The following is a 115,343-nucleotide window of genomic DNA, read 5'->3' as shown; positions in this document are numbered from 1 at the left end:
TTGATGAATTCCAGGATATTACAAATGAAAGAATGGAACTATTAAAGTTCATTGCAAACCCAAAAAAAACCAAAGTTTGTGTAATTGGTGATCCTAATCAAAGTATTTATGGTTATGAAAGACTAAATAATGGAGATCCAATGGATCCACAACCATACTACGATAAATTTAAGGAGATATATAAACCATTAGAGCATAATTTAAATGTAAATTATAGATCGCATTCTGAGATTCTTTCGAAATCAGAAGAACTATTAAGTTTAAACAATACGCGATTTATGATGCCCCAATTAGAAGCGGCAATACCTTCAATAGAAAACATGCGGTATGTCGAAGAATTTGATTTTAATGAGGTACAAATTGATTGGAAAAATAAACTGCAAGAGTTATTAAATTACTCTGATGAAGTGGGTAGATATAAACAAATTGCAATAATGTTTCGTTCCAACAATGAAGTTTATAGGGCATTTAATTTATTAAAAGAACTGAATCTAAACGTAAGAATTAGAGTTCAAGGATCTAAAGGTTCTTTAATTAGAACTAGAGAGTTTTATGAAATATTAAAGTATTTAGAAAATAAAAATGACGTAACACTTCCTTCTGATTACAAAGAAAAAATATCAAATATAATATCTCAAATTATAGATAGAAACCCTAATTGGGACCAGTACTTACTCGATGTTTTTCAATGTTTGGTTTATGAATTTGAGAAAGAAAAAGATGTTGACTCTAAATATGAGGATCTTATTTCATTTATTTCTGATATTGGAGGAAAAGATGATGGGCAATTCGGGAAAATATATCAGCAAAACATACATTTAATTAATCCCGATATAATCGATCAAGAAATCATTATTACTACAATGCACAAGGTAAAGGGACTGGAGTTTGATGCTGTTTTAATTCCTCCTTCGTTCTCGAACCTTCCTACCACTACTCAATTTGACCCGGAAGTATTACAAGATTACATAGAAGAAGAGAGAAGATTATATTATGTGGCATATTCTAGAGCCAAGAGAAAATTAGTTACAATAAAATTTGATAGAGAAAACGCATTGGAAAATGGAGTAAACTACACCGTACCTACTGCAATGACAAATCGTCTTGGTATTTCAGTAAATGAAGGGATAGATAAATTCACTATGTATTGGAGTGCTAGTAATTATGGAGGGGCAGCATTTAACGATCTTAAAAATAACGTTAAGGTTGGAGATGAAATAATATTAAGATCTGTCAATCAAGGTCCATACATTTTCTGGTATGCATTTATAAACGGAAGAAAAATTGCCCAACTTTCAAGATCCTTGATTCAAAAAATCAATCATCTCAATGAAGTAAAAGGTTTCGTTGTATCTTATATATATGTTCACACATATGAAGAATCATTGTTTTCAGATGATAAAAATGACACAAGCTTTAGTGACAATTGGAATCAAGAATCTAAAGCTAGAGGCTATACCTATTTAATCGATTTTTCTGGATACGGAAAATAAAACGTATGCATATGTTTAAAAATATATTTAAAAGAAAAAGAAAAGCAGAAACGAGTTCATTAATTGATTATGAAACGATTACTCTTTGGACTGCTGGAATTAAATATGAATCTAGAATTGATAGTTTAATGGATTGTAAAATTCATGAAAAAGTTATTCTTGAAAGACAACCAAATAACGAAATTGACACTAACGCCATTCACGTAAAAAGGAAAAATGGCCAATCTTTAGGTTTTATTGGAAAGGCAAAGGCACAATTACTTTCTACTTTATTAGACAACCAAAATGCCGAGGCAGTTGCAACAATTATAAATTTGAAATGTGACTCTAAAAAAGATAATTATGGAGCAAAACTATCCATAAGGATCAAACCTGAATACATGAATATTTTCGTTAATAGCATTGATGATATTGATTATACATTTGAGGTAAGTTCAAGCAATAATCTGTATTTATTAATTGATTGCGATGAAAAAACGCTTAACAAGGTAAAAAAAATACTCTTTGGAAATGAAATTGAAATTCAATATTCTGGTGTTAGTTACAGCACATCATCAAACGGAAAAAATTACGATTGGTATATTAAATTGAACAATGATGAGGATCAAAATAGAATGCAGAGTATTCTTGAGGCTTCATTCCCTATGTTAAAAGTTAAATCGGAAAAAGAATTTAAAAATGAGTATTTGGAAATTCAAGATGAAGAACTTAATTCATTAAAAAGCAGCAATGAAGTTCTTATACAAGAGAATGAAAAACTAAATAATAAACTTAATAGAATTTATCGAAAAGTCAGTCAAACTGAAACTCAATTCGATAAGTTCTGTAAACTTTATTTACCGAATACGGATTTTATACAGGATTCTCACAAAATCTTAATTAGTGAAGATATTGTTGATTTTTCAAAGGCTTTTTCGACACTTCATAAAATTGAAAATGATTCGAATTATAAAGGAAAACCAATGAAAACTTTAGATAAATGGTTTGATACCCATTTCAATACTGGAATTAAAGATGATGGGAGAATTTACTTTAAACGAGAAAATAATAAAACTACTATTTTAGTATCTCTTAAAAAGAATCAGACATCAGATATAAAATTGCTAAAAAAAATATAAATAAATGTCATTCAACGAACTTAATAGCGTAGAGCATTACATCATTCATCAACTCAGTGGTGTGAACCTAAACAATAAAGAAGCACGTGAACCTGAATCAGGTTATGGTGCACATTGGAAGTTTAAATCTTCAAATGAAATTCAACGAGGTGTCAACGAAGTATTGGTAGAGTCGGACCTCAAAGAAGCTTTGATTCGCTTAAATCCAGAAATTGGTGTCAATCCTATTTTAGCCGATGAAGTGATTTATAAGTTACGAACTGTTTTAATTGCTGTAAATCAAGTAGGCTTGGTTAAAGCAAATGAAGAGTTTTTTAAATGGCTTACGGGAGAAAAGACAATGCCATTCGGAGAAAATAATAGGCATGTACCAGTTCGCTTAATCGATTTTGATGATCTGTCGAATAATTCATATATCGTAACGAATCAATATCGTATTCATAATAGAGAAACTAAGATTCCAGACGTTGTAATGATGATTAATGGGGTACCCGTAGTAGTTGGAGAAGCAAAAACACCTATTCGGCCTTCTGTCAGTTGGCTGGATGGAGCTCACGAAGTCCATGACATATACGAAAATAGCGTACCTCAATTATTTGTCCCAAATATTCTATCATTTGCCACAGAAGGGAAAGAATTATATTATGGAGCCATTCGCACTCCGTTGGAGTTTTGGGCACCTTGGAGATTAGAAAACGATGATGATGCCCTCGCCAAAAGAATGGGGTTGGCAGAGATTGGAAAAGAATTATCTGATTTATTATCTCCCGCAAGGTTGTTAGATATTATGCAGAACTTCTCATTATTTACTTCCAATAAAAAGAAACAACGTATAAAAATTATTTGTCGTTTTCAACAATATGAAGGTGCAAATAAAATAGTAGAACGTGTAAAAGAAGGTCAAGTTAAAAAGGGATTGATTTGGCATTTTCAAGGATCTGGTAAATCATTGTTAATGGTTTTCGCCGCACAAAAATTACGCAAGTCTTCAGAATTAAAAAGTCCTACGGTAATTGTATTGGTTGACAGAACAGATTTAGATACTCAGATTAGTGGAACTTTTAACGCTGCAGATGTACCAAATGTAGAAACTACGGATAGTATATCTGAACTTCAAGAATTGTTAGAAAGAGATACTCGAAAGATTATTATCTCTATGATTTTTAAATTCAGAGATGCGAAGCCAAACATGAATACTCGAGACAACATCATTGTTTTGGTAGATGAAGCACATAGGACTCAAGAAGGCGATTTAGGCCGTCAAATGAGAGCTGCTTTGCCTAATGCATTCTTATTTGGATTGACTGGAACACCAGTAAATAAAGCGGACAAAAACACTTTTTGGGCATTTGGAGCAGAAGATGATGAAGGTGGCTATATGTCTCGTTATACCTTTCAGGATTCTATAAGAGATAACGCCACGTTACCCTTACATTTTGAACCTAGATTGGTAGATGTACACGTGGATAAGGAGACCATAGATAAAGCTATGGTAGATTTTAAAGAAGCAACTGGCCTAACAGATGAAGAAGCAGATGCTTTAAATCAGAAATCTGCTAAAATGGCTGCATTTTTGAAATCGCCAGAACGTGTTTCTAAAATTGTTAAGGACATTTCAGAACACTACAATGAGAAAGTGGCTCCTCATGGATTTAAAGCAATGATCGTTACCCCAGATCGACATGCTTGTGTTCAATATAAAGAAGAATTAGACAAGTATTTCCCCGAAGAAGCGAGTACTGTTGTTATTTCAACATCAGCCAACGACGATTTTGAGTTTAAACAAAAATGGGGAGTTGATAAAAACAAACAAGAAAAAATTGTTGAAGAATTTTGTGATCCAAAATCTGAAATCAAGTTTATCATTGTTACAGCAAAGCTTTTAACAGGTTTTGATGCACCGGTGTTGCAAACCATGTATTTAGATAAATCTATTAAAGATCATACATTGCTGCAAGCGATCTGCCGTACAAATAGACTTTATACAAACAAGTCGTTCGGTAGAATAGTTGATTATTATGGGGTATTTGACGATGCCGCAAAAGCACTTCAATTCGACGAAGAAAGTGTTAAAAAGGTAATCACAAACTTGTCAGAATTGAGAAGTAAATTGCCCCAAGCAATGAAAGATGCTTTAAGCCATTTTGATGGAGTGGATAGAAGTCTAGATGGTTTTGAAGGTTTAGAAGTAGCTCAAAATGCTATCAAAACCGATGAGGCAAAAGATGCCTATGCAAAAGATTATAAATACCTATCTAAATTATGGGAATCTTTATCTCCAGATAATATTTTGGATCTATATAATGAAGACTATAAATGGTTATCACAAGTATTTGAATCTGTAAAACCAGCATCAGATAATATTGGTAAATTATTGTGGTTTTCTTTGGGTGCGCAAACCACTAAATTGATTCATGATAATATACATGTAGGTGAAGTTCACCAGTTGGATGAATTTGTTTTGGATGCAGATGTTATAGAAGATATTTTTAATAATCCAGACCCGAAAAATGCGAAGAAACTGGAGAGGATATTAATAAAACGTTTTAAAAAGCATGGAGGTGATCCACGTTTTAAAAAATTGAGTGAAAGATTAGAGGCTTTAAGAGATAAGGCAGAACTAGGTCTTATAACCTCAATTGAATTTGTAAAGGAACTTTGTAAAATAGCAAAAGAAACTGTGCAGGCCGAAAAAGAAAAGGAACAATTAATAGAAGAAAAGTCTCCAAAAGCGGCGTTAAGCGAATTATTTTTAGAACTAAAGACAGATCAAACACCGGCTGTTGTTGAGCGAATTGTAAGCGACATCGATGCGATTGTAAGAGTTGTTAGTTTCCCTGGTTGGCAACAAACAAATGCTGGAGAGAGAGAAGTTCAAAAATCTCTAAGAAAACAGTTGTTGAAATACAAATTACATAAAGATCAGCTATTGTTTGAACGTGCTTATGCATATATAAAAGAGTATTACTAGATTATTAAAAAACATTTTTCAATAAATATTCCATTGCTTCCCTATCAGTTAACCGAGTTGGTTTTTTAGTTTTTTTGAATTTTTTACCAGGAATATCTTTTAAATCCTTTTCAATCATTAAATATAACCGCTCCAATTCGGAGTAAGACAGTTCTTTGGCTATTTGATGTACTAATTCTGCTTTCATATTTCATTTATTTTTGAAAAATCAACATTAAACTGTGTTTCCAATAAATACCTTTCAATGGCTTCTTCATCTATGTCAGGAATTGACTTAGGTTTTTTGTTTAGTACTGTTTTGTGCTTATTCGATAACGATACTTCGGACAACTGATTTTTAAGGGTTTTTAGTATGTTTTCCTCCAAAACAATAGGTTTTGTGTAGGTTTTAGCACATTCAAACACATTCAAAACATCTTTAATATGCATTTGAAAAACACATTTTTGTAATTCTAAATGGTTATTTACACGTGTTTCAAATGTGTAATTCTGAGTATTTTCAAAAATATATGTGCTAAAATTGTAATATAAATTCAGCATTTCTAAATATTCCGTTATCAACCAGTCAAACTCTAAAGAGTCTAGTTCCTTTCTAATTTCGATAAGTTTAAACTTATTATCATTCAATAATTGTGCGTTAGAATCCCACTTTGATAGCACTTTTTCAATAACTGGAATTGTACCAGAACTTTTATCAATTATGTATAATGTGTCAAACACATAATTAACGTCACTTTCATCATATGAAATAAATTTTTCACCCAAATCCAAATCCGATGGAAAAAAGAAAAGAAATCCTTCGGTAAGATTTTCGAATAATTGATAATATGTTTTCTCTATTTTACTTGTCATGCATCATCTTTCAATAAATGAGAATAGTCTTCTGGCAACTGGGCATCAATACTTCGTAAGTATTTTTCTAACGCTTCCATTGTTTCATGCCCGGTAATTAACATCAGTTTGCATTTTGCTTCGTATTGTGTCATTGTTTTAGACAATTCATTGCACAATTTTGTGATATAAGTGTGTCTAAAACTGTACATTGTATAATCTATGCCAAATTCAAAGTGATCCTTAACAACACGTTTAAAGCGTTGAGAGAAATTGTTTCGTCTATTGGATAGATCAGCATTCCATTTACCTCCAATTACCTTAGGAGTAAATAAAAACAGCTCTCCGTCAAGATCTGACAAATACTTTATTTCTTCAAATAATATGTCTGGTATAATCTTAACCTTTAGAGCTTTATTCTTTGCTTCAAACTGCAATTTCTTTCCACCAAAATCGATATCCTTTAATCTTAGTCTACAAACTTCTATAGGTCGTAATAAATTGTAGGAAACAAATTTTATGAATAATAGTAGGATAGGGTCTTGCTCTTCTAAATACTTGAAAATTGCTTTACGCTGGTCATCGGAATAGGCTCTATGCCTTTTGGGTTTGCTCTTAATCATTTTTATACCAGCAACAACATTTCTATTTAGTATTTCGTGATCTTCGAGTAGTTGAAATGCGCTTCGCAAGTCCGTTTTATAATTATTACGAGTTGTAGGACTGGTTCTATCTAAAACATCGTCTAAATAGGCAATAACCTTTCTCTTGGTAACACCAGTAATTGTTTTGGTTGTAGGATTATGTTTTCGCATCCATTTCTCAAAATCCTTAAGCCTACCTATATAGGTGCTTTTTCCACTTTTGGCTATTTTCTGTTCCTTTTGTTTTATAACATAAGCGATGGCCTTTTTAATTGTCATTCCTTGGTCAACAGCTGGAACTTGTGGTGGAGTAGGAGTTTGTCTTTTTAAATAGTTTTTCTCATACCCCTCATGTATCATTTGCCTATAGAATTGAGTGTTATCTACGAACGGATTATAACCTCTATTCAATAATTTAGTAAGTATAATTTGATGTGATTGTAAAACGGCCATTCGAGCTCGTTTTGTTTTGAATGCATTTGCTCCTCCATAAATTGGACTCATCCTTTTCATCTTTCCAGTAGAGGGATCTCTGAAGGAAAAATAAACGTACCATCGTTTACTAAGGTCACCTTTGTAACTTGCAATTTTGGGTGTGGAGAATTTGGTCTTTAATGGCAAATGATAATGTTTTGCGTATTCACTTTCGTATTCAAATTTAATAATTTCATTTAAAAAATTCATAAAAAAAACGGTTTAGTGAAACCAAACCGTTGTTTTTTAAATACTTAAATTGTGTAGCGTGATGCAGAATTGAACTGCAGACCTCCGGGTTATGAATATTGCAAAAGCCCTTATTTTATTGCTTTTTTTACTGTTTTATAGACAACTTGTGTACGAAATCGTGTACGCTAAATTATACAATTTGTATATGTAAATGTAATAAAATTATATTATTATAAACTATGATTTTTTACAATACAAACAAATTAGAATTGATTAATATCACAAAACAAAGGTGCATTCCAAAAAGCATATAAAATAATACATTAAACATTTAACATGAAAAATTCAGATTTAAAAAATAGGATGAAGTATTTTTCTTTGAAATTCACAACTTTAAGTGTAAACTTAGAGTTATTATTGAAATGTATTTAATTAGTACATTTTCTCGATTATTAATGATTGCATCTGTCTTTTTTCACTCAAGTATATTTAGCCAAAACGATTCAAAATTTAAGATTGATAGCCTTAGAGAAAGTATGCATAATAGTTCAACTTTCGATTTAGACAAGATTAATTTTCATTTAGAATTTACTAAAAATTTTTTTGTTTTAAAATTTAGATTCATAAATCATTTATGTGAAAAAAGGTAAATTAATGTCGAAAAAAAGTGAAGATCAAAAGATGATTGTTCATCGTTGAATTAATACTATTTGTATACTTCTGTTATACTTAAATTATATACCTTTACGATAATAATTCTTCAATAGTGTTTCTAAAAAGAGCAATTTTATATTCTAATTATGCATTAATCCTATTCCTGTTTTGTGGATTACGGATAGTTTCTGCACAAAATCAATCTAACCAATCTACAGAAAGAGTTTTCAACCAGAATAAAATTGACAGCCTTAAAACATTATTAAAAAATCAAAATATTACTGATAAAGAACGAATAAAGGCTTACTACAATTTGAGTTGGTATTATATTCCAATAAACAGAGATTCTACTTTTCATTATGCCGAATTACGCAAATCATACTATCAAGATATAAATTATGATTTTGGATTGGTGACTGTATTAGTGGATTTCGGTAGATTGTTAGGGACATATAACGATCTAGATGGCGGGGTTAAATATTTCGAAGAAGCATATTCTTATTATGATCAGTTAGAAGAAGACGTTTATTTTTTAATAGTCTGTATAGAGCTAGGAGAATACTTTCATATGAAGTCAAAATATCATCTAGCAATTAAATATTATTTAGAGGGTTTAGAGTCTGCTAAAAGACAAGAAAGTAAACTCTATGAATCTTATTTTTCAAGATACTTATCTGAATCTTATGTTAAAACTGAACATTACGAGGCTGGTTTGGAATACATAAAGCGATCTGTTCAGTTGTTTTCTGAAATGCCAAAACTCAAAAATCAATACGCTTTTTCTAGAATCATTTTGGCAAATGTCTATTTTGAGATGGGATCTTATGCCTTGGCTAAAGAACATTTGCATGAAGCAGAAACCTATATTAAAAAAGCAAATATCGATAGCCCTTATATTTATCCCTTGCTTAGTATCTACTCAATATATGGGCAAATATCATATGCTTTAGGTGATAATGAAAAAGCTATTGAGAATTTTTTAAAGGCACAAGAATACGCGTCAGAGGCAACTGAGTTTAATGAATTAAGAAATTTTAATTTGGCAAATGTTCATAATTATCTGGGTGATGTTTATTTAGAAGAAGATAATACTGCATATGCGATTAATGAATTTCGATCTGCTCTAAATTTTGGAAAGGAATTAAATTCTCTAGAAATTATGGTGTCTTCGTATAGAGGATTATATGAAGGGTATTTAAATCGTAAAGAAATCGATAGCGTTAAATTTTATTTGGATAAACACAAGCCTGTATCTGATAGTTTCAATCATGAACGTGCTAATAGAAAAATTGATGAACTAACATATATTAATAAATTGGCTATAGAAAAGGAGCGGCATGAAAATGAAATTGGAATGGCTGACTTAACTAAGAAGCGACAACAATTGTATTTTGGTGTTATCGCCTTGTTGTTGATTTCAGGCCTTATAATAATTTCATTTTTCGGGTATATCCAAAAGAATAGAGCGCTTAAGACTAAAATAAAAAATGATAATCTCTCACTTGAAAAAGAAAACCTATCCTTGACTTTAGATAAAAAAGAGCGGGAGTTGACTGCATCAGTATTAAATTTAATAGAGCGCAATGAGTTTATCTCTCGATTAACAGATGATCTTAAATCGATTTCATTTAATGACGAGCAAGCTTTTCAAATTAAGGAGATCATTAAATCTACAACCATTAATGATTCTAAAAAATTATGGACCGAATTCGAGCTGAGATATACTCAAAATAATACTGCTTTGTTTAATAAACTCAACGATTTAGTCCCTAATTTAACAACCAATGACAAGCGTTTAGTAGCTTTAATAATGCTTAATTTTTCTACAAAGGAAATATCATCAATTACCTATCAAAGCCCCCACAGCATTAAGATTGCTCGTTATCGACTTAGAAAGAAGTTAGACCTTTCTAAAAATGAAAATCTCATCCATTTTTTCAATAATTTATAGAAGAAAGAGTTTTTAGTCAATTCTTTCTTGTATCCCTTTTGTATACCCTATTGTATACTTTTTGTATTCCTGTTAATATTTCATAGATGGTGTTTTGTATATACTTTTGAACTGAATTATTTATAGTCGATGTCAAAAAAAACACATCATAAAAAGAAATCAGATAAAAACCCACTTCGGGAATTGGACGAACAACTTAAGGAGCAGAAAAAAGTGTTTAAAAAGCTTCGTGATAAGTTGTCCAAAGACAAAAGTGAATAACTAATATATAACTATAATTTAAAATGAGAAAAATCGAAGCAATTATCAGAAAGTCAAAATTCAGACATGTAAAATTGGAGTTAAAAGACAAAGGGATCGAACGTTTTAATTATCATTTGGTAAGATCTAGTTCAGAATCAGAACATAGATTTTATAGAGGTGTAGAATATGATGCTCAGGCTGAAGAAAGGGTTAAATTAACTGTTTATGTGGATGTGAAAGCAGTTCAGGATGTTTTGGGTTTAATCTTGAATTCGGGTAAAACGGGAGACGCTAAAGAAGCTATTATTGGAGTTTATAAAGCTGAAAAAATGTACAGAATTGTTGATGAAAATGGCAAGGAGAAATTAATCGAATTAATCTAAAATAAAAAATAATATAAAATGGAAAATATAGGTATAGATACAATTTGGGTTTTAATAGCGGCAGCATTGGTTATGCTTATGCAGGCTGGTTTCTCGTTAGTTGAAATAGGGTTAACGAGAGCTAAAAATTCAATTAATATTTTAATGAAAAATTTTGTTGACTTTTCAGCTGGATCCATCATTTTTTGGTTTTTTGGTTTTTCTTTGATGTTTGGAGAAGATGTAGCTGGGTTTATTGGTTTTGGAGATTTTATGAGTGACAGTAATGCAATAGACGGAATCCCCTTTAAGGCTAGTTTAATCTTTCAAACTGTTTTTGCAGCGACAGCTGCAACAATTGTTTCTGGGGCAATTGCAGAGAGAACAAAATTTTCGGCATATTTAATATTTTCGATTATAATCACTGCTTTTATATACCCAATTTCTGGACATTGGATCTGGGGTGGAGGCTGGTTGTCGGAAATGGGGTTTCATGATTTTGCTGGGTCTACGGTGGTTCATTCTGTAGGAGCTTGGGTTGCACTTGCTGGAGCAATTGTAGTTGGTCCAAGAATAGGGAAATACTCTTCTACAGGTAAGTCAAGAGTGATACCAGGACATAACTTAGCCTTTGGGGCCCTGGGAGTGTTCATACTTTGGTTTGGTTGGTTTGGTTTTAATGCTGGATCGCAATTGGCAGCTTCAGGAGAAGACAATGCTATAGCCATATCTCATATTTTCGTAACTACAAACTTATCAGCCGTTGCTGGCGCAATGGCAGCAATGATAATTTCATGGATCCGTTATAAAAAACCTGCATTAAGTATTACTATGAATGGCGCTTTAGCAGGATTAGTAGGTATAACTGCAGGTTGTGATATTGTCTCACCTGGTTCAGCATTAATAATTGGGGCTGTTGCGGGAACATTTTTAGTGCTTGCTGTTGAATTTATTGACCAAAAATTAAAAATAGATGACCCAGTAGGAGCAGTAGCTGTTCATGGAATTTCCGGAGCTTTAGGTACAATTATGGTAGGTTTATTTGCTACCGAAGGAGGTTTGTTTTATGGAGGGGGAACTGCATTGTTGACAACACAAATAATAGGTGTTGTTGCTGTATTTCTTTGGGCTTTTATAATGGGCTTTCTATTATTTAAATTGATAAAAATCACTGTTGGAGTTAGGGTGTCAAGTTCAGAAGAACAAAAAGGATTAGATATAACGGAACATGGAGAAGAAATATATAACTAGGATTATTAAAATAAACATAAAAAATATAATATGAACTATTTTAAATTTGAATATTTGTGGCTTGACGGGTACAAACCTGTCGCTAATATTAGATCAAAAACAAAGGTGATACATATGGATTCCTTTGATGGAGATGCAACTAAACTACCTAAATGGTCTTTTGACGGTAGTTCTACTCGGCAAGCTGAAGGTCATTTCTCAGATTGCACATTAATCCCTAAGAGAGCCTATTTAGATCCGGCGAGAGAAAATGCGTATCTTGTAATATGTGAAGTGTATAATCCAGATGGTACACCGCACGCTTCAAACACTCGACAAACAATTAATGAAGAAAAGGCTAAGGATTATTGGATAGGGTTTGAGCAAGAATATGTATTAATGGGAACTAACGGAAGACCTGTTGGATTTCCTGAGGGAGGATATCCGGAACCACAAGGGCCTTATTACTGTGCAGTTGGCTATCAGAATGCTACTGGTAGAGATATAATTGAAGAGCATTTTGACATTTGCTTAAAGGCCGGAATAAAAATAACTGGAATAAATGCAGAAGTAATGCTAGGACAATGGGAGTATCAATGTTTCTCAATAGATGCCTTAAAAGCCTGTGACGATTTAATTATTTCTAGATATTTATTGTATCGAGTTACTGAAAGGCATAGAGTAATTGCAGAGTTACATCCAAAACCAATAAAAGGAGATTGGAACGGTTCTGGAATGCACACTAACTTTTCTTTTCCTTATATGAAGGAAGTTGGGGGTAAAGAATATTTTGAAAAATATTTAACTGAGTTTGGTAAATATCATGATGAGCACATTCAAGAATATGGTGCATTTAACGACGAGCGATTAACGGGTATTCATGAAACTGCTTCAATCTCAGATTATAGTTTTGGGGTGAGTGATAGAGGTGCTTCTATAAGAATTCCTAGTTATACTCCCGAACATGACTGGAAAGGATATGTTGAAGATAGAAGACCTGCTTCTAATGCAGATCCGTATAGAATTATTGCAAGGATTTTAAAAACTTCTGCTATTGCACATGAAGCAGCAATAAGTTGATTAATAACTAACCAAAAAGACTCGAGATGAGTAATCTTGAGTCTTTTATTTTCTTAATTAAGATTTAAACAAAGATTATACATCTCTTTCTAATGAAGCAAATATCCTTTGAAATAAAAATTGAAAATCAATTAACTGAAATTGTTAAAGTGATTAATCACTTTAAAACGTTTTCTACAGACCATGCTCTTAAAGAAAAATTAGTCAATATGATTTGTATTGCCTTTGATGAGCTTTTAAATAATACGATTTCTTACGGTTATAATGACAACGATGTTCATGAAATAACGGTCAATGTACTGCTAAGAGAATCTGATTTAATGATAAGACTTACAGACGATGGATATGAATACAATCCATTTCAAGAGCAGAATCCAGATACTTCTTCATCAATATCCGAGCGTGAAATAGGGGGATTAGGTATTCATATTGTTAAATCTATTATGGATAGTTGTAACTATGAAAGAGCCTCAAACAAGAACATTACAACTTTAATTAAAAACAAAATAAACAATTAATACTATGGCATTAGAAGTAGTAAATAAAGACGTAAACGACGTAGTCGTTGTTAATTTAATAGGAAATTTAGATACCAATACAGCACCTGATGCTGAATCAAATATAAATTCACACTTGGAATCAGGAGTTAAAAAAATTGTAATTAATCTAGAGCAAACCAAGTATGTAAGTAGTGCGGGACTACGTATATTCTTGGCAACTGCAAAAAAAATGACTGCAAGTGGTGGTGCTGTTAAATTATGTGCAGCCAACGAAGTAGTTCAGGAAATTTTAGATATTTCTGGGTTTAGTTCCATCCTGGATGTGAAGAGTTCGGAAGAAGAAGCATTAAATGACATCTAATTAATCAATTTTAATTATCCTAATAATGGAAAAAACGTTATACGATCAAGTCGGTGGATTCGTGAAAGTACGCAAGATAATTTTAGAATTCTATAATCGAGTTTTAGATGAGGACGAGCTCATTCCATACTTTAAAACAGTAGATATGGAAAGACAAATAGATCATCAAACTAAGTTTATCTCCATGTTGTTAGGCGGTCCTGCTTCATTTACTGATAAACACCTTGAACATGTACATAATGGAATGAGTATTCAAAATGATCATTTTGATCTAGTAAAAGATATTCTTGAAGAAACGTTAGAAGATTTTGACTTTATCGAAGAACACATCGATATTCTCACTGGTGAATTTGAAAAAAGAAGAAATCTAATAGTTAGTCAATAAAGAAAGATGAGCTCAGAAAAACTTAATAGGATCATATCTAAACTAGATCAACATCTAAATATAGGCATTGCAATAACTAATTTAGATAATTTCAATATTGAATATGAGAATGAGCTGTTTTCTAATTGGATAGAACATTCAAAAAGTTCAAATAATTTATCAGATCGCATTTCAAATCTTAAAATAGATCGTGTGTTGAAAAGGTGTTCTAAAGGGCGAAATTACGAGCATGGTATAGAACTTAGTGATGGCGGAAGAAATACGAGTTTAAAAATTCAAATAGCACCTATTTTAGAAGATAATAGTAATCTTGCCATAGTTAAAGTAGTGGATAACACGAAGTTTAAGGAATTAGAATATATGATGGATTCCTACGCTAAACTTGCAGAAAGCAATAAGCGTGATCTTGAACGGGCATTGCGAGTTATTAAAAAGCAGAATGAACGGATGAAGAATGAACTTGAAATTGCAAGGCAAGTTCAGATGGGGATGTTACCTTTTAATTTTGACCCTGGAAATAAAAATGTGGAATTCGCTGCACTTTTAAAGCCAGCGAAGGAAGTGGGAGGCGATTTTTTTGATATATTTTACTTAAATGAAAACGAATTATGTGTTTGTTTAGGTGATGTTTCAGATAAGGGAGCTGGCTCTGCACTATTTATGGCTGCTACCAAAACACTTATAAAATTCCATGCGTTTAAAACTAAAAATGTTGCCGAGATTGTTAATAGGGTTAATAATGAATTAACTCAAAATAATACGAAGTGTATGTTTGCAACATTGTTCATTGGGATCTTTAATATCAACTCAGGACTGATGAGTTATACAAACTGTGGACATTGCTATCCATTGGTAATTAGTAAAGATAAAGGCATTGAAAAATTAACATCTTTAAATGGACCAGCTATTGGAATAATTGAGAAACTAGATTTTAGTGAACAAGAGGTCAAACTTAAAGAATTTCAATCCCTTTTGGTCTATTCAGACGGAGTAACAGAATCTTCAAATAAATATGATGAGTTTTTTGGAGACCAAAGACTAAATGATTCAATTAAAGGACTAAAAGAAGAAACTTCTCCTCAAGACATTGTAAATATTGTATTTAATAACGTCGTAAATTTTGAAAAAGGAACAGATCAAGCCGATGATATTACCATTGTAGGATTGAAATATTTAGGAAAATAAATTGATGTTAAAAGTAATAAATGAATATGGATCGTTTAGAATACGATGGGATATTTTTATCTCCATACTAATTGTATTGAGTATTATCATTATTCCATTTCAGCTTGCGTTTATTCATGAAGTAGACCTTACTGGATCGATACTAATTTATGCTATCGATTTGTTTTTCATTCTTGCTATTGTCATTAATCGTCGTACCAGCTATCGATTTGCTGGCGAAGAAATAACCGATAAAAGACAAATTAATACTCGATATAAACGCAAAGATTTTGTGTTCGATCTATTTGCAGCTTTACCATTAGAAATTATTTTTATTTTAGTTCCTGAAGTTGGCTTTCAAGAAATCTCATTAGTGCTGTGGTTTAGATTAATTCGTTTAATTAGAATCAGACAATTATTCATAATCTTTAAGCGCTGGCAACGACTTTATTCTATTAATCCAGGATTTTTGAGAATAGCTAAGTTCTTTTCTGTGATTATGTTACTATCTCATATTATTGCTTGCGGATGGTATTTATCAGCTTTCTTATCTAAGTTTCCGGAGAAAAGTTGGGCTGTACTCGAAAATATTCATATTTCCGATGTTTTCACGCAATATGTACGATCTATTTATTGGACGATAACAACTATGACTTCAGTGGGATATGGAGACATTGTACCTCACCTTAATTATGAATATATATTTAGTATAATAGCAATGTTAATTGGTGCTTCAACGTATGCTTTTATTATTGGTAATATAGCCTCGCTCATTAGTTCTTTAGACGCTCAAAAATCGAATTATTGGAACAACCTGGATTCACTCAAGTTATACTTAAAACAACGAGGTGTTTCTCGAAATGTAAATTCTCGAGTTCAAAACTTTTATGAGTATCGTTGGGTTCATCATCGTGGCATAAATGAAGATGTTTTGCTTAATAACCTTCCGGAGCCATTTCGTTTGGAAGTTATGCAAGAACTAACAAAAGAGCTGTTAGAAGAAGTGCCAATGTTTAAGTATTGTTCTAGACAACTAAAGAATGTTCTTATTTTAGCTTTGCATGCAGAAACATTTAATCCAGGAAGTTTTATTTCTAGAACGGGAGATAATGGCAACGAAATAGTATTTATTAGTAAAGGAATTATACAAGTAGTCAATGAACCTACTGGGGATATTTACTGTGAATTGGAATCTGGAGAATACTTTGGAAATCTTTCAATTGTGCTACAAGAAAAAAGAACCGCAGCAATTAGAACAAAAACGTTTTGTGAGACCTTTATTTTAGATTCAAATACTTTTTATACTATTAAAAAGAGTTTCCCAGAATTCATGGATGTTATGAAAAAAATGTCTGCTGAAAAATCAGGTAAAACAAATCAATTATTAATGGATGGAATAATTATTTAAATTATGAGTAGTAAAGCAATTTTATTCACACAATGTCTTCAAAATGACTATTGTAAACCAATAGGAAAATACGATCATATTCCAAATTTAGTACATATTGGTTATGAAGAATCTGTTCGCTTAATGGGGTTAACGCCTAAGGAAGGGCCTGTTGCTAACACTATGCGTTGGGCTTACGAACAGAGCGATGAAGATCTTGAAATAATACATCTAAGAGATTGGCACGATCCAGAAGATAAAAACCAAAAGGAACACCTAGAATTGTATGGTGATCATTGCATTCAATATACTGATGGTTCTCGTTTTGCATTTCATTTAGACAAATATCCTCGATTAGCTACTATAATTGAATCACTTCAATTAAATGATTTTGTTAATACAGAGCTCGAAGATATTTTAGAACCTTATAAAAACGAAAAAATTCGTGTAGGGATAATGGGCGTAATGACCGAGGGTAAAATTTCATTTTTAGCTTATGATCTTAAAACACGTTATCCACAATTCGATATAGCAGTATGTTCTGCGTTGTGTGCTGGCTCTTCTATTTCAAGTCATTACACGGCTTTAGATAATATGCAAAAAATTCTTGGTATTCGAGTGATTAATTCTTTAGGAGAGTTTACAAGTTTCTTAACGGGAAGCTCTTCTAATTTTGAGATTAATGCGCCTGAAAAAGATGATTTGCCAAAACTTAGCTATAATAATGATGTGAACGTTTCGGAAGCCGACAACAGCATTTTGAAGTTTTTATTTAGAAATGCACGTTCAGTAGATTTTAATGTATTAGATGGAGGATATTCAGGAAATCTTGTTTTAGGAGCAAAAAGTGTCGATAATGAAGGTAGAGAAGAAGCTCCTCATGTAGTTAAGATTGGAGAACAAAATGAAATAGGTCAGGAACGAATGTCTTTTGAACGGGTTGAATCTGTTTTGGGAAACAGTGCACCTCGAATTACAGATTTTATTGATTATAAAGGACGTGGCGGTATCAAATACAGATATGCATCGATGGGTAAAGGAAGCTCGACAACCTTTAATAAATTGTTTATCTCGGGAATTTCATTAGATCAAGTAAAGAAATATCTTGATATTGTTTTTATTGATCAGTTAGGTAAATTCTATAATGCGAGAACCTATGAGAAATCAAATCTTCTAGAATATTATGGACACGATCCAAAACGAGCAGAACGTTTAAAACCTAGAGTAGAAAAGGTGTACGGTAAACCTGCAGATGATGATATACTTACATTGCCAACTGGGCAGGAGTTCCCAAATCCGTATATTTTTAATAGAGACGTTTTAGAGACTTTACTTCCCTTAAATAATAGGTCGAGCTATTTTGCCTATACACATGGTGATTTAAATGGAGCGAATATTATGGTAGATCCACAGGAGAATATATGGCTCATTGATTTTTTTCACACTCATAAAGGACACGTATTAAGAGATCTTATCAAATTGGAGAATGATTTATTGTATATATATACTCCTATTTATCGTGAAGAAGATCTTAACGAAGCTGTAAAACTATCTGAAGTGCTCTTCGAAATTCGAGATCTCGCTCAACCATTAAAACCAGTTGAGGAAACGGGTCTAACCCATCCAGGGTTTATAAGAACGTATGAGACTTTAAAGATTCTAAGATCATATTATTCCGCTTTAATAGGTCATGATAGAGATTCATTACAATTATTAATAGGCCAGCTTAGATATTCCTTACATACATTAATGTTTTTCGAATCGAATAATTTCCACAAATTATGGGCATTGTACAATGCAGGACATACTACACGAATTATTACAGAAAGGATTATGTCTGGGGGTAAATTACGCGTAAATTGGTTAGATGACGATAAAATGACTTCTGGGGAAATAGGCTTAACTATTTTACCTGGTCGTAAAGATTACAGTCGCTCAATAGATGAAGATTTAAAGCAACTAAAAGAATATAAAGTTGATACTATTATACCGCTAATAACTGATGATGAGTTTGATCACTTTGGAGTTGGGGAATTGTTAGAAAAATACCAAGAGTATGATTTTAATGTGAAACGATTACCAATTATGGATCAATTAGTAAGCTCACATCAAGAAATGAAAGAGTTAATTGATTACTTGGAGGAAAGGCTTCAGAACAATGAAAAAATAGTTCTACACTGTGTTGGAGGCCTTGGTAGGTCCGGATTAGTTGCGGCATCTTATTTAAAGTATAAAGGAAGAAATGCAGAAGACGCCATACAGTCTGTGCGTAAAGTAAGAGGGCTACGCGCAGTAGAATCTAAAATACAAGAAGAATTTGTTTCAGAAATAACATTTGAATAATTATATAAATCATGAATAAAACAAAAAAAGAAATATTAGCAGAAATATTAGAGGAATTTCGATTAAACCTTGAATCTAAGCTATATCGATATACATCCGTTAAATATATTGATGATTCAGGTGATGAAAGTTACCTTAAGGCAAAAACAGAATGCAGTGATATCGTAATTGATCATTATGATGATAAAGGACATTTTTTTGTTTCTCAAGAAATGGGGAAAGGAATTTCATTTTTAAGCAAACCAGAACCAGATTATGAAAGGGATGAAAGAATTTGTGTTGAAATTCAATTAAAGGACGTCATTGATCAAGGTGGTTTAATATATAAAATCACTTCACTCCCAGCTTATTTAAAAGGTTATTTTGTGACATTGCCGAGTGCAAGAATAAAAGTTAACATAAAATAAGTTTTTAAGGTCTCAAAATAGATGGCAGTAAACGGTATAGCTCTACACTTTTGATGATCAAACGTAATAAAATAAAATATTATGTTGAATAAATCGATAAAAACAAATTACCTAAAGGGAATTGTGTTCATTACTATTTTAGTGATATTGTTGTATCCAATGAATTCCTTGGGTCAAGTAAACTCCATGCAGGGCTATCCGTTTATCCAGCATTTTCCGCCAAGTTCCTACAATGCCATGCCTGAGAACTGGGCCATTACTCAGAGTGATGAAGGTTTGATGTACTTCGGAAATATTGTGGGTGTGATGGAGTATGATGGTGTTTCATGGAGAATGATTCCTTTGTCAAATCGTTCCATAGCACGCTCAATGGACAAAGATCCAACCGGAAGAATTTGGGTTGGAGGAGTTGGAGATTTCGGGTATCTGGAGTCTGATAAAAATGGCTTTACACAATATCATTCTATAATGGATGAGCTTCCCAAGGAACATCATGGATTTGACGATGTTTGGGTGACTACATATTTCGAAGGCAAAATTTATTCCAGCACTTTTAAAGGATTATATATTTATGATCCCATAGAGAGAGAATTTGAATTCGATCCGACTCCAATGTTATTATTTAAACTTGAAGACCAAGTTTTCGGCACCGCTAGAGACACTAATTCAATTTATAAAGTCGAGAAAGATACAATTGTCGAATTGTTCAAAGGGTTGACAAATGCTCAGATTAGAATATTTGGAGCATTTAAAAACGATAAAGGAAACACATGTTTTATCACTCAAGCTGGAATCATGGAGTATGACGGAGATACATTAAAATCTTTTGTTAGTGAAATTGACAGTGTTATAAAAGAGAAACAATTTTTCAATTATGCGAAAACTGAATTTTCAAATAATTTCATAGCAATAGGGTCATTTAACGGTAAGGGTATTTATATTTTTGATAGGCAGGGTAAAATTCTACAGCATATAGATCAGACTTCGGGAAATTCAACGTCAAGCTTTCTGTTTAATGACAGTAACGAAGTGTTATGGAATGCCAAAATTGACGGCATCTCAAAAATTGAGCTCAATACACCTTTTAAAATATTTGACAAAAGAAGCGGCATTATAGGTAGGGTAAGAGCCCTGTATAATTATAGAGGAATGATTTATGCTGCTGGTGATCCATACGTTTGGGTAAAAACCCCAGAATCAAGCAAATTTGAAATCGTTAAAGGGATTCCTTCTGGCCAATATTGGGATTTCGCAGAGTTTCAAGATAAACTAATTGTACCTGGGAGATATATTTTTGAATTAAGCGGAAATGAGAGTAAGCAAATTGTTGATTTTCCTAATATTGGTCCACCCTCTAATTTCCATGTTTCAAAACAAGACGATTCCATTCTTTTTTTAGGGCTATCTCAGGGTAATACAGGAGTTCGAGTTGTTCAATACAAAAATGATCAATGGATTGATAAGGGGTCTATTCCCGGAATTGAAGAATGGGCATACGATATGAACGAAAGCCCTCCTGGAACACTATGGGTAGGCACTAATGCGACAGGAGCTTATAAGGTTGAGATGCCTTCTTATGATGAGAATTTTAAATTGGAAGACGCCAAAGTAACACACTATGGACCAGAACAAGGTATACCCAACGGAGAGATAAAAACACCTGAAATTAACGGAAAAATATATTTTAGTGTGATGAACGATTTCATCTATCGTTATAATAGTGAGACGGATCGGTTTTTAAGAGATACTGTATTTGATGGTGCTTTTAATGAAAATAGTGCATACCAATGGGCCAAGCTTAAAGAGGACAAAAAAGGCCGTGTTTGGATTGCAACAGGAAAAGGAGCTGCATTAGCTACCCCTAAGGGAGATGGGACGTATGCTATCGATAAGCCACCTTTCGCCCATTTTAAAGCCGATATGATCTATGATTTTGGGGATGGTGATGGAGATGAAGTTTGGTTTATCAATGAAGAGGGACTCGTTCAATACGATCCTAGTCGAATACATAATCGCAATAAAGCAACGAGCACAATAATTCGAAACATTAAAGCTGGGGATAGTCTGAATCTTAGTGGTGGTTCAATGGGTTTTAAATTACCAGAAAGTACATTAGATTTTAGCAATAATAGCATTCGTTTCGATTTTTCGATTACTAGTTATATTGACGAAAGCCAAAGTGAGTTTCAAACTTTTTTAGAGGGGTTTGATAAAGAGTGGTCAACCTGGAACAAGAACACCTGGAAGGAATACGAGCAACTTAAAGAAGGTGATTATGTATTTCATGTACGTGGGAAAAACTTATATGATCAGCAAAGTACAATAGCCACTTTTACCTTTTATATCAATCCACCATTTTATAGATCTAATTTGGCCTATACCTTTTACGTATTAATGGCCATTCTCTTTCTAGCAATGGGTAGGCGGATATTGAAAAAAAGAGTTCAACATAAAGAGCGGCAGAAATTTGAATTAAGAGAAGCTCAAACGAAATCTGAGAAATTAGAATTACAATCTGCATTATTAGAGTCAGAAAACAACCGTATGGAAAACGAATTAAACATTGGTACTAAGATTCAAATGAGTATGTTAACCAATGATTTCCCAGTGACTGACAATATTGAAGTATTTGCAAATCTTATTCCAGCTAGAGAGGTTGGTGGTGATTTGTACGACGTATTTTTTATAGATAATGATCATGTTTGCTGTTGTGTGGGAGATGTCTCTGGAAAAGGGGTTCCTGCTGCATTATTTATGGCTATTTCAAAAACATTACTTAAAGCAATTTCAGCGCATCGATATAATGTGGAAGAAAAATACTCTAATGCTAGTAATACTACATTAAAATATTCAACAGCAGACATAATTGAGCTTGTTAACAATGAATTGAGTCGAGATAATGAAGAGTATATGTTTGTAACTGCATTCTTGTGTATTATTAATGTTAATACTGGTGAAGCTGTTTATACGAGTGCTGGACATAATCCTCCTTATGTCATAAATAATAGAGGAGGCATTAAAATTATTGATGAAAAACATGGACTTGTTCTAGGCGCAATGGAAGGAGTTAAATACAAGGAAAGTAAAATTGTATTACAGCCGGAGGAAATATTTTTCATTTATACAGATGGAATTACTGAAGCTTTTAATGACTCTAATGAATTGTATTCTGAAAAACGATTAGAAAATTTGTTAGCAAATCTCAATAATATAAACGTAAAAAATGTTGTTGATACAGTGATTGAAGATGTGCAGAGTTTTGAAGGCAATACTGAACAAACAGATGATATTACAGCGATGGCATTGAAGTATAAGTCATCATAGATAAACATGAATATTAATTAATTTAAAATAGATAAAATGAAAAAAGCAGTATTCACAATCCTTTTAGGAGGACTAGTTAGTAGCACTATTTGTGCTGCGAATTTTAATGATGAAAAAAATAATAATCAGGATCCAGAGGTGAAATTAATCACAGCTGATGACACTGTTGAGCAATTTACAATTAATAAAGAATTGACCATAAAATTCGCTTACGGATTGAATTTCGCTGGGAAAGAAAAAATTAATAAAATGGCTGTACAAAAGTTTAAAGAACTGGCAGGTGCAAAAGGGTTTACCCACTTACGTATTGATGAAGATGCATCTTTTAAAAAGCAGCATGAATTAAGAAAGCGTAATTATACTGTTGTATTGGTTGGTAAGGCCTATAAATAATAACTTGTTAATATTAGCCTTTATAGGGATCGCCAATATTCCCTGTGTTTCATTGGGTTTCTATGAAGGCTATCATTTTAAGAAATAGAAGAAATCACCTAATTTTCTTTTGTTATTAGTTTTTTCTTAAATAATCAATAGGTTGAAAATGTAAACTCCTACAAAATCAGTACCCTATTTGTACCTCAATCATTATAAACATTTATACAATACTTTTTCTATTGGGAAAATTAGAAATTAGAAACAAATTAACTTGGAACATTATCCTCAAAAACAACTTCATAATAGGCTAATATGCAAGATAAAAAACTCTAACTAATTGACTAAGAGCAGTAAAGGTTTTATTTCGTCTTGTTTAAAGTTTGCTACCACCAGTAAAATTAGTAAAATGGCTTTTGAAGAGATTAAAGAATTGGCATATCATAAAGGGTATACTCGTTTGCATATTGACGAAGAGATATCAAGTAAAAGACCTCATGAAATTAGAAAAAAAATTATACTGATTTTTTTGTAAGAGCAAATAAATAAATTTTAAGTATTTCAATTTATAAGAAATATTCTCAATAATTAATTTTTCTAAAAGAAGCATGAGATGAGAAAATTATATGGTATTAATAAAATAAGACCATTAAATTGAGCAAAATGAAATCATGAGCTCTTGGTAAGATATTTGTGCTATAAGTGGTTCATCATATCCATTCTTTCGAGAAGTTCTAAAACTTTTTCGTTTTGTTTTTTAATTTGCTCATTTTGATTTTTTAACAGGATTATGTCATTTTTTGTAGACCCCAAAGATCCAGGCCAAAATATTTTCTTTCCGGCTTGTTCCCCTAATCTCCCAAGTATTGTACCCAATGTAGATGTTAACAATCCAGATGTTGTTTTCTGGCCTTTTTCTATTAATTCTTTGAGATCTTTTAACTTCTTTTCCAGACCTTTTAATTTTTTCTCAACTTTTTTGAGTTTTAATTGATCTTTTTTAGGGGCAACTTCATTTTTATTCAAGATATCATCTTTTTGATACCTCCCTGAAACATATTTATATTTGTTTCTTTTATAACTTGCCAAGGTCTTACAACCGGGTTTACAATACAAATGATTTCTTCTTCTAGGGTTAAATTTTTCATTACAATGTTTACAATAGCCTTTCATAATTTTAATTGGATTGCAAAAGATTAAATTAGGTTTAATTTAACCTTTTGGGTTAAAAAAATAGTGCTACTCTTTTTTTCTAAACACATTTTTAATCAAATACTCAAACGCTATTTCTTTTGTTAGAATCGATTGTCTTTGATTTTTAATTGTTTTGGATGAAATGCTAATCTCTTTTTGTAGCATTACCAATAACTCTCTCTGCTCCTCAATTGGGAGAGATTTTGCTACTTGATATACTACTTCGGCATTCATTAATAAAGAATAGTTTTTATTCTCTACTAAACTATATGAAGTGTTTAGACGGCCAATGTCTATTGAATGTCCAAATCATGGTTTATTATGTCCGAAACCGGCGTAAATTGTCTAAATCAATGTATTATGCTTTTTCTAAGGATAATTCTGTCAGTAGAGTCTTAAATTTTTGCACTCTTGCATCATGATCAGGGTTTTGATGTTCTTCAAAAGAACGGAGTTTAGATAATCTTATTGAATGCTCGGTTTCAGCATATTTTATAAAATTTGATTTCCTATTATAAACCATTTCCATTTCAACCAGGCCAGCATATAAACTATCCATTTGTGAAGGTATATTTTGATCCATATCTTGGATAGTTTTATAGGTCCATAAAAACACTTCAAATGAATTAAAAATGTGAGCGTACTTTAAAAATACTTTTTTAAATTCGTTCAATTCACTAAAATGCAAATCCTCTTCAAATTGAAAACGGTTATTCAAATTCACCAATACCTTTAATTTGGATTCAAAATCAATTGCTTTTTTGAAAAAACCAAGATTCCTAAATGTTTCGGATCTAAAAAAATCATCATTCCCATAAAAGTATTCCATTGCAATTGGTAATGGGCATAAATCAATTTTTATTCCTGATCGAATATGAGTTAATTTTTCAAAGCGATTCATAAACTTTGTAGTTTGAACCAAACCTATCTTTTTTCCAGTTCTAACAAAATCAATTCCCGAAGGATTGACCGTAGAATATAGTTCGTTAAAAAGTTTAAGTCCATGTTTTCTTTGTTCAAGCGTCTTTAGGCCATAAGTAGCCTCGTCAAATTTTTTAAAAAAGGAAATGAAATAGTTTGAAATTAGACTATCGTATTTCGAAATTATAAATTCATGAAATTCATTGATGGTTTCTACACTTGGTTTGAATACAAGTTTTGCTTTATTCAAATCACCAAATATTTCATTATCACTTAAAGAGCCAATTGTTGTGCTAGACCAACGACATGCTTGTTTAGAAACTAATAAATCAACTTGTTTTTTCTTTTCCCAACTGATGAACTTTTCCTTTTCTAGAAATCCGAAATATTGTGACATAATTATTGTTGGGTTTTAATCTTTTATTAGGTTAGAATAATCTTCTGGCAGTTCGGCATCTATATCTCTCAGGTATTGATTCAATGCGATCATTGTCGTATGGCCCGTTATCATCATTAGCCTACTTTTAGCTTCAAACTGGGAATACTCTTTTCGAATTTGCCTATATAATTTTGTTATAAAAGTGTGCCTAAAACTATATAAACCATAATCCTTGCCTAAACCAAAATGATCCTTAACCTTTTTAAATCGTTTTGAAAAATAATCTCTTTTATTATTCTCTTCTGAATCCCAGGCACCTCCAATTTTATCCGGGGTAAATAAAAAGTGTTTTTTATTCATTTCTGCCAAATCGGGTAAACACTCGATTAATATCTCTGGAATAATCTTGATTTTAACCATTTTATTTTTGGCCCTTACGTATAGTTTTTTGTCTACAACATCAATGTCCTCAATTCGTAAACGGCATACTTCAATTGGTCTTAAGAAATTATATGAAACGAATTGAACGAATAAAAGTAAAATAGAATCATGCTGTTCCATATATTCGTAGATTTCCTTTTGCTGTTGTGGAGTATATGTTTTATTTCGAGAGGCCTTTGCTTGTAACACATTTATTTTTCTAACAAAGTTCTCTTCAATAATTTCATTATCCTCCAATGTATTAAACAAAGAACTTAAAACACCACGAACATTATTTCTGTTCCGAGCACTAGTCGTTTCTAATACTTTATTCAAGTATTTTATAATCGTTTTCTTACTAACTGACTCAATTGATTCTTCAATTAATCCTTCATTCTCCAACCATTTTTCAAACTGATTCACTCTACTTGCATAGCGTCCATAAGTACTTGAACTCAACGTTCTTTTTTTGGTTTCCAGACCTAATTTCAATGCTTTCATAACTGAAATCGATTCTATTTCAGTTGTAGGGTTTATTTCAACCTCTTTTATATTTGTTTTTTTGCTTGAGTTTACAACATTAGTAGAGTTCAATTCAACCGATTCCAATGACCCAAAAAACTTTCTTTCCAATTCTGGATCATGATTGTATGGATTGAAACCTGCCTTTAACAATTCTAAAAGACTTTCCTTCATTACTTTTAAAAAAGACAACCGCTCTCTTTTAGTTTTATACCGATTAACTCCTGCCTTGATATTCGGCTGTCGTTTCAATTTACCCGTTGTCGGGTTACGGTAGGAATAATAGAGATACCACTCTTTAGAAAGTGCTGTAGTTTTTTGTTCATTTGAAAGTTTAGACCACATCGAAATGTCGACACCACCAGTGTAAATTTTTGGCTCAGAAAAGGGTTGAATCATTTTGAAATCGTGTACGTTTTCGTATACGGTACGTAAAAGTAAGGCATTTAAAGACATAAAAAAAACGGATTGTGCGAACACGATCCGTTTGTTTATCTGACTTGCAGTAATGTAGCGTGATGCAGAATTGAACTGCAGACCTCCGGGTTATGAATCCGACGCTCTAACCAACTGAGCTACCACGCCATAAGCGGCTGCAAATATAAAACATTTTATAGCTTTCACAACAATAAGAATAGAATATTTTAGATGAATTTTAAATTTTTTTTCTTCAAATAAAACAATATATTGTGCTTTTAAAAAATACGTATGGAAGAAAAAGTAAAGGTTCAAATAGAGTTTCCAATTCATGCATCTCCAAAGATGTTATACAATTATTTCGGTTCAGCATCTGGTTTGTCTGAATGGTTTGCAGATAATGTGAATTCTCGTGGAGAGGTTTATACTTTCATATGGGATGGAGCAGAAGAACAAGCAAAGGTTTTATCTAAACGATCTGATAATAAAATTAGATTTAAATGGTTAGAATCTGAAGACGATGATTCTTACTTCGAATTTAGAATACAGGTAGATGAATTGACCAAAGATGTATCTTTAATGATTACCGATTTTGCAGAGGAAGATGAAGTGGAAGAATCAAAAATGTTTTGGGAAAACCAAATAAGTGAATTGAAGCAATTAATAGGTGCATAAATAAAAGAATATTTTATAGTCAAAGCTCTGATTTCATCAGGGCTTTTTTTTATAAATTTGCAGTCAATTTTTTTGATATGATAAATGTAAATGGTGAATTGATTCAGAAGGAATCTAATGTTTTTACAATTGGCAATAGAGGGTTTAAATACGGAGATGCTATTTTTGAGACCTTGAAGTATGTTAATGGTAAAGTTATCTTTTTAGAAGAGCATTATTTTAGATTAATGTCTTCTTTAAGAATGCTGCGCATGGATGCTCCCATGCACTTTACCCTTGAGTATTTTGAAGAAGAAATATTAAAAACAATTGAGGCAAATAAATTAGAAACTGCTAGAATTAGATTTTCATTATCAAGAAATGATGGAGGATTGTATACTCCAGTTGATCATGGAATTCAATATTGTATTGAAACAACAGCTTTGAAAGACCTTGCAAAAGAAGAATTTAAGGTTGAATTGTATAAGGATTTTTACGTGTATTCTGGTTTAATGTCAACTATAAAAACAAACAATAAGGTGTTAAACGTTATTGCGAGTGTTTTTGCAAAAGAAAACGATTATGATACATGTATTCTAATCAATGAAAAGAAACAATTGGTTGAAGCCATAAATGGAAATTTATTTTTAATTAAAGGAAATACAGTTATAACACCACCAATTACGGAAGGGTGTTTAAACGGAATCATTAGAGATAAACTAATTGATATTTTAACTAAAAATAAAATGTATCAAATAGAAGAACGAGTTATTTCTCCATTTGAATTAAAGAAGGTAGACGAAGTCTTTATAACAAATAGTATTGTAGATATTCAGCCAATAACGAACTATAGAAAGAAAGTATATAACACCAATATTTCTAAGCAACTTAAATTGCTTCTAAAAATGAGTTATAGTTAATTTAAAGAAGGGTTTTTAGGCGAGTTTGCCCAAATCTGATATTCTCCACCCAATTCCATAAGTTTATTTTTCCAAAGAGAATCGTTGGTAGTTAAAATATTAGGATAGCTATTCTCCATAACTTTCCAAGAGTCTTCGGTTAACTCTTCTGCTAATTGATTGGCCTCCCAACCTGCATAGCCTAAAAAGAAACGAATATCTTTCGTGTTAATTTTTCTATTTACTAAAAGTTTAGAAACGGAATCAAAATCACCTCCCCAATATATATTTTCGGCAATTTTTACGCTATCAGGAATTAATTGCGGTACATTATGAATAAAATATAGATTTTCTTGAGAAACCGGACCACCGTTGTATATCGGAAAACTACAATCGATATCTGGCACCAAATCACTAATTTTATATTTCATGGGTTTATTCATGATAAATCCAATAGAACCCGTTTTGTTATGTTCTGTTAAAAGTACCACTGATCTATTGAACGATTTGTCGTTCAATATTGATGGTTCCGCAACTAGCAATCTTCCTTTTATGGGTTTTAAATCAGTCATTTATGATTTTGTAATATATAAATGTAGCAAAAAATATTAAATAAAAAAAACCTCCTTTTTGCAAAGGAGGTTTATTTTTTAAAGTCTTAAGACTTGTTTGTTTAGTTTACTGCATCGCTTAAACCAGCTCCAGCTTTAAACTTAACCACATTTTTAGCTGCAATTTGAATTGTCGCTCCAGTTTGTGGGTTTCTTCCTGATCTAGCAGCTCTGTTAGATACTGACCAAGTTCCCCATCCTACTAAAGATACTTTTCCTCCACCTTTTAAAGTGCTAGTAACATTTGAAGTTAAAGAATCTAACGCTGACTTTGCAGCTGCTTTAGAAATTCCAGCGTCTGCTGCCATTGCGTCGATTAAATCTGATTTGTTCATAATTTTAAATTTAATTTTTTTGGTTAAACATACTTTGCTTATTAAAAGCCTAACAAAAATAGACGGAATAAGGGTTCGTGCAAGTTTTAGCCCCTAAAAAGCATTGATTTGTTAATAAATGAAGTGAAAATGTTAATAACCATGGAGTCAAGAAGCGTGTTTTTAGCAATCCCTTTAAAAATAGGCGCTTCAGACGATTCTTGCTTCTAAAGAAAACGAATGCCCGTTTAAGAGACTTTTGGTATCCATTTTACGCTTTCCAGCTAACTTGATAGCATCAATAATTAGAAAGCCCTCTGCTGTAGCGATTTTAAGTTCTTTTTTGGAAGAAACAATAGTCCCAATTTCAAAATTATGATCTATAATTTCTTTTCTTACATCATAAACTTTTGCTTGTATGCTTTGGTCATTATCTAAAATTGTAGTCCAGGCTGCAGGGTAAGGATTAAGTCCTCTTACCTTATTATATATATTATCTAAGGTATCTGACCAATCAATCTTGCAAGTATCTGTATGAATTTTAGGCGCAAATTTTAAGTCTTCTGATGTTTGTTTTGTTGTGATTACAGCATCATCTGCAATTAAGTTCACTGTTTTATTTACAACATCAGAACCAAGGTGCATTAACCTATCATGCAATTGGCCAACGGTTTCTGTACTCGATACCTCTACTGCTTTTTGAAGGATGATTTCTCCGGTATCAATTTTATCATCTATAAAGAAGGTCGTTACCCCAGTTTTTGTCTCTCCATTTATGAGCGCCCAATTAATTGGTGCAGCACCTCTATATTGAGGAAGTAAAGAAGCATGTAAATTAAACGTTCCAAATTCTGGAAGTTTCCATACCGCCGTAGGCAACATTCTAAATGCAACTACAATTTGTAAATTGGCATTTAGCCCTTTCAATTCGTTTAAAAAGGTTTCACTTTTAAGATTGGTAGGTTGTAGAATTGTTAGGCCCTGTTCTAAAGCATACTTTTTTACTGCAGATTGGTTTATTTTACGACCTCTACCGGCTGGTTTATCTGGAGCAGTAATAACGCCAACAACATTCTGACCTGACTCTAAAAGTCCTTTTAATATGGTTACTGCAAAATCTGGAGTCCCCATAAAAACAATTCGTAAATCACGCATTATTCTAATATTCTGAATTTATTTTGCGAAGTTAAGCCTATTCTATTTTTTTCAACTAATAATTGCAAACTAAAAATAACATCTTGCTCTTTCGCGTTTATTTGTAGTACAAGTTCTTTGGAAGAAACCTCCTTTTTTTGACTAAGTAAAGTTAATATTAGATCGGGAATATTTTCAGCACTAACATTTGGGTGCTTGTTAGATTCTTGGCAGACATCACAATGACCACATTTTTCAAGGTTGGTTTCATTAAAATAGTGTAGTAATTGAATATTTCTACAAATGGTATCGTTTTGTATAAAGTCAATCAATGCCTTCATTTTATGCAACTTTAAATTGTTGCGTTTTTCAATTCCTCTAGAAAAAGGGTTGATAGTTCTATTATCTTCTCTGGGAACTAAAAATCGGATTTGCGCATTTGAATTAGCATGATAAAAAGCAATGATCTCATCCTTCTCAAATTGTTTTAATTGACCTATAAGCGTAGAAAAAGGCATACCTATGGTCTTAGCAATATAATTTAAATTAATTGGTTTAGGCCCCTCAAAAACACCACCATAAGTCCTTAATATTAATTTGATTAATTTTTCAAAAGAAGGTTTTCTTTCGTAGTAATCAAAAACTTGCTTATTAGTGCCTATAAAATGTATGGTTGACTTTCTATCAAAGTTTTCATCTAATAAAATAATACCATCTTTATGTAGCGTTTTTAAGACGTTATAGGTAAGTACTACAGGGAATTTATATAAGTTACAGAACTCAGATAAATTAAAATCAAATGTTTCCTCTTGTAACTCCCCATAGGCTATGCGATAGAACTGATTTAATTGAAGATACACTTTCTTAATAAAGTCTATAGTAGGAATCGATTTTTGAAACCGTTCTTTAGTTTGGTATATGTCCGAGTCATTTTTTAAAATTACAGAATACGCTTTTTTACCGTCTCTCCCAGCTCTTCCGGCTTCTTGCATGTAATTTTCAATACTGTTCGGAACATCGTAATGGATCACCACTCTAACATTGGGTTTATCTATTCCCATTCCAAATGCATTGGTTGCTACAATTATGGGTGTCTTTTCGGTAATCCAATTCTCAAATTGTTTAATTTTTTCGTCATACAATAATCCACCATGATAATATGTACTTGTATATCCTAAGGTGTTTAATTGATCCGATAATTCAATCGTTTTTCTACGTGTATTTACATAAATAATAGTGACTCCGTTTGTTCTTTTTAAGACTTGTTCAACTTTAAAAAGTTTGTCTTCAGCCTCAACTACCCTAAAAGCCAGGTTGTCTCTAGCAAATGATTTTCTATATATGTCAGGCTCATTTAATTTTAATTGTACAGAAATATCTTCTAAAACTTTTGTGGTAGCAGAGCCAGTGAGTGCGATTATTGGAATTTTTGGAAAATGATCCCGCAGATTATGAATTTGTAAATAGGATGGCCTAAAGTCATGCCCCCATTCAGAAATACAATGTGCTTCGTCAACAGCGATTAATTGTATATTCAAATTTCTAATACGCTCTTGAACAATTGTAGTTTGAAGTTTCTCTGGAGAGATGTATAGAAATTTATAATTGCCAAATTGAAGATTGTCAAATATTGTAGGCAATTCGTTTTGCGAAATTTTAGAAGTAAGTGCAAGCGCTTTGATATTTCTATCTTTTAATTGTTGCACTTGGTCGTTCATTAATGCAATTAATGGAGAAACCACAAGGCACAATCCGTCTTGAACTAAAGTTGGAATTTGAAAGCATATTGATTTCCCACCTCCCGTAGGTAAAAGGGCAATGGTGTCTTTTTGATTTAAAACACTGCTAATAATGGCTTCTTGTGGTGCTCTAAATGTAGAATAACCCCAATATCTAGTTAGTATTTCTTTTGGAGAAATCATTTAATTAATAGAGATTCCAAAACAAAATCGGTTCTTTCTTTTACCGAACCAAAAGGAACCTCTATAATGCTATATCCTAATTCTGTATACGCGTTTTTTATATGTCTGTAGATTTCAAGGGACTCCTCGTAAGACTCGTAGCGTTCATTGTCTGATTTATAAATGTCTTTCCATGGAGGCATTAAAAACACGGTCGTATAAAGATGCTCTTTACTTAATTGTTTGAATTTTGTTGGGTATTTAGAATTTGTAAAATCCATATAAGCAAATACATCTGGAATCCCTCTGTCAAAAAAGACAAGTTCAGGATCGGAGTTAGATGCGCTAATATATTGGTTTGTTCTACCTTCTAAAAGCATCTCACTAAAAAGCAAAGGGTTTGTTAAAAACAACTGTTCAATTCCTTTTTCACGCGCATCTAAAGTTACTTGTCTAGAAATTTCATGAATACAGTAGAATCCACGCCTTTCCAATTCATTAATAACGGTAGATTTTCCGGTGCCTGGTCCTCCTGTGATAACAATTTTTTGCTGCATTATGCAAAATTAGGGATTCAAAATTGTTTTACCAATTTATTCTGTTTCATCAGAATATAAGAGTAATTTTGTATTCGAATATGTTAATTCCATTTTTTGAATAATTAAAATGAATGAAATGACTGAAAGAGAAGATTTTTATATAAAACTAAAAAAAACATTAGAGGAGACTACTGAGTTTCCTAGCAAGTATTTATTTAAATTTATTATTCCCAATTCTGAAGAAAAATTAAACCAACTGCAATTAATATTTAATTTTGGTGGTGCCGTCATAAATACAAGGCCTTCAAAAACGGGAAAATTTATTAGTTTCTCTGTTTTAATAAAAATGCCAAATCCGGAATTGATTATCGAGACCTATAAAAAAACGGACCAAATAGAAGGAATAATATCTTTATAATATTTTTACATTTTTAAAGTTAAAGCATAGGTAATCTAGCAGTCGATTGTTATAATTCTTTTACAATCGATTTCTTATTTTTGTTTTATAAAATTAATAATTAATGCAATTAAAATATATTCTTGGCATATTAGTATGTTCGCTTTCATTATCAAGTTTTTCTCAGGAAGATGAGGTGATTTTTTCGGTAAACAATGAGCCGACAACAACAAGTGAATTTTTGCGAGTTTACAATAAGAATTTAAGTGTTGTTTCGGATGATAGTCAAAAGGGGATAAAGAATTATTTAGAACTTTATGTAAACTACAAACTAAAAGTAAGGCAAGCAAGAGACCTAGGCCTTGACACTGTAACTGCTTATAAAAAAGAGTTAGAAACCTATAAAAGGCAGTTGATGGAGCCTTATTTAAAAGATGATGCTTTTGTTTCAAAACTGGTTAAGGAAGCATATGAACGGGGATTGGTTGAGAAAAATGCGAGTCACATTCTGGTGAAATTACCACCAATGGTAAAAGATACGATGCCAGCATATGAAAAGATAACTGAAGCAAGAGCAGCCATTTTAAATGGTGGTGCTTTTGATGATATTGCAAAACAATATTCGGATGATGAATCGGCAAAGAGCAACGGTGGTAACTTAGGGTATTTCTCAGTTTTTGATATGGTTTATCCGTTTGAAAATGCGGTTTACAATGCAAAGCAAGGTGAGGTTTCTAATATATTTAAAACGCGATTTGGTTATCATATTGTAATGTTGCATGACACGAGAAAAGCCTTAGGGGAGTTGCAAGCATCACATATAATGATAGAAACAGATAGTGCTGAGAGTAGAGATAGAATAGATGCAATTTATAAAGAGTTACTTAGTGGAACGAAATCATTTGAGCAAATTGCTAAGGAAGAATCTGAGGATAAGTTTTCTGGCGAGAAAGGAGGCGATTTAGGAAGGTTCGGTTCTGGTCGCATGGTTAAGGAATTTGAAGAAGTTGTATTTTCATTAAAGGAAGAAGGTGCTATTTCTAAACCGTTTGAAACTCAATTCGGGTGGCATATTGTTAAGTTGGTTAAAAAATACCCAGTTGAGAGTTTTGAAAAACAGAAGAAAGAATTAACAGCCAAAGTAAAGCGAGGTGACAGAGCCAGTATTGTTAGTAATTCGATCGTGCATAAAATTAAGAACAATTATGAGGTTACAGTGAATAAAAAAGCATTAGAACCCTTTATTAATGGCACATGGAGAACAATTGAACTAAATGATGAATTATTAACCGTGAGAGACATGAGTGTTTCTCAGTTAGGTTTAAAGGACTTTTTAGAAGATAAGGAGTATGCTGATTTTGAATTGGAAAAGTTTAAAAATGCTCAAATTTTAGAATATTATAAAGCACATTTGGAGGAAACTAACCCTGAGTATGCCGCTATTTATAGAGAGTACAAAGAAGGTTTGTTATTATTTGAGTTGTTACAAGAGAAAGTATGGAATAAAGCAAAAGATACTGTTGCTATTAAAGGTTTTTATGATAAAAACAGAATTAAGTACACTGAAGGCGAGTTTGATGAAATAAGAGGAGAGGTATCGAATGATTATCAAAATTATTTGGAAAAAGAATGGATTAAAGAATTACATTCGACATATAAAGTGGTTGTAAATGAGGGAGTTGTTTTAAAATTAATAGAAGGTAAGCAATGAAAAAAATAAGTTTCTTTAGTGCCATTTTTCTAGTATTGGCTTCTTGTGATTTTATTCCTAACATAAAAAAAGAAGAAGCGCAAAAAGGAGATGTCATAGCAAAGGTGCATGATAAATTATTATTCAAAAATGATTTGCTAGAAATTCTTCCCGTTGGTATTTCAGAGACGGATAGTTTATTATTGGTTAAAGGTTATATAGAATCTTGGGCAAAACAACAATTATTATTACACCAAGCAGAGTTAAATTTGAGTGACAAATCATTAGAGTTTAATAAATTGGTAGAAGATTATCATGCTACACTCTATATAAATGCTTACAAACAGGCCTTGGTCCTAGATAAACTTGACACGCTTATAACCAAAGAACAAATAATAGATTTTTATACCACAAATCACGAGAATTTTAAATTGAATGAAGAGTTGGTTCAATTAAAGTTTATTCATACAGATAGCGGTAGAGTCGATAAAAAGGAATTGATTAAACTATTCAAATCAAAGGATTCGTTGGATAAATCAAACCTTCAAGAGCGCACATTAGAATTCAAATCATTTAATTTTAATGATTCCATTTGGGTTAAATATTCAGACATGACAAATAAATTGGTTGGGTTTGAAACAATTGATAAGAATATTCTGTTAAAAAAATCTAAATATATTGAAAAAGAAGATTCATTAGGTCTATATTTGGTCACTGTAAAAAACGTGTTAAAACGTAATGAAACGGCGCCCATTAATTATGTGACACCTACAATAAAACAGATAATTTTACAAAAGAGAAAATTAGAGTTATTACGAAAAATTGAGGTAGATTTACTTAATGATGCGATTAAAAATAAAAAATTTGAAGCATATTAAAATGATAAGAAGAGGACTGATTTTAGCATTAGTGTTGCTAACAATTACAATTTCTGCACAGGAAAGAGTAAAGGTTGATGGAGTAATTGTGGTAGTTGGTAAGAACATTGTATTAGAGTCTGATGTAGAGAACTTTAGAAAGCAAGTAGAAATGCAGTCAGAAGGTAAGATAACACTTTCAGATTGTGAGATGCTAGAAGAAATTATGACACAGAAACTACTATCGCACCATGCGGTGATTGATAGTATTGTGGTTTCAGAAGCAAGAATTGAAGAAAAAGTGGAGCGCGATATTTTTAGTTTTAGCCAAAGTTTAAGAACGGATGACATTCAGAAAGTTGTTGATTATTATGGGTTTTCTGATGAAGCAGATTTAAGAAATGAATTGACTCGTGTTGCGCGCGAAGGAATGTTGATCCAAGGAGAAAGAGATGCTATTACTGCAGAAATTGATGTAACACCAGATGAAGTTAGAACTTATTTTAAGAGTTTAGAAGAAGGAGGTAACTTACCTGAATTTGGATCTGAAATTGAATTGTCGCAAATTGTTATTTATGCCGAACCAACTGAAGAAGAAGAGCAGGAAGTAATTGATAAATTGAATGAGATTAGAGAAGACGTTTTAAATGGATCTTCCTTCCATATGAAGGCTATTTTAAATTCAGATGACCCATCCGTGTCTGGTCAAGGCCCTGGTGCCGGAGGTTTTTATTCTATTAACAGAGAAAGTCAATTTGTAAAAGAATTTAAAGAAGTTGCTTTTAGTTTAGAAGAAGGAGAAATTTCAGAACCTTTTAAATCTGATTTTGGTTATCATATTATTCAAGTTGAGAAAATTAAAGGTCAACAAATAGATATGCGTCATATATTAATTCAACCAGATATTGACGAAGCAAAATTACAGGAGGCAAAAGAGACGTTGGAAAAAGTTAAAAAAGATATTTTAGAAGGAACAACAACTTTTGAGGAAGCCGTTAAGAATTACTGTCAAGAAGACGAAACGAGATTTAATAAAGGGCAAATTGTAAATACTTCTACAGGAGATACGTTTTTTGAATTGACAAGAATGGACCCTACCTTATATTCTAGAGTGGCATCATTAAATGCTAGCGAAATTACAGAGCCGTATTATGATGAAACTAGAGAAGGAGAGAAGATGTTTAAATTATTACTTTTAAAATCTAAGTCTGAATCTCATACTGCAAATTATGTTGATGATTACGTGAAAATACAGTCTTTAGCGCTTCAAAAGAAACAAGAAGAAGCAGTTGAAGATTGGGCTGAAGATAAAATAAAAGACACTTATATTAAAATTACTGAAGAACACAAAAATTGCGAATTCGATAGAAACTGGAATAAAGATTAAAAATATGTCTGATGTAAAGGCCATTGAGGAATTAGGAAATAAGTACAAAGAGTTACGTGCCGAAATTGCCAAAATTATTGTTGGTCAAGACGATACAGTAGATCAAGTATTATATGCTATTCTGGCTGGCGGACATGCGCTTCTAATTGGTGTTCCTGGATTGGCTAAAACCTTATTGGTTCATACAATTGCTGAGGCCATAGGGTTGGATTTTAAGCGTATTCAATTTACACCAGATCTAATGCCATCAGATATTTTAGGTAGTGAGATATTAGATGAACACAGAAAGTTTAAATTTATAAAAGGACCAATTTTCTCTAATATCATTTTAGCGGATGAAATAAACAGAACGCCTCCAAAAACGCAGGCGGCACTTTTAGAGGCAATGCAAGAGCGATCTGTAACTATTGCAGGGCATAACCATAAATTGGCAAAACCATTTTTTGTGTTAGCTACTCAGAATCCTATTGAGCAAGAAGGAACATATCCATTACCAGAAGCACAATTAGATCGTTTCATGTTTTCGATTCATTTAGATTACCCTTCCTTTAACGAAGAAGTACAAGTTGTAAAGAATACCACATCTGATAAGAAAGAAACGATTACATCGCTTTTAAATGCTTCAGAAATTGAATCGTATCAGCAACTAATTAGAAGAATTCCAGTAGCAGATAATGTTGTAGAATATGCTGTAAAGTTAGTTTCTAAAACGAGACCAGATTCTTTAAATGCTACAGAATTGGTAAAGAATTATATCGATTGGGGTGCAGGGCCAAGGGCTTCACAAAATTTAATTATAGCGGCAAAAGTAAATGCTGCTGTTAATGGCAAGTTTTCACCTGATATTGAGGATGTAAAAGCGGTTGCCTTTCCAATTTTAAATCATAGAATTGTTAAGAATTATAAGGCTGAAGCCGAAGGGATTTCTGATAGAGAAATTATAAATTCGTTACTTTAATCTTCATCGGCTTCAAAAAAGCTAAACATATTTCCACCATATTTTTTTGAATAACTAAATCTTGCATGATCGGATAGATCGGTGTGTTTTGAGTGCTCAATTATTAATAGCCCACCATTGTTTAACAGAGAATTTTCAAATACCAAATTGGCTATTTTTATGAATTGCCCTTTCTCGAAATCATAAGGAGGGTCGGCGAATATTATATCAGAGCTTAGTTTTGATTTTTCTAAAAACTTGTAAACATCACTTTTTATGGCATTGATTGGATATTCCAACTTTTTAGAGGTTTCATTAATAAAACGAACACAGGCAAAATGCCCATCAACAGCAACAATATTTTCGGTACCTCTAGAACCAAATTCGTAACTGATATTTCCAGTGCCAGAAAACAAATCTAATACAGAAACGGCATCAAAATAATACAGGTTATTCAAAATGTTAAACAAGGCCTCTTTAGCCATGTCTGTAGTTGGTCTAACCGGTAGTGATTTTGGTGCGGATAATCGTATACCCTTATTTTTTCCAGAAATTATACGCATTACTAATTGTTTGATAGGATAAAATGAAAATCGTTTTGAGGGTGAAATGATACATTTCTAACATAATCATAAACGATTTTATACAGTTCAGAATCTTTTGTTATCCTTCCGTATAAAACAAGTTTAAATGTTTCTGGATTCAATTCGAGCTGTTCTGCTGTAAATAGGATATAATAGATAAAGTCTTCTTTAGTTCTAAAATTAAAGGAATTATAGAATAAGAGTTTTTTTCTTTGTAGGACTACTATCTGAAATTGATTGGACCCAACATGCACAGAGAATATAGTTTCTTCGTTTTGCGCATTCGCTTTAATTAAAGAATCAATTAGGACCGTTGAAGAGTGTTTGTATTCAAAGGTTCCAAACTTATCGAAAAAGAAATTATTAAGATGTACAAAAGGAATATAAACATTCATAATTTCTCCATTGCAAATAGGGTCATATGCAATGAAATCATTTTGTAATAATTTAATGTTGTACTTTAAATAAGACGCTAAATCTTTTTCTTTAAAAAAAGGTTTAGGAACTAAAGTAGATAAATTATTGCTGTGAATTACTTCAATAGATTCGAATTCTTCTTGTAAGAAATCCTCCTTTTCGAAAAGTGTGCTTAGTTTAGTGATTTGTTCAGAAGGACTAATCTCCTTCTCGAAATCAAATTCTTTTATTTTTGCATTTTGTTCACTATCAGTTGTGATGCAAAAAGAAAATCCATCCGACCGAAGTAGAATGGATAAAATCTTAGTATGTATATGTTGTGCTATGACTACTGTTTTGCTTTTTGGATATCAGCCAAATCATAAGTAGGAGGCCAGTTTCCACTGTCACTTACTTCACCTAAAGAACCAACGCTAATGAATTTACCTTTTACTTGGTTATCAGCAAATGCTTCTTCTTCTAGATTAATTAAATCAGGATCCATTCCGTGTAAAACAACTTCTTTCGCAACTTTTACTTCGTATACAGCAACTACAGCACCATTTGTTCTAGGAACCGTTCCTAATGTCATAGTGTATTGTTTGTCTGTTCCAGGAACATTCATCATTGCTTTGTAATCTTTTCCAACAAAGTTAGCTCTAACATCAGTATAGCCAGTAGTATCTACTACTCTAAACTCAACTTCATTTGTAATACCACCTCCAGCATCAACAGTTTTAGTTTCATTTCGTGCTTCTGTAACCGCAAATTGTGCAGTATCTATAAATATTACTAAATCTTCAATTTTCTTAGCGAAACTTCCAGTTACTGTTCTGTGTGCAGTTTGTGCATCACGAATTATTTTTAAATTATCAATTGCTAATGTATAGCGTCTTTCTTTTTCTTGATTGAACTTAATAGGCTTCATAACGGCATCATAAGATTTATATGCCAAAAGTGCAACAATAGCATAAAGGGCTAGTGAAATAAACGCATGAACTTTTTTAGGAACAAATTTTATAATGGCTTTTGCCAAAAAATAACATGCTATAATTCCAACTATAAAGAGTACTAATACTGTAAACATTTCGTGATTATTTAGGTTTTTATTTGATTGTACGCAAATCTACAATTTTTTTTCAATGCTAAAAATTTTTAGCCATAAATCAATTACTATCTTTGAAATCTTTTAAAATAACAATGACAAAAACTGCACCAGACTTTTACAAGCAATTAATTAAGTCGTTTCCATTTGAACCGACAGAGGTTCAAAATGTACTATTATTACAACTTTCAGAGTTTATTTTTGACACAAAAAAAGATGGGCTTTTTCTGTTAAAGGGTTACGCCGGTACTGGGAAAACGACAACTATTAGTACCGTTGTAAAGGATTTATGGAAAACAGGGAAGAAGTCTGTTATGTTGGCTCCAACGGGTAGAGCAGCGAAAGTAATATCGGGATATGCTGGAAGACAAGCATTTACAATTCATAAAAAAATTTACCACCCTAGAAAAGCAAAAAATGGAGGTGTAAATTTTGTAAAACAAGTGAATAAACACACCAATACTTTTTTCATCGTAGATGAGGCATCAATGATTTCTGACGCGACCAGTAATTCTAAATTATTTGATAATGGTTCTTTGCTAGATGATCTAATTTCATATGTTTATTCGGGTAAGGGTTGTAAATTAATTTTAATCGGAGATACCGCTCAATTACCACCGGTAAAATTGGATATCAGTCCTGCGTTAGATGCCGATAAATTGTCTTTTAATTACAATAAAGATGTTGTTGAGTTAGAATTGAGTGAAGTAATGAGACAACATTCCGATTCTGGAATTTTAGTAAATGCCACGAACTTACGTAATCAACTTTCTATAGAAGGGTTTTATGATTTTCAATTTCAATTGGGATTGCCGGATATTATAAGATTAGAAGATGGTTATGATATTCAAGATGCCATAACGGTGGCCTATGACAATGATGGGGTAGAGGACACAGCGTTTATTGTTCGCTCTAATAAAAGAGCGAATCAATACAATCAACAAATTCGAACAAAAATTAGAGGTCAAGAAAATGAAATCTCTACGGGCGATTTTGTGATGGTGGTAAAGAATAACTATTTCTGGCTGAGCGATTCCTCAGAAGCAGGTTTTATTGCCAACGGGGACATTTGTGAAATATTAGAAATTAGAACTATAAAGGAATTATATGGATTTAGATTTGCAGAAGTAAAAATTCGTATGATTGATTATAAAAATCAAAGACCTTTTGATACTGTTATTTTGTTAGACACGCTAACTTCAGAAACACCTTCACTTTCTTATGAAGATTCAAATCGATTGTACCAAGAAGTTTCAAAAGATTTTGAAGACGAAAAATCGAAATACAAAAAGTTGCTTTCAATCAAAAAGAATAAATACTTTAATGCGCTTCAAGTAAAGTTTTCATATGCTATGACTTGTCATAAGTCACAAGGTGGACAATGGAAAACCGTTTTTATAGAGCAACCATATTTACCTGAAGGTCCTAACAGAGATTATTTACGTTGGTTGTATACCGCAGTGACCAGAGCGCAAGAAAAATTATATTTAATTGGTTTTAAAGATGATTTCTTCGAGGAGTAGTTATTCTTGAATAACAACACCATTTTTATACTTAACCATTCGTAAAAACTGACCATCTTCTTTGTAAAACTCCCAAAGACCTATTTTCAGTCCGTTTTCATAATTACCCAAAGTTTTAAGGTAGCCATTAAGGTAGAATTCCATATGTTCACCATGTTTTAACCCATTTTTAAAATCAGTTCTTTCCTTTTCTTCTCCGGTCATAAAATAAATAGACCACTTTCCTTCTTTTACAGCGCCCTTTACATAACCCATTTCAGCAATATTGCCATTATTGTAATAGCGAATAGATTCTCTTAAGTTGGCTTGACAAAATAAATTTGAAGAACAAATTAGCACGAAGCAAAATGTAAAAAGTATTCTCATAGAATTCATTAGTTTAAACGAAATTACAACTATTTTTGCAATCGTTTTACAAAACTATGATGAATCACATACAGAAACCGAAAGCCGTAAAAAAGCCAAAAGAATTAAAAATTCATGGAGACTCCAGAATAGATAATTACTATTGGTTGAATGAAAGAGAGAATCCGGAAGTAATAGAATACTTAAATGATGAAAACCGTTATTTTAAAGAAATGACAGAACATACAAATAAGTTGCAAGATGATTTATTTGAAGAAATGAAGTCTAGAATTAAGGAAGACGATGAATCGGTACCTTATAAAAAGAACGGCTATTTTTATCTAACACGCTATGAAAAAGGAAGTCAATATCCGATACATTCTAGAAAGAAAGGGAATTTAAAGGCAGAAGAACAAATTTTGTTCAATGTTAATAAATTAGCAAAAGGGCATGATTATTTTAGTTTAAAGGGGATTTCGGTTAGTCCAAATAATAAACTGGCTGTATTTGGAGTAGATAAAGTAAGTAGAAGGCAATATGCTTTAAGAATAAAGAATTTAGAAACAAATGAAATTCTTGAAGAAGAAATATTAAACACTACAGGTTCTGCTACTTGGGCAAACGATAACAAAACAATTTTTTATACAAAACAAGACGAAACCACATTAAGAAGTGACAAAATATTTAGGCACACCATTGGTTCCGATGTAAGTGAAGATGTCGAAGTTTTTCATGAGCGTGATGAAACATTTGGAACGTTTGTTTATAAAACTAAATCTCAAAAGTATATTGTAATCGGTTCATATAGTACATTGTCTACAGAATATCAGTTTTTGAATGCGGATGCTCCTGAAGAGAATTTTACTGTATTTCAACCTCGAGAGCGAGATTTAGAATATGGAATTTCTCACTACAATGGTGATTTTTATATTTTAACCAATAAAGACAAAGCAACCAATTTTAAATTGATGAAAGTCAAGGATACGGATACTTTAAAAGAAAATTGGGTAGATGTGATTCCTCACAGAAGAGAAGTGCTCATTGAAGATGTTTCAATTTTTAAGAATTATTTAGTATTAGAGGAACGTACGAATGGATTAAGTAAAATTAGAATTATTAAATGGGATGGAAGTGAAGACTATTACCTTCCATTCTCTGAGGAAACCTATTCGGCAGGTGTTTATTCCAATCCAGAATTTGATACGGAGTTGTTAAGGTATGGTTATAATTCTATGACCACCCCTAGTTCTGTGATTGATTTTAAAATGGGAACCAAGGAAAAAGAAATTAAGAAAGAGCAAGAGGTACTAGGAGGTATTTTTCAAAAAGAAAATTATACTAGTGAAAGAATTTGGGCAGAGGCATCAGATGGGAAGAAAGTAGCTATTTCTTTAGTTTATCATAAAAACACAGAACTTTCTAAAGAAACACCATTATTGTTATATGCTTATGGCTCATATGGACACACAATTAGTGATGGCTTTAGCACCACGCGATTAAGTTTGTTAGATCGTGGTTTCGTATTTGCCATTGCACATATTAGAGGAAGTGAATATTTAGGTAGGGAATGGTATGAAGATGGTAAATTACTTCATAAGAAAAATACATTTACGGATTTTATCAGTTGTGCAGAACATTTGAAAAAAGAAGAATATACTTCATCAAAGCACTTATATGCCATGGGAGGTTCTGCTGGAGGCCTATTAATGGGTGCAATTATTAATATGAAGCCAGAAATATTTAATGGAGTGATTGCAGCAGTTCCGTTTGTAGATGTGGTTACCACAATGTTAGATGAAAGCATTCCATTAACAACTGGTGAGTATGACGAATGGGGAAATCCAAATGAAGAAAACTATTATAAATATATCAAATCGTATTCGCCTTATGACAATGTTGAAAATAAACAAATTCCACATTTATTGGTAACAACAGGATTGCATGACTCTCAAGTTCAGTATTTTGAGCCTGCTAAATGGGTGGCTAAATTACGTGAGCAAACGGCGAATTCAAATAGAATTTTATTGCATACAAATATGACTGTTGGCCATGGCGGAGCGTCCGGTCGCTTCGATAGTTTAAAAGAAGTAGCTCGTGAATATGCTTTTTTACTCGACATGGAGTGTCATATTTAGGTTTAAAAAAAAATTGTACATTTGTGCGTTCTTAATTGATTAAAATTTCATGAAGCGACATTTAAGTATTCATCAAAATATACTTGAACTTATTGGTGAAACCCCAATGATTAAATTAAATAAAATTACCCAGGATTTAGATGGGGAGTTCATAGCAAAATTTGAAGGTTATAACCCAGGTCATTCTACAAAAGATCGTATTGCGTTATACATTATTTCACAAGCAGAAAAACAAGGTATTCTTAAACCAGGAGATACAATTATAGAAACTACATCAGGTAACACTGGGTTTAGTTTGGCTATGGTAAGTATTTCTAAAGGCTATAATTGTATTTTGGCAGTTAGTTCAAAGTCATCTAACGATAAAATAGATATGCTAAAGGCAATGGGAGCAAAGGTATATGTGTGTCCTGCACATGTTAGTGCCGATGATCCTAGATCTTATTATCAAGTGGCTAAAAGATTACATTCTGAAACAGCAAACTCTGTGTACATTAATCAATATTTTAATCAATTGAATATTGATGCACATTATCAAACTACTGGCCCTGAGATTTGGAAACAAACCAATGGAGAAATCACGCATTTAGTAGCTGCGAGTGGAACAGGTGGTACAATTTCTGGAACTGCAAAGTATTTAAAAGAGAAAAACCCAAATATTAAAATATTAGGGGTGGATGCATTTGGTTCTATTTTGAAAAAATTCCATGAAACTGGAGAGTTTGATGCAAATGAGATATATCCTTATAGAATAGAAGGATTAGGGAAAAATTTGATTCCTACTGCTACAGATTTTGATGTAATTGATAAATTTGAAAAAGTATCGGATGAAGCAAGTGCGCATAGAGCAAGAGAAATTGCTTTAACAGAAGGTATTTTTGCAGGATATACGAGTGGAGCAGTAATGCAAGCAGTAATGCAATATGCGGAGAAAGGAGAATTTGACAAAAACAGTAAAGTTATTGCAATATTCCCTGACCATGGATCTAGATATATGAGCAAAGTTTATAGCGATGATTGGATGCGTGAACAAGGATTCTTTGATGCTGTTAAACAAGAACAAGCAGCAGTTGAGTTCATTAAATAAGAAATAATATTTTATTATAAAGGGGAAAGGTGTCTTAATAGACACCTTTTTTATTTGATAAAACCATAAAAAAGTGCTTATTTTGCAACCGGAAAAAAAATAGTTGATTACGAACTTATTTTTTAATCTTAACATCAGAAAATGAAAGATTTATTCGATAGAATTATTGAAGATAAAGGACCATTAGGAAAATGGGCCAAACAGGCAGAAGGGTATTATGTATTTCCAAAATTAGAAGGGCAGATTTCTAATCGCATGCATTTTAATGGAAAGCAAGTTTTAACTTGGAGTATCAATGATTACCTGGGCTTAGCAAATCACCCTGACGTAAAGAAGGCAGATGCTGAGGCGGCTGCCGAATATGGAATGGCGTACCCTATGGGAGCTAGAATGATGTCTGGACATACTGTTTATCATGAACAATTAGAGCAAGAATGTGCTGAATTTGTTAATAAAGAAGCAGCATATTTGGTAAACTTTGGTTACCAAGGAATGGTATCTGCTATTGATGCTTTAGTAAGCAAGAACGACGTAATTGTATATGATGTGGATACACATGCGTGTATTATTGATGGAGTGAGATTGCATGCAGGAAAGCGTTTTGTTTATAAGCATAACGATATTGAAAGCATGGAAAAGAATCTGATTCGTGCTACAAAAATGGCCGAAAAAACTGGAGGAGGAATTTTATTGATTTCTGAAGGAGTTTTTGGTATGCGAGGAGAGCAAGGGAAATTAAAAGAGATTTCAGAATTAAAGAAGAAATACAACTTCCGTTTGTTAGTAGATGATGCGCATGGTTTTGGTACTTTAGGTGCAACAGGAGCAGGAACGGGAGAAGAGCAAGGAGTACAAGATGATATTGATGTATATTTTGCAACCTTTGCAAAATCTATGGCAGGAATTGGAGCTTTCTTTGCTGGAGATAAGGATATAATACAATATTTACAATACAACATGCGTTCTCAAATGTTTGCAAAATCTTTACCAATGCCAATGGTTAAAGGTGCGTTAAAACGTTTAGACATGATTAGAACCATGCCAGAGTTAAGAACAAAACTTTGGGAGAATGTAAATGCCTTGCAAAATGGTTTAAAAGAAAAAGGATTTAACATTGGAACAACAAATACATGTGTTACTCCAGTATTCCTGCAAGGAGATGTACCTGAAGCAATGGCAATGGTGCATGATTTAAGAGAAAATCACGGAGTATTTTGTTCAATTGTTATATATCCGGTAATTCCAAAAGGAATGATTTTATTGAGGTTGATTCCAACAGCAATGCATACCTTAGAAGATGTTAAGGAAACAATTGTAGCCTTTTCTGCAATTAGAGAAAAGTTAGAAACAGGAGTGTATAAAAAGATTGGAGCAACAATGATTTAATACTAGCTCTATTGCATAAAAAAACCAGTAATGAAAATTACTGGTTTTTTAATTTAAATTTAAGAGCTTGGAATTAAATAGGAAGTATTACGGCTCCAACGATATGAATAATTCCATTTGAGGCAGAAATATCTGGAGTCTCAATATTGGATGTTTTTCCAGTAAAAGTAGTGATAGTTAAATCTGAACTAACAGTAAATGATTCTCCTAAAAGAGTTTCAATAGTTTTATCATTTTTCTTAGGTACTACACTATTTGACCCTCTTCTTCCTTCAACTACATGATAAAGTAAGACGTCTAATACTAACTCAGCCGGCAAATCAGTTATTCCAGTGACCCCAGGTAATGAGCTGTACAAGTTATTAAATGCATCATCAGTAGGAGCAAAAACCGTATATTGATCCTTACCGTTTAAAAACATATCCACCAGGTTAGTATTTAATTCAGGGTCTGCGTCTACATATGACAAGGCCGCAACTAATTGGGTGAAATTTCCATTTTCAATTGCAATAGTGGCAATTGATTTTTCTCCTTTTTTATCAAAAGAGGCATTTGTTTCATCATTCTTAGATTGTTCAATTAAATCCAAGTCCATGTCATCATCATTGTTACAAGATGTCATACCAATTAGTAGGACACTTGAAAGTGCGAAATAGTAAATAATTTTTTTCATGTCTAATAATTTATAAGTTAAAGTTAGACAAATATATAAAAAACAATTTAATGTTCAACTTATATTTATAAAAACATGAACAAAAAAACAAATGCAATTATCTCGACACTAAGAAAAGAACCCTTTAAGACATAATATTCTTCAATTTTTAAACAACAATTCGTTTAGATTAAACACTATATATTATAAATAATTTTATAAGTATATTGCGGTGTAAATGAATAACCCGTTATGAATAAGTCATTATCCTTTATTAAAAATAGTTGCCTTTTATTTTTTACACTAATTTCTCTCACTGCTTTTTCTCAAGAAAAAACGGATGCTACAGAGAATGAAAAAGGGGGCAAGGTTGAAACAATTTCAATTGATAAGATTTCAGAGGAAAGTGAACAGGTAAATCAAAGAATACACAATTATAAATCTATTCTAGTTCCAAGTGCTACGGTTAAGGAGTTAGATTCTATTTTAGATCAGGTTCAGGAAGTAATATTATTAGAAAAGGATTCATTGATTTCTGATTTTGAAGATATATCGAAAAGGGAATTAAAAAATAGAGAGGTAGAGTGGCAGAAGTATAGATCAGAGTTAAAGAAATACCAAGCAGAACTTAATGAAAGAACTGTCGAAGTTAATAAACTAAATAATGAAATTTTAAAAGAGATAAGTAGATGGGAAGATACCAAAGAAAATTTATCTAAAAATAATAATTCAACGACTGTAACGAGTAGTTTAGATAATATAATTACAACTTTAAACGAAGTGTTAAAAAGTGCTACGTCTCGCTTAGACGCTATCTATATCATTGAAAAGAAACTAACTGAATTAGTTTTGATTACTGATGATGTCATAGCACAAATAAGCGCTGTGGAATTGGAACTTCAAAAGGATTATTTTGTGTTTGATAGCCCACCAATTTGGAGTTCTAAAACAGATTCTATTCATGTAAAACCTGAAACTGAAGAAGCGCTTTCCTTTTCGGAAAAATTAAACGAAAATAAAAAGTTAGTTACTACTTTTTTTGAGGATAATACAAAAATTGCCGCTTTTCAACTACTATTTATTCTATTGATATTCTTCTTATTATTGGCCGTTAAGCGGAAATGGATTATTAAATTGAATGAATTGACCAACCCGGTTGAAATTCAGGCAAAAATTGTTTTAAGAAACTACATTGCAGCTACGGTATCGGTAGGATTGTTAATTTCATTATTTTTCTATGATGCACTTATACCCAACGTTTCAGAGCTGTTTATATTTTTAATTTTATTAGGTACATTAAGTTTATTGCCAAAACTGACCAATGATAGAATACGTATTTATCTATTTATTCTATTTGGAATTTATCTTTTAAATATTGTGGGCTCTTATCTAGAGTCGAATTTAATAGCAAATAGGTATATATTATTATTTGAAACGCTGGTACTAGCATGGGCATTTGTTCATGCTAGAAAATTGATGAATAGAAACCCAACTGATTTCATCCGTATTCATAAAATATTTATAGTGGTAACGCCATTATATCTTATTTTACTGATAATTGCGGGTACAGCTAATGTAATTGGTATGCTTGCATTGGCACACTTCGTATTTAATGGGGTATTCGTTTCGGCTCTATTAATGATGGTATTGTACTTATCGGTAAAAGTTATCACAAGTTTAGTTGTTTTAGCCTTTAAGCTTCGTAAAAAGTATGAAATGCAAACCGTGTCTACAATTGTAAATGCGACACATAAAAGATTTCAACCAATTTTATTTTGGACAGGAATGCTTATTTGGTTTTACTTTTCTTTAAGAGGGTTTGAAGTTATAGACTTTATTGAAAATTGGGTAAATGAAACATTACTTATTACTTGGGAAGTTGGAGAAACAACGATTTCATTAGGTGGTATATTGTCTTTCACTTTTATTATATCTATTACCTTGTTATTCTCTAAGTTAGCATCATCCATATTTCAAGATGAATGGATGATTAATATTTTACCTAGAGGGGTAGCACCTGCGATTTCGTTAATTTTGCGAATTGCTTTTATTTGCATCGGGTTTTATATTGGGTTAACTTCAGTTGGTATTGAACTAGATAAATTAGGTTTTATAATTGGGGCCTTGGGTGTAGGTATTGGATTTGGATTGCAGAATGTCGTGCTAAACTTCATAGCAGGCTTAATTTTAGCATTTGAAAGACCAATTAACTTGGGTGACGCCATTCAAGTAGATAGCGAATTTGGTGTAGTTACAAGTATTGGTGTTAGATCTAGTAATATTAAAACGTATTCTGGATATGAAGCAATTATTCCAAATGGAGATTTAATTTCTAAGAAGGTAGTTAACTGGACCTTAAGCAATAGAGATAGAAGAAGTAAAAAGGAAATTAAAACGGCTCCCAATGTGGACCCAAATGATATGATCGCGTTGTTTCTTGAAATTGCTTCAAAGCACCCTAAAACTTTTAAAGACCCGGAACCAAGAGTATTTTTTAAAGGTTACGAACCAGAAGGGAATTTATTGTTCGAATTATGGTATTGGAGTACATTTTCAGAAACACTTACCATTGATCATGAAGTTCAGTTAGAGATTTTTGATAAATTAAAAGAATTAAATATTCAAGCGCCTGTTCCTGCACGTAGAATAATAAAAGAGTAAATTATTCTTTAATTTCTTCTTCGGAATCTGCATCTACGACAGGGTAGAGGGCTTTGTTCAATTCTTTACTTAATAGTTCATAACCCTTAGCATTTGGATGTAGACCATCAGAGAATAAGGCTGGATTTATTTTAAAATCTTCATTTAATAGAACATTACCTATAGATTTATATTCAAATCCATTGTTCAATGCGAACATAGAAAGTTTTAGATTTAATTGTGAGACTCTCCTTTCGTGTTTTACTCTTGGCAAAACACCTAGAATTAAAATTTCACTTGTAGGTTGTCTGTATTTTAGAGCATCTATAATAGCTTCTATACCATCTGCAATGTCATTTTCGTTGTTTATTAATAAATTGTTCGTGCCAATCATTAAAATGATTTTATCGGCATTAAATCCATCAAATTCACCATGATGTACACGCCAAAGTACATTTTCTACACGATCCCATCCATATCCAAAATTTCTAATCGGAACTGCGGTTGAAATGGAATCTTTTTTGGTTATAGAATCCCAACTAGATTGACTTCTAACTATTTCGGCCTCTGGTTCGCCACCCCAAAAATGGGTAATGGAATCACCAATTATACAAATTTTAGGGGGATTGGATTTATTTAAAGCTAGAATCTCTTCATGCCTTTTTTCCCAATCATAAACAGAAATATCTCTATATTGCCTTATAGGCTGTGTGGTTATAATATTTCCTTTTTGTTCTCTAAATAAGGTTCTGTAGATTTTTTCCATTCCATCGGCATATTCTGTCATGCCTATATCATTGGGATGTACATAATCTACAAATGACTCAAAATTTAGCCCTAAATCTTCTCTAGGTAAGAAATAAATACGTTTATGACCTAATGAGGCTAGGGTTGTAATTGCTGTTTGTAAATCCGTATCTAAATTACTTTTTTCCGTGGGATTATTGGAGAAGCCCGGATGCGCAACTAATACAACGGGTGTATTTGGGTACTTTTCCTTTAAAATTTGTACTAAATTAATGGTCAGTAGAAACGGATTGTCAGTTGCAGTTAAATTTGGCAAACAATCTATATAAAATACTTTGGCATCTATATCAGTCATTAAATAGCCTAAAGCGGGCTCCATCTTTCCATTTCCTGAAAACCCGAGATTAATTACCTCTCTATCCAATCTTCTAGAAAGAATATTTGTCCATGCCATTCCTGGTCTTGTGGCACAAGCACCTTGTGCGATGGAAGTTCCGTATACAACAACCGGTTTTTCTTTTCTTTTCGGAATAAGGTTAAAATCCGCATCGGTATCAACGCCAATTTCTAAATTGGAAACTTCATTATATAGGGGTAGAAACAGTTGATATTCTGCTCCAAACTTTTTATAAAATTCAGATGTGTCTTTATTGTTGAAATTATACCTGCTAATTGTATCTAATTTATACGAACCCCAAAGACGTTCCCAGTTACCATCTTTAGTTTTTTTATATAAATCCATACCGCTAACACCAGTTGCGGGCATATGTGGCATGCTTAAAGCTCCACTAAGATTGTATTTTATTTTTATGTTATCTGAGTTTGATCTAAATCGGATAGAAAGTCCTGCAGATTGCTTCGATAAGTTCCAAACTGGACTGCGAACTTCACTCTCTGCTTTGGCCGGGAGCCTATGATAAGGAGATTGTAATTCGTCGGTATTCCAACCTTGTCCTAAAAACACTGAGTTTTCTGATTCTTCTGGACTCCACCATGAAGTTACCTTTTCATTTTGAGCTTGTAAACTTAATGATGCAACGATAACAATTGCAATTGTATAGATACTTATTTTTATTGAACCCATGTTCTATGTTTGCTTGCGTGTGTCCACAAATGTAATGATATCCTTTAAATCAGATTGAAAATCGAACCAACGAATGTCTTTATCTTTTCTGAACCACGTTCCTTGTCGTTTAGCAAATCGACGTGTATTTTTCTTTAGTTCTTCAATGGCAAAATCTAAAGTGAATTTACCTTCAAAATATTCGAACAACTCTCTGTAACCAACTGTTTGTAGTGCATTCAAATGTTTATATGACAGTAGAGGTTTTACTTCCTCTAACAGCCCTCTATTTATCATAATGTCAACACGTTGGTTTATTCGATCATACATTATGGCTCTATCAGCCGTAAGACCAATCTTAATCGGAACGAATTCTCGTGGTGTTTTAGGTTTATTTTTAAAATAAGAGTAGGGCTTATCTGTTCCAATACAAATTTCTAAAGCTCTAATTAATCGATGTGGGTTTTCGATTTCGATACTATTGTAGCTATCAACGTCTAAAATTTTTAATTGTTCTTGCAAACTTTTTATTCCTTCAGTTTCTATTTTCGTATTCAATTCTTGGCGAATAGAGGGGTCTACCTTTGGAAAATAATCCAGACCTTTTAAAACAGCATCTACATACAGTCCGCTACCACCAACCATAATTACAATTTCGTTTGCTTTAAAAAGTTCTTTTAATTTAGCCAAGGCATCTTTTTCAAACTGTCCTACGCTATAATCATCATGAATGGATCTGCTTTGAATAAAATGGTGCTCTGCTAAGGCCAATTCTTCTTTAGATGGAACGGCAGTTCCAATATTCATTTCTTTAAAAAACTGTCTCGAGTCACATGATATAATAGGCGCATTATAATGTTTAGCTAAAGAAATACTAAGTGCCGTTTTTCCTATTGCAGTGGCTCCGACCACCGAAATTAAATACTTACGAGGCATCGTATTCGTTTAGAACATTTCCGCATTCATAACAATATTGTGCTCTGTTATGATGGTTAATTGCATTACAACTGGTACATGCTTGTGTGTTTGTATGTTGCTTATCTTTACTTGTTTGCTTTATATATTCCGCTCCTACAAGTCCGGTTGGAATGGCAATGATACCATACCCCAAAATCATAATTATTGAAGCTATAAATTGACCTAATGGTGTAATTGGATGAATGTCTCCATAACCAACTGTGGTCAATGTTACAATAGCCCAATAAATACTTCTAGGAATACTATTAAACCCACTCGGATTTCCTTCGATTAAGTACATAATTGTTCCTAAAATTGTGCAAAGAATCAATACAAAGAAAAGAAATACAAAGATTTTAGCTCTACTAACTATCAGAGCACGGGTTAACATTCTAGATGCTCCCATATATCGCACCAACTTTAATATTCTGAAAACTCTTAACAATCTCAAAGCCCTTAGCGCAACTAATGCATGCGTACCTCCAATGATTAAAGAGAGATATTTTGGAATAGTCGATAATAAATCTATAATTCCAAAAAAACTGAAAATATATTTTTTAGGTCTTTTAATCGAAATAATCCGAGCGATATACTCAAGTGAAAACAGTATGGTAATTACCCATTCTAATATATTAAGTTCTTTATGATATTTAGCGTCAATTGAAGAAACACTTTCTAACATTACCGCAAGTACACTTACAAAAATGGCAATAAGAAGAACTACATCAAAGAACTTTCCAGCAGGGGTGTCTGCTTCATAAATTATTTCATGAAGTCGATGTTTCCATTTTTGGTATGTTGTTTTATTCTCCACTATTTAAAAAAGGTTAGTTAATTTTAAAATCATTAATGGCAATGGAATTTTACTATTGTAAAAATAAGGATTTTTAAAAAAGTATAGTTTTGTATTTCAATTAAAAGCGGATTAGTTTTAACACAGAGTTCTTTTGAAGGTGTTTTTTTATTATAGTTCGGTTCTCTTCGTTGTTAGAAAGGAGAGTTAGATGTGTTTTTAATACATCAATATTATTTAATTGATATTCCAAGTCTATGAAACAATAGCCGATAAGTTTATCGTTTTCAATTAATATTGCGGATTTTTCTTCAGCAGTTCTGCCTTTATCAACTATAATTAAATTTGGATTGCTAAATATAGTCTTTGATAAACCATTTTTGTGATTGAAGTTAAATTGAGGTTTATTTACGCTTAGCTCTTCCCGGAATTTTAACCGACCTACAAGTTCGTTACCGGTTTTTTCAAAACTAACTTTTGCCATTAATTTTCGAATAGTTTTACTACGCTTTGAGGTCTTAAGAAAAAGTTTATTTACGCTTTTTTTTATGTCTTTTGTATTCGACATAAAAATAACTTCTCCCATTTTATCATGGATATAGTAAACACCATTTTCAGAAGGCAAATTATCTAAAATACTCTGGAGTTTAGAAGGTAACTCCTTTTCTATACCTTGTTTTATATGGCTTTTTAAAATTTCTTTATCCGTGTCCTTATCAATTAGCAATTTTAATAGTTTAACCGTAGCCAAAGCATCTCCTTCCGCTCGATGCCTGTTTGAAACAGGAATTGCCAAGGCTTTACACAATTTACCTAAACTGTATGATTCTTGTTCAGGAATCAGTTTTTTGGACAGTTCTACAGTACATAAAGTTTCTCGTTCAAATTCAAAACCTAATCTTCTAAATTCTGTTTTTAGAATGCGATAATCAAAATGGGCATTATGAGCAACGATGACACAACCCTCGGTTATTTCAACTATGCGCTTGGCCATTTCATAAAACTTAGGAGCATTGACTAACATTTTATTACTAATACCTGTAAGTTTTACCACAAAAGGTTGAATGTCCTTTTCTGGATTTACCAATGTTACAAGATTGTCTATAACTTCATGACCATCATATTTGTAAATGGCTATTTCTGTAATACCTTCTTCGTTGTATTTTCCTCCAGTGGTTTCTATGTCTACTACTGCGAACAATTATATGTAATTTCTTAATCCAAAAATTGCACTTCCAACACGTATCATAGTACTGCCTTCTTCTATGGCTATTTTATAATCGCCACTCATGCCCATTGATATTGTTGTCAATTCTGGGTATTCGTTTTTAAGTTGATTGAATGTCTTTTTGAGGAAGTTGAACTCTTTTTTAATCTGCTTCTTGTCCTCTGTAAAACTTGCCATACCCATTAGACCATTAATTGACACATTTTCTAATGTTTTCAATTCTTCAGAATCTAAAATAGATGACAATTCATCTAAACTCATCCCAAATTTGGTATCTTCTGTAGCAATTTTAACTTGCAGTAGGCAATTAATAAGTCTGTTGTGTTTTAAAGCTTGCTTATTAATTTCTTTCAGTGTTTTAAAACTATCAACGCCATGAATTAGATCTACAAAATGAGCCATGTACTTCACTTTATTTCGTTGTAGATGACCAATCATATGCCATTTAATATCATTCGGAAGTTGATCGTATTTCTCTACCATTTCCTGGATCTTATTTTCACCAAATACGCGTTGCCCAACATCATAAGCTTCTTGAATTACACTTACTGGTTTTGTTTTTGAAACAGCAACTAAAGTAACATGATTAGGGACCGTGGAGTTTATTTTTTGCAGATTATCAGCAATGGACATTTGTTTGCTTTAAGGTTATTCAAAGATACACTTTTTTAAAAAAGAAAAAAGCCGATAAGTTGTCTTATCGGCTTTTGTTATATTGCTTAAAATCTTATCCTAAAATTTCAATTATTTGACTTGCTAATTCAGTTCCAATTCTATCTTGAGCCTCACCTGTTGCGGCCCCAATATGAGGAGAAAGCGAAAGTGCAGGGTTCATCAATAATTGCATTTCTGGAGTTGGTTCGTTTTCAAAAACATCTAAAGCAGCGTTTCTGACCTTTCCTTCAGAAATTGCATTTACCAAGGCAACTTCATCAACAACACCACCTCTTGCAGCATTTGCAATAATAACACCTTCTCTCATTTGGTCAAATTCAGGTTTCCCAATTACATATGTATCTTGAGCAGGTACGTGAAGCGTAATGAAATCTGCTTGTTTTAAAACTTCATCTTTAGAAATTGTGTCTATCTTAAAAGAAACTGTTTGACCATCAAAGAAATCCAATTCTAAATCAACAGAATCAATAAAAGGGTCAAAAGCAATCACTTTCATTCCTGCTCCTAACGCAACTTTTGCTGTTGCTTGTCCAATACGTCCAATTCCAATTACACCTAAAGTTTTTCCTTTTAATTCAATTCCTTTAGCACATGCTTTTTTCAATCCTTTAAAGTTTGAATCCCCTTCTAAAGGCATATCTCTATTGGCATTGTGTAAAAATCTTGCCATTCCAAAGAAATGACCAAAAACCAATTCTGCTACAGAATGAGAAGATGCAGCCGGTGTATTGATTACAGATAATCCTTTTTCTCTTGCATATGCAACATCGATATTATCCATACCAACACCACCACGACCAATAATTTTTAAAGATGGACAGCCATCAATAATATCGGTTCTTACTTTTGTAGCACTTCTTACCAATAGAACGGTAATTTCATTTTGGTTGATATAGTCTACTAATTGATTTTGCGCAACAGTCGTTAATTGAACTTCAAATCCTGCTGCTTCTAAAGCGGTTACACCACTTTGTGCAATTCCGTCGTTTGCTAATACTTTCATTTTATTTAGTTTATGTCATTCCAATAGTTTTGAATCGATGTCAAAACTTAACGATGACCATGTTGTTTTATAATTGTTTCATTACAGCTACCAACGCTTGCACACTTTCTAATGGCATTGCGTTATAAATGCTTGCTCTATAGCCTCCAACAGATCTATGTCCGTTGATCCCGTTTAATCCTGCTTCTTTTGCCAAAGCATCAAAACGTTCTTTGTCAGATTCATCCGCTAGGGTAAAGGTTACATTCATTAAAGAACGATCTTCCTCCGCTGCAAAACCATTAAACTTTGGATTGTTGTCAATTTCATTGTAAAGCAACGCTGCTTTTTCTTCGTTTAGTTTTTCTATAGCTCCAACACCGCCTAGTTTCTTTAACCAACGTAATGTCAGCATAGAAGTATATACGGCAAAAACAGGAGGTGTATTAAACATACTGTCCTTTGATGCATGTGTTTGGTAATCTAACATAGAAGGAATTGTTCTACCAGATTTCCCTAATATTTCATCTTTAACAATTACCAAAGTTGTTCCCGCAGGTCCCATATTTTTTTGTGCTCCAGCATAGATCAAACCAAATTTTGAAACATCAATTTGCCTAGAGAATATGTCAGAACTCATATCGCAGGCCAAAGGTTGGTCCGTCTTAGGGAATTCCTTAAACTGTGTACCAAAAATGGTGTTGTTACTTGTCATATGCACATAATTAGCATCAGAAGGAATTTTAATTTCTTTAGGAATGTAATTGTAGCCTGAATCTTTTGAAGTTCCAACGATGGCAACTTCTCCTAACAACTTCGCCTCTTTTAAAGCCTTAGTACTCCATGCACCAGTATCGATATAAGCCGCTTTCCCGTCTACTTTCATCAAGTTATAGGAGGCCATTAAAAATTGTAAACTCGCTCCCCCTTGTAAAAATAATACAGAATAGCCTTCTGGTACATTTAAAAGTTCTTTCACTAAGGCTATGGCTTCATTCATAATGGAAATAAAGTCAGCACTACGATGTGAAATTTCGATTAAAGAAAGATTAGAATTGTTTAAGTTCACAACAGCTTCAGCCGCTTGTTCAAAAACTTCTTGAGGCAGGATACATGGCCCTGCACTAAAATTGTGCTTTTTCATTTTTAATTAACTTGATAAAAATTAAGCAACAAATTTCACAATTTATATGAGAATAAGTGCTAATAAAATGATAAATAAATCAACAAGTTTTTGATATAACAATAAAATAAGCCTACAATTTTTATAGGGAATTATATGGCACAATTTCAAATGCCTTAAATAATTGATTTTATAGGTTGTTTAAAAATGCCAAAGTGTCAATACCATCGGCGTAGTCCCAAAGTTTTGGATGTTGTGATTGTCCAAAAGCCACCGTGTTCTTTATGTCAGAATTCGAAACGACACATTGAATCTTGTCAGTGTCATTTTCTAATTTATTTTCAAGTCCATTTATTGATTCATAGTACTCATAAAATAGGGTAGCAATTGGAGAACCATAATTAGCGTCTTCTTTAAGCATTAGAAAGCCGTTTTCTTGCAATTTAAAAAGACTCATTAGGTAAACAGCTTTATTGTAATCGTAGTTGTTTTGATATTTGTTATAATTGATTACATCACTATATTTAAAAATGGCTTTAAAGAAACTATCAAAGTTGTAATCTTTCGGTACAAATAATTTAGAGACGGACCTACAACCCAAGCCGTAATACCTGAAAATATCTTCACCTAAGGCTTCTAATTCCTCTTTACTTTCGTTACCTGTTAGAACCGCGACAGAATTTCTATTTTTTCTAATTATGTTCGGATGCTTTCCAAAATAATAATCGAAATAACGGGCAGTGTTATCGCTTCCAGTTGCAATTACTGCATCGAAACCTTTCAATTCTCCTTCCGTAAACTCTATTAATTCTTTGAATTCAGGATTAATATATTGAAGATACTTGGCGACTAAAGGAATAATGTATTTATCGTTAGATGATACCTTCGCTACTACTTTATGACCGCTTATTAAAACACTCAAAATATCATGAAAACCAACAAGAGGAATATTTCCTGCCATAATAATGGCAACACTTTTAGATTTGTTGTTAAAAGCATAATTAGCCGTCCATTCCGTTAAGTTTTCTTCTGTTAAAGCCTCAGACCAACTTTGTAAACTAAAACATACATTTTCAACATCAAACCATCCATTTGTTTCGTGGGCACGTTTAATTTGAGTTTCATACACTTCAAAAAACAAGTCATTATGTAAAATATTTGCTTTCTTTTTTATGGAATCCACAGAAAACTGACTTAAAAATTCGCCTAATTTTACAAATGCATTAATTCGGTCTACGAGTATCATATTTTAATATTTTGCTGTATTTTTGTGGCAAATTTAATGCAAAAAAAGAAATGGCAATAATTATAACTGACGAATGTATTAACTGTGGGGCATGCGAGCCGGAGTGTCCTAATAATGCAATTTACGAAGGAGCGGAGGATTGGACCTACGCACAGGGTACATCCTTAGAGGGATCTGTAGTATTACCAAATGGTAAGCAAGTAAATGCGGATGAGGATCAAGAGCCTGTAGATGACGAAGTTTATTTTATTGTACCTGATAAATGTACAGAGTGTAAAGGTTTTCATGATGAGCCTCAATGTGCTGCTGTGTGTCCAGTAGATTGCTGTATTCCTGACGATGATGTTGTAGAAACAGAGGAGGAGTTGCTAGGAAAACAAGCCTTTTTACATAAAGAATAGATTTTTTATTAAAATATTTTAAACCCGAAACATTTGTTTCGGGTTTTTTTTTGGCTAATTTTTTTTGAGTACTTTTAATTTTTCAACCAAACTACTTTTATTATGCATTCAAAACTAACCTTTGTTTTTTGTTTATTTCTATTATTTAATTTTGAATTTACTCAGTCTCAATCAACTGATGAGAAGGATTATGGAGCACTTGAATACCGATTAATTGGCCCTTTTAGAGGTGGTCGTAGTGCTGCTGTAACGGGTGTTAGAGGTAAACCAAATTTATTCTATTTCGGTGCCACTGGTGGCGGTGTATGGAAAACTACTAATGGAGGGCGAACTTGGGAGAATATTTCTGATGGATTTTTTGGAGGAAGTATTGGAGCTATTGCAATATCAAAAAGCGATCAAAATGTAATTTATGTTGGTGGGGGAGAAAAAACAGTTAGAGGTAATGTTTCATCTGGTTATGGAATTTGGAAAAGTGTTGATGCCGGTAAAACCTGGGAGTCGGTTGGTTTAGAAAATTCGAGACATGTATCTAGAATTGCGATAGACCCTAATGATCATAATATTGTATACGCTGCAGTAATGGGTAATATTTACAAGGAAACAGAAGAACGAGGAGTTTATAAAAGCATTGATGGCGGAAAAACATGGAGGAAGACTTTATTTTCAAATAATTTAGCGGGCGTTGTAGATTTACAATTAGACCCAACAAATTCTAGAATATTATATGCTTCGACTTGGAGAATTCAAAGAACACCTTATAGTTTAAGTTCTGGTGGCGAAGGTTCTGCTTTGTGGAAAAGTAGCGATAATGGTGAAACTTGGAACGAGATTTCTAATAATGACGGTTTCGCAAAAGGTACGCTTGGCATTGTAGGAGTTACCGTTTCTCCAGTTAACAACCAACGTATTTGGGCAATGGTTGAAAACAAAGATGAAGGTGGTTTGTACCGAAGTGATGATGGTGGAGAAAATTGGAAAAAAGTAAATTCAGAAAGAAAGTTAAGACAACGGGCGTGGTATTATACCAGACTATATGCCGACACTAAAGATGTAGATAAGGTATATGTACTTAACGTAAGTTACCATAAAAGTACAGATGGAGGTAAGACATTTAGTAATCATGGTGCACCTCACGGAGATCATCACGATTTATGGATTGCTCCAGAAAATTCAGACCGTATGGTTATTGGAGATGATGGCGGTGCACAAGTAACGTATGATGGCGGTGAAACATGGAGTACTTATCACAACCAACCAACTTCACAATTTTATAGAGTAACAACGGATAATCATTTTCCGTATAGAATTTATGCAGCACAGCAAGATAACTCTACTATTCGAATTTCTCATAGAACAAACGGTTCATCCATTTCTGAAGATGATTGGGAAAGTACCGCAGGAGGGGAGTCGGCACACATTGCTGTAGATCCGTTGAATAATGACATTGTTTATGGTGGTAGTTATGATGGATTTTTAACAAGAAAAAACCATAAAACAGGAACAACTAGAGCAATAAATGTCTGGCCAGATAACCCGATGGGGCATGGTGCTGAGGGAATGAAATATCGTTTTCAATGGAATTTCCCAATCTTATTTTCTAAGCATAACCCAAAACGTATGTATACTTTTTCTAATCATGTTCATGTTACAGAAAATGAAGGACAATCTTGGGAAATTATCAGTCCGGATTTAACTAGAAACGATCCTGAAAAGTTAAAGTCATCAGGAGGGCCAATAACACAGGACAATACATCAGTAGAGTATTATTGTACCATTTTTGCTGCGCAAGAATCACCATTAAAAGAAGGTCTATTATGGGTTGGGAGTGATGATGGCCTGATACATTTAAGTAAAGATGGAGGAAAGAATTGGGAAAATATCACACCAAAAGGAATGCCTGAATGGATGATGATAAATAGCATTGAACCTAGTGCTTTTGATGAAGGCACGGCTTATGTTGCAGGTACGCGTTATAAATTAGGTGATTTCACTCCTTATTTATATAAAACTACAGATTTCGGAAAATCTTGGAAGTTGATCACTAATGGTATTGATTCAGAACATTTTACGAGAGTTGTTAGAGAAGATCCGAAACAAAAAGGATTGTTATATGCCGGAACTGAAACTGGGATGTATATTTCTTTTGATGATGGTGCTAATTGGAAATCATTACAGTTGAACTTACCAATAGTACCAATTACCGATTTAACAATTAAAGAAGGAAATCTAATAGTTGCTACGCAAGGAAGAAGTTTATGGATTTTGGATGATTTAACAATTATACACCAATTAAAAAATGTTGATATAGGCCATCACTTATTTACGCCTAAAAATACGTACAGAATGCGAGGTAGATCAAGAGCAAACAGTAAAACAAGTGGAACGAATTTGCCAGGAGGTGTTGTTACTTACTTTAATCTTGATAATTATACAAAGAAAGACACTGTTTCATTAACTTATTTCGATACTCACGGGGATACCATTCAAACATTTAGTAATCATTCAATAAAGAACAAACTAAAAGTGAAGAATGGTGCCAATAAGTTTGTTTGGGACATGAAGTACAAAGGTGCCGAGAAGCTAAAAGGAATGATTCTTTGGTGGGCAAGTTTAGAGGGGCCTAGGGCAATTCCTGGTGAATACGAAGTAGAATTAAATGTGAATGACATGCATTTTACCCAACAATTCTCAGTTATTGCGGACCCAAGAGCTGAAAGCACCGATGATGATATGCGAGACCAGTTTGAGTTCATTTCAGATGTAAATAGAACCATTGATATGGCGCATAAGTCAATTAAAAAAATGAGAGATATTTCTTCTCAATTGAAATCTTTTTCGGCGCAATACAGGGATAATGAAGAAGTTCAAACTCTTGTAGAAAAGGCAAAAGAATTGGTAAAAGAATTTTCAAAAATTGAAAATGAATTGTATCAAACTAAAAATAGAAGTGGACAAGATCCTTTGAACTTCCCTATAAAATTAACGAATAAGTTAGGACATTTAAACTCGTTAGTTGGAATGGGCGATTTTGCACCAACAACACAAGATGAAGCGGTTAAAAACGAACTAATCGACGCTATTGAAGTGCAATTGACAGCTTTTGACAAATTAATAGATGAAGAGATTTCATCTTTCAATTCAGCCTTTAATCAACTGAATTTAAACTATCTTTTTGTAAAAGAGTAAGAGTAAAATAAACCATCAAAAGCCCAAAACCATGTTTTGGGCTTTTTTAATGATGTCATTCATCTAAAAGTTTTGATAGTATTCGTAAATTGTCCGTTCTTCGAATTAAAGAAACAAATCAAATGAAATCACGTAGAAATTTTATAAAAATATCAGCATTAGGTGGTGCAGCGGTGCTTACTTCTTACGCTAAAGGTAGTTCGACAAATGAAACTGAAAAAAGTAATACGTCAAAACCACAAAACAAACCAGTAGTTATTTCTACATGGAATCATGGAATACAAGCAAACGAAGCAGCTTGGAAGGTACTGTCGAAAGGAGGAAAGGCCTTAGATGCTGCCGAACAAGGTGTTAGAGTTACAGAGTCTGATCCAAATGGAACAAGTGTTGGTTTGGGAGGTAGACCAGATAGAGAAGGAAAGGTTACTTTGGATGCATGTATTATGAATCATAAGAATCAATGTGGAGCAGTAGCTTTTTTAGAAGATATTGAACATCCAATTTCTGTTGCTAGAAAAGTTATGGAGGAAACACCACATGTAATGTTGGTTGGAGATGGTGCAAAACAATTCGCTTTGGAACAAGGATTTAAGCAAAGAGAATTACTAACTGAAGGTTCAAAAAAAGCATGGGAAAAGTGGAAAAAGGAATCTAAATACAAACCAGTTGTGAATGTAGAAAACCATGATACTATTGGGTTACTTGCATTAGATGAACATGGTAACTTATCTGGTTCATGTACTACTAGTGGAATGGCATATAAAATGAGAGGAAGAGTAGGAGATTCACCAATAATAGGAGCAGGTTTGTTCGTTGATAATGAAATCGGTGCAGCATGTGCAACAGGAATGGGAGAAGCGATCATTAGAGTTGCAGGAAGTGCTATTGTAGTTGAATTTATGAGAAACGGAATGTCACCTCAAGACGCATGTAAGGCAGCCGTCGATAGAATCGTTGCAAAACATGATAATTTAGAGAATTTACAAGTTGGTTTTATTGCTTTAAATAAAAACGGAGAGGCAGGCGCCTATAGTGTGTATTCTGGGTTTAACTACGCATTGAAAGATAAAACCCAAGAGGAATTAATAGATGCTAAATATAACCTTAAAAACCCTGGAGGCTATTAGTATGAAAAATTTTATTACAGTGGGATTGGCATTGTCATTTATCACTTCTTTTATTAATTACATTATGGGTAATATGAAAATGATGATGATTATCTTAGGGGTTTTTAGTGTTTTCGTTTTTATCTATCTTATATATTCAGTTATAAAACTTAAAAAAGTTTATGGATTTATAGCATTGTTTACTTTGATATCACTTTTATTTCAGTCCTTTCACTGGGGCTATTTTTATGAGTTAAGATACGCCATGATTGTACCAATTCTCATTTATATAAGTTTACTAGTCAAATGGAAGAAACATAGGTCTAATTTAATCCCCCTTATATTTATAGTTGCCTACCAAATATTAGAATTTTCGACTGTAATTAGAATTTGGATTAGTAATCTATCTTAATACAAAAAAAATGAATTTTGAAATTTGTACTGATTCAGTTGAAGGTGCACTTGCGGCAGTAAAATATGGCGCAAAACGAATCGAATTATGTGCTGCACTTTCTGTTGGTGGCTTGACTCCAAATATAGGGTTGGTAGAGGGGTGTGCTAATACTGGTATTGCTGTGAATGCAATTGTACGCCATAAAGAAGGTGGTTTTGTCTACAATGCAGATGATGTATCAGTAATGAAGCTCGATATAAAGAGCATAAAAGAAGCAGGTGGAAAAGGCGTTGTTTTTGGGATATTGACAGCTGATCATGAAATTTCTGAATTGAATAAAGAGTTATGTTCATATGCAAAATCATTAGGCTTAGAGGTAACTTTTCACAGGGCTTTTGATTTTGTAAAGGATTACAAGTCGGCTATTAAAAAAGTTATTGAAATGGGATTTGATAGATTGTTGACTTCAGGCTTAAAGCCTAAAGTGGTTGATGGACTAGATGTAATAACTTATTTGCAAGAAAATCATGGTCTAGAAATTGAAATTCAACCAGGTTCTGGCGTCAACCCTCAAAACGCCTTAAAACTTGCCGCTACGGGAATTCAAAACCTACATTTTACAGCTAGAAAATCATCTGGTGGAGAAACCAGCCTCGGAATGGGTGAATTAATGGAGGTTGATGAAGATAAAATAAAAGATATCATCGATTTATTTAAGTAAGAATCTCAACCAATTGTTCCATTCCCACAGTGGCTTTTTCAGCGATAACCGTTAAATTTTCAAACTGCTTCTTACTCGCATTAGGCTCAGGATCAATAAAATAGATAGGCGTACCTAAAGCTACTTCGTAAATCAAATTTGCAGCTGGATATACCTGCATAGATGTACCAATAACTACTAAGACATCAGCTTGTTGCGTAATTAAGGCTGCTCTTGAAAGTTCAGGAACATCTTCACCAAACCAAACTATATGAGGTCGTAATTGACTTCCTTTTCCACACTTGTCGTTAAATGTTACATCTTTATGCCAATCATAAATCAATGATTGGTCTTTGGTACTTCGTACTTTTCTTAATTCTCCATGTAAATGAATTACATTGTTGTTTCCAGCACGTTCGTGCAAATCATCCACATTTTGAGTAATAACATAAACATCATAAAGTTCTTGTAGTTTTGTGATGTAATGATGTGCTGCATTTGGCTCAACTTCGAATAGTTGTTTTCTACGCTGATTGTAAAAATCTAATACCAATGCTGGATTTCTATACCATGCTTCAGGAGTCGCCACTTCGTGAATATCGTGCCCTTCCCATAGGCCATCGCCATCTCTAAATGTTTTAATTCCAGATTCAGCACTAATACCCGCACCAGTAAGAATAACGATTCTTTTTTTCTGTTTCATATTACTCGCTAAAATAAGAACAAAATCTAAAACGAAACCTTATATTTGCACCGCTAAAAATTATTACACATGAAAGCAGGAATTGTAGGATTGCCGAACGTTGGAAAATCAACATTATTTAATTGTTTATCAAATGCAAAGGCGCAAAGTGCAAACTTTCCATTTTGTACTATTGAACCAAATATTGGTGTGGTAAATGTACCAGATGCACGATTGGAAAAATTAGAAGAGTTGGTGGGACCAGAAAAGGTAGTTCCGGCTACTGTTGAGATTGTTGATATTGCTGGTTTGGTAAAAGGAGCAAGTAAAGGGGAAGGTTTAGGTAATAAATTCTTAGCAAACATTAGAGAAACAGATGCTATTATTCATGTATTGCGTTGTTTTGATAATGATAATATAGTTCACGTGGATGCAAGTGTAGATCCGGTTAGAGATAAAGGAACTATTGATGTAGAGTTGCAACTAAAAGATTTGGAAGCTGTAGAGAAGAAAATGGAACGTGTAAAGAAATCTGCAAGAACAGGTGATAAGGCTGCACAGAAAGAATTTGAAGCATTGGTAAAAGTAAAAGATGGATTGGAAGGATTCAATTCCGTTCGTGCCATTGATTTAACTGATGACGAACAAGAGTTCTTAAAGCCTTTGCAATTGCTAACAAGCAAGCCTATTCTGTATGTGTGTAATGTAGACGATGATTCAGCAGTTTCAGGGAATGCATATGTAGATGCTGTAAAAGAAGCTGTGAAAGATGAAGATGCTGAGATTATTATTTTAGCAGTTGGTACAGAATCTGACATCAATGAATTGGAAGACTACGAAGAGCGTCAACTATTTTTAGAAGATATGGGACTAGATGAGCCCGGTTCTTCTAAATTAATTCGTGCTGCTTATAAATTATTAAACTTACAAACCTATTTTACTGCCGGAGTAAAAGAAGTACGTGCTTGGACGATCAATATTGGAGATACTGCACCGCAAGCGGCAGGAGTTATTCATACAGACTTTGAAAAAGGCTTTATCCGTGCAGAAGTAATTAAGTACGATACTTTTGTAGAATTGGGAAGTGAAGCGAAGGTAAAAGAAGCAGGCAAATTAGGTGTAGAAGGGAAAGAATATATTGTACAAGATGGGGATATGATGAATTTTAGATTTAACGTATAATTTAAATTTACCGAATAATATTTTGAATTGAACATCGTAAATAGGCTTTATTTGCGATGCTTTTTTTTAAAACAAGTATTAGTTTTGAGTCTATGAAATCAACTAGTATAAGCTTATCAAGTGTTCTTATTGCCATTGTCGGTATTGTCATGTTTTCTGCAAAGGCAGTTATGGTAAAATTAGCCTATCAATATGATGTAAGTTCTTTGCATCTTTTGGTATTTAGAATGGTGTTTGCCTTGCCTTTTTATTTAGGTTTACTCTATTTCTTTAGACCTCAAAATCCAATAGAAATTAGAAATAGTGATTATGTTTGGCTGATATTATTTGGATTTATTGGTTATTACTTGGCGTCTTATTTTGATTTTTTAGGATTGAAATATATAAAAGCTGGATTGGAGCGAATCATCTTGTTTGTTTATCCGACATTAGTATTATTAATTTCTCGAATATTTTTAAAAACGAAAATTACGACCAAACAACTTATAGCAATTTTAATTACCTATGTAGGTGTTGTGATCGCTTTTTGGGGAGAAATTAATTTAGAAGGCTCTAATATTGCCTTAGGTGCTTTTCTAATTTTCTTAAGCGCTTTGACCTACGCATCCTATTTGGTAGGTAGTGGGTGGTTAATACCTAAGTTTGGAGTTATGGCATTTACTTCTTTGGCAATGATTGTATCTACTGTATGTGTTGTAGCACATTACGGTATAACTGATAGAGGCGATTTACTAAATTATCCATATCAAGTTTATTTGTTAGGTTTTTTAATGGCAATAATTTCAACTTTAATTCCTTCCTTTTTAGTGTCTTTGGCAATTAAAAGAATGGGAGCAAACAACTTTTCCATATTTGGAAGTATTGGGCCAATATCCACTATTATTTTGGCTTATTTGTTTTTAGATGAAAGATTGTCAACTGTTCAGTTTATTGGTGCATTTATTGTGATTTTAGGAGTAATATTTATTTCTAAAAGTAAAAAGAAAACTAGTTAATCTCTTGTTGATAACTAATAGTACTCACTATTTCTTTTTTTGATTCTAAACACTATTTTAGCATTTCCTCAACTCTCATAGGCAATGGCGCAAGAAACAAAATACACCGAAGACAATATACGTTCACTCGATTGGAAAGAGCATATCCGTATGCGACCGGGAATGTATATCGGTAAATTGGGTGATGGTTCTTCGCCAGATGATGGTATTTATATTTTAATCAAAGAAGTGCTCGATAACTCAATTGATGAGTATGTAATGGGTGCTGGAAAAACCATTGAAATTTCGGTAAAAGAAACCTCTGTTACTATCCGTGACTACGGTCGTGGAATTCCATTAGGTAAGGTAGTAGATGTTGTTTCTAAAATGAATACTGGTGGTAAGTACGACTCTAAGGCCTTTAAAAAATCTGTCGGATTAAATGGGGTTGGAACCAAAGCAGTTAATGCACTTTCTACAAGTTTTAAGGTGCAATCTGTTAGAGATGGTCAAACGGCCTTAGCGGAGTTTGAAAGAGGTAATTTAACCTTAAAAACAGATGTAGAACCTTCGTCGCAGAGAAAGGGAACGAAAGTTTGGTTTACACCAGATCCAGAAATTTTTGTGAAGTATAAGTTCCGAATGGAATACATTATTAAAATGATTAAAAACTATGTGTATCTAAACACAGGGTTGACAATTATTTTAAATGGTGAAAAATATATTTCTGAAAATGGATTAAAGGATTTATTAAAAGAAAATATTGCAGATGAATCTATGTTGTTTCCAATTGTACATCTTTTAGAAGATGACATAGAAATGGCATTGACGTATAGCAAATCACAATATTCTGAAGAATACCATTCTTTTGTGAATGGACAACATACAACACAAGGAGGTACACATCAAAATGCGTATAGAGAAGCGGTTGTAAAGACAGTCCGAGATTTTTTTGGGAAGAATTATGACGCTTCAGATATTCGGAAATCTATTGTTACAGCGATTAGTATTAAAGTCATGGAGCCTGTTTTTGAAAGTCAAACAAAAACAAAATTAGGTTCTACTGAAATGGGTGGTGGATTACCTACAGTTCGAACATTTATAAATGATTTTGTAAAACGTAGACTTGATAATTATTTGCATAAGCATCCAGATGTAGCAGAAAAAATTCAGAAGAAAATTGTTCAGGCAGAGAAAGAACGAAAGGAACTTTCTGGTATTAGAAAATTAGCAAGAGACAGAGCCAAAAAGGCGAGCTTGCATAATAAAAAATTACGTGATTGTCGTGTGCATTTAGGTGACATGAAAAAGGACAATCGACTGGATACGACCTTGTTCATTACCGAAGGAGACTCAGCAAGTGGCTCTATTACCAAATCTAGAAATGTAAATACGCAGGCTGTATTTAGTTTAAAAGGAAAGCCACTGAATTCATATGGTTTAAGTAAAAAGATTGTATACGAAAATGAGGAGTTTAACCTACTTCAATCTGCATTAAATATTGAAGACGGAATTGAGAATTTGCGTTATAACAATATTGTAATTGCTACGGATGCCGATGTGGATGGTATGCACATTCGCTTGTTATTGATTACTTTCTTTTTGCAGTTCTTCCCTGAATTGATTCGCGAAGGGCATTTGTATATTTTGGAAACACCGTTGTTTAGAGTGCGGGATAAAAAGGAAACTTTTTACTGTTATTCTGAGCAAGAGCGAAGAGATGCAATAAATAAATTAAGAGGTAAGCCAGAAATAACACGATTTAAAGGATTGGGTGAAATCAGTCCAAATGAATTTGTACACTTTATTGGAAATGATATTAGATTAGATCCAGTAATGCTAGATAAAGAAATGCCGATAGAAAAACTATTAGCCTTCTACATGGGTAAAAACACTCCAGATAGGCAAAAGTTTATCATCGAAAACCTCAAAGTTGAACTTGATTTAGCGGAAGATATATAATGCAAGAACACAACGACCCAGATTTTAACGAAGAAGAATTAACGCGTCAAGACGAATCACAGGAAACGATTACGAGAGTTACCGGTATGTATGAAGAATGGTTTTTAGACTATGCTTCATACGTAATTCTTGAAAGAGCAGTACCTGGAATTGATGATGGATTCAAGCCAGTACAACGTAGAATCATGCATTCTATGAAAGATTTGGACGACGGACGTTATAACAAAGTTGCGAATATTGTAGGGCATACCATGCAATACCATCCGCATGGAGATGCTAGTATTGCAGATGCCATGGTACAGCTAGGGCAGAAGGAGTTGTTAATTGATATGCAAGGAAACTGGGGGAATACCTTAACCGGTGACCGTGCAGCAGCATCTCGTTATATTGAAGCGCGTTTGTCTAAGTTTGCTTTAGATGTAGTTTTTAATCCAAAGACTACAGAATGGAAAATGTCTTATGATGGTCGTAGAAAAGAACCTGTCGATTTACCTGTAAAATTTCCATTATTACTCGCTCAAGGAGCAGAAGGGATTGCAGTAGGACTATCTACTAAAATATTGCCACACAACTTTAATGAGTTGATCGATGCGTCTATTAAGATTCTTAAGGGGAAAAGTTTTAGAATAGTTCCTGATTTTTTAAATGGAGGCATTGCAGATGTATCTAATTATAATGATGGTAAACGAGGAGGTAAAATTCGTGTAAGAGCCAGAATTTCTCAATTAGATAAAAAGACCTTAGTTATTACGGAAATTCCGTTTGGAACGACTACTACTTCATTGATAGATTCAATTTTAAAAGCCAATGACAAAGGCAAAATTAAAATCAAGAAGATTGAGGATAACACGGCAGCAAAAGTTGAGATTTTAATCCACTTACCTAATGGTGTTTCACCAGACAAAAGCATTGATGCCTTATATGCCTTTACAAATTGTGAAAATTCAATTTCACCTTTAGGTTGTATCATTGAAGACAATTCTCCTGTATTTATAGGTGTGAGTGAAATGTTGAAACATTCCACGCAACACACCGTCGATTTACTAAAGCAAGAATTAGAGATTCAATTGGACGAGTTAGAAGAACAATGGCATTTTGCCTCTTTAGAGCGCATTTTTATTGAAAACAGAATCTATCGTGATATTGAAGAAGTTGATACCTGGGAAGGAGTAATAAAAGCGATTGATGATGGGTTAAAGCCATACATTAAGCATTTAAAGCGTGCAGTTACCAAGGAAGATATTGTTCGTTTAACAGAAATTAGAATTAAGAAAATTTCCAAGTTTGATATAGATAAAGCAAAGCAGCATATTGAATCTTTGGAAGAAAAAATAGCTGCGGTTAAAAATTATCTAGATAATTTAATAGAATACGCTATTGATTATTTTAAGAACCTAAAAACAAAGTTCGGAAAAGGTAAAGAGCGAAAAACTGAATTGAAAATCTTTGATGATATTGTTGCAAGTAAGGTGGTGATGAAAAATGCCAAATTATATGTAAACAGAGAAGAAGGTTTTGTGGGAACGTCTTTACGTCGTGATGAGTTTGTTACGGATTGTTCAGATATTGATGATGTAATTATATTCCGTAAAGATGGTAAAATGATGATTACCAAAGTAGGAGCAAAGACCTTTGTTGGAACAGATATTATTCATGTTGCTATCTTCAAAAAGAATGATAAACGGACTGTTTATAATATGATGTATCGAGATGGTAGAAGTGGTCCGACCTTAATGAAACGTTTTCATGTAACAAGCGTTACAAGAGATAGAGAATATGATTTAACAGCAGGAAATAAGGCTTCTATAGTTACTTATTTTACAGCAAATCCGAATGGTGAAGCTGAAATTGTATCAATTCATTTAAGAGCAGTAGGAAGTATAAAAAAATTAAAGTGGGATGTTGATTTCTCAGAACTCCTGATCAAAGGTCGAGGGTCTAAAGGAAATAGATTGACCAAATATGCCGTTAAAAAAATTGAATTAAAAGAGAAGGGTATTTCTACCCTAAAGCCTCGTAAAATTTGGTTTGATGATACTGTGCAGCGATTAAATGTTGATGAACGCGGTGATTTATTAGGTGAGTTTACTCCGGAAGACAGATTGTTAGTTGTTTCTCAAAAAGGATTGGCAAAAACCATTACTCCAGAATTGGCCACTCATTTTAACGATGATATGATTGTTTTGGAAAAGTGGATTCCGAACAAGCCATTATCGGCTATTTATTTTGAAGGAGAAAAAGAGAAATACTATGTAAAACGCTTTATGATTGACAATCCGAATAAAGAGGAATTGTTTATTACAGAGCACCCTAAGTCTCAGTTACAAGTTGTAGCTACTGATTATAGACCAATGGCGGAAGTCGTTTTTTCAAAAAGAAGTTTGGATAAAATGGAAGTAAATTTTGAAGATTTTATAGCTGTAAAGGGAATAAAATCATTAGGAAATCAGTTGACTTCTGAAAAAATAAGACAAGTAAACCTTTTAGAACCATTAGAGTACACACCTCCAGTTATAGCTGAGGTTGAAGTGGTAGAAGAAGAGGTAGTAGAAACACTGCCGCTGGACATTCCAGAAATTGAAAAACCGAAGGAAGAGGAAAAATCAAAACCGATAATTGTGGATGCCAATAAAAAGAAACCTACGATTAAACCTCCTAAAAAAGACGATAAAGATCAAACCAAATTATTTTAAAGCAATATGCTTTTAGCAATTACTTATACATTAAAAACATTTTGGGAAATAGCATTGTTTACTATTGTTATTATTTTATGTGCCTGGTTGTTTTCTAGACTGGTACGTTTTATGATTACTAAAATCATAAAGCGTAGAATTCAAAAAGCAGGAGGTGATTATAGCACTACGAGTTTGAAATTCTTGATGAATTCCATTAAGTTTTTTTCTATGATTATAGCCTTAGTAGTGGTTGTATTGTCCGTGCCAGCCTTACGTTCTAAAGCTACTTTTATATTTTCTGGAGCAGGAATTTTAGCAGCAATTATTGGTTTTGCGGCGCAGGCTGCAATCTCTAATTTAATTGCAGGTGCTTTCATTGTAATATTTAAGCCATTTAGAGTAGGGGATTTTATCCGATTGGATGAATCCAGAGTCGGAATCGTGCAAGACATTACCTTACGCCATACCGTTATTAATAACTTTGAGAACAAGCGTTTGATTATTCCAAATTCGATAATTAGTACGGAGTCTGTATTAAATCATACTATTGATGATTCTCAAGTACTAAGTTTTAATAATTTTTATATCGGTATTTATGCAGATGTGGATATAGCACGAAAGATTATTCAAGAAGAAGTTAGTAAACTTGACTATATTATTGACAACCCAAATAGCAAGATATCATCAGATAAAAACGATGTAGAAGTAAGATTTATTTCTTCACAAAATTATAGAATTCATTTACGTGCTTATATATGGATTAGCGAACCATTCGAAGAATTTAGAAATCGTGCGTTACTCGCGGAAAGAGTTCATAAACGTTTTATCACAGAAGGTATAGATATGCCAGTTGATATTTATAAAATTGTAAAATAATTGCATGAGCTGAAAATGTCACACTAAATTGTCATGCTTAGCCTGTCGAAGCATCTTTGTATTGTCACATTTTAATATGAAATTGTCATTTCCGTTCCGATAATTATCGAAACGGAAATCTATAAAAACAAATAATATTCTGAATTTATGTATCATTTCGTCTATTCTTAATGACCAACAGGAATGATAGAAACATTTAATTTAATACAAATGAAAAAATACTTAGCATTACTATTCATTACAATTTCAACCTTAATATTCGCACAATCCTCTAACCAATCCGAACTATCCTTAGATAACATCATGAAAGGAAATGAATTTATTGGTGTACAACCATCAGGAATATTTTGGAGTGAAAATTCAAAAACAATCTATTTTAAATGGAATCCAGATGCAGAACCAAATTCATCTTTGTACAAATATGAATTGAGCGCTAAAAAGATTTCAAAAGTTTCTATAGACGAGGAACGATCACTTATGAATACTAGGGATTACGACTATTCTTCGGATAAATCAAAAAAAGTATATGTAAAACATGGCGATGTCTATTTATATGATGCGGCAACAAATTCATCTAAAGAATTAATTATAACTTTTGATGCGTATGAATCGGGTGTTTCATTTGCACCTGATAACAAATCTATAATATTTAAAAGGGAAAATAATTTATTCAGATTTGATTTGGACAATGGGCAAATTGCACAACTCACAAATTTCAAAACTGGAAGTAAAAAGAAAAAAAATAGAACAAGTGAGCAGGACCAATGGCTAAAAGAGCAACAATACGATTTATTTGAGGTTTTACAAGATAGAAAGGAGCGCAAAGATTTGTCAAATGAACATTCTGAGGCATTGCGTGTTCAAAGACCTAAAGAAATATATTTAAATGGTAAGTACTTGTCGAATATCACTATTGGTGAAAACGGAAAATATATAGCATATAGATTGTCTGAATATCCGAAGAATAAGAATACGATGACACCACATTTTGTATCGGAATCTGGTTATACAACAGAACAAAGAACAAGATCAAAAGTTGGAGGTAAAAGGCCTTCCTACGAATTATGGATTTATAATTATGAAAAAGATTCAACGTATAAAGTGGATGTATCTTCTTTAACTGGTATTTATAATAAACCGTTGTATTTAAAGGAGTATGAAGATGATTTTATACCAAATTATGAGGAACCAAAATCAATCAGTTTTTCGTCTCCGGTAAATTCTAAAAATGGAGAATATACAATTTTAGAGATGAATTCGGATGACAATAAAGAGCGTTGGATTGCACAAATTGATTTTAAGAACGGCAAATTAATTGAATTGGACCACCAGCATGATGAAGCATGGATTTCTGGGCCTGGCATTTCTGGCAGAAACATTGGTTGGCTAGATGATGAAACCGTTTACTATCAATCTGAAGAAACCGGATATTCACACTTGTATAAAATAAATTTAAATTCTAAAAAGATAAAAGCGCTGACCAAAGGAAATTGGGAAGTACTTTCTGTATCTAAAACCAAAGATGGCGAGGGATTATTTATTGTAACAAATGAGGTGCATCCTGGCGAGTATCATTTGTATCGATTGAACTTAAAGAATTTAAAAAGAGAAAAACTTACAAACCAAACTGGGAATAATGAAATTACCATTTCTCCAGATGAACAACATTTTGCTGTTCGTTATTCTTATAGTAATAAGCCATGGGAATTGTATTTGCTTGCAAATGAGGATAAGGCTAAAGAAAAGCAATTGACAGAATCGACCACCGAAGAATTTAATTCTTATAATTGGAGGGCAGCAGAGAACATTACCTTTAAGGCCGAGGACGGTATAGAGGTACATGCTAGAATGTACACGCCAGATTCTGGAGCAGAAGGAAAGCCTTTGGTAGTTTTTGTTCACGGTGCTGGTTATTTGCAGAATGCTCATAAATGGTGGAGTACCTATTATAGAGAATACATGTTCCATAATTATTTAGTTGATAACGGTTATGTAGTGCTTGATATAGATTATAGAGCAAGTAAAGGATATGGTCGCGATTTTAGAACTGGAATTTACCGTCATATGGGTGGAAAAGATATGTCTGACCAAGTAGATGGTGTAAAACATCTAGTTGATAAATATGGTGTAGACAAGGATAAGGTTGGTATTTATGGAGGTTCTTATGGTGGATTTATTACGATTATGGGAATGTTCAATTACCCTGAAATATTTCAAAGTGGAGCAGCGATTCGATCAGTTACGGATTGGGCACATTACAATCATGGATATACGTCAAATATTTTAAATACCCCGATGAGTGATCCAAAAGCATTCGAACGCAGTTCTCCAATCAATTTTGCCGATGGATTGGAAGGAAGATTGTTGATGTTGCATGGTATGGTAGATGACAATGTACATTTTCAGGATGTGGTGCGTTTAACTCAAAAACTGATAGAGTTAAAGAAAGACAATTGGGATAACGTATTGTACCCAGTAGAGCGCCATGGATTTATAGAGTCCAGTTCTTGGACTGATGAGTACAAGCGTATTTATAAATTGTTTGAGGATACTTTAAAGTAAATGACTGCTATAGATATCCTTTCGAAACTAGTTTCTTTTTCTGTATTAGGAGGAGAAAGCAATCTTTCAATAGCAAAATGGATTCAGGAATACTTGGAATCTCATGGAGTGGATGTTCATCTATTTTATAATAGAGAAAAAACAAAAGCATCCATAATTTGTAGAATTGGACCTGCAGTGGACGATGGCGTAATATTATCTGGTCATATGGATGTTGTGCCCGTTGAGGGGCAAGAATGGGATACCAATCCATTTGAATTAGTAAATAAAGGAGATGGAAACCTATATGCACGTGGTGCATGTGATATGAAAGGTTATTTAGCAATGTGCTTAGCAGTAGTTCCTGAAATGATGCAATCAACATTAAAAAAGCCTATCTATTTTGCCTTTTCATTTGATGAAGAAATAGGGTGTTTAGAAGGGGAGAATATGGTAAAGCAACTAAAGGAAACATATTCTGAAACTCCGCGATTTGCAATTATAGGAGAACCTTCTATGATGCAACCTGTTATTGGGCATAAAGGAATTTATGTGCTGAAAACTGTAGTCAATGGTTCTTCTGGCCACAGTAGTAGAATAAGACAAGAGGTTAGCGCTATTCATGAAGCCGCAAGGCTGATACTTTGGTTAGAAAATAAAATGAATACACTAGTAGATAATGGTCATTTAGATGATCGATTTACGCCACCTCATACGTCGATTCATATTGGTCAAATTAATGCCGGTATCGCTCCAAATATAATTGCGGACACGGCTACTTTTTATTGGGATATTAGGGTAATACCTAAAGATCGTGCAACGGAAATAGTGCAAGAATTCAAGCAATATTGTGTCGAATTAGAAATAGAGAAACGAAAAATATTTACAAAGTTTAAAATTGAAACAACTGAAGAGCATCCTACTGTACCTGTTTTAGATACTGATGCAACTGCAGAAGTTGTTGATTTAGTAAAACGGATTTCTAAAAGCAATACCATTCAAACGGTGGCGTATGCTTCTGAGGCAGGTCATTTTCAAGAAGGAGGTTATGAAAGTATTATTTGTGGCCCTGGATCCATTGCGCAAGCGCATAGAGCAAACGAATTTGTATCTGTAGAACAATTGAACTCAGGAGTACAAATGATTCAAAACTTGGTTAAGGAATTGAATTAGCAGCCGCACCAAACTTCAACTGTAGACTTTGTTTCCGTTTCTTTAATGGTATAATAGCATCCAACGCCTTCATCGTTGGGGCGATATATTGTTCCATCTGAATTCCAACTGTTTTCTATTTCCGATAAATCGTTAGAGTCCATAATTTCTACCCAGTTCATTAGTTCTTTTTTGTCAATTCTTGGAAAAGTAATATTGTAAGTAATCCCACCTTCTTCAGCGCATTCATCTATGGTGTAGGAAATTCCACCTAAAAACTCTTTTTCAAAGGCACAAATTTGGTTTTTGTTATATTCAAACATTTTGACATTCTTTTTTTCTCCAATATTTTCATACTCTTGGAGTAAGTAGGCATAAATAATTTCTGTAGAATTGTTTTGTTCCAATGCGTCCTTTAATTTAGAGATATTCGGTTTTTTCAGTTCAAAGGATTGTGAAAACCCTATAATTGGAAAGATCACTAAAACTATTAAGAATCGAGAATTCATAGTTGTTAATTAAATAAAATTGTTAATACTTCTGCCATATCTTTTCTCCAAACGTCCCAGTCATGCCCGCCATTAGAAACTAAATATTCGTGTTTTATTCCATTAGTTTTAAGCCAATCATGCATCTTTTCATTTTGAGTAAACCCCCAAGAATCTTCTTTTCCGGTTTTAAAAACTAAAAGGTCCAAATTGTTTATGGATTCTTTTTCAGAAATATCAAGTAAAGGAATTTCGAGCCAAGTGGACAAACATATTATTGATCCGTATTTATCTAAATTATTGAATCCAACTTTCGCGGCTTGAGCACCTCCCATTGAAGAGCCTGCGATTGCCCATTTAACCTTATTGGTATGAATAGAATAGTTTTTTTTGAGATAAGGAATTAAATCATTTATGAAATCATTTTCCAAAACTGAATTATTTTTTTCCATCCATTTCGGACCCTCTGTTTGAGAAGTGAAGAAAGTATGATAATCCCCTTCAACAGGGTCTCCATTAGGCATAACAATTAGCATTGGAGCCATTTTACCCTGTGAAATAAGGTTGTCTGCAATTAGATTAATTTTTCCAAAATCAGACCAAAACGAAACTTTCTCTCCAAAACCATGTAATAAAAATAATACTGGATATAAAGTTTCTGAATCATAATTTGGAGGGGTATATACACTAACAGAATTCATTGTATTTGTGGCTGAAGACTTATATATATGGTCATGTAAAATACCATGAGGTACATTTGTTAATTCATGAATTAATGACGGCGATCCCGGAATTATCAATTCACTCTTTGCATCTAGCCAAGGGTAGGGATTTTGGTTTTTAGGGTCAGCAATTATTAATCCGTCAACATTTAATTGATAATGGTAAATTTCGGGTTCCAAAACTTCTGAATTAACAGTCCATAAACCAGTATCCATTTTTTTTAAAAATAAAGTATCTTTTGAAAATGTACCAGTTGCTGAAACATTCTTTGCATTCGGAGCATAAAGATTAAATTGAACGCTATTATCATTTAGAATAACAGGGGAGGTATAAGAAGGTTTATCATTTTGCGAATACAGATGTGTACTAATTGTAAGCACAACTGTAATAATTATATTTTTAACCATTGTTATTTCATTTTTTCAAAGAATGTCATTTTATATTCAGGTAAAAGCTCTGGGTGTGAAATTTTTATTATGTCTTTAAGAACCAAATCGGGACGAGTAGGAGCCAATTCATAATAAATTACGCCGCCAGTTTTACCTTTTTTATTTGCAAACGTATAAATGTTGTTATTATTAAAAGCCTCAAATTCTTGATAGTGAGAACTAGCATTATTTAACTGTTCTTTGCTTTCATAATGACCAGGAGCAATCCAAATATCAGCTTTTTGGCCTTTATCTAGGACAGCCTCAAAACTTAATTGTAAGCTTCCTTTTCCTTTCGTGTCTTTCCATAAATAATTGGTATTGGCGTCATTTAAAAATTGAGCAACAAAACTTCCGCCTGCTGGTAGGTTCCAAATATCTTTAAACATAACACCAGAGAGAATTGTTGGAGTTTCTTTTATGTCTTTGGCAATTGTAACGGCCTTATTATAGTCGAATTCAATTTGATTAAATATGTTGGACGCTTCTTCATTTTTGTCGAATAAGGCACCAAATAGTTTGATCCATTCTGCTCTTCCTAATGGAGTTTCTTCTAACCAATCACCATTATAAATTAGTGGAATACCAGATCGTTCAATTGTAAGTAACGATTTATTAGCAGCACTCATAGAAAAAGCAATAACGGCATCAGGATCTAATTCTAATAAGATTTCCGTATTAAAGCTTCCATCATTACCCAGTTCTTTAATTTGGTTTTTGTCTATAAGTTTTCTAGTCTTTTCGGATGAAACATAACGGGTATTAGGAAAACCAACTAAATTGTTTTCAACTTTCAGCAACTCCAACATTGGAATGTGCGTAGTACTATTAACTACAACTGATTTTAAAGGTATTTGAATAGTTTTTGCTCCAGTTGGTAATTCAGATGTGTCAAATCCCTCTCTAACTAAGTAGTACTCAAGCTGCTCATCAGCTTTTTGATAAGGTGTTTTTACAATTATTTTTGAATAATTCTCATATTGCTCAATATTTAAACCTTTTGAATATTTTATTAAATAACTTTGTTTAATGAAAGAATTAGATGAGTTTATTTCTTTTTTACACGAAAATAATAGTGCTAGTAAAATTAAAATTGAAGGAAGTTTATAAAAAATCATTTAGGATATATTTCAATATGTTGATCTTGAACGCTCATGAATGTCATTCGCATAATTAATTTCTTTAATTGATGTACTTAGTGGTATTTTTTTTCAATCAGCAAGGTATTAATTTTTGAGGTTTTATTCCGATTTAGAGTTATAATTAAATTACTTTTGCTCGCGATACTGGTTGCCAATATTTAATATATAAGTATTGGTTTAAAAGGGAATTTGGTGAAAGGCCAAAACTGTACCCGCAACTGTATGCTTAGTCTGTTTTTAACAGATGTTTATTGTTAAACTTTGTACCACTGTTCGTAAGAATGGGAAGGTGAACAATAAAACGCAAGTCAGGATACCTGCCATTATCATTTGAATAACAAACTTTCGGGAAGAAAGGTTTGGTATAGTTTATCTATCCACCAATTTTTCACCGATTTAATTTTAATTATTAAATCATTTTAAAAATGAAAAAAAACACATTTTATTTAGCAGTGTGTGTGGTGTTAATGGCTCAAAACTTAGCCTTAGCACAAGAACAACAAGAAAAGGAAGTAGAACAATTAGATGAAATTTTTCTTTCTGACACAAAATTTGAGTTGAAAAAAGAAAACTCAGGAAAAATCATCTACAAAATTTCACAAAAAGACATTCAACAAAATTCAGGGAAAACGATAATAGATTTATTGGACAATATTCCGGGAATTGAAATTAATGGGAATAATAATGTTGCAGGTAGTAATATTGGAATTTACATTAGAGGAGGAAGAAATAGACAAGTGGCCATTGCAATTGATGGAGTTTTGTTAAATAATCCAACCGGAATTGCGGCAAGTTTTAATTTAAACTTAATTGATGTTAACCAAATTGAATCGATTGAAATTTTGAAAGGATCATCTAGTACTTTGTATGGTTCTGGTGCAGCCACAGGTGTAATCAATATTAAGTTGAAAAAGGCCGTAAAATCTCCATTTAATATAGATTATTTGGCAAGTATTGGTACAAATAATTCTCAAAGAACATCATCCAATTCTTTAGAAAATCTTGAACAAAATTTATCAATGAACGGATCTTTAGATAAATTTAATTATTTATTGAGTTTCAGTTTAAAAAAAGAAGATGGTATTTCTGCGGCAAATGACAAAAATAGCCCAATACCATTTGAAACTGACGCGTTTTTAAGTGAAAACGCCTTGATGAAATTGGGATATAAAGTTTCAGATGACTTAAGTATTGGCTTTTTTGGAAATTTTAATTCTTATGATTACGATTATGATGGCGGTGCTTATTTCGACTCTTCTATAAATAATGGAACAGAATCTAATATTCAATTCGGATTAACATCTGATTATAAATATAAGAAAGGAAATTTGAAGCTTACGGTGTCATCCAGTGATTTAGATCGAGAATTTGACAGTTATAATGGTTTTTCTGGTACAATAGATCATTATGAATATAAAGGGACTAGTTTATTTGCTGAGGCAATTAACAAATTTGAACTTTCAGAAAGCTCAAGCTTTATTTTAGGTGTTAATTTTCAAGAATTTGACAATCAAACAAATACACCTTTTGGAGACATTGATAAAGACGTTGCGAATTATTCAACGTTCGATCCCTTTGTGAGTTATTTATATACAAATGCGAATGGTTTTAATTTGAATGTTGGAGCAAGATTAAATAATCATTCAGAATATGGAAGTCATTTAGTTTATCATATAAACCCTTCGTATAATTTAATTTCGAATGCTAAAACAAATTTAAAAGTTTTAGGGTCTTATTCTACGGCATTTATTGCTCCATCTACATATCAATTGTTTTCATTTTATGGAAATCTAGATTTGGAACCAGAAGAGAATGCAACAGCGGAAATTGGATTGGAGTTTTCGAATAATAAATGGCTAGATACTAATGTGGTATTCTTTAACAGAGATGAGGAAAATGCAATTATTTTACCAGATTTTATCACATATCAGAATGCAGATTACACAATTAATGCAAAAGGTATTGAAACGTCTGTAAATTTGGAGCCAACTACGTTTTTAAATTTAAATTTGAGCCATACTTTTACTGAGAAAAGTGCCGATGTTGATTACATTCCAAAACACAAATTTGTAGTGGGTGTTGGAGTTGTTCCGTTTAAAAAAGCGTTTATAAATATTAACTATAAGAACGTGGGAGAGCGTACTTATTTTGACCAATGGGGATCTTTTGGTACACCCGGAGAAGATGTAATTTTAGATGCATACAGTTTGGTAGATGTAGGAATGAATTATACGTTTAATCATTTGACATTATTCGCATTGGCAAGTAACTTGTTTAACGTAGATTATGAGGATGTATTAGGATATTCTACTAAAGGAAGAAATTTTAAATTAGGTTTAAGACTTAATTTTTAAAGTTGTTTACCAATTATGAAAAGGGTAGCCTTGATTTAAGGCTGCCCTTTTTAGTTTAATACAATTCTTTTACCTCTTCCTTAATAAAAGCAATTCCAGTATTTGACGGAGCAGAGGAGTCGACCATGGTTTTCAATATGGTTTCTCTTAAATCTTGGGCGGATTTTACTTCTGTTTTATTAGAAGAAGACATTACTAAATTTCTTGTGGCGTTTTTTGCTGCTATTAATGCATTCCAACAAGCCTCTGATATATATATTTGTTGCGCTAGATTATGCTCAAATTCCTGCTCAATACTTAACAATAGTTTTTGAGTATACAACTCTTTGTTTTCATCTGTAGGTGTAACTCTAACCAATAGCTTAGATGGATTGATACGTTCCATAAACAAGGTCATACGCTCATAGGCTTGTAGCCTTATTGGTAAGATTTCTTTCTTCTTATCACGAATCAATTCAATTTTTTGCTTTCTATTTTCGCTTTTTAAATAGTCATTAAAAAAATAATAAGCCACCAATCCGGTTACTAAAGCTGGAGCACTATAAGGTATTAATTCTAAGATTGCTTCTTCCATTTAAAATGTGTTTTATAAAGACAAATATATACATTATAGGAATTAAATAATTGTCAATAACTTTTATTGGTTTACTGTTTTTAGAACGCTATTTTTGAAATCTATTAAACTTATTTTTTAATACCTCTCGACTTCGCTCAAAGAAACTGAATATTGTCAGTTTAACGGAGTAAAGACCTATTTATTTTAAACCGTGTCTAATTACTTAAATACTTTAAATCCCGCACAAAAAGAGGCTGTTATTCATAAAAACGGTCCAATGATTATAATTGCAGGGGCGGGTTCTGGAAAAACACGTGTATTAACGTACCGTATTGCTCATCTTATGAATCAAGGTGTAGATTCTTTTAACATTCTTTCTTTAACCTTTACCAATAAGGCAGCAAGAGAGATGAAAGAAAGAATTTCATCGGTTGTTGGAGCTGCTGAAGCTAAGAATTTGTGGATGGGGACGTTTCACTCAGTTTTCGCTCGTATTTTACGTTCAGAAGCAGATAACTTAGGATTCCCTTCAAATTTTACAATTTATGATACACAAGACTCGGTAAGGTTGCTTTCAAGTATCATAAAGGAAATGAATTTAGAAAAAGATAAGTACAAGCCTAAACAAGTACTAAGTCGTATTTCTCAATTCAAAAATAGTTTAATAACCGTAAAGGCCTATTTTAATAATTCAGATTTGATTGAAGCTGATAAGATGGCCAACCGTCCTAAAATGGGTGAAATTTATCATCATTATGTGAATCGTTGTTTTAAAGCAGGGGCTATGGATTTTGATGATTTGTTATTAAGAACTAATGAATTACTTACAAGATTTCCAGAAGTGCTGGCGAAATATCAAGATAGGTTTAGGTATATTTTAGTTGATGAGTACCAAGATACAAACCATTCGCAATATTTAATTGTAAAAGCTCTTGCCGATCGTTTTCAAAATATTTGTGTGGTTGGTGACGATTCTCAAAGTATTTATGCCTTCCGTGGAGCAAACATTCAAAATATCTTAAGTTTTCAAAAAGATTATCCAGATGTAAGTATCTTTAAATTAGAACAAAACTATAGATCTTCGAGTACCATTGTTGAAGCAGCGAATAGTGTAATTGATAAAAATAAAACCAAACTTGATAAAGAGATTTGGACTCAGAATGATGCGGGTTCTTTAGTTAAAGTAATGCGAACAGTTTCTGAAGCAGAAGAAGGACGGTTTATTGCGGCATCAATTTTCGAAAAGAAAATGAATGAGCAAAGAACCAATGATGATTTTGCGATTCTTTATAGAACAAATGCACAATCAAGAGCTATTGAAGATGCGCTTAGAAAAAAGGGAATTGACTATAGAATGTATGGTGGAGTTTCCTTTTATCAACGAAAAGAAATAAAAGATACTTTAGGGTATTTACGATTATTAATTAACCCAAATGATGAAGAGGCTTTAAAGCGTGTAATTAATTATCCACTAAGAGGAATTGGAGCATCTACTATCGATAAAATTGCGGTTGCTGCGAATCATTATGAAAAATCAATGTTTGAGATTATTCAAAACTTGAATTCGTATGATATAAAATTGAATGGTGGCACGCGAAATAAGTTGAATGATTTTGCAACCATGATCCGTCATTTTCAAATAGAAGCACAATCTAAGGATGCTTTTGAAGTTGCTCAAACAGTTTTAAAAAGCACAAAAATTGTGAAGGATTTAGAAAGTGATGGTACTCCGGAAGCAGTTAGTAGAGTTGAGAATATTCAAGAATTAATGAATGGTATTAAAGATTTTATCACTGTTCAAAAAGAGAAAGAAGAAGATGCTTCCTTGGCATTTTTCTTAGAAGATGTGGCTTTAGCAACAGATTTAGACAATGAAAATAAAGATGATAAGCCTAGGGTTTCTTTAATGACGATTCACTTATCTAAAGGATTAGAATACCCAATTGTTCATGTCGTAGGACTCGAAGAAACGTTATTCCCATCGGCAATGAGTATGAATACGAGAAGCGAATTGGAAGAAGAGCGTCGCTTGTTTTACGTGGCTTTAACTAGAGCAGAAAACGAGGCTTTCTTAAGTTATGCTGAGACACGGTATAGATGGGGTAAATTAATAGATTGCGAACCTAGTAGGTTTATTGAAGAAATAGACGAAAAATACTTAGAGCATTTATCACCAAGATTGAAACCGATTCAAAACAAATTTATTCCGGATGATATTTTTGGAGATGTGCCACAAGATCGAGTTCGATTTAAAAAACCAGTGCAACGCGGTAGTATTCCAAAACCAAAGCAAAAACCAAAGATTATAGAGAAAAAATTTAGTCCTCCTAAAAATTTAAAAAAGGTGACTAAGGCTACAAGTCAAAGTAGTTCAACCAATTTATTTGATAATGCAATAACAGTTGGTAATATAGTTGAACATAGCAGGTTTGGTAGAGGCGAAGTAATTTCTTTAGAAGGTGCTGGACCAAATAAAAAAGCAGAAATTAAGTTTCAAAGTGTAGGCAATAAAAAGTTATTACTTCAGTTTGCTAAATTAAAGGTGATCGGATAATAGAGACACTAGTTACTAAATATTGACAATTCTTTTCTAGAAAATGCCATTGCACGACAACACTTTTTAGCGTAATTTGCAAATCTTAAAACAAAAACAAAAAATGACATTCGATTTAGAATATAATTCAGAACGGTCTCATTTAATTATTCCTGAATATGGTAGACACTTACAAAAGTTAGTGAGCCATTGCGTGAGTATTGAAGATGATGAGGAAAGAAATAAAATGGCCAAAGCAATTGTAAATGTTATGGGTAATTTACAACCACATTTACGAGATGTTCCGGATTTTAAACATAAACTATGGGATCAGTTATTTATTATGTCCGATTTTAAATTGGAAGCTGATTCTCCATATCCAAAACCTTCGCAGGAAGAACTTTCTGAGAAGCCAGAATCTTTGCCCTATCCAAAATCTGCATCAAAATATCGTTTTTACGGAAATAATATTCAAACAATGATTGATGTTGCTTTGTCTTGGGAAGAAGGAGAACAACGAGAAGGATTGACCTATGTCATTGCGAACCACATGAAAAAGTGTTACTTAAATTGGAATAAGGATACTGTTGATGATAAGGTAATATTTAACCATTTAAATGAATTATCTAATGGTTTGTTGGATTTGAGGGAAAACGGTGAAAAATTAGCAGAAAGTTCTAGTTTACTTCGCAAAAAACCTAACAGAAATCAGAACAATCAGAAAGGGCATCACAAAAATCAAAAAAACTACCGCAAAAAGCACCGTTAATATATGGCATCATTTGTAATAGAAGGTGGGCATCGCCTACAAGGAGAGATACATCCTCAAGGAGCAAAAAACGAAGCATTACAAATATTATGTGCTGTTTTACTAACTCCAGAAAAAGTAACGATTAGTAACATCCCAAATATTATTGATGTCAATAAATTGATATTTATTCTTGGAGAACTAGGGGTAAAGGTTCATAAAATAGATGAAAGCACATATACTTTTCAGGCTGATGATATTGATTTAGATTACTTAGAATCTGAGAAGTTTAAAAAGGATGGAAGTTCATTAAGAGGTTCTATTATGATTGTTGGACCATTACTTGCTAGATTTGGTCGAGGATATATTCCACGTCCTGGTGGAGATAAAATTGGTAGACGTAGACTTGATACTCATTTTGAAGGCTTTATTAGTCTTGGTGCAAAATTTAGATATAATAAAGAAGAGCGTTTTTATGGCGTGGAAGCGGAACAATTGCATGGTACGGACATGTTATTAGATGAAGCCTCTGTTACCGGGACAGCAAATATTATTATGGCTGCTGTTTTGGCGAAAGGAACCACTAGAATTTACAACGCTGCATGTGAACCTTATATTCAACAATTAAGTAAAATGATCAATTCAATGGGAGGAAATATCTCAGGAGTTGGTTCTAACTTGTTGATTATTGAAGGTGTTGAATCCTTAGGCGGATGCGAGCATCGGGTATTACCGGATATGATTGAAATAGGAAGTTGGATTGGTATGGCTGCAATGACCAAATCAGAATTAACAATTAAGGATGTTAGTTGGAATGATTTAGGGCAGATTCCACGTGTATTCCAAAAACTAGGAATAAACTTAGAACGTAAAGGCGATGATATTTATATTCCATCGCAAGAAGAATATGAAGTGCAAAACTATATAGATGGTTCAATTTTAACGGTAGCAGATGCTCCTTGGCCTGGATTTACTCCAGATTTATTGAGTATCGTTTTAGTGATTGCAACACAAGCAAAAGGATCTGTTTTGATTCATCAAAAGATGTTTGAAAGTCGTTTGTTCTTTGTAGATAAATTGATTGATATGGGAGCAAAAGTTATTCTTTGCGACCCGCATAGAGCTACTATTATTGGGTTAAATCATCAGTCTAATTTAAAGGCTACAACAATGGTCTCTCCTGATATTAGAGCAGGAATATCGTTGTTAATTGCGGCATTATCTGCAGAAGGAACAAGTACCATTCATAATATTGAACAAATTGATAGAGGATATCAGAATATAGTTGAAAGATTACAGGCTGTAGGTGCTAAAATTAAAAGAGTAGACTAATATTATTTGGGCTATTTATAAATATAATCTCAATCTGAAATTTCAGGTTGAGATTTTTTTTGTGACAACTTGACATTTTTCTATAAATGGCAGTACATTTGCAGCCACTAATTTTGAATTTTTATATACAATATAAAAGATGAGTAAGACAAAGGAAAATACCGAAGAAAAAGAGGTAAAGGTTGAAGAAACTCAACAGGAAGAAACAAAGCAAGAAGTGGCAAAAGAGCCTACATTAGAGGAACAGGTTCAGCAAGAAAGAGATAAATTTTTACGTTTGTTTGCAGAATTTGAAAATTATAAAAAGCGAACTAGTAAAGAGCGTATAGAATTGTTTAAAACTGCCAATCAAGAATTAATGACAGTTTTGTTGCCAATTATGGACGATTTTGACAGAGGTTTGGCAGAAATCAGAAAAGATGGTGAGTCTGAATTATTAACGGGCATGGACCTTATTAATTCTAAACTGAAAACTACGCTTTCTCAAAAAGGATTAGAAGAAGTAGATTCAAAAGCAGGAGATGTATTTGATGCTGAAATTCATGAGGCAATTACGCAAATTCCAGCGCCTTCTGAAGATTTAAAAGGAAAGATTGTAGATGTTGTTGAAAAAGGATACAAACTTGGAGATAAAATAATAAGATACCCTAAAGTTGTAATTGGGCAATAAAATATTAACGTCATAATATTGTAGTCGTTTTAAGCGTACTACGCTCTGAAATGAGGACTTATGGCACACATATAATAAATCATGGCAAAACAAGATTTTTACGAAATATTAGGTGTACAAAAAAATGCTTCGGCGGCTGAAATTAAAAAGGCTTACCGTAAAAAAGCAATTAAGTATCACCCAGATAAAAACCCTGATGATAAATCGGCTGAAGAAAATTTTAAGAAAGCAGCAGAAGCCTATGAGGTTTTAAGTGACGAGAATAAAAAGGCAAGATATGATCAATATGGTCATGCGGCATTTGAAAACGGTGGCGGAGGCGCTGGCGGTTTCGGTGGTTTCGGCGGTGGCGGAATGAACATGGACGATATCTTTAGCCAATTCGGTGATATTTTTGGCGGAGGCGGAGGCTTCGGAGGTTTTGGCGGAGGCGGAGGTCGTTCGGCTAGAGTTAAAGGAAGTAATATGCGTATCCGAGTTAAAATTTCTTTAGAAGATGTTGCCAATGGTGTAGAAAAGAAAGTTAAAGTAAAGCGTAAGGTTCAGGCGGAAGGTGTTACTTTTAAAACTTGTACTACTTGTAATGGCCAGGGACAGGTGATGAGGGTTTCTAATACTATTTTAGGTCGTATGCAAACTGCTTCTACATGTCCTACTTGTCAGGGAGCTGGGCAGTCTATAGATAATAGACCAAAAGGTTCTGATAGCAACGGAATGGTGCAGAAAGAAGAAACCGTTTCAATTAAGATTCCTGCAGGAGTTTCAGATGGTGTACAATTAAAAGTTACAGGAAAAGGTAATGAAGCACCTGGTAAAAATTCAGTTTCAGGAGACTTAATAGTTTTAATTGAAGAAATCCCACATGAGTCGTTAACTCGTGAAGGAATGAATTTGCATTACGATTTGTATGTTAATTTTTCGGAGGCAGTATTAGGAGATAGTAAAGAGATTGAGACTGTTACAGGAAAAGTTAAAATTAAAGTGGAGCCTGGAACGCAATCAGGTAAAATATTAAGATTAAGAGGTAAAGGACTTCCTAGTATAGAACGCTATGGAACTGGAGACCTATTAGTTCATGTAAATGTTTGGACACCTCAGAACTTATCAAAAGAGCAAAAAGCATTTTTTGATAAGAATTTAAATGATGAAAATTTTGAGCCAAACCCTTCGAAATCTGATAAATCATTCTTCGAAAAAGTTAAAGATATGTTTTCGTAACATTTGTTACACAAGACTTCTGAAAAAAGTTATATCTTTACAGCATTATTAGTCGCAAGATTAATAATTCTTTTTCATAGCAATTTTCCCACTTAAGAAATTAAGTGGGTTTTTTATTTTACGTATTTTTGCAGCAGCAGATCGTCTTATCGCTTCACCTTGTGTGAAGAGGAAAGTCCGGACACCAAAGAGTAGCATAGCGGATAACATCCGTCGGCATGGCAACATGTTAGGACCAGTGCAACAGAAAGCAAGTACAGTTAGGCTGTAGTGAAACCAGGTAAACTCTATGCGGTGCAATGTCACGTATATTGAAGTCCCGAAAGGGTAAGAGTTACTCGCTCAATTTCAAGGGGTAGGCAGATGGAACTATTGAGTAATTGATAGTCTAGATAAATGATAAGAATTCGTTTTTTCGAATACAGAATCCGGCTTATAGATCTGCTTTTTTTCTTATATTTTAATGTAGAATCTAAAACGTTTTCGAAACGTTGAATTTTGCATGGCAATTTTTTGCATTAAAAATTATATTATTGCTAATTTTCAAGGAAAATTCTTCTAAAAATCTAATAAATTCAACTGCAATTGTCAATTTGAAAAACCCAAGTATTTGGGGTTCAATTCACTTTTAAATTGCACTTATATTTTGTAATTTCGCACAACTTTTTGCAACATTATTACAATCGTTTTTATAACGGTTTGTAATAGACGCATTTAACATTGAAAAGAATTCGAATATATGAACACTTACAAGGATTACATTAATGAGATCGAAGAAAGAAAAAGTTTAGGATTACATCCAAAACCGATTGATGAATCACAGTTATTGAGCGAAATAATTTCTCAAATTAAAGATTTAGAAAATGAGTATAGAAAAGACTCTTTAAATTTCTTTATTTACAACGTTTTGCCAGGTACTACAAGTGCTGCAGGTGTTAAAGCTAAGTTTTTGAAAGAGATAATTCTTGGTGAATCAGTCGTCGAAGAAATTTCTTCTGAATTTGCTTTTGAACAATTATCGCATATGAAAGGTGGGCCATCTATTGAAGTTCTTCTAGACTTGGCTTTGGGTAATGATGCATTAAATGCACAAGAGGCGGCAAAAGTATTAAAAACACAAGTTTTCTTGTATGAAGCAGACACCAATCGTTTAAAAGAAGCATATGAAGCTGGAAATGCGATTGCAATAGAAATTATTGAAAGTTACGCGCAAGCAGATTTCTTTACAAAACTTCCTGAAATAGAGGAAGAGATTGAAATAGTTACTTATATCGCAGGTGTTGGAGATATTTCTACAGATTTATTATCACCTGGAGGGGATGCACACTCAAGATCAGATCGTGAATTACACGGTCAATGTTTATTTGAACATAATAAAGAGATGCAGAATGAAGTGTTAGCGTTAAAGCAAGCACATCCTGATAAGCGAATTATGTTAGTTGCAGAAAAAGGGACTATGGGAGTAGGATCTTCTAGAATGTCTGGAGTAAATAATGTTGCTCTATGGACAGGAATAAAAGCGAGTCCTTATGTACCTTTTATCAATATAGCACCTGTAATTGCAGGAACAAATGGAATATCTCCTATTTTCTTAACAACTGTAGGTGTTACAGGTGGAATCGGAATTGACCTTAAAAACTGGGTAAAGCAAAAAGATGTTGATGGAAATACTATTGTAGATGCCGATGGAGAGCCAGTATTAAAGCAGACGTATTCTGTTGAAACAGGAACTGTTTTAACCATAAACACAAAAGAGAAAAAATTATATTACGGAGATGTGGAATTAATGGATATTTCCGCTTCTTTAACGCCACAGAAAAAGGAGTTTATAAAAGCAGGAGGATCTTATGCCGTTGTTTTCGGTAAAAAATTACAAACGTTTGCTGCAAAAACTATAGGAATTAAGGTTCCTCAGGTATATGCAACTTCAAAAGAAATTTCTGTTGAAGGACAAGGGTTAACGGCGGTTGAGAAAATATTTAATAAAAACGCAGTTGGGACGACGCCCGGTAAAGCTTTACATGCAGGTTCTGATGTTAGAGTAGAAGTGAATATTGTTGGATCTCAAGATACTACTGGATTAATGACCTCTCAAGAATTAGAAATGATGGCTGCAACCGTTATTTCTCCAATTGTAGATGGTGCATACCAATCTGGTTGTCATACGGCATCAGTTTGGGATGATAAATCAAAAGCTAATATTCCACGGTTAATGAAGTTTATGAATGACTTTGGATTAATTACTGCTCGTGACCCTAAGGGAAGTTACCATGCTATGACAGATGTGATTCATAAAGTATTGAACGATATTACTGTTGGTGATTGGGATATTATAATTGGAGGTGACTCTCATACACGTATGTCTAAAGGAGTTGCTTTTGGAGCCGATTCAGGAACCGTGGCACTTGCATTGGCAACTGGAGAAGCAACAATGCCAATTCCGCAATCTGTTAAGGTTACCTTTAAAGGAGATATGAAAAACTTCATGGATTTCCGTGATGTTGTTCACGCCACACAACAACAGATGTTGAAACAGTTTAGTGGAGAAAACGTATTCCAAGGAAGAATTATAGAAGTCCATATTGGAACCTTAACAGCGGATCAAGCATTTACATTTACAGATTGGACTGCTGAAATGAAAGCAAAAGCTTCAATTTGTATTTCTGAAGATGATACTTTAATTGAGTCATTAGAAATTGCTAGAGATCGTATTCAGATTATGATTGAAAAAGGAATGGATAATGAAAAGCAAGTTCTTAAAGGTTTAGTAGACAAAGCAAATGCTAGAATAGCAGAGGTTAAGTCTGGAGAAAAACCAGCCTTAAGACCAGATGCGAATGCAAATTATTATGCCGAAGTTGAAATTGATCTGAACGAGATTGCAGAACCGATGATTGCGGATCCTGATGTAAATAATGAAGATGTATCTAAGCGATACACACACGATACCATTAGACCTTTATCGTTTTATGGTGGAACTAAGAAAGTTGATTTAGGATTTGTTGGATCTTGTATGGTGCATAAAGGTGACATGAAAATATTGGCACAAATGCTAAAGAATATTGAGTCACAAAATGGCAAAGTTGAATTTAACGCGCCATTAGTAGTTGCTCCTCCTACATATAATATAGTTGATGAATTAAAGACTGAAGGAGATTGGGATGTGTTGGAAAAATACTCTGGATTTGTTTTTGATGATAATGCACCTAAAGGAGCAGCAAGAACAAAGTATGAGAATATGTTGTATTTAGAGCGACCTGGATGTAATTTATGTATGGGTAACCAAGAGAAAGCGGAACCAGGAGATACGGTAATGGCAACATCTACACGTTTGTTCCAGGGTAGAGTCGTTAAGGATTCTGGCGAGAAGAAAGGAGAATCTTTATTATCATCCACGCCAGTTGTAGTTTTATCTACTGTATTGGGTAGAACTCCTACAATGGAAGAATATGAAGCGGCAGTTGATGGAATTGTCCTTACAAGATTTGCACCTTCTAAAAAGCAATTAGTTTTATAAGAATTTTTAATAAAAATAGCATTGAAGCCCAAGTAAAACTTGGGCTTTTTTGTGTCTTTATAGTAATATATATCCATGATTCAATAGATTTTAGCACTATTTATATAATTTAAGTCTATATAATTTCAGATTAAATGGCTTTCTAATTTTGTACCTTAGTGCAGAAGAAATTTAAAAAATAAAGTTATGGCATTTGATATTGAAATGATAAAGTCGGTTTATGCTAGAATGGCAGATCGGATAGACTCTGCAAGAAAAGTAGTTGGAAAGCCTTTAACGCTTTCAGAAAAAATATTATACAACCATCTTTGGGAGGGAATCCCAAGATCGGGATTTAAACGAGGGAAAGATTATGTAGATTTTGGGCCAGATAGAATAGCATGTCAAGATGCTACTGCTCAAATGGCGCTATTACAATTTATGCAAGCAGGAAAAGAGAAAGTAGCAGTGCCAACAACGGTACACTGCGATCATCTTATTCAGGCTAAGGAAGGAGCAGCCATAGACTTAAAGCATGCGAATGATGTAAGTAGTGAGGTGTTTAATTTCTTAGAATCAGTATCTAATAAATATGGGATTGGATTTTGGAAACCAGGAGCAGGAATTATACACCAGGTAGTCTTAGAGAATTATGCATTTCCAGGAGGAATGATGATTGGAACGGATTCTCATACCGTAAATGCTGGTGGATTGGGCATGTTAGCCATTGGAGTTGGTGGAGCTGATGCAGTAGACGTTATGGCTGGTATGGCGTGGGAGTTGAAATTCCCAAAATTAATAGGAGTGAAGTTAACGGGAAAATTATCTGGGTGGACGGCTCCAAAAGATGTAATTCTAAAAGTAGCTGAAATTCTAACGGTAAAAGGAGGGACTGGAGCCATTGTAGAATATTTTGGACCAGGCGCTACCGCAATGTCTTGTACAGGTAAAGGAACAATTTGTAATATGGGTGCCGAAATAGGAGCAACTACTTCTACATTTGGTTATGATGCATCAATGGAAAGATATTTACGTTCTACAGAAAGAGCCGATATTGCAGAAGCAGCAAATGAAGTAAAAGAGTATTTAACGGCGGATGCTGAAGTATATGAGAACCCTGATGCATATTTTGATCAAGTAATCGAAATAAACCTATCAGAATTAGGACCGTTGTTAAACGGGCCCTTTACTCCAGACTTGTCTACTGAGGTTGGTTCAGATATGACTCAAAAAGCAAAAGATAACGATTGGCCAATAAAAGTAGAATGGGGATTAATAGGTTCCTGTACGAACTCGTCTTATGAAGATTTATCTAGGGCGGCTTCAATAGCACAGCAAGCATTGGATAAAGGCTTAAAAACGAAAGCCGAATTTGGAATAAATCCTGGATCGGAACAAGTTAGGTATACTGCAGAAAGAGATGGAATTTTACAAGTATTCGAGAAACTAGATGCTAAAATATTTACAAATGCTTGTGGACCTTGTATTGGACAATGGGCGAGATATAATGACCCGAAAAACGCTCCTAAAAACAGTATTGTACATTCATTTAATAGAAATTTTGCGAAGCGTGCCGATGGGAACCCGAATACACATGCGTTCGTTGCGTCACCAGAGTTAACGGCGGCAATCGCTATTGCAGGAAGATTAGATTTTAATCCGTTAACCGATAGTTTAATAAATGAGAATGGCGAAAAAGTGATGTTAGAAGAACCTTCTGGATGGGAGTTACCTCCTAAAGGTTTTGAGGTTAAAGAGAATGGGTATTTGGAGCCTTTAGAAGATGGAAGTGGGGTAAATGTTGCAGTAAATGAAACTTCTCAGCGCTTACAAATGTTAACGCCTTTTGTTCCTTTAGGAGAAGCAATTATGGGTGCGAAATTATTAATTAAGGCGTATGGAAAATGCACAACAGATCATATTTCTATGGCTGGACCATGGTTAAGATTTAGAGGGCATTTAGATAATATTGCAAATAACACTTTAATTGGCGCAGTAAATGCCTTTAATAAAAAAACCAACTTTGTTAAAAATCAATTGGATGGTTCTTACGGAGGTGTGCCAGATGTACAACGAAAATATAAAGAAGCAGGTATAAAAACAATTGTAGTTGGTGATCATAATTATGGAGAAGGATCTTCTAGAGAACATGCGGCCATGCAGCCAAGACATCTGGGAGTTGCTGCCGTTATTGTAAAATCATTTGCTCGAATTCATGAAACCAATCTTAAAAAACAAGGTATGTTAGGACTGACCTTTGCCAATGAAGGTGATTACGATTTAATACAAGAAGATGACATATTCAATTTTGTTGATTTGGATAAATTTTCTCCAGGAAAACAATTAACATTAGAAATAATACATTCTGATAAATCGGTTGATATGATTAAATTAAATCATACATACAATCATGGTCAGATAGAATGGTATAAGGAAGGTTCGGCATTGAATTTAATTAAGAAGGAGAATGCTTAATTTCTAGTAATATATAGTAATACAAAAAACCTCATAACATTAAGTTGTGAGGTTTTGTAATTTTAACGACTAAACAATAGAAAATCAAACTTAATCTCTTTTATGAAAAACATTTGGTACTTAGAATGTGTAAATCTCTTTAAAATATTATGTCCTCATAAGTTTGGCGCCTACAAAGAGACTCATGATTTTAATCATTACAACAAAACCGATTACATATATTTTACTGATGATTCAGCAAACAAGGTATATCTAATTAATGAGGGTAAAATTAAATTGGGATATTATACTGAAGACGGAGAGGAAGTAGTAAAAGCAATACTTTCCAAAGGAGAAGTGTTTGGAGAGAAAGCAATATTAGGGGAAGAAAAGAGAAATGAGTTTGCACAATCTTTGAATAACAAAACTTCTATATGCCCTATTGAAGCCGAAACGCTGCAAGAATTAATTTTAGATAATAAGAAATTTGCCCTAGGTTTTTATAAGTTAATGAATTTTAGAATTAAGAAATTAGAACGTAGACTTCAGTTATTGCTTTTTAAAGATGCAAAAACGAGGTTGCAGGAATTTCTTCAAGAGTTATGCGATGATTATGGATATGATTGTCCAGAAACAGGGCATAAAGTTATTATACACCCTTATACACAAAAAGATATTTCTTCACTTATTGGTACTTCAAGACCAACTCTTAATATAATTATGAATGAGTTAAAAGAAGAAGGATTGTTGAACTTTGATAGAAAAAAAATAGAATTACTTCAGGCTTAATTTAAGAAGTGTTAGATACCTAACATTTTATATCGAATGTGACATTTAGATTTGTAAGTATATAATTTAAACTTAATTACAATGAAAAAAATGTTGCTTTTGGCCTTTGTTGCCTTCGGATTTTTAATGGTTAGTTGCGATGATGATGACGATATTGTTATTGTTCCTAACGCAGGTACTATTGCTGGTGGACCCTTTACTTTTATAGTTGACGGTACGGCAGATTATGTAAGCGGAATAACTACTGATCCTAATGCGGTTGGAACAAATAGTTCTTTTGTAATAACAGACGATCAAGGTCTTATATTGGGACTTCCGCCAACATTAGAAGCCTTAGAGGGCGTCAATTTTGATGGAGCAGGAACAGGTATTTGTCTAATTTGGTATTTGCGTTTTGAAGATGATATTACGGGTGCTGAAGTGGGTATGAATGCAAATGACTTAGGCGGTACTTTTGATTTGTCTAATTCAATAACTGTTACTAGGCTAGGTGCTCCAGAAGCAGGAACGATTACAGGTGGCCCTTTTACATTTATAGTTGACGGTACAGAAGATTATGTTAGTGGTATTGCTACTGATCCAGATGCCGTTGGTTCAAATAGTTCTTTTGTAATAACGGATGATCAAGGGGTTATTTTAGGCCTTCCGCCGACAATGGCAGATTTAGAAGGTGTAAATTTTGACGGTGCTGGTGCAGGTGTATGTCTTATTTGGTATATCCGATTTGAAGATGATTTGACAGGAGCAGAAGTTGGAATGAATGCTAATGATTTAGGAGGAACATTCGACTTATCAAATTCGATAAGGGTAACAAGAATCGCAGAGCCTATGGCAGGAACATTATCAGGAGGACCCTTTACATTCTATATTGACGGAACTCCAGATTATGTAACCGGAGTGACTCCAGATGCCAACGCAGTAGGAACAAATAGTACATTCGTAATTACCGATGACCAAGGTAAAATTTTGGGACTTCCACCAACAATGGCAGATTTAGAAGGTGTTAATTTTGATGGTGCAGGAACGGGTACTTGTTTAATATGGTATCTTCGATTTGAAGATGGTTTAATGGGTGCAGAAGTAGGGATGAACGCCAATGATCTAGATGGAATATTTAGTTTATCAAATTCCATATCCGTAAACAGATTAGCAGGACCAGTAGCAGGGACCTTATCAGGTGGTCCATTCACTTTTTGTGTTGATGGAACAGTTGACAATGTAAGTGGAATAAGTACAGATGCAAACGCAATGGGAACTAATAGTACCTTTGTAATTACGGATAACACTGGTAAAATTTTAGGGCTTCCACCAACAATGGCAGATTTAGAAGGTGTTAATTTTGACGGCGCAGGTGCTGGTGTTTGTTTAATTTGGTATTTACGCTATGAAGATGGATTAACTGGAGCCGAAGTAGGAATGAATGCTAATGATCTTATGGGTGTATTCAGTTTGTCAAATTCAATTGTGGTAACTCGAAATATGCCAGAAGCAGGAACATTAAGTGGAGGGCCATTTACATTTACTATTGACGGAACACCAGATTACATAAGTGGAATAACTACTGATGCAAATGCTATGGGAACTAATAGCACATTTGTTATTACAGATGATACGGGTGAAATTTTGGGGCTACCAGGAACAATGGCAGATTTAGAAGGAGTTAATTTTGATGGAGCAGGAACCGGAGTTTGCTTAATTTGGTACTTGCGCTTTGAAGATGGTTTAATGGGTGCTGAAGTTGGTATGAATGCGAATGACTTATCCGGATGTTTCAGTTTGTCAAATTCTATTACTGTAACAAGGAATTAATAATCATACATATTTAGTTAATAGCGTACCTTAGTTTAAGGTGCGCTTTTTTTTTGAGTACTTTTGTAATTGATTCAACTTAAATACTACTAAGTGCAGACAATTCAAATTTATGAAATTTAGTAAATCCCAAAGGTCAAATTTTATTCTGTTTTTAATTATTGCAGCACTCATATTTACTCCTATAGGTGGAGTGATGAAGGAGTATGCTTCAAAATTTAGAGCAATGATTACAACAATTGATACAGAAGATAACCCCGTGGTATTAAAAAGTTATAATTGGACTTTAAAAGGTTTAAACACAGAGAATATAGATTTTAACGATGCAAAAGGAAAAGTTGTATTTATTAATTTTTGGGCTACTTGGTGTCCACCTTGTAGAGCAGAAATGCCCAGTATCCAAAAGTTATTTGATACGTATGCTGATAAATTAATGTTTGTTTTTGTTACAAGTGAACAAAAGGATGTAGTTAATAGATTTTTGGAGAAAAAGAATTATTCTTTGCCATCATATAATGTGAGATCTTTAACCCCTAAGGAATTTAAGGTATCGAGTATCCCAGCAACGTATATTTTAAATAAAAAAGGAGAAATAGTAGTTCATAAGGTTGGCCCAGCAGATTGGAACAGTGATAGCCTTAGAAAGTTGTTAGATGAATTGATTGAAAAATAAAAAATCGCTAAAAATTGAATTCTCAGCGATCTTTTAAAATGTTTCTAATGTTTTTGTCATACTAACTTTGTTTTACAATTTTTAAAGGCATTATATAAACTTCACCTCTTTCGATTCCGCTTGCTACAACGTTTTTGTAGTTTAATTTACCTTTTACAATTGCGTCAACACGAGTACTTTTTGAATCTACTGAGATTACTACAACTTCATTTTCATCATTAACTATAAATGATACAAATGCAGTTAAGTTCGTTTCCTCATCAAACTCTTCTAAACTCCCCATTAATTTTACAAGTTCTGCTCTTAATTGATTTTTGTGTGCTGTTTTGGTTGGTGTACTAGCAAATGCTGTTGCTCCCACAAACAATGTCAACATCATTGCTGAAATAATTACTTTTAAGTTTTTCATGATTTAGTTTTTTTAGTTAAACGTTATATCAAATAGACGATGATTTCTCTGATTTGTTGCAGTAAATCAGAACTTTAGCAAAAGTTTAACGATTATTAACAATTTTTAGGTTAATTATTGTTAAATCATTAATCCTTAATATTCTCAATATATATAAATCTCTATTTTCTTTAATCTTATAGAGATTTAAAAATGGCCTTAACAGGGACTATTTTTGTGTTATTACAAAAAAAATCCGCTAAATTGGTATTTAGCGGATTTCAATGTGGTTTAGTTTACGTAGCAGTCTAACTATCCTTTTCAATTTTTAAAGGTACGCTGTAAATTTCTCCTCTTTCAATTCCAGAAGCCTTTACAGTTTTATAGTTCAATTTCCCTTTTACAATTTCTCTAACTAGAGAACTTTTAGAATTTACAGAAATGACAACAACTTCATTTTTTTCATTTATAATAAATGAAACGCTGGCTGTTATTTCACTTTCTTCATTCACTTCTTCTAAATTTCCTAATAATTGAACAAGCTCAGATCTTAGTTGTTGTTTTTGATTTGTTTTAGTTGATGGATTTGCATAAGCAAAAGATCCAATGAATAAAGTTAATGCAATTGTTGAGATAAATACTTTTAAATTTTTCATGATATGATTTTAGTTATTAGTTTAATTAATGTTATATCAAAAAGACGTCTCAAGAATATTTTTGTTGCAGACAAAATCTACTTTGGGAAAAGTTTAACAATTAGAGTGAACCCTTATAAAGTTCTTCTATACTTGTAACCAGCAGGTTACAGCCGTGTTTTATTTCTTTGTCTGAAATTGTTAAAGGTGGTGTAATTCTAATGGCCTTTCCTTCAAACAATAGCCAAAACAACAACAAGCCTTTTTCTAAGCAACGAAGAATAATTTTTGAGGCTAATTCCTCATTGTCAACTATTATGGCCAGCATTAATCCTTTTCCTCTAATTTCTTTTATGGCTGGATGAATTAATAAGGAGCGAAACAAGGCCTCTTTTTCTAAAGTAGCAGAAATTAGATTTGTCGAAGTTACTTCCTTAATTGTAGCCAAAGCAGCAGCCGCAATCACTGGATGTCCTCCGAAAGTTGTAATGTGCCCAAGTTTTGGCTTATCTTTTAAGCACGACATTATTTTATGAGAAGATATAAAGGCACCAATTGGCATACCTCCACCCAATCCTTTACCGGAAATCACAATATCCGGAACACAATTGTAATTTTCGAATCCAAAGAACTTACCTGTACGACCAATTCCAGTTTGTATTTCATCCAGTATTAAGAGTGCACCAACTTGATTACAACGATTCTGCACCTTTTTTAAGTAATTGTTTGTGGGCTCGATAAAACCTGCTCCACCTTGTATGGTTTCAATAATGACTCCTGCAGTATTCGTAGTAATTTTTTCTAAATCGAGTTCATTATTAAACTCAATAAAATCAATACCTGGTATTAAAGGACGAAATGCCTTGTTTTGTTCTTCGACACCACATACGCTCATTGCACCTTGAGTATTGCCATGATAGGCATTTTTACAAGCAATTATTTTACTTCTACCCGTAAATCGTTTCGCTAATTTTAAAGCACCTTCGGTTGCTTCTGTTCCTGAGTTTGTTAAATAAGTAGTGCTTAATTTTTCAGGAAGATGTTTAGCTAGTTCTTTTGTAAATTCTAATTGTGGATTCTGAATAAACTCACCATATACCATTACATGGGTATATTTTTCGAGTTGATCTATAATTGCTTTTTTAATTTTAGGATGATTATGTCCTAAACTATTTGCTGATACACCGGCTATGAAATCTAAATATTTTTTGTTGGAAGCGTCATATATGTAAGATCCATCTGCATGAGAAACTTTCAGTGAAAGTGGGTGAGGAGAAGTTTGTGCTTGATATTTTAGAAAGTCCTCTTGCACTAATTTTTTATTTTATTCTTTTCTAGATTACTTAGGCTGTCTTGCTTTTGTATCATAGCCTTCATTTCTAACTCTTGTTTTCGTTTTTTTTCACCATCTCTAAGAGCTTTTTGTTTTTCTTCGCGTTCTCTAATGCGATCTTTTTGGATCATTAATTCGTCACCTGGATCATGTATAAAAATTTCTTCCTTGCTCGTAGGTCGTTCACTTTCTCGCCAATGAAACCCTTTAAATTTACGATCGTTTACATGAATTTCTTCTTCAGGATATATTTTTCCATCAGGTTTTCCAATATATCCTATCGTCTTTATGTTATTTTTTTCTAGGGTAATATGAATATTACTAGCTCTAGTTTTATCAATTCCAATTAATTCCTGTTTATCATTTCTAACATATTGTAATGTTTCAGCATTTCCAAGAACATCAATAATACGAAGATCATTTTCTTTAAATTTACCTAGAATTTTTCTCCCTTTGGTTTGATTGAATCCTGCAGAATCAATTTGAATCATAAAGGCATTCCCTAATATTTTTAAAGAATCTAATTGTTCTGTTTCTGAATTAGACAAAAAATGAATTACATCACCTGTTAACTGACTTTCTTCGGCCCACAAGATAGGTTTTCTAAACATTTTTGTTAATCCACTTGCTTGAACACTTACTAAAGAATCACATTTACCTTGTAAATCCTCTTTGAAAATTTTAACATGATGGTATGCTCTAACAATTCTATTATCTGATTTACCTGTAACCAATAACGTATCTCCATGAATATATAAAGAATCATTTTCAATAAGTGAAATAGCCTGTGCTTTCTGAATTACGAAAGCAGAATCTAATGTTCTAAAGAACTCGCCATAACCACCTTTTAAAATGCTATTGTTAATAGTGTCTGTAATCTTTATATTTCCCGTCGCAGATGAAAAACTGGTTGCTTCATTGTAAAACAAACTATCACCTTCAATTAATCTGTCCTCATATTTTATCCATGAGTTTTTTGTAAGATGAGAAATCTTTGTTTTGGTATTATGAAAACCTTTTTCAGTGTAAACAACACTGTCATCACCTGTAATTGTTGAGGGTTTATATAAATAGGCTTTTCCAGTTTCGGTAAAATATTCTAAATGATCAGTTTCTAATGTCTGATCCGGATTTACAACTGTAACATTAGTAAAGGCTTGAAATCTTTTAGCATCTAAATAGTAATTACCTTGTTTACTATTTAATACATTAATACTGTCTTTAATCGTTCCATAATTTCCATAGAATAGATGTTGTTTTGCCCTGTCGAAGTTCAGTTTGTCTGTGGTAAGCGTCATTGTAGGGTCTTTAAGAACAACATTACCCCAAGATGTGGCAAATTTTTTGTTACCGTCGTAATTGGCAAAATCGCTTGTTTGATGTACCGAATCTCCTTGGTTTAACACTACATTCCCCATAGCTTCTAAGAAATTTGTTTTTTTGTTTAAAACAACTCTTTCACATTGTATAGTAGCTCCATTAATTTCAACAAAAACATTTCCCGTTGATACAGTAGCATCTGGATTATTTTTATCTGGATAAGTAAAATCAGCATTTATCACATTTAATTTCGTCGTTTTTTGTGCAAAAACTGTAACTGAAAAACATAATAAAAGAAGTAAAATATAGCGCTTCATAAATGGTGTCTCTTCCGGAAACAAATCTAACATATTTAATGTTAATTATTCCATTTTATTGTTTTGTGATGTTTTAAATTAAAAAAGGTTTCCATTATACTAGAAACCTTTTTTATATATAAAATTGTCTTTAATCAACAATTAAAATTTTATCTGATAATAGTTTGTTTTCTATCTGGTCCAACAGAAACAATTTTTACAGGTACTTCAACTTCTTTTTCTACAAAAGCAATATAGTCTAATAAGTTCTGAGGTAATTCATCGGCAGAAGTCATTTGTGTTAAATCATCTTCCCATCCTTTAAACTCTGTATAGATTGGTGTGATATTTTCTTCATCTATATTGAATGGGAAATGAGAAATTTCTTCTCCTTTATATTTGTATGAAGTACATATTTTTAAAGTATCAAAACCTGAAAGAACATCACCTTTCATCATCATTAGTTGTGTAACTCCATTTACTTGAACAGCATACTTTAAAGCCACAATATCTAACCATCCACAACGTCTTGGTCTACCAGTAGTAGCGCCAAACTCGTGACCAACTTTAGCCATACGTGCACCATCCTCATCAAATAACTCTGTAGGGAAGGGGCCAGACCCAACTCTTGTTGTATACGCTTTGAAAATACCGAATACATCGCCTATTTTGTTTGGAGCAATTCCTAAGCCCGTACAAGCGCCAGCCGCTGTAGTATTAGAAGAAGTTACAAACGGATAGGTTCCAAAATCAATATCTAATAAAGAACCTTGAGCACCTTCAGCAAGAATAGTTTTTCCATTTTTCATGGCATTGTTCAAATATTCTTCACTATCAATAAAGGTCAATTCTTTTAATCTTTCGATTCCTTTATTAAATTCTGCTTTCAATTCATCTAAGTTGTATTCCAATTCAATTCCATGGAAATCAAGCATTTTTAAATGCTTTTGAGTTAAGTTATCAAAACGTTCTTCCCAATTAGCCATTTCTAAATCTCCAACACGTAAACCGTTTCTTCCTGTTTTGTCCATATATGTTGGACCAATACCTTTTAAAGTCGAACCAATTTTAGCCTTTCCTTTAGATGCTTCTGAAGCCGCATCAAGCAAGCGGTGTGTAGGTAATATTAAATGTGCTTTTCTAGAGATTAATAACTTTGAATTAAAATCTAAATTAAATTTGTCCAAATTGTCCAATTCATTTTTGAAAATTACTGGATCAATAACAACTCCATTACCCACAACATTTACTGCTGTTTTATGAAAAATTCCTGAAGGAATGGTATGAAGAACATGTTTGTGTCCATCAAAAATTAAGGTGTGTCCAGCATTTGGACCTCCTTGAAAACGTGCAATGATGTCATAATCTGTTGTTAATACATCAACAATTTTTCCTTTTCCTTCATCGCCCCATTGCAATCCTAATAATAAATTTACAGCCATTGTGTTGTGTTATGCGTTGTTGTTTTCATCCTTTTTAGTTCCGTAGAAATAAAGCGAATGAGAGTGAATATTTATATTAAATGTTTCTTCTATTGTTTTTTTGATAATCTGAATTCTTGGATCGCAAAATTCCATAACGTCACCCGTATCTGTTAAAATAACATGATCATGTTGTTTGTCAAAAAAAGATTTTTCATAATGTGCCTGACTTTGGCCAAATTGATGTTTTCTAACCAAACCACATTCCAATAATAATTCGATGGTATTATATAAAGTAGCACGAGAAACACGGTACTTTTTATTTTTCATATTGATATACAAAGATTCGATATCAAAATGTTCGGTTAAATTATACACTTCTTGGAGTATAGCGAAGCGTTCAGGAGTTTTACGGTGCCCGTTAGATTCTAAGTATTTAACAAATACATCACGAACAATTGCTTGATTATCTTTGTTATCAATCATATTTTATATGTAGTAAAACAAAAAGACAAAATTAATGTAAATTTTTAGAGTAGAACTTGAAAAATGGGAAATAATTTAACCTTTTAAACTAATCCTATTATTGCTTGTAAATTCGTTCAACTTTTTCGATTCCATCAATCTTTTTAATGTTTTCAGTTAATTTCTTTAATTGTTGGTTATTCTTAACACTAATTGTAATTCGACCATCAAATACACCATCCGATCCGCTAATATTTAAATTATGAATGTTAACATGCATATTGGTTGATATTACACGAGTTAATTGACTCACCAACCCAAATTTATCGGTACCACTTACATGCAAAAACACGTTAAAATCTTGCTGTGTGGAGTCAATCCATTTTGCTTGCATAATTCTGTAAGCGTAATTTGCTTGAAGACTTACTGCATTTGGGCAATCTTTTTTATGAACTTTAATTCCTTCATTAATGGTTAAAAACCCAAAAACTTTATCTCCTGCAATAGGATTGCAACATTTTGCTAATGTATAGTCAAGTTGTTCTTCTTCTTTGCCGAAAACTAACATGTCGTAGTTTTCGTTAATTTCTTCTTTATGAATTGTTGCCGCGTCTGGTGTATTACGCATTCGCTTTTTAAAGAAGTTAAAGAACGCATTACTTCTTTGGGATGCAAACTCTTTTAATTGATTATTTTCTATAGAACCATTACCAACCCTAAAAAATAAATCTTGACTTGTTTTAAGTTTGAAATAGCCGACGAGCTCATTTACTAAAGGTTCGTTTAAGGTTAATTTTAGAGAGCGTAATTTACGCGTTAACACTTCTTTACCTTCTTTTGCAATTTCTTTTTGCTCTTCTCTCAAAGATGCTTTAATTCTAGCTCTAGCTCTTGCTCTTGCCGTTACAACAAAATCTAACCATCTAAGTTTAGGTTTTTGCTGAGCAGCCGTAATAATTTCTACTTGATCACCACTTTTTAAAACGTGATTGATAGGTTTTAATTTACCATTTATTCTTGCTCCTCTACAGCGCATTCCAATTTCTGTATGAATAGAGAAAGCAAAATCTAGAGCCGTAGCGTTTGATGGCATTGGCTTTAAATCGCCTCTAGGTGTAAAGATGAAAATTTCGTCGGCATATAAATTTAATTTAAAGTCCTCAACAAAATCAACAGCGTTAACATCTGGATTTTCTAAAGTTTCTTTTAGGCGATTTAACCAAGTATCCAATCCACTTTCTTTTTCCGAAGCATTTTTGTATTTGTAATGTGCTGCATACCCTTTCTCCGCGATTTCATCCATTCGTTCAGATCTTATCTGAACTTCAACCCATTTACCTTGTGGTCCCATTACTGTAATATGCAATGATTCATATCCTGTTGTTTTTGGTTGAGTAATCCAGTCTCTTAGTCGAGTTGGATTAGGTTGAAAGTGATCTGTAACAATCGAATATATTTTCCACGCATCAAACTTTTCTTGTGTCTGTTCCGATTTATAAATGATTCGAATTGCAAACTTGTCATAAATCTCATCATAAGAAACACTTTGAGCCCTCATTTTTCTTCTGATAGAGTAGATAGATTTGGTTCTACCTTTAATCTTGTATGAAAAACCTTCTTTTGTTAGCGAGGTCTTTATAACCTTTGAAAAGGATTTGATATATTTTTCTTGGTCTTCTTTACTATCTTCAATTTTTCCTAAAATGTCATTGTAAACTTCAGATTCAGTGTATTTTAATCCTAAGTCTTCTAATTCCGTTTTAATGTTGTACAATCCAAGTCTATGAGCCAAAGGAGCATAGATATAGAGCGTTTCAGAAGCAATCTTTTGCTGCTTGTATTCTGGCATTGCATCCATTGTTTGCATATTGTGCAAACGGTCTGCAACTTTTATTAGAATTACACGAACATCGTCATGTAATGTAAGAATCATTTTTCTAAAATTCTCTGCCTGAATGGAAGCATCTTGTTCCTTACTTAACCTTGATATTTTAGTCAAGCCATTAACAATTCTAGCGACGGTTTCACCAAATTCTCCTTCAATATCTTCTAAAGTATAGTGAGTATCTTCAACAACATCATGTAAAAGAGCAGCAACAATTGAAGTCGGCCCGAGGCCAATTTCATAGGCAACAATCTTTGCAACTGCAATTGGATGATATATATAAGGCTCACCCGTTTTGCGACGTTGGTCGCTATGCGCTTCTAGTGCGCGTTCAAATGCCTTTCGAATATCTTTCTTATCCTGTGTAGTTAATCGTTGGTAAGTACCTTTTAGTAAATCCTTATACCTAGCCGCAATTTCCTTATTTTCTTCTTCTATAGATACGGTATATGCCATAGAATAAAAGTAAGGGAAATTATTAAATTAACAAGTTAAAATAATTAGTTTTTGTCCATTAAATTCACAACGCGTTCTCTTAATGTAGGGTGAGAATAATGCATAAAAACATAAGCTTTATGAGGTGTTAAATTGCTTAAACTATTCTTTGATAATTTTTTTAAGGACGTAATTAAGGGTTCAGACGCAAAATGTTCCTTTGCGTAATTATCTGCCTGATATTCAAATATTCTAGAAATGTAATTCATGATTAGCCCCGTAATTTCTGATATTGGACTATACAGAATTCCAAATGCAATTAGACCAATATGAAAACTATGTTGAGTGTTTAAGGCTTCTGACAACAGTGGATTGCTGATTAGCAAAGACAGAATAAATAGAGTAAGTCCTGTTAAAATTATCGAGGCAATTAGATTAAATATGGTATGTTTTCTTTTGTAATGACCAACTTCATGTGCAAGAACAGCGACTATTTCGTCCGTATTTAAATCGTTTATTAAGGTGTCATACAACACAATGCGTTTGGTTTTACCAAATCCAGCAAAATATGCGTTGGCCTTGGTTGAGCGTTTGGATCCATCAATGACAAATATCTTGTCTAATTTAAAGCCAACTTTAGATGCAAAAGTTTCAATTTGACTTTTTAATCCTCCGTCTTCTAGAGGTGTTTGTTTATTGAATAAAGGCACTATTAATGTTGAATAGAACATGTTCATAAATAGTGTTACAACGGCAATAAGAACCCATGTATAAACCCAGAAAAGAATTCCAGTAATATTATAAAACCAAACTATTAAAGAAAGAATTGCTCCACCTATGAATGCAGTCATCAAAAGTCCTTTAAGTTTATCTAACCAAAATAGTTTTTTGGTTGTCTTGTTAAACCCAAATTTTTCTTCTATTACAAAAGTTTTATAATATGAAAAAGGAGTTGTTAGGATGTCACTTCCAATCATAATAATACCAAAAAACATGAGCGAAATTAAGATAGAATTTGAACTAAATGATCGTGCATATTCGTCTACAATTCTAAATCCGTCTAACAGGAAAAATGTAATAGTTAAAATTATTGAAAAAGTAGATGTTATTGACCCGAACTTAAAGTTTTCCATCTTATACAATTGAGATTTATTGTACTCCTCTTCATCATAAACATCAGCAACTTCTTCTGGCAGTGCATCAGCAAAATGTTTAGCGTTTAAAAATGACAATAATTTATCGAAAATAAAATTAACAATTATTATTGCTATGAGTATATAGAAAAGTGATTGTGCGTTGAACATATTAAATTTTATCGTGCTTTAATTATGGAATAATTGACTGTAAAAATTAGATAAATTTTCGTTGTCTTTTGGCTTCATAGATTAGAATTCCAGCAGATACCGAAACATTCATAGAATCGATCTTGCCCAGCATTGGAATAATAATGTTTTTGTCTGAATTATTTAGCCATTGATCTGATAAGCCTGTGGCCTCGGTACCAACGACAATAGCCGTCCCAAAAGTATAATTTTGAGAGGTGTAGTTTTCTGAATCTTCTTTCAATGCTGCACAGTAGATACGAATGTTTCTTTCTTTTAAAAAGGTAATAATTTCCGATGTAGTCCCTGTCGCTACGTTATTGGTAAATAAGCATCCAACACTTGAACGAATGATATTAGGGTTATTCATATCTGTTCTTGGGTTTGCAATAATAAAGGCATCTACATTGGCCGCATCTGCTGTTCTCAGTAATGCACCAATATTGCCTGGTTTTTCTGGAGCTTCGGCTACTACGATTAAGGGAGATTCTGGTGAAAGTTTTAAATTGTTCAATCCTAAATCTTTAGATTTGGCAACGGCAATTACTCCCTCGGTAGTACTTCTGTACGCAATTTTTGAATAAACATCGTTTGAAACTTCTATCAACTCTAACTCTTTAGTATCAATGATTTGTTTAATAGTCTCTAGAGAAATTAACGAGGGTTCAAAAAGTATTTTTTCAATAGAATATCCGCTTGTAGCTACCAATTCCAATTCACGTTTTCCTTCTATTAAAAAACGCCTTGATTTTTTACGAACCTTTGATTTTTCTTTTAGAAGAACTAAATCTTTTATAAGTTGGTTTTGAAGACTTGAAATCTGCTTAATCATACGCCAAAAATACGGTAAAATAGATTAAAAGATTTGTTAAAAAAGTTTATTGTCTAACCCTAGTTTTTCAAGTTTTGAATTGTCTAAAAATAAAACTTCTAAACCTAAAATAAATCTCCAACGATTTACATTGAGTCTGCTGTATTGTTCATTCGGGTCAGTTACGTTTAAAGGTATACTATTTAATTTTAATTTATCTGTGTTTCCTCTAGAATAGACGGTTCCAAGAATAAAATTAGCCCATTTATGAGATACATTTACCCCAAAACCAACATGATAATAATCCGTTTCATAATTAAGGTCTTTTGAGGCGTTCGGATATTCTATGGAGTCGATTTGAACAAAAGGGGAGAAATCAGTAGAAAAACTACCGTAAGCATTTAATTTTTCAGACACAAAAAATTCACCTCCGACACCAAAATTTACCGTTGGCTTTAGTTCTTCAACAAAACTAATTGTAGGCAAGTCGGTTTCTGTTTCACTTTCCAATATAGGAATTTCAATTTTCGTATATGGATTTACACCAACATTGTAACTTAAATTAGCATGTATCTGATGCTTTTTAATAGGGATGCCAACACCTGTAGAAATACCAAATGGGTATTTTCTCTTAGTGTTTACATCTTCGAATTGGTTAAAAGTAAAAATATCATTTTCATCTGAGAAACCGGACAAATATTCCTCGTATTTAAATTCTCCATCACCAAAAATTTCTATATATGGAAGGTCAACATTTACACCTATTTCAACCTTTGGTAAAACCCAAGCAGCCGCTATTTTTCCAAAAAAACCATATGATTTTTGTTCGAAATAAACGAGATTATTATAACTAGAAACGGCGTTAGATTCACTAATTGCATTTAGATCTTCTGAATATCCATTTTCAAATTTGTAGGTTGAAAAGAATAGGGATGCTCCTATACTAAAATTTGAAGCTATGGATTTAGCCCAAGAGCCACCATACCAATTTTCGCGTAATTGATTGTTTATTCTTGTATCATTTATGTATTTAGAAATCTCATAATCAGAGTTGAAATAATCATTTTCTTCAATTTTACTATTGTAACCTACAGAAAGATCTGATCTATTCCTAGAAAAGAACGTATAGGCAAATTGATGGCCTTCTAAGGACTTAATTTTAAATGTTCCAGCAATCATACTTGGTACTCCATCAAAATTTGAAGAAGATAAGTTATTGCCATCTAATGTTACGTTATCTAACTTGACATTGGTTAGTTGAAACATTTTGGCATTGATTAAAAAAACAGGGTCCTCAATAAGGGCTAATCGAGCAGGGTTATAGTAAGTAGCTCCTAGATCATCAACGCTTCCAGTAACATTTCCATTTAATAAAATAGACCTGTTTCCAAAATTTTCAAATTTATAATTCCTCTGTGAAAAAGTTAGACTGACCATTAAAATAGTCAAAATAAAGGTGAGAAAATTCTTGTGCGCCATTGATTCTTTAGAAAAATTTTATTGGTTCAAAAGTAAATAAAAAAAAGCCGTGTATAAACACGGCTTTTTAGTTTTTTGATGAAGACCTTAATCTTGGTTTTCATATTTATTCATATACCTTTTCCAAAGTTCAGTTTGATGTGTTTCCAAACTTAATTTTCGACCTTGAATAAAAGCATGAGACAAATTGTTAGTCCTCATATCTAATGCATCTCCTTCTGACACAAAAAGAGTAGCATGTTTACCAACTTCAAGTGTGCCCACGATGTCATCTATTCCTAAAATTTTTGCAGCATTAGAAGTAATTAATTTTAAGGCATCTTCTTTGTCCATTCCATGCGCAGCACAAGTACCTGCATAAAATGGTAGATTTCTAGATTGCATACGTTCCATTTGGCCCTCTATACCAATGGCTACAGTAACGCCTAAGTCTGTTAAGATTCCTGCTCTTTTGTATGGGAAATTAACATCTTCATCATTATGAGAAGGAAGAGAGTGCGACCTATCTATGATAACTGGGATGTTGTTTTTTACCAATAAATCAGCAACTAAATGAGCATTGTTTCCATGAACAATGATCAATTTTGAAATACCCATTTCTTTGCAGAAATTTACGGCATCAGTAATTTCCTTTACACCACCGGCATGTACAAAAAATCCTTGTGAGCCGTCAAATAACCCTTTCATAGATTCAAAAGGTAAATTTCTAGGTGTTTGACCTCCTTGTAAATACGCCTTTGCTTCGTTAAAGTATGTTTTTAACTTGGTTAGATTCGCAGAGTATGATTTATCATGTGTTGGTCCACTTTCTTCACCCATCCATGTTCTACCATTTCTAATTGCCGATGGCCAATTCAAATGGATACCGTCATCAACTTTTATAGCAGCGTCTTCCCAATTCCAAGCATCAAACTGAACTATTGAAGAAGTTCCAGAAATAGTACCACCTCTAGGTGTAACCTGTCCCATTAAAATTCCATTAGGTCTTAATGACTCTGTTACTTTAGATTCAGCATTATAAGCAATAATACTTCTAATATGCGGAAGCATAGATCCGGTTTCATCAATGTCACTAGATGCTCTAACGGCATCAACTTCTACCAATCCACTTGTAGTGTTTGATGCAATAAAGCCAGGATAAACATGCTTGCCTTCAGCATTAATAACTTGATTAAAATCATTTTGATTCGCAGTGGCGGTGGCTCCTACAAATGATATTTTACCATTATCAAATCCAATAGCGGCGTTTTCTATAACCGTTCCGTTTCCAATATGTGCAGTAACACCAGTTATAAGTATAGATTCACTTTGAGTTAAACCAGGTGTTTGCTGTGCCAATATTTGTGAACTCACAAACAAAAAGGCTAAACTTATTTTTAAAATTAATTTTTTCATCTTCTTAAATTTGTTTGTCTAAAGAATCACAATGTAAAAGTTCTTTCACTTTCTTTTTAGGAAGTTGCGTTTTCATCCCTTTGTTCTTCTCTTGAAGCATCATGTTAATTAATTCGTTTCGTTCTGTTTTAACGTCATTAATCAATTGTAAATCTCTTTCACTATCATAATAAACAACTCCTTCAATCATCGTTTGCTCAGCCTTTGTGTAAATAGACATTGGGTGACCGTTCCAAAGCACTAAATCGGCATCTTTTCCAACTTTTACACTACCAACTTTGTCATCGATATGTAAAAGTTTAGCAGGATTTAAGGTTACGAATTTCCAAGCCTCCTCTTCAGAAACTCCGCCATATTTAACAGCTTTTGCCGCTTCTTGATTTAAACGTCTAATCATTTCTCCATCATCTGAATTAAACGCTACCGTTACACCTTGACTGTGCATAATTGCACCATTGTATGGTATGGCATCATTTACTTCGTATTTATAAGCCCACCAATCAGAGAATGTAGAACCACCAACACCGTGCTCTTTCATTTTATCAGCAACTTTATAACCTTCTAAAATGTGTGTGAATGTATTGATGTTAAAATCAAACTTTTCAGCAACTTTCATCAGCATGTTAATTTCTGACTGCACATAAGAGTGGCAAGAAATAAAACGCTCTTTATTTAAAATTTCAGCCAAAGTTTCTAACTCCAAATCTTTTCTATATGGTTTTCCACTTTTCTTTAAAGCATCATACTCCTTTGCCCTTTGAAAATAATCAATATATAATTGCTCAACTCCCATTCGTGTTTGTGGAAAACGATAACTAGTGGTAGAGCGAGATTGCTTTACATTTTCACCTAATGCAAACTTGATGAATTTTGGACGATCTTTATAGAGTAATCCATTTGCAGATTCACCCCATTTTAATTTAATCAATGCAGACCTGCCACCAATTGGATTCGCTGAACCATGTAGAATTTGAATCGTTGTAACACCACCAGATAATGTTCTGTAAATACCGATATCATCAGGGTCTATTACATCTTCAATTGTTACTTCCGCTGTCGAATTATGACCTCCCTCATTAATTGATGAAGCTGCAATATGCGAATGTTCATCTATAACTCCAGATGTTAGATGCTTGCCCGTTGCATCAACAACCGTTGCACCCGAAGCTTTTAAGCCTTGACCAATCTTTGAAATTTTCCCATCCTTAACCAATACATCGGTATTTTCTAATATACCCTCACTTTCATTGGTCCAAACTGTTGCATTTTTATATAGCGTCGTTTGCTGAGTAGGTTTGTTGGTAAATCCGTAAGCGACATTAGGGAAGGTTAGAGGTTTAACAATAGGTGATTCTTGACTTTTTTTAGAGTCTTTCTTTTTCTCCTTATTACCTTCAACTTTAGTTGCCGTCCAGCTTGTTGTATTACCATTTGCCAAAGTACCTTTACCTGTTAATGCAGAGTTATCAGGAGCAGCTGCTGTTAACCGTACAAATTCTGTTTTAGACTCGTTTAGTGGGTTGAACAGCAAATTCACCCAACCATCTTTATAGTTGATAGATGAAGCAATTTTTAAAGAATCCAACTTCAGTTCAGATTTTAACTTAGAAAGTTCACCAGAAACATTCAGTGTGTACTTCTTTCCATTTAATGCAAGTTCATAGTTTCCTCGAATATCAACTAATTCTTTATTGGTGATTACATTTTTTGAACCCTGAACCCAGTTCTCATACAAAATTGTATTCTTTTCAAAAATTTCATCTGATGTAATTAAAAAGTTGGCGTAACTACCAGGATTTAAAGAGCCAATTTCATTACTCTTTCCTAAAATTTTGGCTGGAACAGTAGTTAGAGCAGCTAAGGCTTTTTCTTTATCTAAACCATACTCAATTGCTTTTAATAAGTTTGTTTTGAATGACTTAATAGATTTTAAATCAGCCGTAGTCAATGCAAACTGCACATCATTTTCTGCAAGTACTTTTAAATTGCCCGGAGCTTGATTCCATTGGCGCATATCTTGTAAGTTTAACAAGGCCGCCATTTCTGGGTTGCTTACATCATATGGTTTAGGGAAGTTTATTGGTACAATAAAGTTGGCTCCAGATGCTTTAATTTCTTCTATTGCCTCATATTCGAATCCACTTCCTTTTATAGTATATGTCAAACCAAATTCTTTACCGATTTTTGCAGCTCTTAAAGTATTATCAAGACTGTTTCCTTCAAAAATAATTGGTAAACTTTTATTAGAGTTTAAAGCCTCTAATGCTAAATCTTTCGTTTTAGAATGTCCGCCAGCATACCAGTCAGCATCATAATAAGCCTGACGAATCAATGCCATTGAACCCATAACGGAATATGGATAACCTTGAGGACTTTTTACAGATTTTGAAAATGATAAATGTTGTGTAGCATCTGTTTCTAGTACACCATTGTTTGGTGTTAAGGCTGCAATAATTCCAGTACCTCGCATAATTCCATCTTGCTGATGGCTGCTAACAACTCCAAATCCAGCGGTCTGTAATTCCTTTGCTTTTTTAGCATCGAATTTGTAATCTTCAAGTCCGCGTTGGTCCGTTAAAATGTGGTCATTCCAATAATAGCCTTTCCTTGTAGCATCGTATTGCGGTCTTCTACTTGATGAGGAAGGTCTTTTAGATTTTGCAATTCCAAAGTTGCTATATAAATCGATAAAAGAAGGGTAAATATGCTTCCCATTTAGATCGATTACAATAGCATTTTTAGGAATGTCTAGATTTGTTCCAACCGAAATAATTTTTTCATTTTGGATAATCAAAGTTCCATTTTTTATGAAGTTTGATGGATCGGTATGGATTGTGGCATTTGTAAAAACTGTAATAGAATTGTTAATTGTTTTTACAGAAGTGTTTGTAGGAAAATAATCCTGTGCTTTTATAGATGTTATTATAAAAATAAATAAACACCCTAGCAGAAGTTTTTTCATGTAGTTGGTTTTAAATTGAACGCTTAAAATTATGAAAATTGAGTGGAATGCAAAGCGATTGTTAATAAGAAATACATTTTGTTAATCCTTAAAGAAAGAATCGAATTCTTTATTGAAGTTTAAAAGTATACCAACCATAAAATTATAACTTTTAATTCCAGATTTTTGATGATTAGCCTTCAAATATTGATTAAATATAGATTTAAATAACGGCTCAAATGGATTGTTGTATTTTCTCCAATGCTTTTGTGATTCTATAATATTTTTTATAACACCTTTATGTATTGTCTTTATAATTGCTTCGTAAGATTCCTTATCATTTCTATATAGATCATTTAAGGCATATCGCAAAGCCAAGTAATAACCAGAATATTGAAAATATAAATCGTCATTATGTATTGCAGCAAGTACACCAATAAAATTAGCTTCATTTTCAGCTGCATAGCCTAGTTGATGTGCAACTTCATGACAACTCGTTGAAGGGTAAGAAATTTGAGGTGTGTTATAATTAACCTGTGCCTCTCCAGTAAATGGATTTATATAGCCCGAAAAGCCCATATAACTTAGAGGTAAACTTATAATTGAATGTTTAATTGATGAGAAAGAATAGCTTGAATTTATTC

95 protein-coding genes, 1 tRNA gene, 1 other RNA gene and 1 riboswitch (2 of these 98 running past the window's edge) are annotated in these 115,343 nt (G+C 33.0%); of the genes, 53 read left to right on the top strand and 44 right to left on the bottom strand.

The window, feature by feature from the left end; all coding sequences use genetic code 11:
• The 3 genes in view from RM519_RS02535 to RM519_RS02525 are tightly spaced (at most 11 nt apart) and all read left to right on the top strand, a layout consistent with a single transcriptional unit that may run on beyond the window.
• Positions 1-1,493: the 3' portion of a UvrD-helicase domain-containing protein gene (locus tag RM519_RS02535; protein ID WP_311591941.1), read on the top strand. It extends 2,359 nt beyond the left edge of the window; the window shows 1,493 of its 3,852 coding nt (coding positions 2,360-3,852); its start codon lies off the left edge, out of view; its stop codon occupies positions 1,491-1,493.
• Positions 1,494-1,504: 11 nt separating this feature from the next.
• Entirely contained in the window at positions 1,505-2,611 is a 1,107-nt protein-coding gene (locus RM519_RS02530) for an HIRAN domain-containing protein (protein WP_311591940.1), read from the top strand.
• A gap of 4 nt (positions 2,612-2,615) precedes the next feature.
• A complete protein-coding gene (locus tag RM519_RS02525) occupies positions 2,616-5,582 on the top strand; it encodes a type I restriction endonuclease subunit R (RefSeq protein WP_311591939.1) in 2,967 nt (988 codons plus the stop codon).
• A 4-nt stretch (positions 5,583-5,586) separates the two neighbouring features.
• On the opposite strand, the gene RM519_RS02520 is transcribed toward RM519_RS02525, so the two are convergent.
• Genes RM519_RS02520 through RM519_RS02510 form a run of 3 tightly spaced genes read right to left on the bottom strand, consistent with a single transcriptional unit; the run spans position 5,587 to position 7,741 of the window.
• Entirely contained in the window at positions 5,587-5,769 is a 183-nt protein-coding gene (locus RM519_RS02520) for a hypothetical protein (protein ID WP_311591938.1), read from the bottom strand.
• Positions 5,766-6,434: a hypothetical protein gene (locus tag RM519_RS02515; protein WP_311591937.1), complete on the bottom strand. Its 669-nt coding sequence runs from the start codon at positions 6,432-6,434 to the stop codon at positions 5,766-5,768. The genes RM519_RS02520 and RM519_RS02515 overlap by 4 nt, the downstream gene beginning before the upstream one ends.
• On the bottom strand, positions 6,431-7,741 hold the full coding sequence (locus RM519_RS02510; RefSeq protein ID WP_311591935.1) for a tyrosine-type recombinase/integrase: 1,311 nt from the start codon (positions 7,739-7,741) through the stop codon (positions 6,431-6,433). Before RM519_RS02510 ends, RM519_RS02515 begins: the two co-directional genes overlap by 4 nt.
• Before the next feature lie 748 nt (positions 7,742-8,489).
• Between RM519_RS02510 and RM519_RS02505 the strand changes: the two genes are divergently transcribed.
• From RM519_RS02505 to RM519_RS02435, 15 genes are all read left to right on the top strand, one after another.
• A complete protein-coding gene (locus RM519_RS02505) occupies positions 8,490-10,328 on the top strand; it encodes a tetratricopeptide repeat protein (RefSeq protein ID WP_311591934.1) in 1,839 nt (612 codons plus the stop codon).
• 129 nt (positions 10,329-10,457) lie between these two features.
• Positions 10,458-10,589, top strand: a complete 132-nt coding sequence (locus RM519_RS02500) for a hypothetical protein (protein WP_311591933.1) — start codon at positions 10,458-10,460, stop codon at positions 10,587-10,589.
• A 23-nt stretch (positions 10,590-10,612) separates the two neighbouring features.
• A complete protein-coding gene (locus RM519_RS02495) occupies positions 10,613-10,954 on the top strand; it encodes a P-II family nitrogen regulator (protein WP_311591932.1) in 342 nt (113 codons plus the stop codon).
• A gap of 18 nt (positions 10,955-10,972) precedes the next feature.
• A complete protein-coding gene (locus tag RM519_RS02490) occupies positions 10,973-12,184 on the top strand; it encodes an ammonium transporter (RefSeq protein ID WP_311591931.1) in 1,212 nt (403 codons plus the stop codon).
• Between the two features lie 30 nt (positions 12,185-12,214).
• Entirely contained in the window at positions 12,215-13,243 is a 1,029-nt protein-coding gene (locus RM519_RS02485; RefSeq protein WP_311591930.1) for a glutamine synthetase beta-grasp domain-containing protein, read from the top strand.
• 92 nt (positions 13,244-13,335) lie between these two features.
• Positions 13,336-13,761 carry an ATP-binding protein gene (locus RM519_RS02480; protein WP_311591929.1) on the top strand — a complete coding sequence of 142 codons (426 nt, stop codon included), beginning with the start codon at positions 13,336-13,338 and terminating at the stop codon, positions 13,759-13,761.
• A gap of 4 nt (positions 13,762-13,765) precedes the next feature.
• Positions 13,766-14,104 carry an STAS domain-containing protein gene (locus RM519_RS02475; RefSeq protein WP_311591928.1) on the top strand — a complete coding sequence of 113 codons (339 nt, stop codon included), beginning with the start codon at positions 13,766-13,768 and terminating at the stop codon, positions 14,102-14,104.
• 25 nt (positions 14,105-14,129) lie between these two features.
• On the top strand, positions 14,130-14,489 hold the full coding sequence (locus RM519_RS02470) for a truncated hemoglobin (protein ID WP_311591927.1): 360 nt from the start codon (positions 14,130-14,132) through the stop codon (positions 14,487-14,489).
• Between the two features lie 6 nt (positions 14,490-14,495).
• Positions 14,496-15,674 carry a PP2C family protein-serine/threonine phosphatase gene (locus RM519_RS02465; protein WP_311591925.1) on the top strand — a complete coding sequence of 393 codons (1,179 nt, stop codon included), beginning with the start codon at positions 14,496-14,498 and terminating at the stop codon, positions 15,672-15,674.
• A gap of 4 nt (positions 15,675-15,678) precedes the next feature.
• Complete coding sequence (locus tag RM519_RS02460; protein WP_311591924.1) at positions 15,679-17,061, top strand: ion transporter; 1,383 nt, start codon at positions 15,679-15,681, stop codon at positions 17,059-17,061.
• Positions 17,062-17,064: 3 nt separating this feature from the next.
• A complete protein-coding gene (locus RM519_RS02455) occupies positions 17,065-19,383 on the top strand; it encodes a phosphatase domain-containing putative toxin (RefSeq protein ID WP_311591923.1) in 2,319 nt (772 codons plus the stop codon).
• An 11-nt stretch (positions 19,384-19,394) separates the two neighbouring features.
• Positions 19,395-19,790: a hypothetical protein gene (locus RM519_RS02450; protein ID WP_311591922.1), complete on the top strand. Its 396-nt coding sequence runs from the start codon at positions 19,395-19,397 to the stop codon at positions 19,788-19,790.
• An 81-nt stretch (positions 19,791-19,871) separates the two neighbouring features.
• A complete protein-coding gene (locus tag RM519_RS02445; RefSeq protein ID WP_311591920.1) occupies positions 19,872-23,114 on the top strand; it encodes a SpoIIE family protein phosphatase in 3,243 nt (1,080 codons plus the stop codon).
• Between the two features lie 36 nt (positions 23,115-23,150).
• Complete coding sequence (locus tag RM519_RS02440) at positions 23,151-23,507, top strand: hypothetical protein (RefSeq protein WP_311591919.1); 357 nt, start codon at positions 23,151-23,153, stop codon at positions 23,505-23,507.
• A gap of 388 nt (positions 23,508-23,895) precedes the next feature.
• Complete coding sequence (locus tag RM519_RS02435) at positions 23,896-24,021, top strand: hypothetical protein (protein WP_311591918.1); 126 nt, start codon at positions 23,896-23,898, stop codon at positions 24,019-24,021.
• A gap of 161 nt (positions 24,022-24,182) precedes the next feature.
• On the opposite strand, the gene RM519_RS02430 is transcribed toward RM519_RS02435, so the two are convergent.
• The 5 genes from RM519_RS02430 to RM519_RS02410 all read right to left on the bottom strand — a co-directional run bounded on the left by RM519_RS02430 (position 24,183) and on the right by RM519_RS02410 (position 27,507).
• Positions 24,183-24,575 (bottom strand): hypothetical protein, encoded by a 393-nt coding sequence (locus RM519_RS02430; protein WP_311591917.1) that lies wholly within the window; start codon positions 24,573-24,575, stop codon positions 24,183-24,185.
• Positions 24,576-24,725: 150 nt separating this feature from the next.
• A complete protein-coding gene (locus RM519_RS02425) occupies positions 24,726-24,914 on the bottom strand; it encodes a hypothetical protein (protein ID WP_311591916.1) in 189 nt (62 codons plus the stop codon).
• A 124-nt stretch (positions 24,915-25,038) separates the two neighbouring features.
• Positions 25,039-25,998: a hypothetical protein gene (locus RM519_RS02420; RefSeq protein ID WP_311591914.1), complete on the bottom strand. Its 960-nt coding sequence runs from the start codon at positions 25,996-25,998 to the stop codon at positions 25,039-25,041.
• 15 nt (positions 25,999-26,013) lie between these two features.
• Positions 26,014-27,402, bottom strand: a complete 1,389-nt coding sequence (locus RM519_RS02415; protein ID WP_311591912.1) for a tyrosine-type recombinase/integrase — start codon at positions 27,400-27,402, stop codon at positions 26,014-26,016.
• A 31-nt stretch (positions 27,403-27,433) separates the two neighbouring features.
• Positions 27,434-27,507 (bottom strand) — tRNA-Met (locus tag RM519_RS02410).
• A 123-nt stretch (positions 27,508-27,630) separates the two neighbouring features.
• On the opposite strand from RM519_RS02410, the gene RM519_RS02405 reads away from it, so the two are divergent.
• Positions 27,631-28,014 carry an START-like domain-containing protein gene (locus RM519_RS02405; protein ID WP_311591911.1) on the top strand — a complete coding sequence of 128 codons (384 nt, stop codon included), beginning with the start codon at positions 27,631-27,633 and terminating at the stop codon, positions 28,012-28,014.
• A gap of 77 nt (positions 28,015-28,091) precedes the next feature.
• Positions 28,092-28,913, top strand: coding sequence for an aminotransferase class IV (locus tag RM519_RS02400; RefSeq protein WP_311591910.1), 822 nt, complete (start codon positions 28,092-28,094; stop codon positions 28,911-28,913).
• On the opposite strand, the gene RM519_RS02395 is transcribed toward RM519_RS02400, so the two are convergent.
• From RM519_RS02395 to RM519_RS02375, 5 genes are all read right to left on the bottom strand, one after another.
• A complete protein-coding gene (locus RM519_RS02395) occupies positions 28,910-29,464 on the bottom strand; it encodes a YqgE/AlgH family protein (RefSeq protein ID WP_311591909.1) in 555 nt (184 codons plus the stop codon). The genes RM519_RS02400 and RM519_RS02395 overlap by 4 nt on opposite strands.
• A gap of 101 nt (positions 29,465-29,565) precedes the next feature.
• Positions 29,566-29,838, bottom strand: coding sequence for an HU family DNA-binding protein (locus tag RM519_RS02390; RefSeq protein WP_311591908.1), 273 nt, complete (start codon positions 29,836-29,838; stop codon positions 29,566-29,568).
• A 189-nt stretch (positions 29,839-30,027) separates the two neighbouring features.
• A complete protein-coding gene (gene fmt, locus RM519_RS02385; protein WP_311591907.1) occupies positions 30,028-30,972 on the bottom strand; it encodes a methionyl-tRNA formyltransferase in 945 nt (314 codons plus the stop codon).
• Entirely contained in the window at positions 30,972-32,873 is a 1,902-nt protein-coding gene (locus tag RM519_RS02380) for a RecQ family ATP-dependent DNA helicase (protein WP_311591906.1), read from the bottom strand. The genes fmt and RM519_RS02380 overlap by 1 nt, the downstream gene beginning before the upstream one ends.
• Entirely contained in the window at positions 32,870-33,409 is a 540-nt protein-coding gene (locus RM519_RS02375; RefSeq protein WP_311591905.1) for an AAA family ATPase, read from the bottom strand. The genes RM519_RS02380 and RM519_RS02375 overlap by 4 nt, the downstream gene beginning before the upstream one ends.
• A gap of 118 nt (positions 33,410-33,527) precedes the next feature.
• On the opposite strand from RM519_RS02375, the gene RM519_RS02370 reads away from it, so the two are divergent.
• From RM519_RS02370 to RM519_RS02350, 5 genes are all read left to right on the top strand, one after another.
• Positions 33,528-33,809: a DUF493 family protein gene (locus RM519_RS02370; protein WP_311591903.1), complete on the top strand. Its 282-nt coding sequence runs from the start codon at positions 33,528-33,530 to the stop codon at positions 33,807-33,809.
• A gap of 103 nt (positions 33,810-33,912) precedes the next feature.
• Positions 33,913-35,499 carry a peptidylprolyl isomerase gene (locus RM519_RS02365; protein ID WP_311591902.1) on the top strand — a complete coding sequence of 529 codons (1,587 nt, stop codon included), beginning with the start codon at positions 33,913-33,915 and terminating at the stop codon, positions 35,497-35,499.
• Positions 35,496-36,356 (top strand): hypothetical protein, encoded by an 861-nt coding sequence (locus RM519_RS02360; RefSeq protein WP_311591901.1) that lies wholly within the window; start codon positions 35,496-35,498, stop codon positions 36,354-36,356. Before RM519_RS02365 ends, RM519_RS02360 begins: the two co-directional genes overlap by 4 nt.
• Complete coding sequence (locus RM519_RS02355; protein WP_311591900.1) at positions 36,343-37,722, top strand: peptidylprolyl isomerase; 1,380 nt, start codon at positions 36,343-36,345, stop codon at positions 37,720-37,722. The genes RM519_RS02360 and RM519_RS02355 overlap by 14 nt, the downstream gene beginning before the upstream one ends.
• A gap of 4 nt (positions 37,723-37,726) precedes the next feature.
• A complete protein-coding gene (locus RM519_RS02350) occupies positions 37,727-38,680 on the top strand; it encodes an AAA family ATPase (RefSeq protein WP_311591899.1) in 954 nt (317 codons plus the stop codon).
• On the opposite strand, the gene RM519_RS02345 is transcribed toward RM519_RS02350, so the two are convergent.
• From RM519_RS02345 to RM519_RS02335, 3 genes are read right to left on the bottom strand one after another with little or no spacing between them, the layout of a single operon-like run.
• A complete protein-coding gene (locus RM519_RS02345; protein WP_311591898.1) occupies positions 38,677-39,222 on the bottom strand; it encodes an RsmD family RNA methyltransferase in 546 nt (181 codons plus the stop codon). The genes RM519_RS02350 and RM519_RS02345 overlap by 4 nt on opposite strands.
• A gap of 2 nt (positions 39,223-39,224) precedes the next feature.
• On the bottom strand, positions 39,225-39,974 hold the full coding sequence (locus RM519_RS02340; RefSeq protein WP_311592552.1) for a DUF3822 family protein: 750 nt from the start codon (positions 39,972-39,974) through the stop codon (positions 39,225-39,227).
• 14 nt (positions 39,975-39,988) lie between these two features.
• Entirely contained in the window at positions 39,989-40,726 is a 738-nt protein-coding gene (locus RM519_RS02335; RefSeq protein WP_311591897.1) for a hypothetical protein, read from the bottom strand.
• Between the two features lie 113 nt (positions 40,727-40,839).
• Here RM519_RS02335 and RM519_RS02330 point away from each other — a divergent pair, with 113 nt between their 5' ends.
• Positions 40,840-42,267 (top strand): ATP-dependent DNA helicase, encoded by a 1,428-nt coding sequence (locus tag RM519_RS02330; protein WP_311591896.1) that lies wholly within the window; start codon positions 40,840-40,842, stop codon positions 42,265-42,267.
• On the opposite strand, the gene RM519_RS02325 is transcribed toward RM519_RS02330, so the two are convergent.
• Entirely contained in the window at positions 42,268-42,633 is a 366-nt protein-coding gene (locus RM519_RS02325) for a toxin-antitoxin system YwqK family antitoxin (protein ID WP_311591895.1), read from the bottom strand.
• 59 nt (positions 42,634-42,692) lie between these two features.
• On the opposite strand from RM519_RS02325, the gene RM519_RS02320 reads away from it, so the two are divergent.
• The 3 genes from RM519_RS02320 to capB all read left to right on the top strand — a co-directional run bounded on the left by RM519_RS02320 (position 42,693) and on the right by capB (position 47,220).
• Positions 42,693-44,747 carry a S9 family peptidase gene (locus RM519_RS02320; protein WP_432280178.1) on the top strand — a complete coding sequence of 685 codons (2,055 nt, stop codon included), beginning with the start codon at positions 42,693-42,695 and terminating at the stop codon, positions 44,745-44,747.
• Between the two features lie 49 nt (positions 44,748-44,796).
• The gene (gene capA / locus RM519_RS02315; RefSeq protein WP_311591893.1) at positions 44,797-45,834 is read left to right on the top strand and encodes a cysteate synthase; all 1,038 of its coding nucleotides are present in this window, start codon (positions 44,797-44,799) and stop codon (positions 45,832-45,834) included.
• 141 nt (positions 45,835-45,975) lie between these two features.
• Positions 45,976-47,220, top strand: coding sequence for a cysteate-C-fatty acyltransferase (capB, locus tag RM519_RS02310; RefSeq protein WP_311591892.1), 1,245 nt, complete (start codon positions 45,976-45,978; stop codon positions 47,218-47,220).
• Between the two features lie 73 nt (positions 47,221-47,293).
• Here the strand turns inward: capB and RM519_RS02305 are convergent, their stop codons facing one another.
• On the bottom strand, positions 47,294-47,893 hold the full coding sequence (locus tag RM519_RS02305; RefSeq protein WP_311591891.1) for a fasciclin domain-containing protein: 600 nt from the start codon (positions 47,891-47,893) through the stop codon (positions 47,294-47,296).
• A 231-nt stretch (positions 47,894-48,124) separates the two neighbouring features.
• Between RM519_RS02305 and RM519_RS02300 the strand changes: the two genes are divergently transcribed.
• The gene (locus RM519_RS02300; RefSeq protein WP_311591890.1) at positions 48,125-50,533 is read left to right on the top strand and encodes a mechanosensitive ion channel family protein; all 2,409 of its coding nucleotides are present in this window, start codon (positions 48,125-48,127) and stop codon (positions 50,531-50,533) included.
• A gap of 1 nt (position 50,534) precedes the next feature.
• Here the strand turns inward: RM519_RS02300 and RM519_RS02295 are convergent, their stop codons facing one another.
• The 8 genes from RM519_RS02295 to RM519_RS02260 all read right to left on the bottom strand — a co-directional run bounded on the left by RM519_RS02295 (position 50,535) and on the right by RM519_RS02260 (position 59,326).
• Entirely contained in the window at positions 50,535-52,343 is a 1,809-nt protein-coding gene (locus RM519_RS02295; protein ID WP_311591889.1) for an SGNH/GDSL hydrolase family protein, read from the bottom strand.
• Between the two features lie 3 nt (positions 52,344-52,346).
• Positions 52,347-53,258 carry a tRNA (adenosine(37)-N6)-dimethylallyltransferase MiaA gene (miaA, locus tag RM519_RS02290; protein ID WP_311591888.1) on the bottom strand — a complete coding sequence of 304 codons (912 nt, stop codon included), beginning with the start codon at positions 53,256-53,258 and terminating at the stop codon, positions 52,347-52,349.
• The gene (locus RM519_RS02285; RefSeq protein ID WP_432280173.1) at positions 53,248-54,093 is read right to left on the bottom strand and encodes an ion transporter; all 846 of its coding nucleotides are present in this window, start codon (positions 54,091-54,093) and stop codon (positions 53,248-53,250) included. The genes miaA and RM519_RS02285 overlap by 11 nt, the downstream gene beginning before the upstream one ends.
• Positions 54,094-54,193: 100 nt before the next feature.
• The gene (locus RM519_RS02280) at positions 54,194-55,273 is read right to left on the bottom strand and encodes an exonuclease domain-containing protein (RefSeq protein ID WP_311591887.1); all 1,080 of its coding nucleotides are present in this window, start codon (positions 55,271-55,273) and stop codon (positions 54,194-54,196) included.
• Entirely contained in the window at positions 55,274-55,933 is a 660-nt protein-coding gene (locus RM519_RS02275) for a YggS family pyridoxal phosphate-dependent enzyme (RefSeq protein ID WP_311591886.1), read from the bottom strand.
• 94 nt (positions 55,934-56,027) lie between these two features.
• Positions 56,028-56,978 carry a D-2-hydroxyacid dehydrogenase gene (locus tag RM519_RS02270; RefSeq protein WP_311591884.1) on the bottom strand — a complete coding sequence of 317 codons (951 nt, stop codon included), beginning with the start codon at positions 56,976-56,978 and terminating at the stop codon, positions 56,028-56,030.
• Positions 56,979-57,045: 67 nt separating this feature from the next.
• The gene (gene serC / locus RM519_RS02265) at positions 57,046-58,101 is read right to left on the bottom strand and encodes a 3-phosphoserine/phosphohydroxythreonine transaminase (RefSeq protein ID WP_311591883.1); all 1,056 of its coding nucleotides are present in this window, start codon (positions 58,099-58,101) and stop codon (positions 57,046-57,048) included.
• A gap of 169 nt (positions 58,102-58,270) precedes the next feature.
• Positions 58,271-59,326, bottom strand: a complete 1,056-nt coding sequence (locus RM519_RS02260) for an acyl-CoA reductase (protein ID WP_311591882.1) — start codon at positions 59,324-59,326, stop codon at positions 58,271-58,273.
• A 50-nt stretch (positions 59,327-59,376) separates the two neighbouring features.
• Between RM519_RS02260 and RM519_RS02255 the strand changes: the two genes are divergently transcribed.
• The 4 genes from RM519_RS02255 (at position 59,377) to RM519_RS02240 (ending at position 65,137) form a co-directional block, all read left to right on the top strand.
• On the top strand, positions 59,377-59,727 hold the full coding sequence (locus RM519_RS02255; RefSeq protein WP_311591881.1) for a 4Fe-4S dicluster domain-containing protein: 351 nt from the start codon (positions 59,377-59,379) through the stop codon (positions 59,725-59,727).
• Positions 59,728-59,829: 102 nt separating this feature from the next.
• On the top strand, positions 59,830-62,916 hold the full coding sequence (locus tag RM519_RS02250; RefSeq protein WP_311591880.1) for a VPS10 domain-containing protein: 3,087 nt from the start codon (positions 59,830-59,832) through the stop codon (positions 62,914-62,916).
• A 122-nt stretch (positions 62,917-63,038) separates the two neighbouring features.
• Positions 63,039-64,043 carry an isoaspartyl peptidase/L-asparaginase family protein gene (locus RM519_RS02245; RefSeq protein WP_311591879.1) on the top strand — a complete coding sequence of 335 codons (1,005 nt, stop codon included), beginning with the start codon at positions 63,039-63,041 and terminating at the stop codon, positions 64,041-64,043.
• A gap of 401 nt (positions 64,044-64,444) precedes the next feature.
• Complete coding sequence (locus tag RM519_RS02240) at positions 64,445-65,137, top strand: copper homeostasis protein CutC (RefSeq protein ID WP_311591878.1); 693 nt, start codon at positions 64,445-64,447, stop codon at positions 65,135-65,137.
• Here the strand turns inward: RM519_RS02240 and RM519_RS02235 are convergent.
• The gene (locus RM519_RS02235) at positions 65,130-65,819 is read right to left on the bottom strand and encodes an SIR2 family NAD-dependent protein deacylase (protein WP_311591877.1); all 690 of its coding nucleotides are present in this window, start codon (positions 65,817-65,819) and stop codon (positions 65,130-65,132) included. The genes RM519_RS02240 and RM519_RS02235 overlap by 8 nt on opposite strands.
• A gap of 69 nt (positions 65,820-65,888) precedes the next feature.
• Here RM519_RS02235 and ychF point away from each other — a divergent pair, with 69 nt between their 5' ends.
• The 7 genes from ychF to argE all read left to right on the top strand — a co-directional run bounded on the left by ychF (position 65,889) and on the right by argE (position 77,181).
• Entirely contained in the window at positions 65,889-66,980 is a 1,092-nt protein-coding gene (ychF, locus tag RM519_RS02230; RefSeq protein WP_311591876.1) for a redox-regulated ATPase YchF, read from the top strand.
• 92 nt (positions 66,981-67,072) lie between these two features.
• A complete protein-coding gene (locus RM519_RS02225; protein WP_311591875.1) occupies positions 67,073-67,975 on the top strand; it encodes a DMT family transporter in 903 nt (300 codons plus the stop codon).
• Positions 67,976-68,059: 84 nt separating this feature from the next.
• Positions 68,060-69,916: a DNA topoisomerase IV subunit B gene (locus tag RM519_RS02220; RefSeq protein WP_311591873.1), complete on the top strand. Its 1,857-nt coding sequence runs from the start codon at positions 68,060-68,062 to the stop codon at positions 69,914-69,916.
• Positions 69,916-72,609 (top strand): DNA gyrase/topoisomerase IV subunit A, encoded by a 2,694-nt coding sequence (locus RM519_RS02215; RefSeq protein ID WP_311591872.1) that lies wholly within the window; start codon positions 69,916-69,918, stop codon positions 72,607-72,609. Before RM519_RS02220 ends, RM519_RS02215 begins: the two co-directional genes overlap by 1 nt.
• Before the next feature lie 6 nt (positions 72,610-72,615).
• Positions 72,616-73,467, top strand: a complete 852-nt coding sequence (locus RM519_RS02210) for a mechanosensitive ion channel family protein (RefSeq protein WP_311591871.1) — start codon at positions 72,616-72,618, stop codon at positions 73,465-73,467.
• 210 nt (positions 73,468-73,677) lie between these two features.
• Positions 73,678-76,029 carry a S9 family peptidase gene (locus RM519_RS02205; protein WP_311591870.1) on the top strand — a complete coding sequence of 784 codons (2,352 nt, stop codon included), beginning with the start codon at positions 73,678-73,680 and terminating at the stop codon, positions 76,027-76,029.
• Positions 76,030-77,181: an acetylornithine deacetylase gene (gene argE / locus RM519_RS02200; RefSeq protein ID WP_311591869.1), complete on the top strand. Its 1,152-nt coding sequence runs from the start codon at positions 76,030-76,032 to the stop codon at positions 77,179-77,181.
• On the opposite strand, the gene RM519_RS02195 is transcribed toward argE, so the two are convergent.
• From RM519_RS02195 to RM519_RS02185, 3 genes are read right to left on the bottom strand one after another with little or no spacing between them, the layout of a single operon-like run.
• Positions 77,178-77,669, bottom strand: coding sequence for a hypothetical protein (locus tag RM519_RS02195; RefSeq protein ID WP_311591868.1), 492 nt, complete (start codon positions 77,667-77,669; stop codon positions 77,178-77,180). The two genes, argE and RM519_RS02195, sit on opposite strands and share 4 nt — an antisense overlap.
• Before the next feature lie 5 nt (positions 77,670-77,674).
• Positions 77,675-78,778, bottom strand: coding sequence for an alpha/beta hydrolase-fold protein (locus RM519_RS02190; protein WP_311591866.1), 1,104 nt, complete (start codon positions 78,776-78,778; stop codon positions 77,675-77,677).
• Positions 78,779-78,780: 2 nt separating this feature from the next.
• Complete coding sequence (locus tag RM519_RS02185) at positions 78,781-79,917, bottom strand: ABC transporter substrate-binding protein (protein ID WP_311591865.1); 1,137 nt, start codon at positions 79,915-79,917, stop codon at positions 78,781-78,783.
• 152 nt (positions 79,918-80,069) lie between these two features.
• Positions 80,070-80,280, top strand: a riboswitch (cobalamin riboswitch).
• An 86-nt stretch (positions 80,281-80,366) separates the two neighbouring features.
• Between RM519_RS02185 and RM519_RS02180 the strand changes: the two genes are divergently transcribed.
• Positions 80,367-82,295 carry a TonB-dependent receptor plug domain-containing protein gene (locus RM519_RS02180; protein WP_311591864.1) on the top strand — a complete coding sequence of 643 codons (1,929 nt, stop codon included), beginning with the start codon at positions 80,367-80,369 and terminating at the stop codon, positions 82,293-82,295.
• Between the two features lie 55 nt (positions 82,296-82,350).
• Here RM519_RS02180 and RM519_RS02175 read toward each other — a convergent pair whose 3' ends face one another.
• Positions 82,351-82,869, bottom strand: a complete 519-nt coding sequence (locus tag RM519_RS02175; RefSeq protein WP_311591863.1) for a DUF7935 family protein — start codon at positions 82,867-82,869, stop codon at positions 82,351-82,353.
• Positions 82,870-83,062: 193 nt separating this feature from the next.
• On the opposite strand from RM519_RS02175, the gene RM519_RS02170 reads away from it, so the two are divergent.
• The 11 genes from RM519_RS02170 to RM519_RS02120 all read left to right on the top strand — a co-directional run bounded on the left by RM519_RS02170 (position 83,063) and on the right by RM519_RS02120 (position 98,573).
• Positions 83,063-85,405 carry an ATP-dependent helicase gene (locus RM519_RS02170; protein WP_311591862.1) on the top strand — a complete coding sequence of 781 codons (2,343 nt, stop codon included), beginning with the start codon at positions 83,063-83,065 and terminating at the stop codon, positions 85,403-85,405.
• 103 nt (positions 85,406-85,508) lie between these two features.
• Positions 85,509-86,153, top strand: a complete 645-nt coding sequence (locus RM519_RS02165) for a DUF4290 domain-containing protein (protein WP_311591861.1) — start codon at positions 85,509-85,511, stop codon at positions 86,151-86,153.
• A gap of 3 nt (positions 86,154-86,156) precedes the next feature.
• Positions 86,157-87,464: a UDP-N-acetylglucosamine 1-carboxyvinyltransferase gene (gene murA, locus RM519_RS02160; RefSeq protein ID WP_311591860.1), complete on the top strand. Its 1,308-nt coding sequence runs from the start codon at positions 86,157-86,159 to the stop codon at positions 87,462-87,464.
• 139 nt (positions 87,465-87,603) lie between these two features.
• The gene (locus RM519_RS02155) at positions 87,604-88,134 is read left to right on the top strand and encodes a nucleotide exchange factor GrpE (RefSeq protein ID WP_311591859.1); all 531 of its coding nucleotides are present in this window, start codon (positions 87,604-87,606) and stop codon (positions 88,132-88,134) included.
• An 81-nt stretch (positions 88,135-88,215) separates the two neighbouring features.
• On the top strand, positions 88,216-89,352 hold the full coding sequence (dnaJ, locus tag RM519_RS02150) for a molecular chaperone DnaJ (protein ID WP_311591858.1): 1,137 nt from the start codon (positions 88,216-88,218) through the stop codon (positions 89,350-89,352).
• Between the two features lie 133 nt (positions 89,353-89,485).
• Positions 89,486-89,804: RNase P RNA component class A (rnpB, locus tag RM519_RS02145), an RNA gene on the top strand.
• A 287-nt stretch (positions 89,805-90,091) separates the two neighbouring features.
• Entirely contained in the window at positions 90,092-92,869 is a 2,778-nt protein-coding gene (locus RM519_RS02140; RefSeq protein WP_311591857.1) for a bifunctional aconitate hydratase 2/2-methylisocitrate dehydratase, read from the top strand.
• Positions 92,870-93,055: 186 nt separating this feature from the next.
• Positions 93,056-95,323 carry an aconitate hydratase gene (locus RM519_RS02135; RefSeq protein WP_311591856.1) on the top strand — a complete coding sequence of 756 codons (2,268 nt, stop codon included), beginning with the start codon at positions 93,056-93,058 and terminating at the stop codon, positions 95,321-95,323.
• A 102-nt stretch (positions 95,324-95,425) separates the two neighbouring features.
• Positions 95,426-96,091 carry a Crp/Fnr family transcriptional regulator gene (locus tag RM519_RS02130; RefSeq protein ID WP_311591855.1) on the top strand — a complete coding sequence of 222 codons (666 nt, stop codon included), beginning with the start codon at positions 95,426-95,428 and terminating at the stop codon, positions 96,089-96,091.
• 81 nt (positions 96,092-96,172) lie between these two features.
• A complete protein-coding gene (locus RM519_RS02125; protein ID WP_311591853.1) occupies positions 96,173-97,900 on the top strand; it encodes a hypothetical protein in 1,728 nt (575 codons plus the stop codon).
• A 112-nt stretch (positions 97,901-98,012) separates the two neighbouring features.
• The gene (locus RM519_RS02120) at positions 98,013-98,573 is read left to right on the top strand and encodes a TlpA family protein disulfide reductase (protein WP_311591852.1); all 561 of its coding nucleotides are present in this window, start codon (positions 98,013-98,015) and stop codon (positions 98,571-98,573) included.
• A gap of 61 nt (positions 98,574-98,634) precedes the next feature.
• Here RM519_RS02120 and RM519_RS02115 read toward each other — a convergent pair whose 3' ends face one another.
• The 13 genes from RM519_RS02115 to RM519_RS02055 form a co-directional block, all read right to left on the bottom strand.
• Positions 98,635-98,982: a hypothetical protein gene (locus RM519_RS02115; protein ID WP_311591851.1), complete on the bottom strand. Its 348-nt coding sequence runs from the start codon at positions 98,980-98,982 to the stop codon at positions 98,635-98,637.
• Positions 98,983-99,269: 287 nt separating this feature from the next.
• A complete protein-coding gene (locus RM519_RS02110; protein ID WP_311591850.1) occupies positions 99,270-99,617 on the bottom strand; it encodes a hypothetical protein in 348 nt (115 codons plus the stop codon).
• A gap of 100 nt (positions 99,618-99,717) precedes the next feature.
• Positions 99,718-100,908: an aspartate aminotransferase family protein gene (locus RM519_RS02105; RefSeq protein WP_311591849.1), complete on the bottom strand. Its 1,191-nt coding sequence runs from the start codon at positions 100,906-100,908 to the stop codon at positions 99,718-99,720.
• Positions 100,908-102,599 (bottom strand): OstA-like protein, encoded by a 1,692-nt coding sequence (locus RM519_RS02100; protein WP_311591848.1) that lies wholly within the window; start codon positions 102,597-102,599, stop codon positions 100,908-100,910. The genes RM519_RS02105 and RM519_RS02100 overlap by 1 nt, the downstream gene beginning before the upstream one ends.
• A 116-nt stretch (positions 102,600-102,715) precedes the next feature.
• Positions 102,716-103,987 (bottom strand): adenylosuccinate synthase, encoded by a 1,272-nt coding sequence (locus RM519_RS02095; RefSeq protein ID WP_311591847.1) that lies wholly within the window; start codon positions 103,985-103,987, stop codon positions 102,716-102,718.
• A 9-nt stretch (positions 103,988-103,996) separates the two neighbouring features.
• The gene (locus tag RM519_RS02090; protein WP_311592550.1) at positions 103,997-104,449 is read right to left on the bottom strand and encodes a Fur family transcriptional regulator; all 453 of its coding nucleotides are present in this window, start codon (positions 104,447-104,449) and stop codon (positions 103,997-103,999) included.
• 100 nt (positions 104,450-104,549) lie between these two features.
• Complete coding sequence (locus RM519_RS02085; protein WP_311591846.1) at positions 104,550-106,772, bottom strand: RelA/SpoT family protein; 2,223 nt, start codon at positions 106,770-106,772, stop codon at positions 104,550-104,552.
• A gap of 44 nt (positions 106,773-106,816) precedes the next feature.
• Positions 106,817-108,055: a M48 family metallopeptidase gene (locus tag RM519_RS02080; RefSeq protein ID WP_311591845.1), complete on the bottom strand. Its 1,239-nt coding sequence runs from the start codon at positions 108,053-108,055 to the stop codon at positions 106,817-106,819.
• A gap of 46 nt (positions 108,056-108,101) precedes the next feature.
• Complete coding sequence (locus RM519_RS02075; RefSeq protein WP_311591844.1) at positions 108,102-108,905, bottom strand: TrmH family RNA methyltransferase; 804 nt, start codon at positions 108,903-108,905, stop codon at positions 108,102-108,104.
• Positions 108,906-108,941: 36 nt separating this feature from the next.
• A complete protein-coding gene (locus RM519_RS02070) occupies positions 108,942-110,321 on the bottom strand; it encodes a hypothetical protein (protein ID WP_311591843.1) in 1,380 nt (459 codons plus the stop codon).
• A gap of 129 nt (positions 110,322-110,450) precedes the next feature.
• Positions 110,451-111,758 carry an amidohydrolase family protein gene (locus RM519_RS02065; RefSeq protein WP_311591841.1) on the bottom strand — a complete coding sequence of 436 codons (1,308 nt, stop codon included), beginning with the start codon at positions 111,756-111,758 and terminating at the stop codon, positions 110,451-110,453.
• 4 nt (positions 111,759-111,762) lie between these two features.
• Positions 111,763-114,720 carry an amidohydrolase family protein gene (locus RM519_RS02060; RefSeq protein WP_311591840.1) on the bottom strand — a complete coding sequence of 986 codons (2,958 nt, stop codon included), beginning with the start codon at positions 114,718-114,720 and terminating at the stop codon, positions 111,763-111,765.
• Between the two features lie 81 nt (positions 114,721-114,801).
• Positions 114,802-115,343: the 3' portion of a DUF3810 domain-containing protein gene (locus RM519_RS02055; protein WP_311591839.1), read on the bottom strand. 532 nt of this gene lie beyond the right edge of the window; 542 of the gene's 1,074 nt are visible here — the last part of the coding sequence; its start codon lies off the right edge, out of view — the gene reads right to left on this strand; the stop codon is at positions 114,802-114,804.

This window comes from Urechidicola vernalis (genome assembly GCF_031846385.1).
Taxonomy (GTDB): domain Bacteria; phylum Bacteroidota; class Bacteroidia; order Flavobacteriales; family Flavobacteriaceae; genus Urechidicola; species Urechidicola vernalis.
Note: the sequence above shows the minus strand (reverse complement) of the source record. Positions and strands in the feature narration are given on the sequence as shown.

What these genes read in the sequence shown, in the direction of transcription:
- RM519_RS02530 (WP_311591940.1), top strand. Translation starts at nt 1,505, where the DNA reads ATGTTTAAAAATATATTTAAAAGAAAAAGAAAAGCAGAAACGAGTTCA.
- RM519_RS02525 (WP_311591939.1), top strand. Translation starts at nt 2,616, where the DNA reads ATGTCATTCAACGAACTTAATAGCGTAGAGCATTACATCATTCATCAA.
- RM519_RS02520 (WP_311591938.1), bottom strand. Translation starts at nt 5,769, where the DNA reads ATGAAAGCAGAATTAGTACATCAAATAGCCAAAGAACTGTCTTACTCC.
- RM519_RS02515 (WP_311591937.1), bottom strand. Translation starts at nt 6,434, where the DNA reads ATGACAAGTAAAATAGAGAAAACATATTATCAATTATTCGAAAATCTT.
- RM519_RS02510 (WP_311591935.1), bottom strand. Translation starts at nt 7,741, where the DNA reads ATGAATTTTTTAAATGAAATTATTAAATTTGAATACGAAAGTGAATAC.
- RM519_RS02500 (WP_311591933.1), top strand. Translation starts at nt 10,458, where the DNA reads ATGTCAAAAAAAACACATCATAAAAAGAAATCAGATAAAAACCCACTT.
- RM519_RS02495 (WP_311591932.1), top strand. Translation starts at nt 10,613, where the DNA reads ATGAGAAAAATCGAAGCAATTATCAGAAAGTCAAAATTCAGACATGTA.
- RM519_RS02490 (WP_311591931.1), top strand. Translation starts at nt 10,973, where the DNA reads ATGGAAAATATAGGTATAGATACAATTTGGGTTTTAATAGCGGCAGCA.
- RM519_RS02485 (WP_311591930.1), top strand. Translation starts at nt 12,215, where the DNA reads ATGAACTATTTTAAATTTGAATATTTGTGGCTTGACGGGTACAAACCT.
- RM519_RS02480 (WP_311591929.1), top strand. Translation starts at nt 13,336, where the DNA reads ATGAAGCAAATATCCTTTGAAATAAAAATTGAAAATCAATTAACTGAA.
- RM519_RS02475 (WP_311591928.1), top strand. Translation starts at nt 13,766, where the DNA reads ATGGCATTAGAAGTAGTAAATAAAGACGTAAACGACGTAGTCGTTGTT.
- RM519_RS02470 (WP_311591927.1), top strand. Translation starts at nt 14,130, where the DNA reads ATGGAAAAAACGTTATACGATCAAGTCGGTGGATTCGTGAAAGTACGC.
- RM519_RS02465 (WP_311591925.1), top strand. Translation starts at nt 14,496, where the DNA reads ATGAGCTCAGAAAAACTTAATAGGATCATATCTAAACTAGATCAACAT.
- RM519_RS02460 (WP_311591924.1), top strand. Translation starts at nt 15,679, where the DNA reads ATGTTAAAAGTAATAAATGAATATGGATCGTTTAGAATACGATGGGAT.
- RM519_RS02455 (WP_311591923.1), top strand. Translation starts at nt 17,065, where the DNA reads ATGAGTAGTAAAGCAATTTTATTCACACAATGTCTTCAAAATGACTAT.
- RM519_RS02450 (WP_311591922.1), top strand. Translation starts at nt 19,395, where the DNA reads ATGAATAAAACAAAAAAAGAAATATTAGCAGAAATATTAGAGGAATTT.
- RM519_RS02445 (WP_311591920.1), top strand. Translation starts at nt 19,872, where the DNA reads ATGTTGAATAAATCGATAAAAACAAATTACCTAAAGGGAATTGTGTTC.
- RM519_RS02440 (WP_311591919.1), top strand. Translation starts at nt 23,151, where the DNA reads ATGAAAAAAGCAGTATTCACAATCCTTTTAGGAGGACTAGTTAGTAGC.
- RM519_RS02435 (WP_311591918.1), top strand. Translation starts at nt 23,896, where the DNA reads ATGGCTTTTGAAGAGATTAAAGAATTGGCATATCATAAAGGGTATACT.
- RM519_RS02425 (WP_311591916.1), bottom strand. Translation starts at nt 24,914, where the DNA reads ATGAATGCCGAAGTAGTATATCAAGTAGCAAAATCTCTCCCAATTGAG.
- RM519_RS02420 (WP_311591914.1), bottom strand. Translation starts at nt 25,998, where the DNA reads ATGTCACAATATTTCGGATTTCTAGAAAAGGAAAAGTTCATCAGTTGG.
- RM519_RS02405 (WP_311591911.1), top strand. Translation starts at nt 27,631, where the DNA reads ATGGAAGAAAAAGTAAAGGTTCAAATAGAGTTTCCAATTCATGCATCT.
- RM519_RS02400 (WP_311591910.1), top strand. Translation starts at nt 28,092, where the DNA reads ATGATAAATGTAAATGGTGAATTGATTCAGAAGGAATCTAATGTTTTT.
- RM519_RS02395 (WP_311591909.1), bottom strand. Translation starts at nt 29,464, where the DNA reads ATGACTGATTTAAAACCCATAAAAGGAAGATTGCTAGTTGCGGAACCA.
- RM519_RS02390 (WP_311591908.1), bottom strand. Translation starts at nt 29,838, where the DNA reads ATGAACAAATCAGATTTAATCGACGCAATGGCAGCAGACGCTGGAATT.
- fmt (WP_311591907.1), bottom strand. Translation starts at nt 30,972, where the DNA reads ATGCGTGATTTACGAATTGTTTTTATGGGGACTCCAGATTTTGCAGTA.
- RM519_RS02380 (WP_311591906.1), bottom strand. Translation starts at nt 32,873, where the DNA reads ATGATTTCTCCAAAAGAAATACTAACTAGATATTGGGGTTATTCTACA.
- RM519_RS02375 (WP_311591905.1), bottom strand. Translation starts at nt 33,409, where the DNA reads ATGCAGCAAAAAATTGTTATCACAGGAGGACCAGGCACCGGAAAATCT.
- RM519_RS02370 (WP_311591903.1), top strand. Translation starts at nt 33,528, where the DNA reads ATGACTGAAAGAGAAGATTTTTATATAAAACTAAAAAAAACATTAGAG.
- RM519_RS02365 (WP_311591902.1), top strand. Translation starts at nt 33,913, where the DNA reads ATGCAATTAAAATATATTCTTGGCATATTAGTATGTTCGCTTTCATTA.
- RM519_RS02360 (WP_311591901.1), top strand. Translation starts at nt 35,496, where the DNA reads ATGAAAAAAATAAGTTTCTTTAGTGCCATTTTTCTAGTATTGGCTTCT.
- RM519_RS02350 (WP_311591899.1), top strand. Translation starts at nt 37,727, where the DNA reads ATGTCTGATGTAAAGGCCATTGAGGAATTAGGAAATAAGTACAAAGAG.
- RM519_RS02345 (WP_311591898.1), bottom strand. Translation starts at nt 39,222, where the DNA reads ATGCGTATAATTTCTGGAAAAAATAAGGGTATACGATTATCCGCACCA.
- RM519_RS02335 (WP_311591897.1), bottom strand. Translation starts at nt 40,726, where the DNA reads ATGTTTACAGTATTAGTACTCTTTATAGTTGGAATTATAGCATGTTAT.
- RM519_RS02330 (WP_311591896.1), top strand. Translation starts at nt 40,840, where the DNA reads ATGACAAAAACTGCACCAGACTTTTACAAGCAATTAATTAAGTCGTTT.
- RM519_RS02325 (WP_311591895.1), bottom strand. Translation starts at nt 42,633, where the DNA reads ATGAGAATACTTTTTACATTTTGCTTCGTGCTAATTTGTTCTTCAAAT.
- RM519_RS02320 (WP_432280178.1), top strand. Translation starts at nt 42,693, where the DNA reads ATGAATCACATACAGAAACCGAAAGCCGTAAAAAAGCCAAAAGAATTA.
- capA (WP_311591893.1), top strand. Translation starts at nt 44,797, where the DNA reads ATGAAGCGACATTTAAGTATTCATCAAAATATACTTGAACTTATTGGT.
- capB (WP_311591892.1), top strand. Translation starts at nt 45,976, where the DNA reads ATGAAAGATTTATTCGATAGAATTATTGAAGATAAAGGACCATTAGGA.
- RM519_RS02305 (WP_311591891.1), bottom strand. Translation starts at nt 47,893, where the DNA reads ATGAAAAAAATTATTTACTATTTCGCACTTTCAAGTGTCCTACTAATT.
- RM519_RS02300 (WP_311591890.1), top strand. Translation starts at nt 48,125, where the DNA reads ATGAATAAGTCATTATCCTTTATTAAAAATAGTTGCCTTTTATTTTTT.
- RM519_RS02295 (WP_311591889.1), bottom strand. Translation starts at nt 52,343, where the DNA reads ATGGGTTCAATAAAAATAAGTATCTATACAATTGCAATTGTTATCGTT.
- miaA (WP_311591888.1), bottom strand. Translation starts at nt 53,258, where the DNA reads ATGCCTCGTAAGTATTTAATTTCGGTGGTCGGAGCCACTGCAATAGGA.
- RM519_RS02275 (WP_311591886.1), bottom strand. Translation starts at nt 55,933, where the DNA reads ATGTCCATTGCTGATAATCTGCAAAAAATAAACTCCACGGTCCCTAAT.
- RM519_RS02270 (WP_311591884.1), bottom strand. Translation starts at nt 56,978, where the DNA reads ATGAAAGTATTAGCAAACGACGGAATTGCACAAAGTGGTGTAACCGCT.
- serC (WP_311591883.1), bottom strand. Translation starts at nt 58,101, where the DNA reads ATGAAAAAGCACAATTTTAGTGCAGGGCCATGTATCCTGCCTCAAGAA.
- RM519_RS02260 (WP_311591882.1), bottom strand. Translation starts at nt 59,326, where the DNA reads ATGATACTCGTAGACCGAATTAATGCATTTGTAAAATTAGGCGAATTT.
- RM519_RS02255 (WP_311591881.1), top strand. Translation starts at nt 59,377, where the DNA reads ATGGCAATAATTATAACTGACGAATGTATTAACTGTGGGGCATGCGAG.
- RM519_RS02250 (WP_311591880.1), top strand. Translation starts at nt 59,830, where the DNA reads ATGCATTCAAAACTAACCTTTGTTTTTTGTTTATTTCTATTATTTAAT.
- RM519_RS02245 (WP_311591879.1), top strand. Translation starts at nt 63,039, where the DNA reads ATGAAATCACGTAGAAATTTTATAAAAATATCAGCATTAGGTGGTGCA.
- RM519_RS02240 (WP_311591878.1), top strand. Translation starts at nt 64,445, where the DNA reads ATGAATTTTGAAATTTGTACTGATTCAGTTGAAGGTGCACTTGCGGCA.
- RM519_RS02235 (WP_311591877.1), bottom strand. Translation starts at nt 65,819, where the DNA reads ATGAAACAGAAAAAAAGAATCGTTATTCTTACTGGTGCGGGTATTAGT.
- ychF (WP_311591876.1), top strand. Translation starts at nt 65,889, where the DNA reads ATGAAAGCAGGAATTGTAGGATTGCCGAACGTTGGAAAATCAACATTA.
- RM519_RS02225 (WP_311591875.1), top strand. Translation starts at nt 67,073, where the DNA reads ATGAAATCAACTAGTATAAGCTTATCAAGTGTTCTTATTGCCATTGTC.
- RM519_RS02220 (WP_311591873.1), top strand. Translation starts at nt 68,060, where the DNA reads ATGGCGCAAGAAACAAAATACACCGAAGACAATATACGTTCACTCGAT.
- RM519_RS02215 (WP_311591872.1), top strand. Translation starts at nt 69,916, where the DNA reads ATGCAAGAACACAACGACCCAGATTTTAACGAAGAAGAATTAACGCGT.
- RM519_RS02210 (WP_311591871.1), top strand. Translation starts at nt 72,616, where the DNA reads ATGCTTTTAGCAATTACTTATACATTAAAAACATTTTGGGAAATAGCA.
- RM519_RS02205 (WP_311591870.1), top strand. Translation starts at nt 73,678, where the DNA reads ATGAAAAAATACTTAGCATTACTATTCATTACAATTTCAACCTTAATA.
- argE (WP_311591869.1), top strand. Translation starts at nt 76,030, where the DNA reads ATGACTGCTATAGATATCCTTTCGAAACTAGTTTCTTTTTCTGTATTA.
- RM519_RS02195 (WP_311591868.1), bottom strand. Translation starts at nt 77,669, where the DNA reads ATGAATTCTCGATTCTTAATAGTTTTAGTGATCTTTCCAATTATAGGG.
- RM519_RS02190 (WP_311591866.1), bottom strand. Translation starts at nt 78,778, where the DNA reads ATGGTTAAAAATATAATTATTACAGTTGTGCTTACAATTAGTACACAT.
- RM519_RS02185 (WP_311591865.1), bottom strand. Translation starts at nt 79,917, where the DNA reads ATGATTTTTTATAAACTTCCTTCAATTTTAATTTTACTAGCACTATTA.
- RM519_RS02180 (WP_311591864.1), top strand. Translation starts at nt 80,367, where the DNA reads ATGAAAAAAAACACATTTTATTTAGCAGTGTGTGTGGTGTTAATGGCT.
- RM519_RS02175 (WP_311591863.1), bottom strand. Translation starts at nt 82,869, where the DNA reads ATGGAAGAAGCAATCTTAGAATTAATACCTTATAGTGCTCCAGCTTTA.
- RM519_RS02165 (WP_311591861.1), top strand. Translation starts at nt 85,509, where the DNA reads ATGACATTCGATTTAGAATATAATTCAGAACGGTCTCATTTAATTATT.
- murA (WP_311591860.1), top strand. Translation starts at nt 86,157, where the DNA reads ATGGCATCATTTGTAATAGAAGGTGGGCATCGCCTACAAGGAGAGATA.
- RM519_RS02155 (WP_311591859.1), top strand. Translation starts at nt 87,604, where the DNA reads ATGAGTAAGACAAAGGAAAATACCGAAGAAAAAGAGGTAAAGGTTGAA.
- dnaJ (WP_311591858.1), top strand. Translation starts at nt 88,216, where the DNA reads ATGGCAAAACAAGATTTTTACGAAATATTAGGTGTACAAAAAAATGCT.
- RM519_RS02140 (WP_311591857.1), top strand. Translation starts at nt 90,092, where the DNA reads ATGAACACTTACAAGGATTACATTAATGAGATCGAAGAAAGAAAAAGT.
- RM519_RS02135 (WP_311591856.1), top strand. Translation starts at nt 93,056, where the DNA reads ATGGCATTTGATATTGAAATGATAAAGTCGGTTTATGCTAGAATGGCA.
- RM519_RS02130 (WP_311591855.1), top strand. Translation starts at nt 95,426, where the DNA reads ATGAAAAACATTTGGTACTTAGAATGTGTAAATCTCTTTAAAATATTA.
- RM519_RS02125 (WP_311591853.1), top strand. Translation starts at nt 96,173, where the DNA reads ATGAAAAAAATGTTGCTTTTGGCCTTTGTTGCCTTCGGATTTTTAATG.
- RM519_RS02120 (WP_311591852.1), top strand. Translation starts at nt 98,013, where the DNA reads ATGAAATTTAGTAAATCCCAAAGGTCAAATTTTATTCTGTTTTTAATT.
- RM519_RS02115 (WP_311591851.1), bottom strand. Translation starts at nt 98,982, where the DNA reads ATGAAAAACTTAAAAGTAATTATTTCAGCAATGATGTTGACATTGTTT.
- RM519_RS02110 (WP_311591850.1), bottom strand. Translation starts at nt 99,617, where the DNA reads ATGAAAAATTTAAAAGTATTTATCTCAACAATTGCATTAACTTTATTC.
- RM519_RS02100 (WP_311591848.1), bottom strand. Translation starts at nt 102,599, where the DNA reads ATGTTAGATTTGTTTCCGGAAGAGACACCATTTATGAAGCGCTATATT.
- RM519_RS02095 (WP_311591847.1), bottom strand. Translation starts at nt 103,987, where the DNA reads ATGGCTGTAAATTTATTATTAGGATTGCAATGGGGCGATGAAGGAAAA.
- RM519_RS02085 (WP_311591846.1), bottom strand. Translation starts at nt 106,772, where the DNA reads ATGGCATATACCGTATCTATAGAAGAAGAAAATAAGGAAATTGCGGCT.
- RM519_RS02080 (WP_311591845.1), bottom strand. Translation starts at nt 108,055, where the DNA reads ATGTTCAACGCACAATCACTTTTCTATATACTCATAGCAATAATAATT.
- RM519_RS02075 (WP_311591844.1), bottom strand. Translation starts at nt 108,905, where the DNA reads ATGATTAAGCAGATTTCAAGTCTTCAAAACCAACTTATAAAAGATTTA.
- RM519_RS02070 (WP_311591843.1), bottom strand. Translation starts at nt 110,321, where the DNA reads ATGGTCAGTCTAACTTTTTCACAGAGGAATTATAAATTTGAAAATTTT.
- RM519_RS02065 (WP_311591841.1), bottom strand. Translation starts at nt 111,758, where the DNA reads ATGAAAAAATTAATTTTAAAAATAAGTTTAGCCTTTTTGTTTGTGAGT.
- RM519_RS02060 (WP_311591840.1), bottom strand. Translation starts at nt 114,720, where the DNA reads ATGAAAAAACTTCTGCTAGGGTGTTTATTTATTTTTATAATAACATCT.